This window comes from Burkholderia sp. IMCC1007 (assembly GCF_027257875.1).
Classification (GTDB): domain Bacteria; phylum Pseudomonadota; class Gammaproteobacteria; order Burkholderiales; family Burkholderiaceae; genus Burkholderia.
This window is the reverse complement of sequence record NZ_JAPVQY010000013.1, coordinates 57,343-141,015: the sequence shown is the minus strand read 5'-3', so window position 1 is coordinate 141,015 and position 83,673 is coordinate 57,343. Positions and strand designations below refer to the sequence as shown.

Annotated in this window: 78 protein-coding genes, 1 tRNA gene and 2 pseudogenes; 44 read left to right on the top strand and 37 right to left on the bottom strand. The window is 66.5% G+C overall.

What is annotated here, in order from left to right:
- Positions 1-406: 406 nt before the first annotated feature.
- The 3 genes from ltrA (at position 407) to O1Q03_RS15045 (ending at position 3,362) form a co-directional block, all read left to right on the top strand.
- Positions 407-1,774 (top strand): group II intron reverse transcriptase/maturase, encoded by a 1,368-nt coding sequence (gene ltrA, locus O1Q03_RS15055; RefSeq protein WP_269504403.1) that lies wholly within the window; start codon positions 407-409, stop codon positions 1,772-1,774.
- A gap of 184 nt (positions 1,775-1,958) precedes the next feature.
- The gene (locus tag O1Q03_RS15050; RefSeq protein WP_069617656.1) at positions 1,959-2,393 is read left to right on the top strand and encodes an NfeD family protein; all 435 of its coding nucleotides are present in this window, start codon (positions 1,959-1,961) and stop codon (positions 2,391-2,393) included.
- 33 nt (positions 2,394-2,426) lie between these two features.
- Positions 2,427-3,362, top strand: coding sequence for an SPFH domain-containing protein (locus O1Q03_RS15045; protein ID WP_269504401.1), 936 nt, complete (start codon positions 2,427-2,429; stop codon positions 3,360-3,362).
- Between the two features lie 104 nt (positions 3,363-3,466).
- On the opposite strand, the gene smpB is transcribed toward O1Q03_RS15045, so the two are convergent.
- The gene (smpB, locus tag O1Q03_RS15040; RefSeq protein WP_006478511.1) at positions 3,467-3,913 is read right to left on the bottom strand and encodes an SsrA-binding protein SmpB; all 447 of its coding nucleotides are present in this window, start codon (positions 3,911-3,913) and stop codon (positions 3,467-3,469) included.
- A gap of 98 nt (positions 3,914-4,011) precedes the next feature.
- Here smpB and O1Q03_RS15035 point away from each other — a divergent pair, with 98 nt between their 5' ends.
- On the top strand, positions 4,012-4,449 hold the full coding sequence (locus O1Q03_RS15035; RefSeq protein ID WP_040144470.1) for a type II toxin-antitoxin system RatA family toxin: 438 nt from the start codon (positions 4,012-4,014) through the stop codon (positions 4,447-4,449).
- Positions 4,450-4,453: 4 nt separating this feature from the next.
- Positions 4,454-4,777 carry an RnfH family protein gene (locus O1Q03_RS15030; protein ID WP_124830127.1) on the top strand — a complete coding sequence of 108 codons (324 nt, stop codon included), beginning with the start codon at positions 4,454-4,456 and terminating at the stop codon, positions 4,775-4,777.
- A gap of 60 nt (positions 4,778-4,837) precedes the next feature.
- Here the strand turns inward: O1Q03_RS15030 and O1Q03_RS15025 are convergent, their stop codons facing one another.
- The 3 genes from O1Q03_RS15025 to O1Q03_RS15015 all read right to left on the bottom strand — a co-directional run bounded on the left by O1Q03_RS15025 (position 4,838) and on the right by O1Q03_RS15015 (position 7,950).
- Complete coding sequence (locus O1Q03_RS15025) at positions 4,838-5,821, bottom strand: DMT family transporter (RefSeq protein ID WP_269504399.1); 984 nt, start codon at positions 5,819-5,821, stop codon at positions 4,838-4,840.
- 193 nt (positions 5,822-6,014) lie between these two features.
- Positions 6,015-6,698 carry a Vgb family protein gene (locus O1Q03_RS15020; RefSeq protein ID WP_269504398.1) on the bottom strand — a complete coding sequence of 228 codons (684 nt, stop codon included), beginning with the start codon at positions 6,696-6,698 and terminating at the stop codon, positions 6,015-6,017.
- 31 nt (positions 6,699-6,729) lie between these two features.
- Positions 6,730-7,950, bottom strand: coding sequence for a helix-turn-helix domain-containing protein (locus O1Q03_RS15015; protein ID WP_269504397.1), 1,221 nt, complete (start codon positions 7,948-7,950; stop codon positions 6,730-6,732).
- A gap of 119 nt (positions 7,951-8,069) precedes the next feature.
- Here O1Q03_RS15015 and O1Q03_RS15010 point away from each other — a divergent pair, with 119 nt between their 5' ends.
- From O1Q03_RS15010 to guaA, 5 genes are all read left to right on the top strand, one after another.
- Positions 8,070-8,834, top strand: a complete 765-nt coding sequence (locus tag O1Q03_RS15010; RefSeq protein ID WP_269504396.1) for a DUF899 domain-containing protein — start codon at positions 8,070-8,072, stop codon at positions 8,832-8,834.
- 29 nt (positions 8,835-8,863) lie between these two features.
- Complete coding sequence (locus tag O1Q03_RS15005; protein WP_442865787.1) at positions 8,864-9,703, top strand: copper chaperone; 840 nt, start codon at positions 8,864-8,866, stop codon at positions 9,701-9,703.
- Positions 9,704-9,968: 265 nt separating this feature from the next.
- Complete coding sequence (gene guaB / locus O1Q03_RS15000; protein ID WP_027784746.1) at positions 9,969-11,429, top strand: IMP dehydrogenase; 1,461 nt, start codon at positions 9,969-9,971, stop codon at positions 11,427-11,429.
- 6 nt (positions 11,430-11,435) lie between these two features.
- On the top strand, positions 11,436-12,038 hold the full coding sequence (locus O1Q03_RS14995; protein ID WP_269504394.1) for a hypothetical protein: 603 nt from the start codon (positions 11,436-11,438) through the stop codon (positions 12,036-12,038).
- Positions 12,039-12,145: 107 nt separating this feature from the next.
- On the top strand, positions 12,146-13,765 hold the full coding sequence (gene guaA, locus O1Q03_RS14990; protein ID WP_269504393.1) for a glutamine-hydrolyzing GMP synthase: 1,620 nt from the start codon (positions 12,146-12,148) through the stop codon (positions 13,763-13,765).
- Positions 13,766-14,462: 697 nt separating this feature from the next.
- On the opposite strand, the gene O1Q03_RS14980 is transcribed toward guaA, so the two are convergent.
- Positions 14,463-15,665, bottom strand: coding sequence for an FAD-dependent oxidoreductase (locus tag O1Q03_RS14980; protein ID WP_269504392.1), 1,203 nt, complete (start codon positions 15,663-15,665; stop codon positions 14,463-14,465).
- A 122-nt stretch (positions 15,666-15,787) separates the two neighbouring features.
- Between O1Q03_RS14980 and O1Q03_RS14975 the strand changes: the two genes are divergently transcribed.
- A complete protein-coding gene (locus O1Q03_RS14975; RefSeq protein WP_269504391.1) occupies positions 15,788-16,606 on the top strand; it encodes an AraC family transcriptional regulator in 819 nt (272 codons plus the stop codon).
- A gap of 176 nt (positions 16,607-16,782) precedes the next feature.
- Here O1Q03_RS14975 and O1Q03_RS14970 read toward each other — a convergent pair whose 3' ends face one another.
- The 8 genes and pseudogenes from O1Q03_RS14970 to O1Q03_RS14935 form a co-directional block, all read right to left on the bottom strand.
- Positions 16,783-17,265 (bottom strand): NUDIX hydrolase, encoded by a 483-nt coding sequence (locus O1Q03_RS14970; protein ID WP_269504390.1) that lies wholly within the window; start codon positions 17,263-17,265, stop codon positions 16,783-16,785.
- Positions 17,266-17,314: 49 nt separating this feature from the next.
- Positions 17,315-18,199, bottom strand: a complete 885-nt coding sequence (locus tag O1Q03_RS14965; RefSeq protein ID WP_269504389.1) for an NAD(P)-dependent oxidoreductase — start codon at positions 18,197-18,199, stop codon at positions 17,315-17,317.
- A 182-nt stretch (positions 18,200-18,381) separates the two neighbouring features.
- Positions 18,382-18,723 (bottom strand): gamma-butyrobetaine hydroxylase-like domain-containing protein, encoded by a 342-nt coding sequence (locus O1Q03_RS14960; protein ID WP_269504388.1) that lies wholly within the window; start codon positions 18,721-18,723, stop codon positions 18,382-18,384.
- Positions 18,720-19,715, bottom strand: a complete 996-nt coding sequence (locus O1Q03_RS14955; protein WP_269504387.1) for a HEAT repeat domain-containing protein — start codon at positions 19,713-19,715, stop codon at positions 18,720-18,722. The genes O1Q03_RS14960 and O1Q03_RS14955 overlap by 4 nt, the downstream gene beginning before the upstream one ends.
- Before the next feature lie 32 nt (positions 19,716-19,747).
- Positions 19,748-19,978: pseudogene (locus O1Q03_RS14950) on the bottom strand (ABC transporter ATP-binding protein); the annotation flags it as partial.
- 67 nt (positions 19,979-20,045) lie between these two features.
- Entirely contained in the window at positions 20,046-20,291 is a 246-nt protein-coding gene (locus O1Q03_RS14945; RefSeq protein WP_269504386.1) for a 4Fe-4S dicluster domain-containing protein, read from the bottom strand.
- A 17-nt stretch (positions 20,292-20,308) separates the two neighbouring features.
- A complete protein-coding gene (locus tag O1Q03_RS14940) occupies positions 20,309-22,048 on the bottom strand; it encodes a fumarate reductase/succinate dehydrogenase flavoprotein subunit (protein WP_269504385.1) in 1,740 nt (579 codons plus the stop codon).
- Positions 22,045-22,815: a GntR family transcriptional regulator gene (locus O1Q03_RS14935; protein WP_269504383.1), complete on the bottom strand. Its 771-nt coding sequence runs from the start codon at positions 22,813-22,815 to the stop codon at positions 22,045-22,047. Before O1Q03_RS14935 ends, O1Q03_RS14940 begins: the two co-directional genes overlap by 4 nt.
- Positions 22,816-23,158: 343 nt before the next feature.
- Between O1Q03_RS14935 and O1Q03_RS14930 the strand changes: the two genes are divergently transcribed.
- The 14 genes from O1Q03_RS14930 (at position 23,159) to O1Q03_RS14865 (ending at position 34,497) form a co-directional block, all read left to right on the top strand.
- On the top strand, positions 23,159-24,370 hold the full coding sequence (locus tag O1Q03_RS14930) for an MFS transporter (protein WP_269504382.1): 1,212 nt from the start codon (positions 23,159-23,161) through the stop codon (positions 24,368-24,370).
- Between the two features lie 274 nt (positions 24,371-24,644).
- A complete protein-coding gene (locus tag O1Q03_RS14925; RefSeq protein WP_269504381.1) occupies positions 24,645-25,046 on the top strand; it encodes a DnaJ family domain-containing protein in 402 nt (133 codons plus the stop codon).
- Positions 25,043-25,618, top strand: a complete 576-nt coding sequence (gene tadA, locus O1Q03_RS14920) for a tRNA adenosine(34) deaminase TadA (RefSeq protein ID WP_269504380.1) — start codon at positions 25,043-25,045, stop codon at positions 25,616-25,618. The genes O1Q03_RS14925 and tadA overlap by 4 nt, the downstream gene beginning before the upstream one ends.
- A gap of 113 nt (positions 25,619-25,731) precedes the next feature.
- Positions 25,732-26,670 carry a muramoyltetrapeptide carboxypeptidase gene (gene ldcA, locus O1Q03_RS14915; RefSeq protein ID WP_269504379.1) on the top strand — a complete coding sequence of 313 codons (939 nt, stop codon included), beginning with the start codon at positions 25,732-25,734 and terminating at the stop codon, positions 26,668-26,670.
- Between the two features lie 321 nt (positions 26,671-26,991).
- A complete protein-coding gene (locus tag O1Q03_RS14910; protein ID WP_269504378.1) occupies positions 26,992-27,696 on the top strand; it encodes a GntR family transcriptional regulator in 705 nt (234 codons plus the stop codon).
- Positions 27,697-27,845: 149 nt separating this feature from the next.
- The gene (locus O1Q03_RS14905) at positions 27,846-29,330 is read left to right on the top strand and encodes an NCS1 family nucleobase:cation symporter-1 (RefSeq protein WP_269504377.1); all 1,485 of its coding nucleotides are present in this window, start codon (positions 27,846-27,848) and stop codon (positions 29,328-29,330) included.
- Positions 29,331-29,340: 10 nt separating this feature from the next.
- Positions 29,341-30,189: an aspartate/glutamate racemase family protein gene (locus tag O1Q03_RS14900; protein ID WP_269504374.1), complete on the top strand. Its 849-nt coding sequence runs from the start codon at positions 29,341-29,343 to the stop codon at positions 30,187-30,189.
- Positions 30,190-30,337: 148 nt separating this feature from the next.
- Positions 30,338-31,291, top strand: coding sequence for an allantoinase PuuE (gene puuE / locus O1Q03_RS14895; RefSeq protein WP_269504372.1), 954 nt, complete (start codon positions 30,338-30,340; stop codon positions 31,289-31,291).
- Complete coding sequence (uraD, locus tag O1Q03_RS14890; RefSeq protein ID WP_269504370.1) at positions 31,288-31,809, top strand: 2-oxo-4-hydroxy-4-carboxy-5-ureidoimidazoline decarboxylase; 522 nt, start codon at positions 31,288-31,290, stop codon at positions 31,807-31,809. The genes puuE and uraD overlap by 4 nt, the downstream gene beginning before the upstream one ends.
- Before the next feature lie 62 nt (positions 31,810-31,871).
- Entirely contained in the window at positions 31,872-32,885 is a 1,014-nt protein-coding gene (alc, locus tag O1Q03_RS14885) for an allantoicase (RefSeq protein WP_269504369.1), read from the top strand.
- On the top strand, positions 32,882-33,394 hold the full coding sequence (locus O1Q03_RS14880) for an ureidoglycolate lyase (protein WP_269504368.1): 513 nt from the start codon (positions 32,882-32,884) through the stop codon (positions 33,392-33,394). Before alc ends, O1Q03_RS14880 begins: the two co-directional genes overlap by 4 nt.
- A gap of 86 nt (positions 33,395-33,480) precedes the next feature.
- On the top strand, positions 33,481-33,873 hold the full coding sequence (locus O1Q03_RS14875) for a Rid family hydrolase (RefSeq protein WP_269504367.1): 393 nt from the start codon (positions 33,481-33,483) through the stop codon (positions 33,871-33,873).
- Between the two features lie 27 nt (positions 33,874-33,900).
- Positions 33,901-34,026 carry a hypothetical protein gene (locus tag O1Q03_RS14870; RefSeq protein ID WP_269504366.1) on the top strand — a complete coding sequence of 42 codons (126 nt, stop codon included), beginning with the start codon at positions 33,901-33,903 and terminating at the stop codon, positions 34,024-34,026.
- 60 nt (positions 34,027-34,086) lie between these two features.
- The gene (locus O1Q03_RS14865) at positions 34,087-34,497 is read left to right on the top strand and encodes an ACT domain-containing protein (RefSeq protein WP_269504365.1); all 411 of its coding nucleotides are present in this window, start codon (positions 34,087-34,089) and stop codon (positions 34,495-34,497) included.
- Between the two features lie 94 nt (positions 34,498-34,591).
- On the opposite strand, the gene O1Q03_RS14860 is transcribed toward O1Q03_RS14865, so the two are convergent.
- Together O1Q03_RS14860 and uraH are read right to left on the bottom strand one after the other, a co-directional pair.
- Positions 34,592-35,785 (bottom strand): urate hydroxylase PuuD, encoded by a 1,194-nt coding sequence (locus O1Q03_RS14860; RefSeq protein WP_269504364.1) that lies wholly within the window; start codon positions 35,783-35,785, stop codon positions 34,592-34,594.
- 54 nt (positions 35,786-35,839) lie between these two features.
- The gene (gene uraH / locus O1Q03_RS14855; protein WP_011657188.1) at positions 35,840-36,193 is read right to left on the bottom strand and encodes a hydroxyisourate hydrolase; all 354 of its coding nucleotides are present in this window, start codon (positions 36,191-36,193) and stop codon (positions 35,840-35,842) included.
- 507 nt (positions 36,194-36,700) lie between these two features.
- Between uraH and O1Q03_RS14850 the strand changes: the two genes are divergently transcribed.
- Complete coding sequence (locus O1Q03_RS14850; RefSeq protein WP_269504363.1) at positions 36,701-38,113, top strand: 8-oxoguanine deaminase; 1,413 nt, start codon at positions 36,701-36,703, stop codon at positions 38,111-38,113.
- Between the two features lie 128 nt (positions 38,114-38,241).
- Here the strand turns inward: O1Q03_RS14850 and O1Q03_RS14845 are convergent, their stop codons facing one another.
- Complete coding sequence (locus tag O1Q03_RS14845; protein ID WP_006478550.1) at positions 38,242-39,171, bottom strand: LysR substrate-binding domain-containing protein; 930 nt, start codon at positions 39,169-39,171, stop codon at positions 38,242-38,244.
- 218 nt (positions 39,172-39,389) lie between these two features.
- Positions 39,390-39,599, bottom strand: a complete 210-nt coding sequence (locus tag O1Q03_RS14840; RefSeq protein WP_096503207.1) for a dodecin — start codon at positions 39,597-39,599, stop codon at positions 39,390-39,392.
- Positions 39,600-39,734: 135 nt separating this feature from the next.
- Here O1Q03_RS14840 and O1Q03_RS14835 point away from each other — a divergent pair, with 135 nt between their 5' ends.
- Positions 39,735-40,628, top strand: coding sequence for an NAD(P)-dependent oxidoreductase (locus O1Q03_RS14835; protein WP_269504361.1), 894 nt, complete (start codon positions 39,735-39,737; stop codon positions 40,626-40,628).
- Positions 40,629-40,694: 66 nt separating this feature from the next.
- Here the strand turns inward: O1Q03_RS14835 and O1Q03_RS14830 are convergent, their stop codons facing one another.
- The 4 genes from O1Q03_RS14830 to O1Q03_RS14815 form a co-directional block, all read right to left on the bottom strand.
- Positions 40,695-41,141, bottom strand: a complete 447-nt coding sequence (locus O1Q03_RS14830; protein WP_269504407.1) for a hypothetical protein — start codon at positions 41,139-41,141, stop codon at positions 40,695-40,697.
- A gap of 346 nt (positions 41,142-41,487) precedes the next feature.
- Positions 41,488-41,919, bottom strand: a complete 432-nt coding sequence (gene mscL / locus O1Q03_RS14825; protein ID WP_269504360.1) for a large conductance mechanosensitive channel protein MscL — start codon at positions 41,917-41,919, stop codon at positions 41,488-41,490.
- A gap of 231 nt (positions 41,920-42,150) precedes the next feature.
- Entirely contained in the window at positions 42,151-43,323 is a 1,173-nt protein-coding gene (locus O1Q03_RS14820) for a tetratricopeptide repeat protein (protein ID WP_269504359.1), read from the bottom strand.
- 79 nt (positions 43,324-43,402) lie between these two features.
- Positions 43,403-44,083 (bottom strand): PspA/IM30 family protein, encoded by a 681-nt coding sequence (locus tag O1Q03_RS14815; protein ID WP_269504358.1) that lies wholly within the window; start codon positions 44,081-44,083, stop codon positions 43,403-43,405.
- A gap of 449 nt (positions 44,084-44,532) precedes the next feature.
- Here O1Q03_RS14815 and O1Q03_RS14810 point away from each other — a divergent pair, with 449 nt between their 5' ends.
- Positions 44,533-47,052: a penicillin-binding protein 1A gene (locus tag O1Q03_RS14810; RefSeq protein WP_269504357.1), complete on the top strand. Its 2,520-nt coding sequence runs from the start codon at positions 44,533-44,535 to the stop codon at positions 47,050-47,052.
- Between the two features lie 84 nt (positions 47,053-47,136).
- Here the strand turns inward: O1Q03_RS14810 and O1Q03_RS14805 are convergent, their stop codons facing one another.
- From O1Q03_RS14805 to mfd, 4 genes are all read right to left on the bottom strand, one after another.
- On the bottom strand, positions 47,137-47,556 hold the full coding sequence (locus O1Q03_RS14805; RefSeq protein ID WP_442865786.1) for a DUF3574 domain-containing protein: 420 nt from the start codon (positions 47,554-47,556) through the stop codon (positions 47,137-47,139).
- A 184-nt stretch (positions 47,557-47,740) separates the two neighbouring features.
- A complete protein-coding gene (locus tag O1Q03_RS14800) occupies positions 47,741-48,760 on the bottom strand; it encodes a threonine/serine dehydratase (RefSeq protein ID WP_269504356.1) in 1,020 nt (339 codons plus the stop codon).
- A 62-nt stretch (positions 48,761-48,822) separates the two neighbouring features.
- Positions 48,823-50,043 carry an acetylornithine deacetylase gene (gene argE, locus O1Q03_RS14795; protein ID WP_269504355.1) on the bottom strand — a complete coding sequence of 407 codons (1,221 nt, stop codon included), beginning with the start codon at positions 50,041-50,043 and terminating at the stop codon, positions 48,823-48,825.
- Positions 50,044-50,147: 104 nt separating this feature from the next.
- Positions 50,148-53,618, bottom strand: coding sequence for a transcription-repair coupling factor (gene mfd / locus O1Q03_RS14790; protein WP_269504354.1), 3,471 nt, complete (start codon positions 53,616-53,618; stop codon positions 50,148-50,150).
- 108 nt (positions 53,619-53,726) lie between these two features.
- On the opposite strand from mfd, the gene ispD reads away from it, so the two are divergent.
- The gene (ispD, locus tag O1Q03_RS14785) at positions 53,727-54,437 is read left to right on the top strand and encodes a 2-C-methyl-D-erythritol 4-phosphate cytidylyltransferase (RefSeq protein ID WP_269504353.1); all 711 of its coding nucleotides are present in this window, start codon (positions 53,727-53,729) and stop codon (positions 54,435-54,437) included.
- A gap of 28 nt (positions 54,438-54,465) precedes the next feature.
- Positions 54,466-54,951 carry a 2-C-methyl-D-erythritol 2,4-cyclodiphosphate synthase gene (gene ispF, locus O1Q03_RS14780; RefSeq protein WP_269504352.1) on the top strand — a complete coding sequence of 162 codons (486 nt, stop codon included), beginning with the start codon at positions 54,466-54,468 and terminating at the stop codon, positions 54,949-54,951.
- A gap of 138 nt (positions 54,952-55,089) precedes the next feature.
- Here ispF and O1Q03_RS14775 read toward each other — a convergent pair whose 3' ends face one another.
- The 4 genes from O1Q03_RS14775 to ompR form a co-directional block, all read right to left on the bottom strand.
- A complete protein-coding gene (locus O1Q03_RS14775; RefSeq protein ID WP_006752031.1) occupies positions 55,090-55,617 on the bottom strand; it encodes a carboxymuconolactone decarboxylase family protein in 528 nt (175 codons plus the stop codon).
- Positions 55,618-55,693: 76 nt separating this feature from the next.
- Positions 55,694-56,242: a peroxiredoxin gene (locus O1Q03_RS14770; RefSeq protein ID WP_006478563.1), complete on the bottom strand. Its 549-nt coding sequence runs from the start codon at positions 56,240-56,242 to the stop codon at positions 55,694-55,696.
- 189 nt (positions 56,243-56,431) lie between these two features.
- Positions 56,432-57,793, bottom strand: coding sequence for an ATP-binding protein (locus O1Q03_RS14765; RefSeq protein ID WP_269504351.1), 1,362 nt, complete (start codon positions 57,791-57,793; stop codon positions 56,432-56,434).
- Between the two features lie 40 nt (positions 57,794-57,833).
- Positions 57,834-58,568 carry an osmolarity response regulator transcription factor OmpR gene (gene ompR, locus O1Q03_RS14760; RefSeq protein WP_370542727.1) on the bottom strand — a complete coding sequence of 245 codons (735 nt, stop codon included), beginning with the start codon at positions 58,566-58,568 and terminating at the stop codon, positions 57,834-57,836.
- Between the two features lie 258 nt (positions 58,569-58,826).
- On the opposite strand from ompR, the gene O1Q03_RS14755 reads away from it, so the two are divergent.
- The 3 genes from O1Q03_RS14755 to O1Q03_RS14745 all read left to right on the top strand — a co-directional run bounded on the left by O1Q03_RS14755 (position 58,827) and on the right by O1Q03_RS14745 (position 62,014).
- Positions 58,827-59,105, top strand: coding sequence for a hypothetical protein (locus tag O1Q03_RS14755; protein WP_269504350.1), 279 nt, complete (start codon positions 58,827-58,829; stop codon positions 59,103-59,105).
- A 118-nt stretch (positions 59,106-59,223) separates the two neighbouring features.
- Positions 59,224-60,741, top strand: a complete 1,518-nt coding sequence (locus O1Q03_RS14750; RefSeq protein WP_269504349.1) for a DUF1800 domain-containing protein — start codon at positions 59,224-59,226, stop codon at positions 60,739-60,741.
- Between the two features lie 67 nt (positions 60,742-60,808).
- Complete coding sequence (locus O1Q03_RS14745; protein WP_269504348.1) at positions 60,809-62,014, top strand: DUF1501 domain-containing protein; 1,206 nt, start codon at positions 60,809-60,811, stop codon at positions 62,012-62,014.
- A gap of 30 nt (positions 62,015-62,044) precedes the next feature.
- On the opposite strand, the gene hpnD is transcribed toward O1Q03_RS14745, so the two are convergent.
- On the bottom strand, positions 62,045-62,878 hold the full coding sequence (gene hpnD, locus O1Q03_RS14740) for a presqualene diphosphate synthase HpnD (protein WP_269504347.1): 834 nt from the start codon (positions 62,876-62,878) through the stop codon (positions 62,045-62,047).
- Positions 62,879-63,129: 251 nt separating this feature from the next.
- On the opposite strand from hpnD, the gene O1Q03_RS14735 reads away from it, so the two are divergent.
- The 3 genes and pseudogenes from O1Q03_RS14735 to O1Q03_RS14725 all read left to right on the top strand — a co-directional run.
- Positions 63,130-63,216, top strand: a tRNA-Leu gene (locus tag O1Q03_RS14735).
- Between the two features lie 160 nt (positions 63,217-63,376).
- Positions 63,377-63,709, top strand: coding sequence for a hypothetical protein (locus O1Q03_RS14730; protein ID WP_269504346.1), 333 nt, complete (start codon positions 63,377-63,379; stop codon positions 63,707-63,709).
- Between the two features lie 200 nt (positions 63,710-63,909).
- Positions 63,910-64,191 (top strand): annotated as a pseudogene (locus O1Q03_RS14725) (SOS response-associated peptidase family protein); the annotation flags it as partial.
- 1,055 nt (positions 64,192-65,246) lie between these two features.
- Here the strand turns inward: O1Q03_RS14725 and O1Q03_RS14720 are convergent.
- Positions 65,247-66,404, bottom strand: coding sequence for a DUF4382 domain-containing protein (locus O1Q03_RS14720; RefSeq protein ID WP_269504345.1), 1,158 nt, complete (start codon positions 66,402-66,404; stop codon positions 65,247-65,249).
- A gap of 715 nt (positions 66,405-67,119) precedes the next feature.
- On the opposite strand from O1Q03_RS14720, the gene O1Q03_RS14715 reads away from it, so the two are divergent.
- Entirely contained in the window at positions 67,120-68,022 is a 903-nt protein-coding gene (locus tag O1Q03_RS14715) for a DUF72 domain-containing protein (protein ID WP_269504343.1), read from the top strand.
- A 193-nt stretch (positions 68,023-68,215) separates the two neighbouring features.
- Positions 68,216-68,602 carry an MAPEG family protein gene (locus tag O1Q03_RS14710; protein ID WP_269504342.1) on the top strand — a complete coding sequence of 129 codons (387 nt, stop codon included), beginning with the start codon at positions 68,216-68,218 and terminating at the stop codon, positions 68,600-68,602.
- A 197-nt stretch (positions 68,603-68,799) separates the two neighbouring features.
- Here O1Q03_RS14710 and O1Q03_RS14705 read toward each other — a convergent pair whose 3' ends face one another.
- The 4 genes from O1Q03_RS14705 to O1Q03_RS14690 all read right to left on the bottom strand — a co-directional run bounded on the left by O1Q03_RS14705 (position 68,800) and on the right by O1Q03_RS14690 (position 72,699).
- Positions 68,800-69,030, bottom strand: a complete 231-nt coding sequence (locus O1Q03_RS14705; RefSeq protein ID WP_269504341.1) for a hypothetical protein — start codon at positions 69,028-69,030, stop codon at positions 68,800-68,802.
- Positions 69,031-69,151: 121 nt separating this feature from the next.
- A complete protein-coding gene (locus O1Q03_RS14700; protein ID WP_269504340.1) occupies positions 69,152-70,261 on the bottom strand; it encodes a class II histone deacetylase in 1,110 nt (369 codons plus the stop codon).
- A gap of 16 nt (positions 70,262-70,277) precedes the next feature.
- Entirely contained in the window at positions 70,278-71,495 is a 1,218-nt protein-coding gene (locus tag O1Q03_RS14695; protein WP_269504339.1) for an MFS transporter, read from the bottom strand.
- Between the two features lie 22 nt (positions 71,496-71,517).
- Complete coding sequence (locus O1Q03_RS14690; protein WP_442865788.1) at positions 71,518-72,699, bottom strand: porin; 1,182 nt, start codon at positions 72,697-72,699, stop codon at positions 71,518-71,520.
- A gap of 177 nt (positions 72,700-72,876) precedes the next feature.
- Between O1Q03_RS14690 and O1Q03_RS14685 the strand changes: the two genes are divergently transcribed.
- Both O1Q03_RS14685 and O1Q03_RS14680 read left to right on the top strand, forming a co-directional pair.
- A complete protein-coding gene (locus tag O1Q03_RS14685; protein ID WP_269504337.1) occupies positions 72,877-74,019 on the top strand; it encodes a helix-turn-helix transcriptional regulator in 1,143 nt (380 codons plus the stop codon).
- A 95-nt stretch (positions 74,020-74,114) separates the two neighbouring features.
- On the top strand, positions 74,115-75,113 hold the full coding sequence (locus O1Q03_RS14680) for a 2-dehydropantoate 2-reductase (protein ID WP_269504336.1): 999 nt from the start codon (positions 74,115-74,117) through the stop codon (positions 75,111-75,113).
- Between the two features lie 250 nt (positions 75,114-75,363).
- On the opposite strand, the gene O1Q03_RS14675 is transcribed toward O1Q03_RS14680, so the two are convergent.
- On the bottom strand, positions 75,364-75,813 hold the full coding sequence (locus O1Q03_RS14675) for a MarR family winged helix-turn-helix transcriptional regulator (RefSeq protein ID WP_269504335.1): 450 nt from the start codon (positions 75,811-75,813) through the stop codon (positions 75,364-75,366).
- A gap of 62 nt (positions 75,814-75,875) precedes the next feature.
- The gene (locus tag O1Q03_RS14670; protein ID WP_269504334.1) at positions 75,876-77,021 is read right to left on the bottom strand and encodes a glycerate kinase; all 1,146 of its coding nucleotides are present in this window, start codon (positions 77,019-77,021) and stop codon (positions 75,876-75,878) included.
- A 393-nt stretch (positions 77,022-77,414) separates the two neighbouring features.
- Here O1Q03_RS14670 and tig point away from each other — a divergent pair, with 393 nt between their 5' ends.
- The 4 genes from tig to lon all read left to right on the top strand — a co-directional run bounded on the left by tig (position 77,415) and on the right by lon (position 83,612).
- A complete protein-coding gene (tig, locus tag O1Q03_RS14665; RefSeq protein WP_269504333.1) occupies positions 77,415-78,761 on the top strand; it encodes a trigger factor in 1,347 nt (448 codons plus the stop codon).
- 140 nt (positions 78,762-78,901) lie between these two features.
- The gene (gene clpP, locus O1Q03_RS14660) at positions 78,902-79,555 is read left to right on the top strand and encodes an ATP-dependent Clp endopeptidase proteolytic subunit ClpP (RefSeq protein WP_006496351.1); all 654 of its coding nucleotides are present in this window, start codon (positions 78,902-78,904) and stop codon (positions 79,553-79,555) included.
- 164 nt (positions 79,556-79,719) lie between these two features.
- Positions 79,720-80,991: an ATP-dependent Clp protease ATP-binding subunit ClpX gene (gene clpX / locus O1Q03_RS14655; RefSeq protein ID WP_006754177.1), complete on the top strand. Its 1,272-nt coding sequence runs from the start codon at positions 79,720-79,722 to the stop codon at positions 80,989-80,991.
- Between the two features lie 197 nt (positions 80,992-81,188).
- On the top strand, positions 81,189-83,612 hold the full coding sequence (gene lon, locus O1Q03_RS14650) for an endopeptidase La (protein WP_269504331.1): 2,424 nt from the start codon (positions 81,189-81,191) through the stop codon (positions 83,610-83,612).
- The last annotated feature ends 61 nt before the right edge of the window (positions 83,613-83,673 follow it).

The window sequence follows — 83,673 nt, the reverse complement described above, 5'->3', positions numbered from 1 at the left end:
TTTTTTTGTGCGCCCAGCATGGGCGCACTCTAGTGGGTGCAAGTCCCACCGCAAGTTGATCACAGCGAGCGAAGCGAAGCGCAACTGCATGAGGGCGACCGAGTGTGGGGAGGAAGCGTGGAGCGAAACTGCGAGCCGATGAACAAGAACCGGATAGAAGGCGGTGCCGTCCAGGGCGAGCGGGCAAAAAGCCGCGAAGCTCTCGTGATCAAGGGGCGGCGGCGTAGATCCGGCGGCTGTGCAGTGAAGGAGTGCGTTCTTACCTGGGGAGATCCCGCCTCATGCCTGAAAGGGCAACGGCGTCGAGCCGGAGCGGGAAGTCAGCAGAGGCCGTAGTAGTCACAGGATAAGCCGGTGAGGTGGAAGCTGGTGACGAAGGGCCGAACGGAAAGGAGTGTCCAGCGTTATGTCGATGCGGCAGGCAGTGCGTCAGATGCCCGTGCAAACGGGGCGAGCGAGGGAAGCGCGCGGTGAAGCTGCGCGCGTACCTGCTAGCGACGAAGCCTGCTGCCCGCGACATGAATCCGGGGACACAGGGTCAGCGCTGCTGGAAGCGGCTCTGACGAGAGAGAATCTGAAGCAGGCGTTCAAGCGGGTACGGGCTAACAAGGGAGCCGCTGGCGTGGACGGTCTGGACATTGACCAGACGTCGCGTCATCTGGTGACGGCGTGGCCTGCGATCCGTGAACAATTGCTGAAGGGCACGTACCGGCCCAGTCCGGTACGACGGGTGGCGATCCCGAAACCGGACGGAGGCGAGCGTGAGCTTGGCATCCCGACGGTGACGGACCGGCTGATCCAGCAGGCACTGCTGCAGGTGCTGCAGCCAGTTCTGGACCCTACCTTCAGCGAGCACAGCTACGGCTTCCGGCCCGGACGGCGTGCGCACGATGCGGTGCTTGCCGCGCAATCGTACGTGCAGTCGGGACGGCGAACCGTGGTTGACGTTGATCTGGAGAAGTTCTTCGACCGGGTCAACCACGACATCCTGATCGACCGTTTGCAGAAACGCATTGGGGACGCCGGAGTGATCGGGCTGATCCGGGCGTATCTGAACAGCGGCATCATGGCTGACGGGGTGGTCCAGCAACGGGATCAGGGCACGCCGCAGGGCGGACCGTTATCCCCGTTGCTGGCTAATGTTCTGCTTGATGAGGTGGACAAGGAACTGGAGCGGCGGGGCCACTGCTTCGCCCGCTACGCTGACGATGCGAATGTGTATGTTCGCAGCCGTCGTGCGGGCGAGCGGGTGATGGCGCTGTTGCGACGCCTGTATGGTCGGCTGCGCCTGAAGGTCAATGAGACCAAAAGCGCCGTGGCGAGTGTGTTTGGTCGCAAGTTTCTGGGCTACAGCCTGTGGGTAGCTGCGGGCGGTGTGGTCAAACGCAAGGTGGCGGCCAAACCGCTGCTGGCGTTCAAACACCGCATTCGAGAACTGACCCGCCGCTCTGGCGGGCGCGGCATGCCCGAAGTGGTGGAACGGCTACGGGCTTATGTGTTGGGATGGAGGGCGTACTTCCGGTTGGCGCAAACGCCCGGTGTGTGGTTGGCACTGGACGAGTGGTTGCGTCACCGGCTGCGGGCTATCCAGCTTAAACATTGGCGCCGGGGCCCGACCATCTACCGGGAACTTCGTGCGTTGGGGGCGTCGGTCGACGTTGCGCGACAGACGGCGGCGAGCAGCCGCCGTTGGTGGCGTAACAGCGCCCAGTTGCTCAACAGCGCCCTGACCATCGCATACTTCGACCGGCTCGGCGTACCTCGTCTCTCATAACCTCAACTTCTCGAACCGCCCGGTGCGGACCCGCATGCCGGGTGGTGTGGCAGGGGTACGGCCTCATGGCCGTCCCCTATGCCGATCGTCGGTACGCCTGGCCATCTCGAGCGTGCCGACCGCTTCGCACAGTGGCGAGCGCAGCGAATATAGTGAACATCGGGGCGGCTTTCTGGAGACCATAATGATGTCGGGGCATCTGTTCTGGTGGGTCGGGGTGGGCGTGCTGGTCGTCGCCGAGTTGCTGACGGGCACGTTCTACCTGCTGATGATCGCGCTCGGCTTTCTCGCGGGCGGGTTGCTGCAACTGGCCGGGTTCGCGCCGCACGTGCAGTTCGGCGCGGCGGCCGCGGTCGCGATCGTCGCGATGATCGTGCTGCGCCGTTCGGGGCTCGGCCGCAAGCAGAAGCGCGACACGTCGACGAATCCCGACGTCAATCTCGATATCGGCTCGACCGTCACGGTCGACGCGTGGCGTGACGGCCGCGCGCGCGTGCAGTATCGCGGCGCCGACTGGGACGTCGAGCTCGCGCACGGCGAGCGCGACGATGCGCACGTGTACCAGGTGAGCGCCGTGCGCGGCAATTGCCTCGTGGTCGTGGCGAAACCCGCGGGCTGATCGTCCACTGAAACAACAAGGAGGGAATACTTCATGGATACGCTGATCATCTGGGTCGTCCTGCTCGTCATCGCCATCGTGATCGTGTCGAAGACGGTGAAGATCGTGCCGCAGCAGCATGCGTGGGTGCTCGAACGTTTCGGGCGCTATCACGCGACGCTGTCGCCCGGACTCAATATCGTGCTGCCGTTCGTCGACCGGATCGCCTACCGGCACGTGCTGAAGGAAATTCCGCTCGACGTGCCGAGCCAGGTCTGCATCACCCGCGACAACACGCAGCTGCAGGTCGACGGCGTGCTGTATTTCCAGGTCACCGATCCGATGAAGGCGTCGTACGGGTCGAGCAACTTCGTGCTGGCGATCACGCAGCTCGCGCAGACGACGCTGCGCTCGGTGGTCGGCAAGCTCGAGCTCGACAAGACCTTCGAGGAGCGCGACTTCATCAACCACAACATCGTGTCGGCGCTCGATCAGGCCGCGGCGAACTGGGGCGTGAAGGTGCTGCGCTACGAGATCAAGGACCTGACGCCGCCGAAGGAGATCCTGCACGCGATGCAGGCGCAGATCACCGCCGAGCGCGAAAAGCGCGCGCTGATCGCCGCGTCCGAGGGCCGCAAGCAGGAGCAGATCAACCTTGCGTCGGGCGCGCGCGAGGCGGCGATCCAGAAGTCCGAAGGCGAGCGGCAGGCCGCGATCAACCAGGCGCAGGGCGAGGCGGCCGCGATTCTCGCGGTTGCCGAGGCGAACGCGCAGGCGATCCAGAAAATCGCGCAGGCGATCCAGTCGCAGGGCGGGATGGATGCCGTGAACCTGAAGGTCGCCGAGCAGTATGTCGGCGCGTTCTCGAACCTCGCGAAGCAGGGCAATACGCTGATCGTGCCGTCGAACCTGTCGGATCTGGGCACGGCGGTCGCCTCGGCGCTGACGATCGTGAAGCGCGCGACGCCGGCCGCGGGCGCCAAGGGCTGAGCATGTGCCGAACGCACGGCGATCGGCGCCGCCGCGTCATACCGTAGAAAGCAACACGGCCCGCTTCGAGCGGGCCGTGTCGTTTGCGATGCAGGCTGGGAGCATCAGGTGCCGGCGCGCATGATGCGGGCCTTTTCGCGTTCCCAGTCGCGCTTCTTCTCGGTTTCGCGCTTGTCGTGCAGCTTCTTGCCTTTCGCGAGCGCGATGTCGCATTTCACGCGACCGCCCTTGTAGTGAAAGTTCAGCGGCACGAGCGTATAGCCGCGCTGCTCGACCTTGCCGATCAGCTTCTTGATTTCCTCGCGGTGCAGCAGCAGCTTGCGCGTGCGGACCGGGTCGGGCTTGATGTGCGTCGAGGCTTCGGGCAACGGGCTGATATGGGTGCCGATCAGGAAGATCTCGGCGTTCTTGACGACGACGTAGCCTTCCTTGATCTGGCCGCGGCCGGCGCGCAGCGCCTTGACTTCCCAGCCTTCCAGCACGAGCCCCGCCTCGTAGCGCTCCTCGATGTGATAATCGAAGTGCGCTTTCCTGTTGTCGATGATGCTCATGAAAGGATCGGCCCAACTCGTTTAAAATCACGATTTTAGCAAAGCGGGGCGGGAATCGCCCGGCTTGCGTTCTCACTTAAGGCGATGCCGCGCGATTTATGGCAGATGTCCAGAAAACCGTATTGATCCGCCACTCGGCGGAACAGATGTTCGACCTCGTCACCGACGTGGCCGATTACCCCAATTTCCTGCCGTGGTGCGGCGGCGTCGAAATCCGGCGTCAGGACGATAGCGGGATGGAAGCCCGCATCGACATCAACTTCAAGGGCATCAAGCAGCATTTCGCGACGCGCAACATCCAGCAGCGTCCCACGCGGATCGACATGGAGTTCGCGGACGGTCCGTTCAAGAAGTTCACGGGCTCGTGGCGCTTCATCCCGCTGCGCGCCGATGCATGCAAGATCGAATTCGCGCTGCACTACGAGTTCTCCAGCATCCTGCTCGAGAAGATCATCGGGCCCGTGTTCAGCCATATCGCGAATACGTTCGTCGATTCGTTCGTCAAGCGTGCCGATCAGCGCTACGGGAAGGGGTGACGCGATGTTGTCGATCGAAGTCTGCTACGCACTGCCGGATCGCCAGACGCTGATTCCGGTGTCGCTGCCCGACGGCGCGACCGTGCGCGAGGCGATCGATGCGAGCGGCGTGCTCGCGCGACACCCGGAGATCGATCTCGCGCACGCGAAGACCGGCGTGTTCGGCAAGCTCGCGCCGCTGGATGCGCCGCTCGCCGACCACGATCGCGTCGAGATCTATCGCCCGCTGATCGTCGATCCGAAGCTCGCGCGGCAGCGGCGCGTCGACAAGACCCGTCGCGAAGGTTCCATCGAGGGCCGCAAGTGGATGCACAAGGACGCGCGCTGACGCGCAGCGCTCCGCCCGCCTTCTTCGCCCCGATTCATCAGACGCAACGCGCGGCCGCGCTCACCGGGCCGCGCCGTTCGCGCCCACGGCCGCGCCGCCGGCCGCGTTGCCGCCGGCGTGCGTGTCGCCGTGCCGGCGCACCGACCCGTAGACGCCCGCCAGCAGCAGCACGAGCGCCGCAATCTCGAGCGTGCGCGGCATCCGGTGGTCGTAGACGAACGCGTAGAGCATCGCGAACACGGTTTCGAACACGATCAATTGGCCCGACAGCGTGAGCGGCAACCGCTTCGACGCCGCGTTCCACAGCCCGTTGCCGAGCCACGACGCGCCGATCGCGAGCGCGAGATTCAGCGCCCAGAACAGCTGCCAGCGCGACGCCGGGACGGCCGCCTGCACCGTGCCGGACGGCAGCGCGAGGATCGCGGCCCAGCAGAGGCCGCCGATCAGGCCCGTCACGACACCCCACAGCACCGACCATTCGTTGCCGCCGAAATGATGGTGACGCTGCAGGTAGCGCGCGTTCGCGACCGCGAACCAGCTCCAGCTCGCGAGCGCGCCGCCTGCGCACGCGATGCCGGCGAGCTTCTGGCCGAGCGTCGTCGCGTGCGCGGCTTCCGATGTGAAGAGATCGACGTTGATGCAGACGATGCCGGCGATCACCAGCGCGAGCGGGGCCGCGAGGCGCCGCAGCGGAACCGCGCCGTGATCGCCGAGGCCCGCGAGCGTGACCGTCACGGGCAGCACGCCGATGATCAGCGACGTGGGGGCGATGCCGATCAGGTGCACGGCCGTGGACAGCAGCATGTAGTACGCGAGGTTGCCGATCAATGCGAGCTTCGCGAGCGCGACGAGATCCGCGCGGGTCAGCCGCGCGAGCAGCGAACGGACCGCGGGGAGCGCGGCCGCGAGCGACACGAGACCGTACATCGCATGGCGGCCGGCGCTCAGCAGCAGCGGCGAGAAGTCGGTCATCAGGCGCGGAACGAGAAACACCATGCCCCACAACGCGCCCGCGAGGACGCCATACACTACACCGCGCTGCATCGACTGCTCCGAACAAATGACTGACGAACGCGCATCTTAACGATGCCGGCGCGAGCGCGTCTTGTTCATTCCTGCACTCGGGAACGGGCGCGGTGCGGTAGCAGTCGCGATCCGCTCCTCTTTGTCGAAGGGGTCGCGGCGGGGCGGGCGCCTGTCGACGATCAGCGGATCAGCGGATCGGCGGATCGGCGGATCAGCGCTCGACCGGCTCGGCCGCGGTCGCACCGTCCCCGGCCGCGCGTGCTCGCGCCGGGCGCCGCACCGCGCGCAGCTTGCCGCTGTTGCCGCCGCCGCAGAAGAACGTGTCGCGGCCGTCGGATTCCAGGCCCGACACGCCGATGCCGGGTGGCATGTCGACCCGTTCGAGCACCTGTCCCGTGCGCGGATCGATCCGCCGCAATTCGCTCTGGTCGGCTTCCCATGTGCCGTGCCACAGCTCGCCGTCGACCCACGTCACGCCGGTGACGAAGCGGTTCGATTCGATCGTGCGCAGCACGGCGCCCGATTGCGGATCCACCTGATGAATCTTGCGCTCGCGGTACTGGCCGACCCACAGCGTGCCTTCGGCCCATGCGAGCCCGGAATCCGCGCCGCCGCCGGGCGCGGGAATCGTCGCGAGCACGCGGCCCGACTCCGGATCGATCTTCTCGATGCGGTCCTCGACGATCTGGAACAGGTGGCGGCCGTCGAACGCGGTGCCGGCATGCGCGGCGACGTCGAGCGTGCGCACGGTCGTGCCGCGTTCCGGATCGAGCGCGTTCAGCTTGTCGCCGGACGCGAACCACACGTGCTGCCCGTCGAACGTGACGCCGTGCACGCCGTCGCCGCCCGGGAACGGGCCGTATTCGCGAATGATGTCTGCCGTGGAGCGCTTCATGTCTGTCACCTCGTCGTTCGATGCACCCATCCTAGTCTCCCGGCAGCGGCGCAGGGAGTAACAAGGTCGTCGCGAATCCGGGCAGCGGCGGCATCATCCAGCGGCGCGCGCGACCGTGGCCGAGCGCCTGTACTTTTCCCGCGTCGGCGAGTACGTCGAGCGCGCGCTGCACGGTGCGCTGGCTCGCGCCGAGTGCGAGCGCCAGCGCGGAGCTCGACCATGCTTCGCCGTCAGCGAGCAGCGCGAGCACGGCTGCGTGGCGGTCGTCGACCGGGCGTGCGAGCACGACGGTCGCACGCACGCCGAGCGGCTCGAGCGCGAAGCCGTCGGGTGTCGCGGTGATGTTCGCGAGCGGTCGCAGCATGGCGCGCAGCCGGCCGATCTCGACGCGCAGCCGTGCGCGATGCGATTCGTCCGCGTGCTTCGCGCGAAACGCCGCGGCGACGAGCGCATGTCGCGATACGTCGGCGGGCCACGCTTCGCCCAGCGCACGCGCGAGCACGAACAGCACCGGGCGGCGCGCGAGCGACACGGTCGTGCGCGCGTCGCGCACCGTGTAGCGGCATGCATCGACGATCAGCGTGTTCGATTCCAGCAGCGCTTCGACCTCGTCGAGCAGCACGAGCCGCGATGCGCCGTGCGCGATGAGTCGCGCGGCCGGCGTGTCGAGCACGCGTGCGGCGGTGTCGACTTCGGCCGTCAGGGCAGCAATGCCGGCGTCCTGCGCGGCTGCGCGGGCCCGATGGAGCGCCGCGCGGGCCGCGTGCGGGCGGATGCGGCGCATCGCGATGCCGGCCGCGATCAGTTCGTGGGCGGCCCGCGACGCGGCCGGCAGCGGCGCGGGATCGAGGCTCGCGAGCCGCCGCTCGGCATCGTCGATGTGCCCGATCAGCAGCAGCCGGCGCACGGCGAGATAGCGCGCATGCGCGGCGTTCGTGCGGTCGCCGTGCGCGTCGAGCGTCGCACATGCGGCGTCGAGTGCGCGCGACGGCCAGCGCAGGTCGCGCGACGCCAACGCGATCTCGGCTTCCGCGACGATGCAGCGTGCCCGCGCGACGGCTTCCTTCACACCGAATGCGCGTGCCGCGCCGCGCACGAGTGTGCGGGCGCGTTCGAAATCGCCGAGCTGCGCCATCGCGATGCCGCGCAACGCGAGCGCCGGCGCATCGTCGCGCAGCGCGACGCGGTTCAGCGCGCCGAGCGGGTCGCCAGCCGCGAGCGCGCGCGCGGCGGCCGTGATCAGCGAATCCATCCGAATCCCGACACAGTTGTCACTCCCTGCGATCCGATGACCGCCCTAATCTAACACCACGTACACGGCGCGATGTGCCGTGCCCGGATACCTGTCGGATTTCGAAAGGGGAACTCGCGATGACGAACCATCTCACCGGAACGCGCGCCGAATGGCTGGCGGCGCGCAGGGCGCTGCTCGATGCCGAAAAGGCGCTGACGCGCCAAAGCGACGAACTCGCGCGGCAGCGCCAGGCGCTGCCGTGGGTGCGTGTCGACAAGACCTACCGGTTCGACACCGAGGACGGGCCGGCGACGCTCGCCGACCTGTTCGGCGGCCGCTCGCAGCTGCTCGTCTATCACTTCATGTTCGGCCCCGACTACAAGGCGGGCTGCCCGTCGTGCTCGGCGATCGCCGACGGCTTCGACGGCTTCGCGATCCATCTCGCGCACCATGACGTGACGCTGGCGGCGGTGTCGCGCGCGCCGCTCGCGAAGCTGCTCGCGTACCGGCAGCGGATGGGATGGACGTTCCCGTGGGCGTCGTCGATCGGCACCGATTTCAACTTCGACTTCAACGTGTCGTTCACCGAAACGCAGCAGCGCACGGGCGACGTCGAATACAACTATGCGCGCGCCGCGCATGCGATGGACATGGAGCCGCCACCGGCGGCCGTCGCGCAGTTCGCGGCGACCTGCGGCACCGACGCGGCCACGTACGCGCGCGACCGGCCGGGGATGAGCGCGTTCGTGCGCGAAGACGGCGTCGTCTACCACACGTATTCGACCTATGCGCGCGGGCTCGACGCGCTGTGGGGGATGTACCAGTGGCTCGATCGTGCGCCGCTCGGGCGCAACGAGACGGGCCCGTGGTGGCGCCGTCACGACGAGTACGCGCGCGGTTGAGCGTGCGGCGGCTACCACCGGGCGCGGCGATGATGCGGGCGACGAAGGGGGCTCCGACGGATGCGGCTGCGGCGGATGCGGCTGCGGCAGACGCAGGCTGGCGGGGGTTCGGCGCCGCGCTCGCCGCCGCCGTGTGGGCGATGCTCGCACAGCATGCGTCGATGGACGCGATGGGCGGCATGCCGGTGCCGGGCGGCCGCGCGTTCTCGGCCGGATGGGCGAGGCCGTGCGGATGGGGCACGGGGCGCGCGTTCGCGGCCTTTGCCGGCATGTGGGGCGCGATGACGGTCGCGATGATGCTGCCGGTGCTGGCGCCGGTACTCTGGCGGTATCGGCGGAGTATCGGTGCGGTGACGTCGGCCCGTGGCGGATGGCTCGTCGCGATCTCGGGCGCCGGGTATTTTTCGGTGTGGATGGCGGTTGGCGCGGCGATGTTTCCTGCCGGCGACGCGTTGGCGGCTGCCGCACGCCGACTTCCCGCGCTCGCGGCCGCGCTGCCGCTTGCCGCCGGCGCAGTCGTATTCGGCGCGGGTGTGCTGCAGTTTTCGGCATGGAAAGCGCGTCGGCTCGCCTGCTGCCGGCACGCGCCGGTTGCCGGAGATGCCGGGCGGCCGGGCGCCGGCGCTGCGTGGCGGCATGGCGTACGGGCCGCGCTGCGCTGCGGCGCTTGCTGCGGGAACCTGATGGCCGCGGCACTGGCGATGGGCGTGATGGATTCGCGCGTGATGGCTGTCGTGACGGCGGCGATCGCCGTCGAGCGGCTCGTACCGGGCGGCACCGAACGCGCCGCGCGGATGATCGTCGGCGGTGTCGCGATCGGCGCCGGGCTGATGATGATCGCGTTGGCGACCGGGCTGGCTCACGGTTAGGGCGGTTTCGCGGGCGCCAGAAGCCGGGGCGGATGCGTTGTCGCCAACGCCGCGCGGGCCGCCAGCCGCGTGAAACCGGCCCGGTGGCGCCCGGCTGCGCGAATGGGGCGATGCCGGGGTGAAACGAAAGGCGATCGAAAACGAACCGAACGGCGATCCGAACGATTCGGCCCCCGAACGGCCGGAACCGGCTAAGCCGTTGTTCGTGTTGTGAAAATTCACGGCGCTTCGCGTATAATTCGCTTTTGCGCCCATAGGATTTGCCATGCGTCTGATCCAAAAAGCACTCACTTTCGATGACGTGCTCCTCGTTCCCGCCTTCTCCGACGTTCTCCCGCGCGACACCAGCCTCAAGACCAAGCTGACCCGCAACATCTCCCTGAACATGCCGCTCGTGTCCGCCGCGATGGACACGGTCACCGAAGGTCGCCTCGCGATCGCGATGGCGCAGCAGGGTGGCGTCGGTATCGTCCACAAGAACCTCACGCCGGCCGAGCAGGCCCGCGAGGTCGCGAAGGTCAAGCGTTTCGAATCGGGCGTCGTCCGCGACCCGATCACGGTCCCGCCGCAGATGAAGGTGCGCGACGTGATCGCGCTGTCGCGCCAGCATGGCATCTCCGGCTTCCCGGTCGTCGAAGGCCCGCAGCTCGTCGGCATCGTCACGAACCGCGACCTGCGTTTCGAAACGCGCCTCGACGAACCCGTCAAGTCGATCATGACGCCGCGCGAGCGCCTCGTCACGGTCAAGGAAGGCACGCCGCTCGCCGAAGCGAAGGCGCTGATGCACAGCCACCGCCTCGAGCGCGTGCTGGTCGTCAACGATGCGTTCGAACTGCGCGGCCTGATGACCGTCAAGGACATCACGAAGCAGACCGAACACCCGGACGCGTGCAAGGACGAACACGGCAAGCTGCGCGCAGGCGCGGCGGTCGGCGTCGGCCCCGACAACGAAGAGCGCGTCGAGCTGCTGGTTCAGGCCGGCGTCGACGTGATCGTCGTCGACACCGCGCACGGCCACAGCAAGGGCGTGCTCGAGCGCGTGCGCTGGGTCAAGCAGAACTTCCCGCACGTCGAAGTGATCGGCGGCAACATCGCGACGGCCGCCGCCGCGAAGGCGCTCGTCGAATACGGCGCGGACGCGGTCAAGGTCGGTATCGGCCCGGGCTCGATCTGCACGACGCGGATCGTCGCGGGTGTCGGCGTGCCGCAGATCAGCGCGATCGCGAACGTGTCGGAAGCGCTGAAGGGCACCGGCGTGCCGTGCATCGCCGACGGCGGCGTGCGCTTCTCGGGCGACGTGTCGAAGGCTCTCGCGGCCGGCGCGAACGCCGTGATGATGGGCAGCATGTTCGCAGGCACCGAAGAGGCGCCGGGCGACGTGTTCCTGTACCAGGGCCGTCAGTACAAGTCGTACCGCGGCATGGGTTCGGTCGGTGCGATGAAGGACGGCGCGGCTGACCGCTACTTCCAGGACAACTCCGCGAACATCGACAAGCTCGTGCCGGAAGGCATCGAAGGCCGCGTCGCGTACAAGGGTTCGGTCAACGCGATCCTGTTCCAGCTGGTCGGCGGCGTGCGTGCGAGCATGGGCTACTGCGGCTGCAAGACGATCGACGAACTGCACGAGAAGGCCGAATTCGTCCAGATCACCGCGGCGGGCATGCGCGAGTCGCACGTGCACGACGTGCAGATCACGAAGGAAGCGCCGAACTACCACGTGGACTGAGCGCCGATGAAACCGCTGCTGCGAGCCGTGCTGATCGTCGATGCGGTGCTGCTGCTGGGGTTCGGCGCGCTGTTCGTGCTGACGCCCTGGCAGGCGCTTTTCGACGCGCTGCAGCTCGCGAACATCCAGCCGGCGATGCTCGGCCAGGCGTTCGGCATCGCGCTGCTCGGGCTCGCGTGGCTCGCGTTTCACGCAGCGGTCAACGGCGATCTCACGGCACCGGTCGCACGTGCGGTCGGCCATGTGAACTGGCTGATCGGCGCGCTGACGGTCGTGTGGTCGATCGGCACCGGTAACGGTCCCGCGCTCGCCGCTGCCGGCAGGGTGCTGTCGGCGCTGGCCGGCGTCGCGCTGATCGTGCTCGGCCTCGGCGGCGTGCGGCTCGCATCGGTCGTGCGCCGGCGCGAGAGAGCGCAGGCGCTCGACGCGCGGGCCGCGCAGGGGCCGGCCGAACCGGCGCCCGCGCCCGCGCCCGTGCCGCAGCGTGTCGAGCCGGTAGTCAGCCGTCCGGTGGCGCCTTCGGCGCCGGCCGCGGCAGGCCCGTCGGCTGCATCCGACCGCGCGTCAGGCAGCGTCGCATTCGACGCGCGTCCGCCGTCGCGGGATTGACCGGCGATGCGTCGCGCGAGCCGCCTGCCGCCCGACGCCGCTGTCCATGCTTTTGACGCAGCGCTTCATGCGCTGCTTTTCTTATTCTCTTCATCCCGTCCGCAGCCATGCACGACAAAATCCTGATTCTCGACTTCGGTTCGCAAGTCACCCAACTGATCGCGCGCCGCGTGCGTGAAGCGCACGTCTACTGCGAAATCCATCCGAACGATGTGTCCGACGACTTCGTCCGCGAGTTCGCGCCGAAGGCGGTGATCCTGTCGGGCAGCCACGCGAGTACGTACGAAGACCATCAACTGCGCGCGCCGCAGGCCGTGTGGGATCTCGGCGTGCCGGTGCTCGGCATCTGCTACGGCATGCAGACGATGGCCGTGCAGCTCGGCGGCAAGGTCGAGTGGAGCGACCATCGCGAATTCGGCTACGCGGAAATGCGTGCGCACGGCCATACGCGCCTGCTCGACGGCATCGAGGATTTCACGACGGCCGAAGGCCACGGGATGCTGAAGGTCTGGATGAGCCACGGCGACAAGGTCGCCGAGCTGCCGCCGGGCTTCGCGCTGATGGCGTCGACGCCGAGCTGCCCGATCGCCGGCATGGCCGACGAGGCGCGCGGCTACTACGCGGTGCAGTTCCACCCGGAAGTCACGCACACGGTGAAGGGCCGCCAGATCATCGAACGCTTCGTGCTGCAGATCGCCGGCGCGAAGCCCGACTGGATCATGAAGAACCACATCGAGGAAGCCGTCGCGAAGATTCGCGAGCAGGTCGGTGACGAGGAAGTGATTCTCGGCCTGTCCGGCGGTGTCGATTCCAGCGTCGCCGCGGCGCTGATCCATCGCGCGATCGGCGATCAGCTGACCTGCGTGTTCGTCGATCACGGCCTGCTGCGCCTGAACGAAGGCAAGATGGTGCTCGACATGTTCGAGGGCCGCCTGCATGCGAAGGTCGTGCACGTCGACGCGTCCGACCAGTTCCTCGGTCACCTGGCCGGCGTGACCGATCCGGAAGCGAAGCGCAAGATCATCGGCCGCGAGTTCGTCGAGGTGTTCCAGGCCGAAGCGCAGAAGCTGTCGAAGGCGAAGTGGCTCGCGCAGGGCACGATCTACCCGGACGTGGTCGAATCGGGCGGCACGAAGACGAAGAAGGCGACGACGATCAAGAGCCACCACAACGTCGGCGGCCTGCCGGAAACGCTCGGCCTGAAGCTGCTCGAGCCGCTGCGCGACCTGTTCAAGGACGAAGTGCGCGAACTCGGCGTCGCGCTCGGCCTGCCGCCGGAAATGGTGTACCGCCATCCGTTCCCGGGCCCGGGCCTCGGCGTGCGGATTCTCGGCGAAGTGAAGCGCGAATACGCGGATCTGCTGCGTCGTGCCGATGCGATCTTCATCGAGGAATTGCGCGGCACGACCGCGACCGCGCAGGATGTGGCAGCGGGCCTGTGCGCTGAGGCCGACGTCGGCAAGACCTGGTACGACCTGACGAGCCAGGCGTTCGCGGTGTTCCTGCCGGTGAAGTCGGTCGGCGTGATGGGCGATGGCCGGACGTACGACTACGTGACGTCGCTGCGCGCGGTGCAGACCACCGACTTCATGACCGCGCACTGGGCGCACCTGCCGTACGCGCTGCTTGGTCGCGCTTCGAACCGGATCATCAATGAGGTGCGCGGGATTAATCGCGTGGTGTATGACATCTCGGGGAAGCCGCCGGCGACGATCGAGTGGGAGTGAAATCAGACTCTTCGGGACTACCGTCAGCTATCGACAAGATGTCGTAACGCATTGGTTTGGAACGAAATGCGTCACGGTAGCTGTCGGTGACTATCGCCGGCCAGCGGAACAGGTTGGCGGTAGAACCGACGGTAGGAACCGGAGGTCGGATCAAGACCCTCCCTTTTAGTATTCGGACCAAACCGGTCTTTGACGGTAAACGCCTCCGGGAAAGCTTGTTTTATGCGGCTTTCCCTGCCTCAGCAGGTCTCCTGGCACCTGACGGTAAAAGCCGTCACGAACGGGAGGAAAAACCTCGATGCTTACCGGCACCGCGCTGCGCAATCTCGAGCCCGAGTCCAAGACTTACAAGGCTCCTGACCGCGATGGGATGTACGTGACGGTATCGCCGACCGGTACCGTCGCCTTCCGTTACGACTGCCGTCTCACGGTCGCCGTGAGACGCGCACTCTCGACCGGGATGGCCGACAGCACGCGCGCAATGCGCAAGTGCATCGTCGACCGAGACATCTTGCCCCGTCTTCCAGAACCGACTGTTATCGACCTCGCTTCGGACCTCGAAGAGGCGGCTGCGCATGCTCGCAGATCAACGAGTTGCGGCCGATACGCATGGACGGCGTGGCGCCGAAGAGCTGGATTGTCTCGATGATCGGACTCCGATGTGGGAGGACGACGTCGAGGAGCTAAGGCGACTTGGTCAGGAGACTCTCTGCTGATCGCCGGGCGCCGCCGGCTCGAACAGCTTTGCCGCACCGTGGTTCGAGGTTTCCACCGCGACTACGGCTCTTTCTCGCATGGCACCCTCGTACTGTTCCAGTGCAGAGGGAACGGAGAGAACCCCGCGATCGGCCTTCAAAATCGCGTCGGCAAGGCAGGCCGCATCGGCAAGCGCGGTGTTTGCCCCGAGCCCACCCGCTGGCGTCATTGCGTGGATCGCATCTCCCAGCAGCGTTGCAGCCCCAACTGGCCACAGCACCTCCGGACGACCGCTTCGAATCGAAAGCATTGCCGTGTCCTCGGCCTCGCTTTGCTGCAGGATCCGCCGAAGAGACGGATGCCAATCACGAGTCACTGACAGTATCGCGTTGCGGATTCCGTCCGGGTCCATCTGCCGATTCGGTCCCACTTCAAACCTGGCGTAAGGTCCAATGAGGCACCAATAGAGATAGTCGCTCGTCGGCGTGATCTTGCAGTTGAGGGCAGTGCACTGGACGGCGAGGAACTCATGGTCGAACTGCATGTGATCCAAGATGGCAGCGAAGCCGTCCGCGAAGACGATGTTCGTTCCTTCAAAGCCTGAGAGGTCGTTACCGAGCCGCTCCAAGTCGGTTTTCCCATAGAAGCAAACCGCACCGGTGTCGATCGGCTCAGTCTCCGGAGCCAATTGACAGCGAACTCGCGAGTTGATGCCGTCCGCACCAACCAGCACATCGCACGTTACGGTCGGAACGTCTTGCCTGAAACGCACTTCGACGCGGCCATCGTGGGTCACGGAATACTGCTCGAATGCGCGATCGAAGTGGACATGATCTTCGATCCCGTGCATGAGAATTTCGCGCAGCGTGCGCCTGTTGACGCTCACATCCGCGGCGACGCCATCCGCATGCCAGCTCTCCGGCACACGCCCGGACGCAGGTTGCAGGTTCGGTGTCAGAAAGTTGCCCGAGGTCGCCGATGTCGAAACGGATCCGCGGAACAGATCGTACAGCTCGGGCGCGAGCGTCCGTGCCAAAGCCTGCTGACCATGGGCGTCGATCCGTATGCGGTAGCCCTGAGGTCTCGAGCTCAAAGCCTTGTCGGATTCGAAAACGTCGACGGCGACCCCGCCGCGCTTGAGTGCCTGCGCGAGCGCCAGGCCACCGAGACCGGCACCGACGATCGCGACATGAAGTTTGCCCATGAATTTTCCCGAGATAGACCCCTCGCGTTGAGCGCGTTATCACAGTCGCGAGGTATTGATGGAAATGGTTGCACGGAGAACTCAAAGCCAAGTAGCTTTATCTGGGCATAAAATAGTGAAATATGGCCAATCTAAACGACAGCACGGCTCCCGGCACCGAAGATCTCAGCGAGATGTCCGACGGCCCGCTCGTGATCGGCATCCGGGGAGATGACAGTCCAACGAATGAGTTTCGTCTGGGGACGAGAGAATATGACTGGCATCATCATGTGCGCGGTCAATTGTTCTGTGTCGAAACTGGGCTGATCCAGCTCAATACTTCCCATGGCGCTTGGCTCCTTCCTCCCTGCCGCGCGGGCTGGATACCGCCGGACGTTCCGCACGAGGTTCGCGTGAGCGGCGCGCTCAGCGGCTGGACGTTGTTCATGGCGCCCGCGTTTTGCGTCGATCTGCCTGCGACCCCCTGTGTTGTCGCAATCAGTGAAGTGCTGCGGGCGCTCGCGCAGAGGACGACGGAATGGGACAAGCGCGCCACGTTGACACCTGACCAAGCGCGCATCGCGACGGTCATACAAGACGAAATCCGACGCGCTCCGCACGAGGCATTGCATGTGCCGATGCCGAGCGACCCGCGCGTTGTTCGAGTGGCGCGCGCCGTCGTGGCGGACCCGGGAAATCCGCGCACACTCGACGATTGGGCATCATTCGGTGCGATGTCCTCGCGCACGTTGCGCCGCCTGACGCTTGCGGAGACCGGGCTGAGTTTCGGTCGGTGGCGACAACAGGTAAAGCTGATGCATGGCCTCGATATGCTTGCGCGAGGGATCTCGGTTGCGGAGATCTCGGACGTTCTCGGCTACGCGTCACCGAGCAATTTCATTGCGATGTTCCGGAAAGTCCTTGGGGATTCGCCGGCACGCTACTTTTCCACCAACAGATAGCGCGGCGCGCTTTCCGGCTAGTTCCGGCTAGCAATGTCGGTAGCGGATCACGGCTCGAATGATGCGAAACGCCCGGCAGGGGAGCCCGTCGGGCGTTTTTCATGTCGTGGGGCACAGGGTCGTCCGCTTGACCAAAATGGAAGCGTCGTCCTGTGGTCTGCGGTAACGGGCGCCGCTCACGAGCGACTTGAGTAATCGATGTCCGCGGCCCGTTCGACCGCACGCCGAGCAACGTCGCGCACGCCGGCGCTCATCGGCAGATCGTCGCGTTCGAGTTCGTCGAGATCGAACCAGCGTGCTTCCAGCGCATCGTCGCCGGCAGCGGGCGCGCCGCGCAGCCATTTGCACAGCACCGCGACCATCACGAAATGCTGGCGCACGCGGCCAGCGGCATCGTGATCGAACGAATCGAGCGCGGTGAATACGTCGAGTGCTTCGACGTCGAGCGTCGTCTCTTCGGCAATCTCGCGGACGATCGCGTCCGCGATCGGCTCGCCCGGTTCGATCTTGCCGCCGGGGAAGCCCCAGCGGCCCGCGTCCGGCGGATTCGCGCGCCGCACGAGCAGCACGTCGCGTTCGCGCAGCACGATGCCGATCACGGCAGGAACGGCATGCAGGGAAGTTGCGGCGGCGGTTGCGGAGTGTGAGCGCTTGGACATGATCGGGCCTATGCGTCAACGGACGTGAGCGGGTTTGCATGCATACGATTCATCTCGCATCGTCGCTGCGCTGCTCGATCGCATGAATGACGGCGACCATGTCGGACGAGCCGTATCCGGCTTGCTCGGTTTCGCCGTAAAGCGCATGGCAGATGTCCAGCAGCGGCGACGCGATTCCGATGCTTCGCGCGGATTCGGCAACGAGCCGCGCGTTCTTCAGCACGTCGGTGATGGCTGCCTGCACGTCGAAGTCGGACGCGACGAGCTTGCCGAGCTTCACGCGCGACACGTCGCTCGCCATCGGGCCGGCATTGAGCACGTCGGCGAAGCGGGCGAGATCGACGCCGTGGCGTTGCGCGAAATGCGTCGCCTCGGTCAGGCCCGTCACCATCGTGATCAGGAACAGGTTCACGGCGAGTTTCATCGTTAGCGCGGCCGGCACGTCGCCGCACACAAAGCTGTCGCGGCACAGCGGCTTCACGAGCCGACGGATCGCATCGACGTCTTCCGGCGCGCCGGCCAGCATCACGACGAGTTGCCCGGCTTCGGCCGGCTTGCGCGAACCGGACACCGGCGATTCGACGTAGCGGCCGGATGCGTCGGCGATTTCGTCGGCGAGCGCGCGCGAGTATTCGGGCGAATTCGTCCCCATGTTCACGATCGTATGTCCGCCGACGCGTGCAGCGAAATCGCGCGTGCCGCGTGCGAGGACGGTATCGATAGCGGTGTCGTTCGCGAGCATCAGCAACACCGTGCGGCACGCGTCGAACACGTCGTCGACGCGTTCGACGACTTGCGCGCCGGCAGCGCGCAGCGCATCGTCGCTGCCGTGCGATCGGCTCCACACGACGAGCGGCGTGCTGGCCCGCGCGAGGTTGAGTGCCATTGGCGTGCCCATCACGCCGAGGCCGATGAATCCGACTGCCGTTTGCATGTCCGTGCTCCTTCGGGAAAGGGGAGTGCAGCGCGCAATCGTCAGTATCGCAGCGTTTTCGGACCCATGCGGGGGCGTGCTCGCGGGCGCGGTGGCACGGGCCCAATCGGCGTACGCACGTCGTGCGGATCGCGACCCGGTACGACGGTGAAACGGCAGATCGAAGGGCCTTGGTTCGGTGTTCAGCCCGCAGGCTTGCGGTGAGCATGCGCGCAGTGCGACGCGATACCCGTATCCAGCCGGTCTTCGCCGAGTTCGGCCAGATACGGCCACGGATAGATCCCCCGCGCATGACCGTCGCCGAACAGCAGCCGGATGCCGTAGCCGGCCGCTTCGACCCCGTCCAGCGTCAGGCCGGCTTGCGCGCGAACGCTGCCGCCGTCGAACCGGATTTTCCTGCACGCGGCGCACGGGCACTCGCTGCGCAACTGCGCATAGTCGATGCGTTGCGTATCGCCAGCCGGCCAGCGCAGCGTCAACGCGCGGGCCGCATGGTCGAGCAGAATCTCGGTTGGCGCGATCATCGCGCGTCTCCTTCGATCTGCCCGATCGCGATCCGCACGGCCTTGCGGACTTCGGGATCGCGATCCTCCAGCGCGTCACGCAATGCCGGCAACGTCGCAGGGTCGCGCAGTTCGCCGAGCGCAAGCGCGGCCTCCTTGCGCAGGTTGCTGATCGCATGCGCGAGCAGCGCGACGACGGCCGGCGCCGCTGCAGCATCGCGCAACTGTCCGAGCGCACGCACCGCGCGCAAGCGCACCTGCCAGTAATCATCGTCGAGCGCGGCGACGAGCGGCGCGCGGGCGGCCACGATGCGCAGCTTGCCGAGCGTCGCGGCCGCTTCCTCGCGGACCTGCCATTCGGTGTCGCGTAACGCCGCAAGCAACGCGGCCACGACGGCCGTGTCGCTCGATGCCGCGAATCCGACCGCGCCGACCGCGATGCGCCGTACGTCGGCATGCGCGTCGGCTGTCGCGATGTGCGCGAGGGGCGCCAACGCACGCGTGTCCTTCAGCCATCCGAGCACGGCGACGGCTTCCGCTCGCACGGATGCCACCTGCGCATCGAGCGCGCGCAGCGCGGGCGCGAACGCGTCGGGGTCACGCAGTTCGCGCAAGCCGCGCAGCACGGCGCCGCGCACGAACGGCTCCGGCCGTTCGGCCCAGCGGCACAGCACCGCACCGGATGCAACGTCCTTCAACTCGGACAGGCTTTGCGCAGCGGTCGCGCGTACACGGTCGTCCGGATCGAGCAGCGCATGACACAGCGCGTCGACGACGTCGGGTTGTTCCCACGCGCCGAGCACGCGTGCGGCTTCGCCGCGCACGTCGGCCGACGGATCGTCGCGCAGTGCCGCAACGAATGCCGGCACGAGGTCGGGATTCTCGAGATCGGCGAGTTCGAGCAGTGCAATGCGGCGCACTGGTGCGTCGGGCGAGGCGGCGCGCGCGACGAGGTCGGCAAGGTCGGGATCGAGCGCGCCGGGCAGCGGGAAAGGAGCAGAAGAAGCGGTCATGGGCAATATTCGGAGCGATGAGGGGCGCGTGATCAAACAGCGTTACGCAGCAGCGCGAGGCAGCGGCGCTTGATGTCGACGAACGCGCGCTCGGTGGTGCTGTCGTCGGTACGCGGTCGGGCGAGCGGCACCGGAGCGTCGGCGACGATGCGCGCGGGCCGCGGCGACAGCATCAGGATGCGATCGCCGAGAAACAGCGCTTCCTCGATGTCGTGCATGATGAACAGCACTGTGGTGCCGATGCGCGACCAGATGTCGGGCAGGCGGAACATCCGTCGCGTCGGGTTCATGTGTCGTTGGTCCGATGATGGTGGGGAAGCGGCGCGCCGATCAGCGCAGCAGGTACGGGATGTCGACCTTGACCGCGCCGGTCGGGCAATCGCGTTCGCACGGCATGCAGTACCAGCATTCGTCGAACTGCATGTAGGCCTTGCCCTTGGTCACGTCGATCGCGAGCAGGTCGAGCGGGCACACGTCGACGCAGACGGTGCAGCCCTTGTCGGCGATGCAGCGGTCCTCGTCGATCGTCACGGGTGCGCTGCTGCGCAGGAAGATGTCGTGCGGGGTATATGGCACGGTAAGGCTCCTCGGAGTCAGATGGCGGCCGCGCGTGCGGCCGGTTCGCGGATGCGCAGGTGCGCGTAGGCGCTGCGTTCGTCGTCGGCGAGCGGCACGATGTACGGTTCGACCGGCCGCTTCTCGCTGCGCATCGCGCCGTCGGCGCCCTTGCGCAGCCACGTGTGGCAGAACCATTCGGCGTCGTTGCGATGAGGGAAATCGACGCGATGGTGGTACAGCCCCCAGCGGCTCTCGGTGCGGAACAGCGACGCGCGCGCAGCCATTTCGGCGCAGTCGCGGATCGCGCGCACTTCGGCGGCGCGCATCAGTTCGTGCGGATGGTTCGCCTTCAGTTCTTCGAGATCCTCAATCATTCCGTCCAAACGTTGCAGGCCGATTTCCATCTTGCGCGTCACCTTCGGCGGCTGCAGGTAATCGTTCACCATGCGGCGCAATTTGTATTCGACCTGCGCGGGCGCGAGGCCGCGTTCGCGCGTGAGCGGCGCGAGCACGCGGGTGCGTTCGGCCGCGACCTGCGCGTCGTCCACCGGTGCGTGTTCGCGGCCGGCCACGTAGTCGGCGGCGTTCTGCCCGGCGAACCAGCCGTACGTGAACGCACCGAGCATGTAGTTGTGCGGCACGGCTGCCATGTCGCCGGCCGCGTAGAGCCCGGGCACGGTCGTCTCCGCGCGTGCATTGACGTACACGCCCGACGCGCTGTGGCCACTGCAGAAGCCGATCTCGGAGATGTGCATCTCGACCATCTGCTGCCGGTAGTCGGTGCCGCGCCCCGCATGGAAGCGGCCGCGGCTCGGCCGCTCGTTGGTGTGCAGGATCTGCTCGATGGTCTGGATCGTTTCTTCCGCGAGGTGGTCGAGCTTCAGGAACACCGGGCCGTTGCCGCTTTGCAGTTCCTGGTAGAACTCCCACATCATCTGGCCGCTCCAGTAGTCGCACTCGATGAAGCGTTCGCCCTTGCCGTTCGCGGTGAAGCCGCCGAGCGGGCCCGTCACGTACGCGCATGCTGGGCCGTTGTAGTCCTTGATCAGCGGATTGATCTGGAAGCACTCGAGGTTCGCGAGCGCGGCGCCCGCGTGGTACGCCATCGCGTAGCCGTCGCCGGCGTTGGTCGGGTTCTCGTACGTGCCCATCAGGTAGCCGGACGCCGGCAGCCCGAGGCGGCCGGCCGCGCCGCAGCACAGAATCACGGCCTTCGCGCGGATCACGTGAAAATCCGCCGTGCGGCAGTCGAAGCCCAGCACGCCGCTCGCGCGGCCTTGCGCGTCGGTCAGCACGCGTGTCGCGACGATCCGGTTCGTGATCGCGATGCGCGCGCGCTTCAACTGCCGGTACAGCACCTTCTTGATGTCGTGTCCTTCCGGCATCGGCAGCACGTACGAGCCCATGTGATGGACCTTCTTCACCGCGTAGTCGCCGGTCCCGTCCTTTTCGAACTTCACGCCCCAGCGGTCGAGCTGTTCGATCGTCGCGAAGCTGTGCGTCGCGTACGCATGCACGGCCTCCTGGTCGACGATCCCGTCGTTGGCGATCATGATCTCGCGCGTGTACTGCTCGGGCGTCGCGTGGCCGGGGATCACCGCGTTGTTCAGGCCGTCCATCCCCATCGAGATCGCGCCGCTGCGCTTCACGTTCGCCTTCTCGAGCAACAGCACGCGCAGCGACGGGTCGCGCTCCTTCGCCTTGATCGCGGCCATCGGGCCGGCCGTGCCGCCGCCGACCACGACGATGTCGTATTCGAGTACATGGGTATTCATCGCGGGTTCCTTGCAGGTTGGCGAGTCTTCTGCCGGTCGATGCGCAACCGGTACTGGAAGGCGTCGCCGCGGAAGTAGAGGTGTTCGTAGTCGATCGGCGTACCCGACGCGTCGTGCGTGAGCCGCTCGATGCGCAGCACCGGGCTGCTTTCCTCGACGCGCAACGCGTCGACGATTTCGTCGTCGGCGAGGATCGCGTCGATCGACACGTCGGCATGGCCGAGCGGGATGCCGCAGTCGTTTTCCAGGATCAGGAAGATGTCGCGGGTCGCGAGATCGGCGCCCGCGAGTCGCTTGCCGAGCGCTTCGGGCACCCAGGTCTGCTCGAGCGACACGGGCTCGCGGTTCAGCAGCCGCACGCGCTGGATCTCGACGAGCGGCGCACCTTCCGGCACGTTCAGTTTCGCCGCGAGATGGCGGTCGGCCTTGACGGTGCGAAAGCTGCGCAGCTGGTTCACGATCTCGTAGCCCATCGACGACATCGCTTCGGCAAAGCCCTGCAGCGACGTCACGTTCTGGAACGCCTTAGGCTTCGACACGAACGTGCCCTTGCCGTGCAGCTTGAACAGCAGGCCTTCCTTCTGCAGGTCGCCGAGGGCCTGGCGCACCGTGATGCGGCTCACGTCGAACATCGCGCAGAGCTCGTGCTCGGACGGCATCCGGCTGTGCGGCGCATAGGTGCCGTCGAGAATGCGCGCGCGCAGCGTGTCCTTGATCTGCACGTAGAGCGGGGCCGCCGACAGCGGCACGACGTTGGGTGGGGTCATTGGTCAACTTGTTATGACAAGATCGCTCGAGTGTAGTGAGCGGGCCCGCGCGCCCCAACCAACTATTTCTGATTTCGACTTTCCGATTCCGGAAAAGCACGGTGGGGCGCCGTGGACCGAATCGAGGAACCGGTGCCCGGCGGCGCTTCGTTCGGCCCCCGTGCCCCTTGCCATGCGCGCAAATGCGCCGACAATCGGAGATTCGCGCTTCGCGTGCCGCGCGTGTCGATTTCGCGGTGCGTCGTTCGTCGTATCGATGTCGGCCGCGTTGCGTCGCCGCGCGCTGGCGCGCACGCTGCCCGGTTCCCCGTCGATGCGTGCGAGACCGAGAAGGAGCTAACCGATGCCGGATTCCCGATACCGTTGGGTGATCGTCGCCGCGGGCGGCCTGCTGAGCTGCGTCGCGATTGGCGCGATGTTTTCGCTGCCGGTGTTCCTGCGGGCCATCGCGCGTGACACCGGGTGGTCGATGACCGGCATTTCGGCCGCGATGACGCTCGGCTTCATCGCGATGGCGTTCGCGAGCATCGCGTGGGGCAGCCTGTCGGACCGGATCGGCACGCGTGCGGTGGTCGTGACGGGCGCGGTGCTGCTGGCGGCCAGTCTCGCGCTCGCGAGCCGCGCGCCGTCGTTGCTCGCGTACCAGCTGATTTTCGGGCTGGGGGTCGGCAGCGCCGCCGCCGCGGTGCTCGCGCCGATGATGGCGTGCGTGACGGGCTGGTTCGACACGCACCGTAGCCTCGCGGTGTCGCTGGTGTCGGCCGGCATGGGAATGGCGCCGATGACGATGTCGCCGCTCGCCGCGTGGCTCGTGTCACGCCACGACTGGCGCGCGTCGATGCTGATGATCGCCGCGCTGGCGGCCGCCGTGATGATTCCGGCGTCGCTGCTCGTACGGCGCCCGCCTGCACTCGACCGCCCGCAGGCCGAACCGGTGACGGCCGGCGCGCCCGCGCCGCTGTCGGTCGGCGACGCGCTGCGCTCGCCGCAGTTCATCGTGCTGCTGCTGACCAACTTCTTCTGCTGCGCGACGCACTCCGGGCCGATCTTCCATACGGTCAGCTATGCGGTGACCTGCGGGATCCCGCTGATCGCCGCGGTGTCGATCTACAGCGTCGAAGGGCTCGCGGGGATGGGCGGGCGGATCGCGTTCGGGCTGCTCGGCGACCGTTTCGGCGCGAAGCGGATGCTGGTGGCCGGGCTGCTCGCGCAGGCGCTCGGCGCGCTCGGTTACTACTTCGTGCGCACGCTCGACGGCTTCTACGCGGTCGCGATGCTGTTCGGCTTCATCTATGCGGGCGTGATGCCGCTGTATGCGGTGCTCGCGCGCGAGAATTTCCCGCTGCGGATGATGGGCACCGTGATCGGCGGCAGCGCGATGGCCGGCAGCCTCGGGATGGCGGCCGGGCCCGTCGCCGGTGGCCTGATCGTCGATGCGCTCGGCGGCTACGGCTGGCTGTACATCGGATCGTTCGTGATCGGCATCGCCGCATTCGCGGTCGCGATGATGTTCAGGCCGTTCCCGAAGGAGCGGTCGCAAACGATTGCCGCGTGACCGGGCAGCAACGGAACGACGGTTCCCACAACGAAACGAACGTCGATCGGCCGGGATCCAAAATAAAAAAACGACGGCGGATGGCGCTTGCGCAAAACAGCGTCAAACCGGCGCGGAGCCCGCTGCGGCGCAGCAGAGCGGCAAATCGGGCCGATCGGCGCGCATGCGCGGCGATTCCGCCCCTAAAAACACACTATCGAGCAACCCCTCGAAGAGCCTGTCATCCGTGCGTCACCCTGCTAGAATTCGGCTGCCGCATTGTTCCGATTGACTGATGAGATTGCTTGACGCACTGGTCGAACAACGTATCGCCGCCGCCGCCGCGCGGGGCGAGTTCGACGACTTGCCGGGTGCCGGCGCGCCGCAGGCGCTGGATGACGACCTGCTCGTACCCGAGGAGGTGCGGGTGGCCAACCGTATCCTGAAGAATGCGGGGTTCGTGCCGCCGGCCGTCGAGCAACTGCGCGCGCTGCGCAATCTGCAGGACGAACTGCGTGCGGTCAGCGACCGGGCCGCGCGTTGCCGGCTGCACGCGAAGATCCTCGCGCTCGACATGGCGCTCGAATCGCTGCGCGGCGGCCCGATGGTGATGCCGCGCGACTATTGCCGGCGCATCGCGGAACGCCTGTGCGAGCGTGGGCTCGACGAAGCGTCCGCCGAAGCGGGGCCGATGTGAGCGCCGACGCGCTGCACCCCGCAGCAACCGAATCCGTCGCCCCTTCTCCTGTTCCCGAAGCCACGCCCGTGTCGGCGCGTGACCTGCATTTCATGCGTCTCGCGCAGGCTGCCGCCGAAGAGGCGCGCGCGGCAGGCGAAGTGCCGGTCGGCGCGGTGCTCGTGCGCGGGGACGAAGTGATCGCGCGCGGCTTCAACCACCCGATCGGCGGGCACGACCCGTCGGCCCATGCGGAAATGGCCGCGTTGCGGATGGCCGCGCAGCATCTGCAGAACTACCGGATGCCGGGCTGCGAGCTGTACGTGACGCTCGAGCCGTGCCTGATGTGCGCGGGCGCGATCATGCATGCGCGCATCGCGCGCGTGGTGTACGGCGCCGCCGATCCGAAGACGGGTGCGTGCGGCAGCGTGATCGACGCGTTCGCGAACCCGCAGCTCAACCACCATACCGCCGTCACCGGCGGCGTGCTCGCCGACGAGTGCGGCGCCGCGCTGAAGTCGTTCTTCGCCGAGCGCCGCCGCGCGCTGCGCGAAGCGCGGCTGGCCCGCGACGCGGCGTCCGGCGCGTCATAAGCGGCACCGTCCCGCGCAGCGGCCGGCTCCGTGAGCGGCGCTGCGATCCCGGCCTGTGAACCGCAGCTGCTTCAGACCCTCTAAGCAGGTTTGACGACCCGATACCTTTCGCCATGTCCTTCCAGCCCGCCGCGTCCTACACCATCCGCCTGCTGGCGCCGTCCGGTTATCCGCACGACCCCGATGCGATCAATCGCGCGCTCGAACGCCTGAGCGGTGCGCAGCAGCGCATCGACAACATCGAGGCGACGCAGCGCCGCTTTCAGCGTTTCGGCGGCACCGACGGCGAGCGGGCGGGCGACCTGAACCGCCTGGCGGATCCCGAGCGGCCGCTGCCGGACATCGCGCTCGCGGTGCGCGGCGGCTACGGCGCGGCGCGCATCCTGCACGGGCTCGACTATCTCGGGCTCGAGCGCCGCCTGCGCGATCAGCCGATCGCGCTCGTCGGCCATAGCGACTTCACCGCGATCCAGCTCGCGCTGTACGCGAAGGCGCGCATCAAGACCTTCGGCGGCCCGATGCTGTCGGCCGACTTCGGCGCCGAAACGCCGAGCGACTTCACGATGCAGCACTTCTGGCAGACGCTGTCGCAGCCGACCACGACGATCGTCGCCGAAGCGCCGCAAGTGCAGGCCGTGAACGTGACGGGCACGCTGTGGGGCGGCAACCTCGCGATCCTCACGTCGCTCGTCGGCACGCCGTACATGCCCGATATCGAAGGTGGCATCCTGTTCATCGAGGACGTCAACGAACAGCCGTTCCGGATCGAGCGGATGATCTATCAACTGCACCTGTCGGGGCTGCTCGCGCGCCAGCAGGCGCTCGTGCTCGGCCAGTTCACCGGCGCGCGGCCGTTCGAATACGACAACGGCTACGACATGCAGGCGATGATCGACCAGGTGCGCTCGGTGATCGGCATTCCGGTCGTCACGGGCTTGCAGTTCGGTCACGTGCCCGACCTGCTGACGTTGCCGTTCGGCGCGAACGCGCAGCTCGTCGCGAATGCGCACGGCTTCCGGCTGACGCTGTCGGACTATCCGCATCTCGGCTGAGCCGTTCGGGTGCGACGGTCGGGTACGATCGAAAGGCGGGGTTTCCCGCCTTTTTGTTTAAGTAAATGCGCAACTAACGGTCTACATTTTTTGTCGTCATCGACTGAATTCCGATCGCGTCACGCACCATTTTTGTCAACAAAATGGTCGCGAGGGTGTACGCCACCAGCCGCCATGGACAAGCCGGAGAGGCTCGTCTTGCATGGATTTCGGGCGGCGCGCACCAGTTCAGCACATCGCGACGCACGCCGATTGTGCGCATTTCGAGAAAAGAATTGTTGACAATCTTTATGTCCGTCCTAGGATGAGGACCATCACGCGATGCAGACCATGAACGAGCCCGATTCCCACCCGTCCGGCGCAGCCGGTCCCGAAGCGATCGCCGAGCGGATTCGTACCGCGATCCTCGAGCATCGGCTCGCGCCGGGCGCGAAGCTGACGGAAGCGCAGCTTTGCGAGGTGTTCGGCGTGAAGCGCGGGACGATCCGGCAGGCGCTCGCGCAGCTCGCGACCGACAAGCTGGTCGAGCTCGAGCCGAACCGCGGTGCGTTCGTCGCGAGCCCGACGCTGCAGGACGTGCACGAGGTGTTCGAAATGCGCCGGATCATCGAGCTGGCCGTGGTCGAGCGGCTCGCGACGGGCCCGGGCGCGAAGCGGCTGAAGGGCGTCGCCGCGCTGATCGACAAGGAACGCCGTGCGTTCGAGCGGCACGACTTCGCGGCGTGGATCCGCCTGTCGGGCGAATTCCACACGGCGCTCGCGGCGCTGACGGGCAATGCGACGCTCTGCGAGTGCCTCGACGGGCTCGTCGCACGCTCGACGCTGATGTCGGCGCTGTACGAATCGCACGGGCGCAGCCCGTGCTCGTGCGACGACCACGACGAGATCCTGACCGCACTGGAGGCGGGGGATTCGAAGCGGGCGGTGACGCTGATGGCGCACCACCTGCAGCACGTCGAACTGAAGATGCTGGACCGGCCCGCGCAGGGGCAGGTCGATTTGCGCGAAGTGTTCGGCGGCGCCTGAGCGGCGACGCGAACGCGGCCGCGCGCCACGGGACGAGAGCAATGCAGGCCGGCGGTATGTGCCGTCGGCTGCCAGTCCGACTCCGGACGACGATCCGGAGCGATATCGATGACGGTGGAGCGGCGGTCCGGCCGCGTCAAGGAGAAGTCATGGCTCAGTTCAGTGTCGCGCACGACAGCGCATATCCGGCGGAGGAAGGCGGCGAGGGCGGCGATCCCGCATTGCCGGACGGTTACAGTCGACGTTTGTACAACGAAGATTTGGCACCCCTTAAGAATCAGACATGGGGTTCGTACAACATCTTCGCGTTCTGGATGTCGGACGTGCACAGCGTCGGCGGCTACGTGTTCGCGGGCAGCCTGTTCGCGCTCGGGCTGACGAGCTGGCAGGTGCTGATCGCGCTGATCGTCGGCATCACGATCGTGAACCGGCTGTGCAACCTGATCGCGCGCCCGAGCCAGCAGATCGGCGTGCCGTATCCGGTTGCGTGCCGCGCGACCTTCGGCGTGCTCGGCGCGAACGTGCCGGCCGTGATTCGCGGGCTGATCGCGATCGCGTGGTACGGCATCCAGACCTATCTCGCGTCCAGCGCGCTCGTGATCGTCGTGCTGAAATTCTTTCCGCAATGGCTGCCGTATGCCGACGTCCATCGCTACGGCTTCCTCGGGCTGTCGGCGGTCGGCTGGGCCGGCTTCATGGTGCTGTGGGTGCTGCAGGCGTTCGTGTTCTGGAACGGGATGGAGACGATCAAGAAGTTCATCGACTTCGCGGGCCCGGCCGTCTACGTCGTGATGTTCATCCTGGCCGGCTACATGGTGTGGCGCGCGGGCTGGCGCAACATCGGCCTCAACCTCGGCGGCGTCAAGTATCACGGCGCGGAAGTGATACCGGTGATGATCACGGCCGTGTCGCTCGTCGTGTCGTACTTCTCCGGCCCGATGCTCAATTTCGGCGACTTCTCGCGCTACTGCCGCTCGTTCGGCGAAGTGAAGCGCGGCAACTTCTGGGGGCTGCCCGTCAACTTCCTCGCGTTCTCGCTCGTCACGGTGATCACGACGGCCGCGACGCTGCCGGTGTTCGGCCAGCTCATCACCGACCCGGTCGAGACGGTCGGCCGCATCGACCATCCGACCGCCGTGATCCTCGGCGCGCTGACCTTCACGATCGCAACCATCGGCATCAACATCGTCGCGAACTTCGTGTCGCCGGCGTTCGACTTCTCGAACGTCGCGCCGCGGCTGATCAGCTGGCGCGCGGGCGGGATGCTCGCGGCCGTCGCGTCGATCTTCATCACGCCGTGGAACCTGTTCAACAACCCGGCCGTGATCCACTACACGCTCGACGTGCTCGGCGCCTTCATCGGTCCGCTGTACGGCGTGCTGATCGCCGACTTTTACCTCGTGAAGCGCGGCCGGCTCGTGCGCGACGATCTCTACACGATGTCCGAGCGCGGCACGTACTGGTACACGGGCGGCGTGAACCGCCGCGCGCTTGCCGCGCTGCTGCCGGCCGCGGTGATCGCGGTCGTCTGCGTGATGGTGCCGGGCTGGCAGGCCGCCGCGAACTTCTCGTGGTTCATCGGCGCGGGGCTCGGCTTCGTGTTCTACCGGCTGCTCGCGAGCACGAAGGCCTGAGGAGCGCGCGATGAAGATCAAGCTGATCAATCCGAACACGACGCAGCGGATGACCGACGCGATGGGGCGCTGCGCGCGCGAAGTCGCGGCCGCGGGCACGGAGGTCGTCGCCGTGAGCCCGCCGATGGGGCCGCCGTCGATCGAAGGGTATTACGACGAGGCGCTCGCGACGCCCGGCCTCCTGGCCGAGATCGTGCACGGCGAGCGCGATGGTTTCGATGCATACGTGATCGCGTGTTTCGGCGACCCGGGGCTCTATGCGGCACGCGAGGTCGCGCGCGGGCCGGTGATCGGGATCGCCGAGGCGGCGATGCACGCGGCCAGCGTGCTCGCGCCGGGCTTCTCGGTCGTCACGACGCTCGCACGCACGTGCGGGATGGCGTGGCATCTCGCCGAGCGCTACGGGATGAAGCGCTTCTGCCGCAACGTGCGCGCGACCGACGTCGCGGTGCTCGAACTCGACCGGCCCGGCTCGGCGGCACGACGGATCATCGTCGACGAATGCCGGCGCGCGCTCGACGAGGACGGCGCCGACGCGATCGTGCTCGGCTGCGCGGGCATGGCCGAATTCGCGCACGAGATCGAGCAGCAGATCGGCGCGCCGGTGGTCGAGGGCGTCACCGCGGCCGTGAAGTGGGCCGAGGCGCTCGTCGCGCTGCGCCTCGCGACCGCGAAGCGCGGCGACTATGCGCGGCCGCTGCCGAAGCGCTACGACGGCGAATTCGCGCGCTTCAGCCCGCCGGACGGCGCGTCGGCGGCCGCACCGGCGCCCGTCACGGCGCCCGTCACGGCGCGCAGCGGCAGCGCCGCGGCGGAACCGGTCCCGGATTTGCCGCAATCGCACATACACGCCGTCTGACATGCACTATCTGCGCCGCTGTATGGGCGCGTATGCACCTTTTCGCTACACTGGGCCGTCATCGCATCGGCCCCGCACGGCGGCGCTCCGGCACCCGCGGGTCGATGCGAACCCATTATTTCAGCAAGCTTTCGCCGCACTTCGAACCATGTCACTCGATCCCAACTATCCTCGCGACCTGATCGGCTACGGCCGCCATCCCGTGCAGGCGAACTGGCCGGGGCGCGCCCGCGTCGCCGTGCAATTCGTGCTGAACTACGAGGAGGGCGGCGAGAACTGCGTGCTGCACGGCGATCCGGGCTCCGAGCAGTTCCTGTCCGAAATCGTCGGCGCGGCCGCGTATCCGGACCGCCACATGAGCATGGAGTCGATCTACGAGTACGGTTCGCGGGCGGGCGTGTGGCGCATCCTGCGCGAGTTCGAGAAGCGCGGGCTGCCGCTGACGGTGTTCGGCGTCGGCATGGCGATCGAGCGCCATCCGGAACTCGCACGCGCATTCGTCGAACTCGGCCATGAAATCGCATGTCACGGCTGGCGCTGGATCCATTATCAGAGCATGACGCCCGAGCTCGAAGCCGAGCACATGCGGCTCGGGATGGAAGCGATCGAGCGCGTGACGGGCGAGCGGCCGCTCGGCTGGTACACCGGCCGCGACAGCCCCAACACGCACCGTCTCGTCGCGGAATACGGCGGCTTCCTGTACGACTCCGACAACTACGGCGACGACCTGCCGTTCTGGATGAACGTCGAAGTGTCGGGCGGCAGCACGTCGCCGCAGCTGATCGTGCCGTACACGCTCGACACGAACGACATGCGCTTCGCGACGCCGCAGGGCTTCAACACCGGCGACCACTTCTTCGACTACCTGCGCGACGCGTTCGACGTGCTGTACGCAGAGGGCGACGAAGCGCCGAAGATGCTGTCGATCGGCATGCACTGCCGACTGCTGGGCCGGCCGGGCCGGTTCCGCGGGCTGCAGCGTTTCCTCGATCACATCGAAAAGCACGATCGCGTATGGGTGACGCGCCGTGTCGATATCGCGCGTCACTGGCGTGAACATCATCCGTATCAGCCCAATCATCGAAACGAAGGGAAAGCATGAAGGCGATGCGCTACACGTTGGAACAACTGAACACGATGGCGCCGAGCGCATTCGTCGCGGCGCTGTCGGGGATTTTCGAACATTCGCCGTGGGTGGCCGAGGTCGCCGCGGGCAAACGGCCGTTCGCGAGCATCGATGCGCTGCACGAGACGATGTCGGGTGCGGTGGAGACGAGCGGCGAAGCGCGCCAGCTCGCGCTGATCAACGCTCACCCGGAGCTGGCCGGCAAGGCCGCCGTGCGCGGCGAGCTGACGGCCGAGTCGACGCGCGAGCAGAGCGGCGCGGGCCTCGACCAGTGCACGCAGGAAGAGTTCGACAAGCTGCTGACGCTGAACCGCACGTATCGCGAGAAGTTCGGCTTCCCGTTCATCCTCGCGGTGCGCGGCTATGACCGGCACGGCATCATCGCGAACTTCGAGGCGCGCGTGAATCATTCGCGCGCCGAAGAACTGCGCGCGAGCCTCGACCAGATCTACCGGATCGCGCGCTTCCGCCTCGACGATCTGATCGACGCCTGACACCGCAATACGGCCTGCTGCGTGGCAGCGGCCCGATCGTCTCACTGAAACAAGGAAACATCATGGCTGTTCCGCTTCTCGATCCGAACGCACCCGATTTCACGCGGCGCTACGTGAACCTCGCCGACCCGCGTCTCGGTGCGCAGGCACTCGAGGCCAGCGACGACTTCTTCGCGCCGAAGGACCGGATGCTGAACCCGGAGCCTGCGGTGTTCATTCCCGGCAAGTACGACGACCACGGCAAGTGGATGGACGGCTGGGAAACGCGCCGCAAGCGCACGACGGGCTACGACTGGTGCATCGTCAAGCTCGCGCGCCCGGGCGCGATCAAGGGCTTCGACATCGACACGAGCCACTTCACCGGCAACTTCCCGCCGGCCGCGTCGATCGAGGCCGCGTACGTGGCCGACGGTGCGCCGACGCATGCGACCGAATGGGTCGAGATCGTGCCGTCGACGACGCTGCAGGGCAACAGCCATCACTACGTTACGGCAAGCGATGTGCGTGCGTTCACGCACCTGCGCGTGAACATCTATCCGGACGGCGGCATCGCGCGCCTGCGCGTGTACGGCCAGCCGCAGCTCGACTGGGCCGGCGCGAGCGCGACCGAACAGTTCGATCTCGCGGCGATGGAAAACGGCGGCTACGTGGTGGCCGCGAACAACCAGCACTTCGGCGTCGCGTCGAACCTGCTGCTGCCGGGCCGCGGCGTGAACATGGGCGATGGCTGGGAAACCCGCCGCCGCCGTGAACCGGGCAACGACTGGGCGATCATCGCGCTCGCGCAGCCGGGCGTGATCCGCAAGATCGAAGTCGATACGGCGTTCTTCAAGGGCAACTACCCGGACCGCTGCTCGATCCAGGCCGCGTATGTGTCGGGCGGCACCGACAGCTCGCTGATCACGCAGTCGATGTTCTGGCCGGTGCTGCTCGGTGAGCAGAAGCTGCAGATGGACAAGCAGCACTACTTCGAACAGGAAATCGCGTCGCTGGGCCCCGTGACCCACGTGCGCCTGAACATCATTCCGGACGGCGGCGTGTCGCGCCTGCGTCTGTGGGGGACGCTCGACAAATGAAGACGCTTGCAATCGAAGCGCTGACCAAGGAAGCGTTCGCGCCGTTCGGCGACGTGATCGAAACGGAAGGCGCGAAGCAGATTCCGATCAACCTCGGCACGACGATCCGTTTTCATGATCTCGCGAAAGTCGACGTGACCGACGAAAACGGCCGCACGCTCGTGAACCTGTTCCGCGGCCAGCCGCGCACGCTGCCGTTCGAGGTGAAGATGCTCGAGCGTCATCCGCTGGGCAGCCAGGCGTTCGTTCCGCTGAACGACCAGCCGTATCTCGTCGTCGTCGCGCCGGCGGGCGATCTCGATCCGTCGAAGATCCGCGCGTTCGTGACGAGCGGGTGGCAGGGCGTGAACTACGCGAAGGGCGTGTGGCATCACCCGCTGATCGCGCTGGGCGGCGTCAGCGACTTCATCGTCGTCGATCGCGGCGGCGACGGGCTGAACCTGAACGAGCAGGATCTGCAGGAGTCGCTGTGGCTCACTGAGGATGCACTGGATGCGGTGACGGCCTGAGTCAGGTTGATCGTCGGTTTGTCGAAACCCGCGCGGCTTGCGCGGGTTTTTTTATGTGCGGTCGTTTTCTCGCCCGTCAGGTTGACGTGGCCTTGCGCGTATCGCGCGAACCATTGCCGCCGCGCCGCCGATTTGCAACCGGCGCATGCTGCGCCATCAGCTCGGCGACCCAATCGACGAACGTCGGCAGCCGCGAGGACGGCTCGCCCGAGCCGGAACTGGGCGCGCAGGTCCGCCGCGCGTTCGACAACCTGAATGCGGTGCTGCGCGCGGCCGGCTGCACGTTCGACGACGTCGTCGACGTGACGGTGTTCCTCGTCGATCCCGAAGCGACGTTCGAGCGGGTCTGGGAGATCGTCCCCGAATACTGGGGCGACGCACCGCATCCGGCGCTGACCGCCGTCGGCATGACGTGGCTGTACGGGTTTCAGTTCGAGATCAAGGTGATTGCGCGGCTGCCGGAGATGGTCGGCGCGTGAGCCGGGCGCTTCGTGCGGCTGTTCGACATGAGCGTCGATGTGGCGCCCGCGCTCGCGTATCACGTCGTGTATCCGGCGCACCTGCAGGACGATCCGCGCATCGTCGCGTTGCGCGACTGGCTCGCGGACGAAGTCGCGATGGTGCGCGTGTAGCGCGTGCTATCGTGCCCGCATCGCCACCACACGACGTCCGGTTCCGGGCGTGATCCTCCGATGAGCAAGCCTGAAAACGACCTCGCGGCCCTGCTGCGCACGATGCGGCCCGAGCTGCATCCGGGCGCGTTCGCGTTCATCGCGCTGCCGCGCGACGCCGACGTATCGTTATCCGAAGTGATTGCGACGTTCCGCGAAGCGGAAGGGCTGACGGTCGTGATCGACGAGGAAACGGCGGCGCGCCGCGGCTGGCCGGTGCTGTTCCGCGCCGCATGGATCACGTTGACCGTGCATTCCGATCTCGCGGCCGTCGGCCTCACGGCCGCATTCGCGCGGGCGCTCGGCGCGGCCGGGATCAGCTGCAACGTGATGGCCGCCGCGTACCATGATCACATCTTCGTGCCGATCGACGACGGTCCGCGCGCGCGCGATGCGCTCGTCGCGCTGCAGCGCGACGCGTTGCGCAGTTAGCAGGTGCCGCGTTCGCGACACGCAAAAAAACGGGCCCGTTTCCGGGCCCGCGAACGGAGAGAATGGCGCCGGCAAACATCCGGCGCACGGCGACTTACTTGTTCGCGCCGCCCTCGAACCATGCGGCGAGCTTCACGCGCTCGTCGTCGGTCATGTGCGTGACGTTGCCGATCGGCATCGCCTTCAGGCGCACGGCCTGTTCATAGATGCGCTGCGCGTTCTTCGACACTTCGTCCGGCGTATCGAACATCACGCCGGCAGGCGCGCTGCCCATCAGCGTCGGCTTCGCCGAGTGGCACTCGACGCACCGCTGCTGCAGGACCGGCATGATGTCGGCGATCACGATCTTCGGCGCGTTGGCGGCTTGCGCTTCCGGCGCGACCGGCTTCGGCATCGTCCACACCAGCGCGCCCGACAGCAGCGCGACGCCGCCGATCGGCAGGTACCACAGCTGCTTGCCGCGGTGACGCATCACGAAGAACTGGCGGATCAGCGCGCCGGCCAGCATGATCAGCACGAGCACGACCCAGTTGAACTTGTTCGTGTACGTCATCGCGTAGTGGTTCGACAGCATCGCGAACACGACGGGCAGCGTGAAGTACGTGTTGTGCACCGAGCGTTGCTTGCCGCGCTTGCCGTAGATCGGGTTCGGCTCTTCGCCCTTGAGCATCTTGTCGACCATCTTGCGCTGGCCGGGGATGATCACGAAGAACACGTTGGCCGACATGATCGTCGCGAGCATCGCACCGACGATCAGGTAAGCCGCACGACCCGAGAAGATGTGGCACGCAAGGTAGGCAGCGACGACGACGTAGAGGCCGACGCAGATGCCGAGCACGCGATCGTTGGTGCCGAGGATGCGGCACAGCGAGTCGTAGACGATCCAGCCGGCCGCGAGGAAACCGAGTGCGGATGCGACGGCGACCACCGGGCCCATGTCGAGCACGCTCTTGTCGATCAGGTAGGTGTTCGGCGCGAGCAGGTACAGCACGAAGAACAGCGAGAAGCCCGACAGCCAGGTCGTATACGACGGCCACTTCGACCAGTGCAGGTCATCCGGCATTTCCGGCGGAGCCACCGTGTACTTCTGCATGTTGTAGAAACCGCCGCCGTGGACGTGCCACAGTTCGCCGAACACACCGCGCTTGCGCTGGTTCGGGTCGGTAGGCGGTTTCAGGCTGTTGTCGAGCGCGACGAAATAGAAGGACTCGCCGATCCACGCAATGGCGACGATGACGTGCAGCCATCGCAGCGCGAGGTTCAGCCAGTCGGTGATGAAGCCTTCCATGAAACTCCTCCAGACTCAGATCGTTGTCTTTGATGCGGGCAGCCGATGCGTATGTCAGCTGCCGCGATAGGTGCTGTACGACCACGGCGACACGAGCAGCGGCACGTGATAGTGCGATGCGGTGTCGGCGATGCCGAAGCGCAGAACGACGCGGTCGACGAAACGGGGTTCGGGCACCTTCACGCCGAGCGACGCGAAGTAGTCGCCGGCGTGGAATACGAGTTCGTATTCGCCGGCGGCCAGTGCCGCGCCTTCGAGCAGGGGTTCGTCGCAGCGGCCGTCGCTATTGGTCAGCACGGTCTTGATCGCGCGGCGCGATTCGCCGTCCAGCGCGTAGAGGTCCACCTTGATGGCAGCACCGGGACGACCGTGCGCCGTATCGAGTACGTGGGTAGTGAGCTTTCCCATTCGTTGTTCCTTGTGTGAATGCGAGGTTCGGCGGCGGCTCGATCCATGACTGTGCGGCGGATCGAGGCTCCACGTCACGTGGCTACATACCCGTCGGCGAAAGTGAAGCGAGCGCCGTGCAGGCATTGTAAAAAGGTTCCCCGCGTAAATACGGGCGCGATATCGAAGATAATGCGCCGCGCATAAACCGCTGTCGATGGCGCACCGGAAGCGGTCCGCGACCCCGCTTCGGGCGGCCGGCGGCCGGTCGCGCGGCGTACCATATCGAAACCGTGAAGTGCGGTATTGCGGCTCGCGCATTGTGTGCGGCGCGCGCTTGGGCGATCCTGCCGCCGTGCGCGTCGGGCAGTGCCCGTTGCGTACCCCGAAGACGGCGAGCACGCCGGGTAACCGGGCCAGCGCGTTCGAACGGACGCAGGCACCGGGGCGTGCCGCGACTCAGCGTTCGAACGGCTTTGTGATGGTCTCCGGGAGCGGCTCCCGGGGGCAGAACGACGCGGAGAACGCATGAACCTCGAGCAGCACGCCGGCGCACGCGCGCCTCACCCATCCTCATCCCGCCCGACGACCCTGCTGGTCAAGCACGCCGACGTGCTCGTGACCATGGACGACACGCGTCGCGAATTGCGCGACGCGGGGCTCTACATCGAAGACAACCGGATCGTCGCGGTCGGCCCGAGCGCCGAGCTGCCCGACACCGCCGACGAAGTGCTCGACTTGCGCGGCCACCTCGTGATCCCGGGGCTCGTGAACACGCACCATCACATGTACCAGAGCCTCACGCGCGCGGTGCCGGCCGCGCAGAACGCCGAGCTGTTCGGCTGGCTCACGAATCTGTACAAGATATGGGCGCACCTGACGCCCGAGATGATCGAGGTGTCGACACTGACCGCGATGGCCGAGCTGCTGCAGTCCGGCTGCACGACGACGAGCGATCATCTGTACATCTATCCGAACGGCAGCCGGCTCGACGACAGCATCGGCGCCGCGCAGCGGATCGGCATGCGCTTTCATGCGAGCCGCGGCGCGATGAGCGTCGGCCAGCGCGACGGCGGGCTGCCGCCCGATTCGGTCGTCGAGCGCGAACCCGACATCCTGCGCGACGCGCAGCGCCTGATCGAGACCTATCACGACGAAGGCCGCTACGCGATGCTGCGCGTGGTGGTCGCGCCGTGCTCGCCGTTCTCGGTGAGCCGCGCGCTGATGCGCGACGCGGCCGTACTCGCGCGCGAATACGGCGTGTCGTTGCACACGCACCTGGCCGAGAACGTGAACGACATCGCGTACAGCCGCGAGAAGTTCGGGATGACGCCGGCCGAATACGCGGAAGACCTCGGCTGGGTCGGTCACGACGTGTGGCACGCGCACTGCGTGCAGCTCGACGATGCGGGCATCGGCCTGTTCGCGCGCACCGGTACGGGCGTCGCGCACTGTCCGTGCTCGAACATGCGGCTCGCGTCCGGCATCGCGCCGGTGAAGAAGATGCGGCTCGCGGGCGTGCCGGTTGGTCTCGGCGTCGACGGTTCCGCATCGAACGACGGCGCGCAAATGGTCGCGGAAGTGCGCCAGGCGCTGCTGCTGCAGCGGGTCGGCTTCGGGCCCGATGCGATGACCGCGCGCGACGCGCTCGAAATCGCGACGCTCGGCGGCGCGAAGGTGCTGAACCGCGACGACATCGGCGCGCTGAAGCCCGGCATGGCTGCCGACTTCGCCGCGTTCGACCTGCGTCAGCCGCTGTTCGCGGGCGCGCTGCACGATCCGGTGGCGGCGCTCGTGTTCTGCGCGCCGTCGCAGACGGCGTACACGGTCGTGAACGGGAAGGTGGTGGTGCGGGAAGGGCGGCTCGCGACGCTCGACTTGCCGCCCGTCATCGAGCGCCACAACGCGCTTGCGCACGCGCTCGTGGAGGCGTCGCGCTGACGCGTCGGGTGGGACGTCGCGCCGCGCGCTGCCGAACCGGGCGCGCGGCCGATGCCGGCGGACGCTGCGCCGCGTGACGCGATTGCCGCGCCACACTGCAGCGTGGCCGGCGCGGGCACCGTGCGCGATTACGCTTCGATCAGCGTGCGGGTCGCTTCGGCGACGAGGCTGCGCAGCCAGCGCACTTCGTCGGAGTAATGGCAGCGTTCGTGCCACAGCTGGTAGTACTGCATCGGCGGGAAGTCGAGCGGCGCCGGCACGACCGACAGCGGCAGGAACTTCGCGTAGTGGTCGGCAAACAGCCGCGTGGTCGTGAAGATCAGGTCCGACTTCACGAGCACGTACGGCGCGAGGTTGAAGTACGGCAGCGTGACGACCACGTGGCGCTTGAGCCGTTCGCGCGCGAGATGCACGTCGATCGCACCGCGCTGGCCGACCGAGTACGGCGTCGGCGCGAGGTGCGGCGCGTTCAGGTACTGGTCGAGCGTGAGCCCGCCGCGCTTCGCGAACGGGTGCGTGTTGCTCATCAGGCAGACGATTTCGTCGACGAACAGGTTCGACAGGTGCAGCTGCTCCGGCGGCTCGGGCCAGTTGCCGACGACGATGTCGAGCTTGCCGTCTTCCAGCGCGAGCTCGTAGTCGAACGCGGGGCCGAGCGAGTGGAATTCGAGCGTCGCATTCGGCGCCGCCAGGCGGAAGCGTTCGACGACGGTCGGCACGAACAGCACGTTCAGGTAGTCGGGGCAGCCGATCCGGTAGCAGCGGATCGACGTGGCCGGGTCGAAATTGTGCTGCTGGAACTTGATGCGCTCGATTTCGCGCAACGCATTCTGCACCGGCTCGAGCAGGCGCAACCCGTATTCGGTCGGCACCATGCCGGACTTGCCGCGCACGAGCAGCGGGTCGCCGGTGATGTCGCGCAGGCGTCGCAGCGCGGCGCTGATCGCCGGTTGCGACTGGTTCAGTTTGACGGCCGCACGCGTGACGCTGCGCTCCATCAACAAGGTGTGCAAGACGCGCAAGAGGTACGTGTCGATCGCCTCGCGTTGCTGACTCATGATATCTCCGTTTTATATGGCTGGGCTGATCGAGGGGCAGGTGGGGTATATCGTTTTTAATATGAACGGGAGTCAGCGTCAAGGGATGGATACCCGCAGAAGCCCGCCGGTCGGGCCTCGACGAGGGGCCGGAACGGAGCGAAATGCAGAGGGACGCGGCGTCGTGCGGATGCGCATTGCACGCATCCGGCGGTCAGGGCGCCGCGTGTGACGGCGCGTCAGTCGTCGATGCGCATGCCGACTTTCAGCGTGACCTGCCAGTGGATGACCTGGTCGCCTTCGATGTGGCCGCGCGTTTCGGTCACCTCGAACCAGTGCAGGTTGTGCAGCGTCTTGCCGGCTTTCGAAATCGCGTTGCGGATGGCGTCGTCGCACGATTGCTTCGACGAGCCGGTCAGTTCGATCAGCTTGTAGACGTGGTCGCTCATGATGCGCTCCCTGGAGTGTCGGTATGTGCGGCCGGCGCAAGCCGCGGACCCGAAGCGGTGCCGCGCGCGTCCGGCTTCTTGAGTGATAGGTATGATGGGCGGCAAGTGCAACCCCAATTGGAGACGAGGAACATCGTGGAAGTCGGATTTTGCGGACCGGGATTGATGGGCGCGCCGATGATTCGGCATTTGCTGGCGGCGGGCCATCGGGTCAGCGTATGGAACCGCACGCGTGAAAAAGCCGAGGCGCTCGCGAAGGACGGCGCGCAGGTGGTCGACACACCGCGCGAGTTGGCCGAGCGCGTCGAGACGGTCTTCGTGTGCGTGCTCGACGCGCGTGCGGTCGGCGACGTCGCGTTCGGCGCGAATGGGCTCTTTGCCGGCGACGCGGCGTCGCGCCGCGTGCGGCGCATCGTCGATCATTCGAGCATTCCGCCGGCCGCGACGCGCGACTATGCGGCGCGCGCGGCCGCGCTCGGCGCGGGCTGGATCGATGCGCCCGTGTCGGGCGGCGTGCCCGGCGCACAAGCCGGCACGCTCGCGGTGATGGCCGGCGGCGGTGCGGCCGACCTCGACGCGGTCAGGCTGCTGATCGACACCTATGCGTCACGCATCACGCACATGGGCGAAGCGGGGGCGGGCCAGACCGCGAAGCTGTGCAACCAGGCGATCGTCACCGCGACGGTCACTGCGATCGCCGAGGCCGTCGGCCTCGCACAGGCAAGCGGGATCGACGCCGCGCGGCTGGCCGACGCGCTGGCCGGCGGATGGGCGGATTCGGTGCTGCTGCAGACGTTCGTGCCGCGCATGACGTCGGGCGGTCATGCGCCGATTGGTGCGCTCGCCACGTTCCAGAAGGATGTCGACGCGATCGCCGACGCGGCGCGCGAAACGGGTGCGGTGATGCCGGTGTCGGCCACGGTGCAGCAGGTGCTGCGGCTGGGCGCTGCGCAAGGGCTGGCGGGTGCCGATTTCGCCGCGTTCATCGACATCGTGCGGCCGGGCAACGCTCGCACGGCGACGCGGTGATGGCGGCGCGGGATGCCTGAATGACCGATGGGCCGCTCGCGGGCGGCCCATCGTATCGGTGTCGGTTCAGCCGAGGGAGCGCGGCGTCGTGTCGCCGGCGTTCTGGCGTCCGAGCCCGCCGCGCAGGCTCGCCTTCGTGCCCGCACCAAATTCGGGCAGGATGCGCGCGCGGGCGCGGCTCGCGAACACAAGGAAGCCGAAGCCGTTTGCCTCGTACCAGTATCCGCCGTTCTCGAGGCCGTCGAGCGGTTGCTCGAGCGCGTTGGCGATCGATTCCATGCAACGCTTGCGCAGTTCGGCGATGGCCGGATAGGGCGGCTGTGCGCCGCGCACGCTGCACAGGAGCACGTCGAGTCCGGGCAGCACATGCGCGTAGAGGACGGGCTCGTCCTGCGCACGGGCACGGGCAATCTTGGTGTCGAGCTGTGCGAACGGTTTGGAGTGGCGCAATACCGCGAGGAACGACTCCTGGCCATCCTGTTGCACACGTCGACGTTTTTTCGGGAAGGACATAAACACTCGCCTCAAAAACAATTGCAAGAAATGCGGCACTTTCATGCGACCCACTCCCGGCTATGCACGCCGCATGTCGATCCTTTATAGCACACGAAAATACTGCACTCGTGCGGTACGACGATCAATGTCTCCCGTCGACCCGCTTGCCACGATGATCGACACAGCCAGCGTCTTGGCGCCCGTACTGTCGTTTAGTCTCCATCATAGACCTGCTTTTCCCGCGCGTGCATTCGCTCGTCACAAAAAAGTGAGATAAGCCGCGTGCGGCGATGCGCGGCACGCGCGCAACAAAAAGGCCCGCACGTGGCGGGCCTGGCGGACGCGGCGTGGCGTGGCGCGGTGCTCAGCGTTGCCTGAGCGAGTCGCGGATTTCGCGCAGCAGCACGATGTCTTCCGGCGTCGCGGCCGGCGCGGCTTCCACCGGCTTGCGCAGCTTGTTGATGAATTTCACCATCAGGAAAATGATGAACGCGAGAATGAGGAAGTTGATCGCCACCGTGATGAACGAGCCGTAGCCGAATGCGGCGACGCCCGCTGCCTGCAGGTCCTTGTACGAATCGGGGTTACCCTTGAACGTCGGGGGAATGGTGCCGAGCAGAACGAACTTGTTCGAGAAATCCAGGCCGCCGGTCAGCACGCCGATCACCGGCATGATGAGGTCTTTCACGACCGAGTCGACGATCTTCGAGAATGCGCCGCCGATGATCACGCCGACGGCGAGATCCATCACGTTGCCCTTGACGGCAAACTCCTTGAATTCCTTGATTATGCTCATGAGCGGCTTTCTCCTGTTGGGCGAGCGAGGCGTGCCGCGACGCGCAGGGCTGCGAAACGTCGGATGAGATCGGGGCACGCCGATGGTCGCATGATAGCGAACGTACCCCATTGCCGGTAGCCTATCTTGAAATGATTGACAAATTCGGCGGGCCGGCGCGAGTGGAAATGAAAGAAAGCGCGGTGTGCGTCGCGGGCGTCACGCAATGCGCGATGCCCGCGTTCGTGATGCTCAACTGTTGTCGTCGGTCCAGCCGTCGTCGTTGCTGCCGAGATCGACGCCACCGTTGCCGTTGCCGTTGCCGTCGCTCCAGTTCGAGTCGTCGCCGCGGCCGAGGTCGAAGCCCTGGCCGTTGTCCTGCCGCCGGCGCTGGTCGTCGACGATCACGTCGCGTTCGACCACGCGTTCGCGGCCGCCCGACATCGCTTCACCCAGCAGCACGCCGGTCAGCAGCCCGCCCATTCCGCCGCCGATACCGCCGCCTTGCTGAACCACGACGGTCGGTTGCTGTTGCGGCGGGTACGGTTGCTGCTGATAAGGCTGGCCTTGCATGCCGGTCACGCGATCGGCTTCCTGCGCGTACACCGAGCCGCTGCCGTTTTGCTGCGCGGCCGGCGCGGGCGGCGCGCTCGGGTCGGGGCGTCCTTCGACGCGTGCCTTCACGCTCGCATGACGCTGTTCGAGTTCGTCGATGCGATACGGCGGCACCGGGTTCTTGCCGTTCGACAGCGCTTCGACGAGCCCGCGCGCATCGGACTCGATGCCTTCGAGTTCGCCCGTGAGCGCGGCGGCGCCGGGCGCGGTCGACAGCCGCGCGTCGAGCTTGAGCGGGCGGATGTCGTTGAGCACGTCGGTGGCGCGCTTCAGTTGCGCGCGGCGTTCGTCGTCCGCGCGACTGTCGCCGGCCGAGCGCGCGCGGCGCAATGTCCAGCGCAGCACGAGCGCGACGATCGCGATGAGCAGCGCGAGGACGATCCACATGCCGATCGACGGCCCGTGCTTGGCGACCGGCGCGGCCGGTGCGAGCGACGGTTGCAGCGAGCCGGACTGTGTTGCCGACGGCGCGTTGCCGCTCGTGCGCGCGGCGTCCGCGCGGATGCGCGATTCCGTTTGTGCGAAGTGCGACGCGTCGGTGAAGCGCAGTTGCGGATCGAGCGATTTCGCGCGCTGCAGTTGCGTCAGTGCATCGGACGCGCGGCCTTCGCGGTCCAGCACCTGCGCGTACAGGTAGCGCGCATGCGCGTTGTTCGGATGGGCGTCGATGACTTGCGACAGCTGCGTATCGGCGTTCTGCCAGTCATGTCGTGCGATCGACTGCTCGACTTGCTGCAGCGACGGTACCGCAAATGCGGCGGACGACAGCAACATCAGCGACAAGCCGAGTGCGGCGAGAGATTTCTTCATGGTCGAACCGGGCGCGAGCGCCCGTCTCCTGACGATCGGTGCGCGCCGCGAACCCGGACGGGCCGCGGCGCGATTGCCGTTACTGCGCGGGCGTATCGAGCTGCTTCTTCAGCGCGGCGAGGCGATCCTCCACCGACGGGCCCTTGTTCAGCGCGGCGAGCTTGTCGTCGAGCGCCTTGCCGCTCGATGTGTCGGCCGAATTCAGGCGTGCGTCGGAACGCGCGTTCTGCAGCGCGACCTTGTCTTCCAGCTTCTGGAAGTCTTCGGACAGGTTCTTGCCGCCGATGCCGCCCAGCGCGCTGGCCGCGACGTCCTTCGCCTGCGCGATTTCCTGCTTGGCCTGCAGGATGTTCGAGCGTGCGTTCAGATCGTTGCGGCGCTGACGCATGTCGGCGATCTGCCCCTTCAGCTTGTCGACCGACGGTTCGAGCGTGGTCAGCTCGGCCGCGAGCGCATCGCGTTCGGCTTCCGCATTCGCCTGCGCGGCGAGTGCCTCGCGTGCGAGCGCTTCGTCGCCGGACTGCAGCGCGCGCTTCGCGCCGTCTTCGTACTTCCTTACCTTGTCGTCGGCCGCATCGCGCTTGCTGCGCTGGGTCGCGACCTGTGCCTCGATTTCGATCAGCGAATTCTCGGCACGGCCGATGCTGTCGTCGAGCTCCCGCACGATCTGCCGTGCGTCGCGCGACGGATCCTGTACCGAGTCGGCCGCATCGTTCAGCAGGCCTTTGATCGTGCGCGCAACAGAGTCGAAAAGCGACATGAAATCCTCCGTGGTTGAAAAACGCCGCGTCAGCGCGGCAGTGCTCGTCGCGGGCCGGTTGCGGTCCGCAAGAGCCGGCGGATATTACACCGCCGGCCCCTTAAATACGGCTTAAGCGCCGAAGTTCAAGCAGCGCGCGTGCGCGTCGTTCGGACCTTTCGTAGTTGAAAGGAAGCCGCGAGGAAGCCGCGTGCGCGCGCGGGTGCGTGTCCATCATAGGTCGAGGATGCCGCCAATACGTTCCGTATTTCGCGGTGGTGCGGGAATTTTTACAAAAAATCGCGAAGCCGCTCGGACGATTTCATTAAAATGCGCTGTCACGTCGCGGGAACGGATCGCCGCGCGGCGGGGTCTGTCGACGTGACAGTTGCCGCGATGCACCCACTCTGATTCATCCGCTTGCATTTCCGCATGCATCCGAGGGCGCCATGCACGCCCGCCATTCCGACATGCCAATCATCAAACGACCGTCTTCTTCTTCCGACCGGAAAGAACCCCACTACTCGTTGCGCCGTTCGCCGTCGGGAGCGTATTACTCCGATGACGACAACGGCGACCACGACCGTCGCACGCCGCGCGGCGGAGGCGGGGGCAATGGCCGCCGTTCGTTCGGCTCGCGCATCATGTTGTGGTTCATCGGCCTGATCGCGACGCTCGCCGTCGTCGGCGCGCTGATCGTCGGCTACGCGCTCGTCGTGATGGCACCGCAGCTGCCGTCGCTCGATGCGCTGACCAACTACCAGCCGAAGGTACCGCTGCGGGTGTTCTCCGCCGACCACGTGCTGATCGGCGAGTTCGGCGAGGAGCGCCGCAGCCTCGTGCGCTTCCAGGACATTCCCGACGTGATGAAGAAGGCGGTGCTCGCGATCGAGGACTACCGTTTCTACGAACACGGCGGCGTCGATTTCCTCGGCATCCTGCGTGCGGGCGTGGCCGACCTGATGCACGGCGGCGCGCGGCAGGGCGCGAGCACGATCACGATGCAGGTCGCGCGCAACTTCTTCCTGTCGAGCGAGAAGACCTACACGCGCAAGATCTACGAGATGCTGCTCGCGTACAAGATCGAGAAGGCGCTGACGAAGGACCAGATCCTCGAGCTGTACATGAACCAGATCTATCTCGGTCAGCGCTCGTACGGTTTCGCGGCCGCCGCGCGCGTGTATTTCGGCAAGGACCTGAAGGACATCACGCTCGCGGAAGCGGCGATGCTCGCGGGGCTGCCGAAGGCGCCGTCCGCGTACAACCCGGTCGTCAATCCGAAGCGCGCGAAGGTGCGTCAGGAATACATCCTGAAGCGCATGCTCGAGATCGGCTACATCACGCAGCCGCAATATGACGAGGCGGTGAAGGAAGAGATTCACGTGCGCACGCCGGGCAACCAGTACGCGGTACACGGTGAGTACGTCGCCGAGATGGTGCGGCAGATGATGTACCAGCAGTACAAGGACGAAACCTATACGCGCGGGCTGACCGTCACGACGACGATCAACTCGGCCGATCAGGAAGCGGCGTACCAGGCCGTACGTCGCGGCATTCTCGACTACGAGCGCCGCCACGGCTATCGCGGGCCGGAAGGCGCGATCACGCTGCCGGCGGCCGGCGACGACCGCGACGAGGCGATCGACGACGCGCTCGCCGATCACCCGGACAATGGCGACCTGCAGTCGGCCGTCGTGCTGTCGGCGGCGCCGAACGCGGTCGAGATCCAGTTCGTCGGCGGCGCGACGACGACGATCGGCCCGGCCGGCCTGCGCTTCGTGTCGGCCGCGCTGAGCCCGCGTGCGAACGCGACGCTGCGGATCAAGCCGGGCTCGATCGTGCGCGTGATGAAGGACGGCAAGACGGGCTGGCAGGTCGTGCAGCTGCCGCAGGTCGAAGGCGCGCTCGTCGCGATCGCGCCGCAGGACGGTGCGATCCGCTCGCTCGTCGGCGGCTTCGACTTCAACAAGAGCAAGTTCAACCACGTGACGCAGGCGTGGCGCCAGCCGGGTTCGTCGTTCAAGCCGTTCATCTATTCGGCATCGCTCGACAAGGGCATGGGGCCGGCGACGATCATCAACGATGCGCCGCTGTATTTCCCGCCGAGCGTGCCGGGCGGCACCGCGTGGGAGCCGAAGGACGACGACCAGCCGGACGGCCCGATGTCGATGCGCACCGCGCTGCAGCGTTCGAAGAACCTCGTGTCGATCCGGATCCTCGCATCGATCGGTACGCAGTATGCGCAGGAGTACGTCACGCAGCGCTTCGGCTTCGATCCGGCGAAGACGCCGCCTTACCTGCCGATGGCGCTCGGCGCCGGTCTCGTCACGCCGCTGCAGCTCGCGACCGGTTATGCGGTGTTCGCGAACGGCGGCTACAAGGTCGATCCGTACCTGATCGCCGAAGTCGACGACGCGCACGGCCAGCCGCTGCAGAAGGCGCAGCCGGTGATCGCCGGCGGCACCGCGCCGCGCACGATCGAAGGTCGCAACGCGTACGTGATGAACAGCCTGCTGCATACGGTCGCGACGGCCGGCACGGGCGCGGGCACCAACGTGCTCGGCCGCAGCGACCTGCAGGGCAAGACGGGTACGACCAACGAGGCGAAGGACGGCTGGTTCGCCGGCTACCAGCAGTCGCTCGTCGCGGTCGCATGGATGGGCTTCGACCAGCCGAAGAGCCTGGGCAGCCGCGAATTCGGCGCGCAGCTCGCGCTGCCGATCTGGGTGAACTACATGCGCGCCGCGCTGAACGGCGTACCGGAGCAGCAGATGCCGATGCCGGACGGCCTGACGACGATCGACGACGAGCTGTACTACGCCGATCGCACGCCGGGCAACGGCTTCGTCGCGAGCGTCGACATCAACCCGGCCGAGAACGCGATCAGCGCGAACGATGCGCTCGGTTCGGCCGGCGCGGCCGGCCTCGCACCGCCGCCCGTGACGCAGCAGGAGAAGCAGCAGATCATGGACATGTTCGAGAGCAAGTAAGCGGTACTCGGATGTTTCGCATGCGACGGGCGCCTTCGGGCGCCCGTTTTTGTGCGGCGTCGAGCGAACGTCGCGCGGCGCGACTCAGAACGACGCGCAGGCCGGCACGATCGTGATGCCGACCGACTGCTGCCGGAAGCGCTCGATGTATGCATGCCGGATCGCGTTGAGCCGCGCATGCGTATCGGCCGTATCGTCGGCGACGATACGGACCACGAAACCCGCTTCCTCGATGGTCCGGCCGGTGGCGCGGTCGCGCCATTGGCCGCGCGTGTCCCAGTACGTGAAGCCGTCCGGAAAGCGCGGCGTGACGACGTCGGCGAGGAAGGCGGCGCGTTCCCGATCGGTGACGGGGCCGCGTCCCGCGATATCGCGCCCGAACAGCAGGTCGGCCTGCAGCATGCGATGCGCGTCGGGCTGCGTGCAGACGGGCGCGGTGATGGCGACGGGCGAGGGCGGGACCGCGCAACCGGCGAGCAGCACGATCGCGGCCGCGCCGATCATCTGCAGCGCGCGACGCCGCCACGCTGCGGGACACGCGTTCGGTGGCGGAATCTGCCTATTTCGCGTCCGGCGCCCTGCGCGCGCGTAAAACGCTGCGCGCTCAACGACTTGCGTGTTTGTGCGGCGGGTTATCAACAGGGCTGTCAACATAAACTGGGGATAACCCTGAGTACCTCGCGGCGGGTCAGCGCTGCAGTTTCGCGTGCGCCAGATGCATGCCGAGCGTCGCGGGGTCGGTGTTGGTGCCCGACAGCAGCACGCCGACCCGCTTGCCTTGCAGCGTTTCGCGCAGCGGGCCGAGCAGCGCCGCGAGCGGCGCCGCGCACGCCGGTTCGACCGACAGCTTCAGGTGCGAGAACAGGAACAGCATCGCCGCGCGCAGCGCGTCGTCGGACACAGTGACGATGCGGTCGACATGACGCCGGCACAGCTGGTAGCTGTATTCCTCGGTATGCGGCGCCATCAGCGAATCGGCGATGGTCTGCATCGCGCTCATCTTGATCGTGTGATTGGCCGCGAAGCTGCGGCTCATCGCGTCGGCGCCTTCCGGTTCGACGCCGTACACGTGCACGCGCGGATTCGCGAGCCGCAGCGCGGTCGCCATGCCCGCCGCGAGCCCGCCGCCGCCGATCGGCACGATCACGGCGTCGAGATCGGGCGTCTGCGTCGCCCATTCGTAGCCGAGCGTCGCGGTGCCGAGGATCGTGTGATAGCCGTTGAACGGATGAATGAAGAAGCGGCCTTCCTCGGCCTCGATCCGGCGCACGAGGTCGAATGCCTGCGACGCGCTGCCGGCGAGCACGACTTCCGCGCGGTACTGCTTGCACTGCGCGATGCGCGTCGGGCTCGCGGTATGGAACATCACGACCTTCGCGCTGCTGCCGAGCCGCATCGCCGCATACGCGACGGCCGCCGCATGATTGCCGGCCGACACGCACGTAACGCCGGCGTTCTTGCGCCCTTCGTCGAGGGCGAGCAGGTGCGTGAACGCACCGCGCGCCTTGAAGCTGCCGCTCGCCTGCAGCAGTTCGAACTTGAAATTGACGTGCGTGCCTTCTAGGGACGGCAGGTCGGCGCGCTCGAACACCGGCGTGCGAGCGAGCCACGGCGACAAGGCGAAATGCTGCGCGGCGATTTCGTCGAGCGTCGGAATCGGCTCGCCGTCGATCGTTGTATGGGCCGTGCCCTGTTGGTCAGTCGACATGACGTGGCGTGTGGCGCGAGTGTGCCGGCCCGCTCACGCGGGCCGGCGTGGGCGGTTGGCGGTCAGTGTGCGTCGACCGACATGCTATGGATGAACTTGCGCAGGAACTGCTCGCAGCTCGCGAGCTGCGCGAGTTCGACATACTCGTTCGGCTTGTGTGCCTGCTCGATGTTGCCCGGCCCGCAGACGATGCTCGGAATGCCCGCGCGCTCGAACAGGCCGGCCTCGGTGCCGTACGCGACCTTGCGCTTGTCCTGGTCGGCCGTCAGCGCGCGCACGAGCTGCGTGATCGCGGCCTGCTCGGTCGCGTCGAGCCCGGGCGCCGCGGCGATCTTCGAGAACTCGATCGCGGCGTTCGGATGCTCGCGCTGCATCTGCGGCAGCAGCGTTTCCCGCGCATACGCTTCGATGCGCGTGAAGATCTGCTCGGGATCGAGCGTCGGCAGGTTGCGGAACTCGAAGTCGAACCGGCATTCGGCCGGTACCGTATTGATCGCGTTGCCGCCCTGGATCGTGCTCGTCTGCGCGGTCGTGAACGGTACGTCGTACAGTTCGTCGAACGGGCCTTCGGCGCGGAACCGGTCGGCGATGTCGCGGATGTGGCAGATGAGGCGTGCCGCATATTCGATCGCGTTCAGGCCCTTCGGCGTCAGCGACGAGTGCGCGGCGTGGCCGCGCACGCAGCAGCGGTACGCGTTGATGCCCTTGTGCGCGATGATCGGCCGCATGCTGGTAGGTTCGCCGACGATGCAGCCGGACGGCTTCACGCCGCGCTTCACGAGATCGGCGATCATCAGCGGCGCGCCCGCGCAGCCGATTTCCTCGTCGTAGGACAGCGCGAAATGGATCGGCTTCGCGAGCTTCGTCGCCTGCATCTCGGGCAGCAGTGCGAGCGCCGCGCCGATGAAGCCTTTCATGTCGCAGGTGCCGCGGCCGTACAGGCGGCCGTCGCGGATTTCCGGCGCGAACGGATGGCTGTCCCACTGCTGGCCGTCGACCGGCACGACGTCGGTGTGGCCCGACAGCACGATGCCGCCGTTCGTCGAACCGTCGTGCGCGGGCACGGTGGCAAACAGGTTCGCCCAGCCTTCGCGCGGATCGTGCGTGAGCGTCGACGCGATGCCCTTCGCGGCGAGCGCGTCGCGCACCGTTTCGATCAGGCCGAGGTTCGGCACGCGGCTCGTCGTGTCCATCGACACGAGTTGCTTGACCCAGGGCAGGCTGACGAGCGATGCGTCGCCTTCGGTTGCGGCGGACGGCGCCGTCGCGTCGAGAGTGGACATGGCAAAACTCCGTCTGATGAATGGGAAATCATACTCAAAAACGCGCCCGCCCGCCTTGGTCGGGCGCGGTGCGGTGCAGCAACGTCGCGCCCGTCAGTATCGCGTCAACGCGCCGTCGCGGCCGCCCCCTGTTTCGGGCCGAGCGCGCGCAGCGTTTCCTTGATCGTCGACACGCGGATCGCGAGGTCGGGCGAGCGCGTCTCGATGCGCAGCTTGTCCTGGCCCGCGAGCTTGATGTGGCGATGCTTCTGCACCATCTCGATGATCCGCATCGGGTCGATCGGCGGATTCGGCTCGAACTGCAGCCCGATCGCGGCCTCGCTCGCGTCGATCTTCACGATGCCGAGCGGCTTCGCGGCGATCCGCAGCCGGTGCGTTTCGACGAGTGCGTGCGCCTGCGGCGGCAGCTTGCCGAAGCGGTCGATCAGTTCCTCCTGGATCCCGTCGATCGCGTCGCCGTGCTCGCAGTTCGCGAGCCGCTTGTACAGCGACAGCCGCTCCTGCACGTCCACGCAGTAGTCGGCCGGCAGGATCGCGGGCGCATGCAGGTTGATTTCCGTCGTCGCGGCGAGCGGGGCGGTGAGGTCGGGCTCCTTGCCGTTCTTCAGCGCCTTCACCGCGTCGTTGAGCATGTCGGTGTAAAGCTGGAAGCCGATCTCGTGGATCTCGCCCGACTGCTTGTCGCCGAGCACCTCGCCGGTGCCGCGGATCTCGAGATCGTGCATCGCGAGATAGAAGCCCGAACCGAGTTCCTCCATCTGCTGGATCGCCTCGAGCCGGCGCTGCGCCTGCTTGGTCAGCGCCTGCGGATCGTGCACCAGCAGGTACGCATACGCCTGGTGGTGCGAACGGCCGACGCGGCCGCGCAACTGGTGGAGCTGCGCGAGGCCGAACTTGTCCGCGCGGTGCATGATGATCGTGTTCGCACTCGGCACGTCGATGCCGGTCTCGATGATGGTCGTGCACAGCAGCACGTTCGCCCGCTGCGCGACGAAATCGCGCATCACGCGTTCGAGTTCGCGCTCGTGCATCTGGCCGTGCGCGATCGCGATGCGCGCTTCGGGCACCAGCTCCTCGAGCATCGCCTTGCGGTTCTCGATCGTCTCGACCTCGTTGTGCAGGAAGTACACCTGGCCGCCGCGCTTCAGCTCGCGCAGCATCGCCTCGCGGATCACGCTTTCTTCCTCGCGGCGCACGAAGGTCTTGATCGCGAGCCGCTTCTGCGGCGCGGTCGCGATCACCGAGAAATCGCGCAGCCCCTCGAGCGCCATCCCGAGCGTACGCGGGATCGGCGTCGCGGTGAGCGTCAGCACGTCGACTTCCGCGCGCAGCGCCTTCAGCGCTTCCTTCTGGCGCACGCCGAAGCGGTGTTCCTCGTCGATGATCACGAGGCCGAGGCGCTTGAACTGCACGTCCGACGACAGCAGCTTGTGCGTGCCGATCACGATGTCGACGCTGCCTTCGTTGATCTGCGCGATCGCCGCGTTCACTTCCTTGGTCGTCTTGAAGCGCGACAGCTCGACGATGCGCACCGGCCAGTCCGCGAAGCGGTCGGCGAAGGTCTGCGTATGCTGCTCGGCGAGCAGCGTGGTCGGCGACAGCAGCGCGACCTGCTTGCCGCCCAGCACCGCGATGAACGCCGCGCGCAGCGCGACCTCGGTCTTGCCGAAGCCGACGTCGCCGCACACGAGGCGGTCCATCGGCTTGCCGCTCGTCATGTCGCCGATCACGGCCGCGATCGCCGCGGCCTGGTCGGGCGTTTCCTCGAAGCCGAAGCTTTCCGCGAATTTCACGTAGTCGCGCGGGTCGAGCGAGAATGCGTGGCCTTCGCGGGCCGCGCGGCGCGCGTACAGGTTCAGCAGCTCGGCGGCCGTATCGCGGATCTGCTGCGCGGCCTTGCGCTTCGCGCGCTCCCACTGGCCGGAGCCGAGCGCGTGCAGCGGCGCGCTGTCGGGATCGGCGCCGCTGTAGCGCGAGATCACGTGCAGTTGCGCGACGGGCACGTAGAGCTTGCTGTCGCCCGAGTATTCGAGATGCAGGAATTCGGTTTCGCCTTCGCCGAGATCCATCGACACGAGGCCCATGTAGCGGCCGATGCCGTGCTGCGCGTGGACGACCGGGTCGCCGACCTTCAGCTCCGACAGGTCGCGCACCATCGCGTCGACGTTGCTGGCCTGCTCCTGCCGCCGGCGGCCCGCGCGGCGGCCGAGCGCGCCGTACAGCTCGGTTTCGGTGACGAGTGCATAGCCTTCGCCCGGCACCGCGAAACCGCTCGCGAGCGGCGCGACGCCGAGCGCGAAGCGCGCGTCGCTTGCGAGCCAGCTCGCGAAGTCGTCGTTCGACGACGGCCGCAGATGATGTTCGGCGAGTAGTTGCAGGATCGTTTCGCGGCGGCCGGCCGATTCGACGGTCAGCAGCACGCGCTTGCCGGACGATTCGACGAACGTGCGCAGCGCGGCGAGCGGATCGTCGGCATGGCGATCGACCGACAGCTCGGGCAGCGCGGTCGCCCAGCCGCCGGCCGGCTGCGCGGGCAGCACGACGCGCGCGAACGGCTTCGCGAACGCGAAGAAATCCTCGTCGGACAGGAACAGCTGCTGCGGCTCGAGGATCGGCCGCTCGCGGTCGTGCGCGAGGAACGCGTGGCGCTGCTTCGTATCGGCGGTGAAGCGGCGGATCGACGCTTCGAGATCGCCGGTGAACACCAGATGCGCGTCCTGCGGCAGGTAGTGAAACAGCGTGGCCGTTTCGTCGAAGAACAGCGGCAGGTAATACTCGATGCCGGCCGACGGCACGCCGCTGCCGATGTCCTTGTAGATCGGCGCGCGGCTCGGGTCGCCTTCGAAGGTTTCGCGCCAGCGGCTGCGGAAGGCCGTGCGCGCGGCTTCGTCGAACGGGAACTCGCGGCCGGGCAGCAGGCGCACGTCGCGCACCGGGTAGAGGCTGCGCTGCGTGTCGGGATCGAACGCGCGGATCGAGTCGACCTGGTCGTCGAACAGGTCGATCCGGTAAGGCAGCGGCGAGCCCATCGGGTACAGGTCGATCAGCGAGCCGCGCACGCAGTATTCGCCGGGCCGCACGACCTGGCTCACGTGCTCGTAGCCGGCCAGCGTGAGCTGCGCCTTCAGCTTCGCCTCGTCGAGCCGTTCGCCCTGCGCGAACGCGAACGTGTACGCGGCCATGAACGACGCGGGCGGCATCCGGTACAGCGCGGTGGTCGCCGGCACGAGCAGGATGTCGCAGCGGCCCTCGCCGAGGTCGTGCAGCGTCGCGAGCCGCTCGGACACGAGATCCTGGTGCGGCGAGAACGTGTCGTACGGCAGCGTTTCCCAGTCGGGCAGCAGGCGCACGCGCGCGTCGGGCGAGAAGTAGCGGAGTTCCTGCGACAGCCGTTGCGCGTCGACCGCGTTCGCGCAGATCACCGCAAGGAGCGGGACCGCGTCGCGGTTGTCGGCGAGATAGCGGGCGATGGCGAGGGCGTCGGCGGAGCCGTGCGCGCCGTCGAAGGCGAACCGCTGGCCCGGTTTGACGCGGGCGACGGGCGAGGCGAACGGGGTGGAAGCGTTGTCTGGCATAGGGACGGCAGGGGTGGCGTGCACGGGCGCAGCGCGGTGCGCCGGTCGAGACGAAAGACCTATTATAAAATCCGCTTCTCGATTTCACCTTTCCGGCGTATTTCTTTCGTGACTCCCCGACTTTTCGCCCTGATTCCCTGCGCCGGTACGGGCAGCCGTTCCGGTTCGGCCGTGCCGAAGCAATACCGGACGCTGGCCGGACGCGCGCTCCTGCATTACACGCTCGCCGCGTTCGACGCGTGCAGCGAATTCGCGCAGACGCTCGTCGTCCTCGCGCCCGACGACACGCACTTCGACGCGCGCCGCTTCGCGGGCCTGCGCTTCGCGGTGCGCCGCTGCGGCGGCGGCTCGCGCCAGGCATCGGTGCTGAACGGGCTGATGGAACTGGCCGAATTCGGCGCGACCGACCAGGACTGGGTGCTCGTGCACGACGCCGCGCGCCCGGGCATCACGCCGGCGCTGATCCGCACGCTGGTCGCGACGCTGAAGGACGATCCGGTGGGCGGCATCCTCGCGCTGCCGGTGGCCGATACGCTCAAGCGCGTGCCGGCCGGCGGCGACGCGATCGCGCGCACCGAGTCGCGCGACGCGCTGTGGCAGGCGCAGACGCCGCAGATGTTCCGCATCGGCATGCTGCGCGACGCGATCCTGCGCGCGCAGCGCGAAGGGCACGACCTGACCGACGAGGCCAGCGCGATCGAATGGGCCGGCCATACGCCGCGTGTCGTGCAGGGCAGCCTGCGCAACTTCAAGGTCACGTACCCGGAAGATTTCGCGCTCGCGGAAGCGATTCTCGCGCGCCCCGCGAACGCTTCCTGACTTTCACCTCATCTCAACCGGAATACGCATGGACTTCAGAATCGGACAAGGCTACGACGTGCATCAGCTCGTGTCGGGGCGCCCCCTCATCATCGGCGGCGTGACGATTCCGTACGAGCGCGGCCTGCTCGGCCACTCGGACGCCGACGTGCTGCTGCACGCGATCACCGACGCGCTGTTCGGCGCGGCGGCGCTGGGCGACATCGGGCGTCATTTCTCCGACACCGATGCGGCGTTCAAGGGCGCGGACAGCCGCGCGCTGCTGCGCGAATGCGTCGCGCGCGTGAAGGCGGCCGGCTTCACGATCCAGAACGTCGACAGCACCGTGATCGCCCAGGCGCCGAAGCTCGCGCCGCATATCGACGGGATGCGCGCCAACATCGCAGCCGATCTCGGGTTGCCGCTCGAGCGCGTGAACGTGAAGGCGAAGACCAACGAGAAGCTCGGCTATCTCGGCCGCGGCGAAGGTATCGAGGCGCAGGCCGCCGCATTGCTGGTGAAGCAGGGCGCCTGACGAGTGTCGCGAAGCGGCGCGCCGCTCGCGCCGCTGCAATGAAAAATGCCACGCGCTTGCGTGGCATTTTCGTTTGACGCAGCCGACACGGCGCAGCACCGACGGGCCGCGCCATGCGGCCGCGCGGCGGGCTGCCGGTTACTCGCCTTCGGCGGCGATCACCTGCGCGGCGGCGTTGATCACCGACGCGATGCGGCCGACGTCACGCAGCTGCGTCGTCGTCATCCCTTGCTCGTTCTTCAGCAGCGCGTAGTGCGACTTCACGCAGAAGTGGCACTTGCCGACGATCGACGCGGCGAGCGCGTACATCTCGAACCGGCGCTTGTCGACGCCGCCGTGCGACGCATAGGCACCCATCCGCAGCTCGGCGCGCTGCGTCTTCAGGTCGGCGTCGTCGGCCATCTCGACATACGGATACCAGGTGTTGTTCATCCCCATCAGCGCGGCTGCCGTCAGCACGGCATTCGTCTCTTCGGGCGACAGCACGCCGGCTTCGCGGATCGTCTTCACGAGCACGGTGCTCTTCGCCGCGACCGCCGCCGCCAGCGCGACGCCGACCGCATCGTTGCCCTCGAGCGACGAACGCGAGATCGTGCCGTCGAGGTTCAGGCGAATGTCCTTCGCGTAGTCGGGGATACGTGCCTTAATCGAGTCGATGAATTCCATTGATATCTCCTATGGGTTGGCCGTTAAAAAAGCCCGCAGGCAGGACGTGCGCCGCGGGCTTCGTGCATTGCTACGCTTACAGCGTTGCGCCGCCGACTGCGCGGTTGCACGGGCAGAGTTCGTCCGTTTGCAGGCCGTCCAGAATACGCAGGACTTCTTCCGGGCTGCGGCCGACGTTCAGGTTGTTCACCGAAACGTGCTGGATCGTGTTGTCCGGGTCGACGATGAACGTCGCACGCAGCGCAACGCCGGCTTCCTTGTCGCGCACGCCGAGCTGGTCGATCAACTCGCCCTTGACGTCGCCGAACGAGTAGTGGTTCAGCTTGTCGAGGTCCTTGTGTTCACGGCGCCATGCGAGCTTCACGAATTCGTTGTCCGAGCTGCCGCCGAGCAGGACGGCGTCGCGCTCTTCGAACTGCTTCGTGAGCTTTGCGAATTCGACGATTTCCGTCGGGCACACGAACGTGAAATCCTTCGGATAGAAGTAGATGATCTTCCACTTGCCCGGGAACGACGCTTCGGTGACGGTCTCGAACGCCGACTGGCCGTTTTCCTCGTGATTGTTGAAGCCCGGCTTCGCGGCTACGACGGTGAATGCTTCGAGTTTATCGCCCACGGTTTTCATGCGGATACTCCTGTATGAGTTGGGAAGAAGACTGAGTCAAGCTACCTCGGTGCTGCAACGTTGATGTGACAGCATGCGGAAAACTATAACACTATTAGCAGAGCGCTTCAATAGATTTTAACTAACTATCTCCATAGCTTTTTTCAACCGTGGCGATAGTGTCGCGCGCAAGAAGCGTGCGCGAACGCGTCACGCGGTCGCACGCACCTTGCCGGCGCCGGGGAATTCGAGGGTGACTTCGAGGCCCGCTTCGGGGCTGCGGTTGCGCAGGCGCAGCGCGCCGCGATAGCGGCCGACGAGGCGCAGCACGATCGCCATGCCGAGCCCCGTGCCGTCCGCCTTGGTGCGCGCCGTGTCGACGCGGTAGAACGGCCGCATCACGAGCGGCAACTGGTCCTCGGGGATGCCGGGGCCCTCGTCGCTCACCGCCAGCTCGACGCGCGCGTGCGTCACGCGTGTTTCGAGCGTGATGCGCGACACGCCGTCTTCGCGGCTTTGGCCGTACTTGCGCGCGTTCTCGACGAGGTTGCCGATCACGCGGCGCATGTCCGTCTCGTCGGCCTCGATCACCGCGGTCGGCGCGAGCCGCGTACGGATTTCGACGCCGTCCTCGCCCGATACGCGCGCGGCGACCTCCTGCGCGATCGACGACAGGTCGACCGGCTCCGGCTTGCGCTGCGTCGGGCGTGCGTAGTCGATGAACGCGGCGATGATGCGGTCCATCTGCTCGATGTCGTCGACCATCGCGTCCTTGGTCGCCTGGTCGGACGGGCTCATCTCGGTTTCGAGCCGCAGCCGCGCGAGCGGCGTGCGCAGGTCATGCGAGATGCCCGCGAGCATCAGTGCGCGATCGGCCTCGAGCTGTTCGAGGTCGCGCACCATCTGGTTGAAACTGCGGTTGGTGTCGGCCGCGACACCCATCCCGCGCTCGGGCAGCGGCTCGGGCGCCTGGCCCGAACCGACCTGGCGCGCGGCCAGCGCGAGCCGCGAGAACGGCCGGTTCACGAGGCTCGTGATGAACGCGGAGCCGAACAGCGACAGCGCGAGCGCGAACAGCCCCCAGCCGGCCCACTGCAGGCCCGTGACGTTGTCGAGCTGGTCGCGGTCGAGCGCGACCCAGTAGTCGTCGTCGTCGATCTTGAAGCTGATCCACACGCCGGGTATGTCGTTGACCGACTGCGCGATCACGGTATCGTCGCCGAGGCGGCTGCGGATGTCGTGTTCGATCAGACGATTCAGCGATTCGTCGGGCTGCAGCTTGAACTTGTCGGTCTTTTCGCGCGGGTACACACGCACGCCCTCGTTGCTCTCGAGATCCTGCAGCAGCGCGCGCCGCAAGTCGGGATCGGAATAGAGCAGGGCGGTGCGCGTGAGCTTCACGACCGCGACGAGCTGGAGCGCGACGCGCTGTGCGCGCGGCTCGCGTTCGATCACGCGAAAGCTCTGGAACCACGCGGCGAGACTGACCGAGATCAGCAGCGCGATCAGCAGGAAGGTGCGCCAGAACAGCCCGCCGAACGCGAGCTGCAAAAGGCGCCGGTCGATACGCATGGGACGGGCCGAGGACAGGCGAAACCGGGAAGGAAAAAGATCAGGCGGCGCCGTCCGGAATGAACACGTAGCCGAGGCCCCAGACGGTCTGGATGAAGCGCGGGCTGCCCGGATCCGGTTCGATCAGCTTGCGCAGACGCGAGATCTGCACGTCGAGGCTGCGGTCGAACACTTCGTATTCGCGACCGCGCGCGAGCTCCATCAGCTTTTCACGCGACAGCGGCTGGCGCGGATGACGCGCGAACACCTTCAGCACCGAGAATTCGCCGGTCGTCAGCGGAATTTCCTGGCCCGACTTCGTCAGCGTGCGCGTCGCGAGATTCAGCGAGAACTCGCCGAACTCGAACACCTCGGTGGTTTCGGACGGTGCGCCCGGCAGTTCGGCCGGCGCCTGGCGGCGCAGCACCGCGTGAATGCGCGCGACGAGTTCGCGCGGGTTGAACGGCTTCGGCAGGTAGTCGTCGGCGCCCATCTCGAGGCCGACGATGCGATCGACGTCCTCGCCCTTCGCGGTCAGCATGATGATCGGCGTGCGGTCGTTGCTGCCGCGCAGGCGGCGGCAGATCGACAGGCCGTCTTCGCCCGGCAGCATCAGGTCGAGCACCAGCAGGTCGAAGCGCTCGCGCACCCAGAGCTTGTTCATCGCGGTCGCGTTCTCCGCGACGTAGACGTTGAAACCCTGCTCGCCCAGATAGCGGCGCAGCAGATCGCGCAGGCGCGGGTCGTCGTCGACGACGAGAATCTTGGAGGGGTTTTTCGTTTCCATGAACGGCATCTTATCGCGAATGGGAAATCAAGCACGGTCGCCTATTTTGCGGCGTTACAGTCAGTTACAAAATTTACCCGTAGTGTCGCAGAGAGTAAAGGCAGCCTATAGAGATTCCTTTACTCGAAGCCGAAATTCAGTAGATACTCCCCTGCACTCCATCTTTCATCTTTGCACACCCGAATTCCGCAGGGTTTTTCAAGTACCAGAGGTAACCGGTTGCCGCGTGACGAAGGGAACAAATCGACCAGAGAAGCGAGGACGGTCATGCGATCTGCACGGATTGCACTGATGCTGACGATCGCACTTGCCAGTCCATATGCGTCGAACCTCGCGTATGCGCAGCGCGCCGAGCAGGGCGCGTCGTCGCGCAAGATGCAGCGCGGCAAAGCGTCGCAGTCCGACCGCACCGCCGACACGGCGGTCCGTTCCGCCGTGCCTCCCGATCTCGAACAGCGCCGCCGCGACGGGCACATGACGCCCGAAGAGCGCCACCTGCTGCGTCAGCACATCGAGGACGCCGTGCGCGAGCTGTACAAGCGCTGAGCCGCGCGTCCGTCCCGCCGCACGAAAGATTCCGTAGCAATTTTTCCGTCAACGTTCGCCCGCGTCCCGCCGTTGAACCGGCATCCGCACCGCCGGTGCGTTTCGGGAGTTCCAGACGATGAAAGCGCATGCTGCCGCATCGGTATCACCCGCGATGCAGGCGCCGCTCGACGCCGACGATGCGTCGTTCTTCCTGAGCCGTACCGGCTTTTCTCCCGCCCCCGCCGAGGTCGCGCGTATCGTCGGCATGACGCGCGCGCAGGCCGTGGCCGACGTGCTGGCCGACGTGCGCCGCGAACCCGTGACGACGTGGCCCGACTGGCTCGCCGAGCTGCCGCCGACGCGCGCGCAGCGTCAGGCGCTGACGCCCGACATGCGCCGCGACGAGCAGCGCGAACGCAATCGCCGTTACGATGCGCTGCGCGCCGCATGGATCAACGAGATGATCGTGACGCCGTCGCCGCTCACCGAACGCATGACGCTGTTCTGGCATGGACATTTCACGTCGGGGCAGGACAAGGTGCCGTATCCGCAGACGATGGCCGCGCAGAACGCGCTGTTTCGGCGCGAGGCGCTCGGCAACTTCGGCACGCTGCTGCATGCGGTCGCGAAGGATCCGGCGATGCTCCAGTATCTCGACGGCGCGAGCAATCGCAAGGGGCGTCCGAACGAGAATTTCGCGCGCGAGGTGATGGAGCTGTTCACGCTCGGCGAAGGGCATTACACGCAGCACGACGTGACCGAAGCCGCGCGCGCGATGACCGGCTGGAGCATCGATCCCGACACGCTGCGCTTCGTGCTGCGCCCCGAGTGGCACGATGCGGGCGACAAGACGATTCTCGGCGAGACCGGCGCGTTCGACGGCGACGGGTTTCTCGACATCCTGCTGAAGCGGCCCGACACGGCGCGTTTCATTGCGGGCAAGCTGTGGCGCGAGTTCGTTTCCGATACGCCCGATGCCGACGCGCTCGACACCGTTGCCGAGCGGTTTCGCGCGAGCGGTTACGACATCCGTGCGGCGCTCGCCGCGCTATGGTCGACCGATGCGTTCTGGGATCCGCGCAACCGCGGCGTGCTCGTGAAGTCGCCGGCGGAATTCGTGGTCGGCTCGGTGCGCCTGTTCGACGTCGCGTACGGCGATCCGCAGATGCTCGCGAACACCGTGCGCACGCTCGGGCAGAACCTGTTCTATCCGCCGAACGTGAAGGGCTGGCCGGGCGGCGCGATGTGGATCAACAGCACCACGCTGCTCGCGCGCAAGCAGTTCGTCGAGCAGTTGTTCCGTGCGACCGAGACCGCCGGCATCCGCGCGCCGACGCATGCGATGGCGCCGCCGAACGCAATGGCGCCGCCGCCGAATGCGCGCGCGCATGCGGTGACGGTGGCCAACACGGCGTCGGCGGCCGGCATGCCGGGCGGGCCGGCGAAACCCATGCGCGGTGGCTTGCGGTTCGACCTCGAGCGCTGGCTCGCGCAGTATCGCGCGCGACCGCAGGCGCCGGCCGGACTGTCGACCGAGCTTCAACTGCAGCATGCGGTGCTGCCGGTGTCGCCCGTTGCGGCGATCGATACGGACTCGACCGGCAGCGCGTATCTCGAGGCGCTGCTGATGGATCCGGCCTATCAACTGAAATGACGAAAACGACGATAGAGAGGAGCGCCGCAGCGGAGAATGTGCCGCGCGGCGAACCGAAGGATGCGCGATGAATCGACGTGACTTTCTGACGCTGACGGGCGCCGCCGCTGCGGCGGGCGTGTCGGTGTGGCAACCGTCCGCGCTGGCCGCCCCGGCGGCGCGTACGACGGGCTATGCGAACGTGCTGATTCTCGTCGAGCTGAAAGGCGGCAACGACGGGCTCAACACGGTGGTGCCGTATGCCGATCCGTTGTACTACCAGTTCCGCCGCAGCATCGGCATCAAGCGCGAGCAGGTGCTGCAGCTCGATGCGCATACGGGGCTGCATCCGTCGCTTGCGCCGCTGATGCCGCTGTGGCGCGACGGGCAGGTCGCCGTCGTGCAGGGCGTCGGTTATCCGCAGCCGAACCTGTCGCATTTCCGCTCGATCGAGATCTGGGATACCGCGTCGCGTTCCGATCAGTACCTGCACGAAGGGTGGCTGACGCGCACGTTTGCGCAGGCGCCGGTGCCGCCCGGTTTCGCGGCGGACGGCGTCGTGCTCGGCAGCGCCGAGATGGGGCCGCTCGCGAACGGCGCGCGGGCGATCGCGCTCGTCAATCCCGCGCAGTTCATCCGCGCAGCGCGCCTCGCCGAGCCGTCGTCGCTGCGCGAACGGAATCCGGCGCTCGCGCACATCATCGACGTCGAGAACGACATCGTGAAGGCGGCCGACCGGCTGCGTCCGCGCGGCGGGATGCGCGCGTTCAGGACGGCTTTTCCCGCGGGGACGTTCGGCACGTCGGTGAAGACGGCGATGCAGGTGCTCGCCGCCTGCGACGCGTCGGGGCCGGGGGCGCAGGATGGCGTCGCGGTGCTGCGGCTTACGCTCAACGGGTTCGATACGCACCAGAACCAGCCGGGCCAGCAGGCGGCGCTGCTCAAGCAGTTTGCGGAAGGGATGAGCGCGATGCGCAGCGCGCTGATCGAGCTCGGGCGCTGGACCCAGACGCTCGTGATGACGTATGCGGAATTCGGCCGGCGCGTGCGCGAGAACCAGAGCAATGGCACCGATCACGGCACGGCCGCGCCGCATTTCGTGATGGGCGGCCGCGTGGCCGGCGGGCTGTATGGTGCGCCGCCCGCGCTCGGGCAGCTCGACGGCAACGGCAACCTGCCGGTCGCGGTCGATTTCCGTCAGCTCTATGCGACCGTGCTCGGGCCGTGGTGGGGGCTCGATGCGACGCGCGTGCTGCAGCAGCGCTTCGACACGTTGCCGCTGCTGAAGGCGTGATGAGCGCGCGTTGCGGGTGCGCCGTGCGAATCAGCGACGACGTGCGGCGCGCCACGCGATCCACAGCTTGCGGATCGGCGTCAGCGCGATGCGCTGGTGCAGCACCTGGAAGCTGTCACGCTCGATTTCATCGAGAAGCGCGCCGGCCAGCGCGATCTGCGCGCGCAGCGTGCGCTGCGCGCGGCGTTCGGATGCGGGGATCGTCGCGTCGGCCGCGGCGAGCGCTTCGCGCGCGCGGGCCGTCTGGAACTGCAGCAGCTCGGTGAAGGCCGGGCTGTAGCGGCGGTTCAGCAGATCGGCCGCGGTCACGTTGTAGCGCTGCAGTTCGTCGATCGGCAGATAGATGCGGCCATGACGCGCGTCGTTGCCGAGTTCCTGCACGAACTGCGCGAGCATCAGCGCGCGGCCGACGTCCGCGGCCCACGGCTGCGGGTCGCCGGGATTCGCCGCGCTCGCGCGGGCGATCAGCGACGCGAACGTGCTGCCGACCTGCGCGATGTAGCGCTGCAGATTCGCGAAATCCAGGTAGCGCGCCTGTTCGAGATCCATCCCGTAACCGTTGACGAGCGTGCGCAGCGCGTCGGCTTCCGTCGCGATCGACGGATGATGCTGCGCCAGTGCCTTCGTGACCGGATGCGTCGGCTCGCCGGCGGCGAGCGCCGCGAGCTCCTTGTGCCACCACGCGAGCTTCGTGTGGCCGACGGTCGGATCGCTGGTTTCCTTGACGGTTTCCTCGAGTTCGCGGCGCAGCGCGAACAGGGCCGTCAGGCGTGGCGCGGCGGCGAGCGGTGCCTGGCGCAGCGCGTAGTAGACGCTGGAGCCGGCGGGAGCAGCCTTTTGCTGACAGTAGTCGTCGAAGTTCACGGGCGGGATCGGGGCGAAGGCGGGTTCGGGGAGGCGCGTGCCGGCGCGTGGCCGACATGTCGAGCGCGGCATTCTAGCACCGCTCTTCGAGCGGCGCCGGCGGGGGCGAGACAATGCGGCGGAGATCGGGTAGAATCTCGCGCTCGCCTGATCGGGCGTGCCGGCTTTTCGGGTCGGCGCGAAGTGTCCCGGGTATTTCGGGCGCGCGGAGAACGTATCTTGCGTGCCGCGCGATCAGGCAACGGACATGCGCGTGAGTGGCGAAATTGGTAGACGCACCAGGTTTAGGTCCTGACGCCCGCAAGGGTGTGCCGGTTCGAGTCCGGCCTCACGCACCAACAGGGTTATACGGGGATCGACACTCGTTGTCGATTTACGGTGGATAAACGCTCTCCGGGCGATGTACTGTATGGGCATACAGTATAAATCACCGCCCAATGTCGACGTTTGCGGGGTACAGTGCGCAAATTCTCCCCACGTCACTCCCCAAATAGCTTCATGGCTTCAATCACCCCATACCGGGACGGCTGGCGCGCCCAAATTTCCGTAAAGCCCGCCCCCGATCAGAAACCTATCCGCGACTCACAGACCTTCCGTACGCAGCGCGAGGCAAAGGCATGGGCGTCGGACCGTGAGCACGAGATTCGGCAGACCGCCGCGCAAAGTCCGGCAGAGCGCTACACAGTCCGGGATATGCTGGAGCAGTGCGACAAGGAAGTGATCCCGTCGAAGCGCGGCTCGCGCCCCGAATCGATGCGGCTGCGCGCGTTCCTTCGCAACTTCCCTGCGCTGGCCGATAAACGCTGGCTGAGATCACGACTCCCGATCTAGCGGCGTGGCGGGATGCGCAATTGCGCGGATTCACGGGAGCAGATGGAGAGCGCGTTCCGGCTGTGAGTGTGGCGTCAGTCCTGCGCGACATTTCGTGGCTGCGCAATGCTTTCTCGATCGCTCGCAAGGGATGGCAGTGGATGGACGCTAACCCGTTCGATGGTTTCCGTCTGCCAGCGGAACCGCCATCACGCGATCGACGCGTAGGTGTCATCGACCAGCCGACGATGTGCGTTGCCGGCATCTGGCGCACCTTGAAAGGCCCGGACGGTAGACCGCGCCATGTGATGACGATGATTACCGTCAACGCGGACGGCCATCCCGTCATGTCGCGAATGCATAAACCGGACGACGAGAAGCGGTCGATCGTCATCCTACGGCCGGACGACTGGGAGGAATGGCTGACGACCCCGAACGTTGAAGCTGCGCGCGCGATGCTGCAGCTCTATTCCTCGGACGAGACTGTTGCCGAGCCCAAGTAACTTACCTGCACTGCGGTGCGGCACATAGCAAAAAGCGCGCTTCGATCGGGCTTTTTTGCGTGCTACAAACTTGCTGCAGCATGGCATGGGAGCCGTGCCAGATAAGTCCGACGCTTATCATTCTATCCCCTGAACTAATGGGTGAGTCCGCGGCGAGACTTTGGTTCGCGGTCGCTGGGGCGCGGCGTTGATTCGCCGCGGTAGCGACACGCTATCGCACATTGAACGTGCAGAAAATGAATGGCGGTACCCTTTGAGGAATGAGCTGCAGTGCGTACTCTGGTTAGGTGCCGCGGATTAACCGGAGCTAAAGACGGCCACGTATTGCGGGCAAACAACCGTCAGCGGCAAAACCGTCCAAGTAGTACTGCTGCCAGAGCAAGAAACGGCAAAGATTTTCGTCATCGAGAGCGACGGACGTTCGCTGCGACCACAAACGATAAATGTGCACGAGTACGTCGAACATGGCATGTCAGGCGACGAAATCGTCCAACCTATCTTGGCAGTGGTTACCGGGTCCTTAGAGGAACTAGATCGCATACGGGCGCGTTGACCTGGTTACGCCGCGTCTCTCAGCGAACCCGTAGGTACCGGGTGTGGCGGAAGGGAAGTTCTTGAGGAACGGGCTGCTCTGCGGGTTGCGGATCAGTATCTGCGCCCTTCGTCGATCAAGGCGACACGAGCGAAGTAAATAGCGTCGCCCGGTGCCGCAGTGGGGCGCGTGCCAATTGACCAGACAAGTTGCTTTGATTTTCCGGACTATACCAGCGGGGCAGTGCTTGTCTGCTGATACGAAGAATGAAAAAAGCCCGCTGTACGCGGGCCCCGTGCAATCAGCAATTGCCTTTCTTCGCCTGTCCGGGCGGGCAGAATCCGTTCCCTGGCCCGCCGTGCGGTGCGATGACGACTGGTGCACCCGGAACGTATGCGACGCACCCGCTGAGCGCGCCGACGACGCTCGCTGCGGCGAGCAGTGCGATAACCCCTTTCTTCACTTCTTTCTCCCGTTATTGAGGAAAGGGCCATGCGGCCCTTTCGATGATGCTGTCGACGCGTTAGAAGCTGAAATTGACGTTCGACTGGCTGGTCGCAGCGTTGACGTTGGTTGATTGCGTTGCGCCCGAAGCCGCGTCCGCCTCGATCGTATATTGTGCGGCGGCGGCCGGCGACGCGGCGAGCGCGACCGGCAGCGAGCCCGAGTACGTACCGACGATCGGCGCGGCCGTGGGCACGTTGAGCGCATAGGCGCCCGTGTCCAGGTTCGCGTTGACCGACGTGATCTCGTACGCGTTTGCATCGACGGTCTGCAGCGCACGCACGAACGCGTTGGCGCTTGCCGTCACCGTGCCGCCGACGGTGCTCATCGTCGATGCCGGCAGCGCGATCGGCGCGTTCGACGCTGAAACCGCAGTGGTTGTGTTCACCACGACCGGAACCGAGCGCACGATGCCCGACGCGAAGTTGTTCTGCACGATCACGACGTCGTAGTTGCCTTGCGTCGAGCTCTGGATCAGCGGCGACAGCACGAACTTGCCGGTGCTGTCGGCCACGGTGCCGCGGACGACCTTGCCGCCTTGTTCCGCGTACACGGTCGCGCCGGCTTCGGCCCCCGCGACATAGCCGGAGATCGCGCCGCTCACAACGGTCGGGATCGCGGTGACGACCGGCTTCAGCGCATACGTGCCGTTGCCGCGCTGGACGATCGACTTGCACGCGTTGAAGTCGAGCACGAGATCGACGAGCGTGTTCGGCTGCACGGTGAACGGCTGAATGATCTTGTAGCCGCTTTGCGTCGCGCTCGGCGTCGCAAGCGCCTGCTCCGTGCCGCCCGTCGGGACGACCGAGTTTGCGAGGGTGTTGCCCTGGTTCGCTGCGAGAACGAGGCGGACCTGCTGATACTGGCCGGCCGGCAGCGCGGTCTGGCCGATATCGGCGAGCACGCCGTTAGTCAGCGACAGCAAGTCGATCTTCTGCGGCGTCGCCAGCGTGATCGTCGACCAGCCCGCATCGTTATCGGAAGCATTCGCATTTCCATTGACGCGCACCTGCGAGACGGTGACGTAGACGTGATCGAATCCGCACGAAGGCGCGTCGGTCATCGCGACGTGCAGCGTGCCGGTTTGCACGCTGCCGCCGTCGTCGCCGCCGCCGCAACCGGCGAGGACGAATGGAACGAACGCGGCGCAAAGTGCGCTCTTGATGATGTTATTCATATCTCACCCCTGTGGGTATTATTGTGGGTGACGGAAGAATAGTGACACTTCAGATTACTATTTGGCCGACTTTGAAACCAACAGTAACATTTCGTTTGATCGGTAAATTGTACCGACATTGATGCTGCTTCGGATGGAACCCGCCGTGTGGTGAGCGCGATTGCTTCGTGGCAGCGCGTGATGCGCGCATCGTGGATTGGATGGGAGGGTCGATACTAAGCAACTAGCGGTCACACCAACAAAATCCTTTCAATACGGCAGCGTAGGTTTCACACTCCCCAAAAAATTCCCATTGAACGATGTAATCCTTTATTCGTGAGCCGGTTCGAGTCCGGCCTCACGCACCACGTATGCGCCCAAGCATTTCGATGTTTGGCCCAAAAAGCCCCGTCAGCCAACCACTGACGGGGCTTTTTGCTATCCGCGTGGCCAAGTTTCCGATCGACGCCCACGGAATCGTGGGGCTTGCGGTGATCCGAAAGATTGCGGCGCGCGCATGTGCGAAGGAGCGCCGACCGCGGGTCGTTGTCGACCGGCGACTCGGATTCACGTTTCGAGCGCTCGATCTGCGTCCTCCGGCTTGTCTTGCCGCCCGGGAATCCGTACGCCGAGATGTAGGCTCACTGCGGCTCGATCACGGCCGAGAGACTGTATAAAAACACAGCCTATTTCGAGATAAGCTACGGTGTTCCAGATCGGATGCGAGGGTACGGCAATGTCGATTCTCGTGGGTACGGCTTCGTGGACCGACAAGACGCTGATCGAGTCGGGCGCCTTTTATCCGCCCGGCTGCAGTAGCGCCGAGGCGCGTCTGCGGCACTACGCCAGTGTCTTTCCCGTGGTCGAGGTGGATTCGTCTTACTACGCGATGCCGAGCGCGACGAACAGCGCGCTATGGGTCGCGCGCACGCCGCCGAGCTTCGTCTTCAACATGAAGGCGTTCCGGCTCTTCACCGGCCACCAGACCGAGCCCAGGTTTTTCCCGAAGGACCTGCAGCTCGAACTTCCGAGCACCGGCAAAAAGAACCTGTACTACAAGGATGTGCCGCCGCCGATCATTGAGGAACTGTGGTCGCGCTTCTTCGAGGCGCTGCGGCCCCTGCACGAGGCGGGCAAGCTCGGCGCGGTGCTGTTCCAGTTCCCGCACTGGGTGACCGCGGCGCCGAAGTCTGTCGCGCACGTCGAGCACTGCGCCGAGCGCATGCACCCGCTGCTCACGGCATTCGAATTCCGGCACGAGAGCTGGTTCGACGACAAGCACCGCGAGTCCACGCTCGAGATGGAGCGCGCGCGCGGGATCGTGCACGTGATCGTCGATGCGCCGGAAGGCGTGACGAAGCGCGTGCATTCGGTCTGGCAGGCGACGTCGCCCGAGCTGGCGATCGTGCGGCTGCATGGCCGTAACGCGTCGACCTGGAGCGGAGCCGAATCGGTGTCCGAGCGATTCAACTACGAGTACAGCGACGACGAACTGCGCGAGCTCGCGCAACCGATCGAGGACATTGCGCGTCACACGGCTCACACGCATGTCATGTTCAACAACTGCTACCGCGATGTCGCGCAGCGCAATGCGCGAACGATGATGCACGTGCTTGGCGCAATAGCGGGGTCGTCGTGACCCTACGGGCGCATGACCGGGAAGAGGGGCTACGCGCTGTTTAACCCCGGGGGCTGTCGACGCTCCGCGCCACCCGCACGCCGATTTCCGTTTTGTCCTTGACGCTGGCCATGCCGGCTTTTGCAGGAATACCCGGCGACATCCACGCACCAGACCGGCATTCGTTGATTCCCTGCCCAGGAGGCTCGTTCATATGAACAATGTTGCTCTCACATGCGTGGCGGTTCTCGGACTACTACTCTTCGGCCTCGGATTGTCCATCTCGGTCATGCGTTTTCGAGAAGGAACGAGTTCAGGCTGCGAGCCGAACCCCGCGAACCGGCTACACAAGCTCGTCCGCGCTCATGCCAATACGGCCGAATACGCGCCGTTCCTCGCGTTGCTGTTTCTCTATCTCGGCGCGCGATCGCCTTCGACGGCGACGGTGTCGCTGATCGTCGCCGCAACGGTGTGTCGCTGTTTGCTCGTCGTCGGACTGATCGCATGGCCAACGATGGCAAAACCCAACGCTTTCCGGTTCGTCGGCGCACTCGGGACCTACCTGACCGGTGTGGCGCTATGTGCGATGGTGATACGTTGAGATGCGACGGACAGACGAGATCGCGGGCGTTCGGGGCGATCCGCTGCAAACCGGCGCATCGTAATCGCGAGACCAACATGCCAGCTTTACGCACCAGACATTGCTCTGCCGAACTCCAGCGTCGACTGCGCAGCCTGCTCGGCCACGAGTAGATCGACATGCAAGGCTACGGGCGTCACCTGCTGATCAAACTCGTGCTAGTCCCAGAAACTCCGCACCGCGACCGCCACGATCACCGGTACCGAAAACACCAGCGGAATCGCGAAATACTGCGCTTCGCGATCGACGACCCAGCTGTAGATCAGCCAAGCCGCGCCGATCGCGAACGTGATGACGCCAACCAGCACGGCGACGATATTGACTGCGAGCTTCGACGGCTGACGGCGCGCTTTGTCCTTGGAGTCGGGTTCGCTCGGAGACGATTTCATCGGAAGAGGGGCCTGGCAGGTGTAAAAGCACAGGAGACTCCATCCGCACGGATCGCGCAAGGGCCTGCGCGCGCAGGCCCCGCATCGCCCGTTCCGGCGGGCGAGCGCGCGAGCACCGGCGTTACAACCCGAACGACGTCGCCAATTCGTCGAGCAACGCGCGCTGGAAAGCGACGAAGCGTTCTCCGGGCTGCTGCGCAATTGCGAGATCGAGCATCGGATCGGCGACGTCGGTACGCACGCCGGTCAGTTCCTCGACGATCGCGAGCCCGCAGAACGGCACATAGGCTTCCGAATAGCCGCCTTCGTGAACGATCACGAGCCGCCCGCCGCAGTGGCGCTGCGCGGCCTCCTTCACCGCGCGCGTCATGAACCGGTAGCTGTCGGTATGCAGTTGCATGCGCGCGAGCGGATCGACCGCGCTCGCATCGAGGCCGCTCGCGATGACGATCAGCTCGGGCCGGAACCGCTCCAGCGCGGGCAGCACGATCCGCTCGAACGCGTAGCGATACGCGTCGTCGCCGCTGCCGGCGAGCAGCGGCACGTTCAGGTTCGCGCCGACGCCCGCGCCTTCGCCGCGATCGCCGCCGCCGCTGTAGCCGGGCGGGAAGCAGCGGTCCTGGTGCAACGAGATCGTCAGCGTGTCGGGGTCGTCGTAATAGATCGATTGCGTGCCATTGCCGTGATGCACGTCCCAGTCGATCACCGCGACACGTTCGATGCCGTGTTTCGCGCGCGCGGCCTCGATCGCGATCGGAATGTTCGCGAGCAGGCAGAAGCCCATCGGACGATCGCGCAGGCAGTGATGGCCGGGCGGCCGCGACAGCGAGAACGCGTTGGCCGCATGCTCCGCGACGACCGTGTCGACCGCCGCGATCGCGAGGCCTGCGGACAGCGCCGCGATTTCGTAGCTGCCCTTGCCGAACGGCGCGAGATCGCCGAGGTCGCCGCCGTTCGCGTCGCTGAGCGTGCGGAACGCGTCGAGATAGCTCGCCGGATGAATGCGCAGCAGATCGCCGGTCGTGGCCGGCGCGGCACCGCGCATGTCGAGGTGAGCGGCAAGCCCCGACGCCTGCACGAGCGACAGGAAGCGGCGTTTCGAATCGGGTGATTCGGCGTAGCCGGCGCTCGACGGCGGCTGGACCCAGCCGCCGACCGGGAAGAACAGCGCGTGCGTGCCGCCGGTGTGCCAGAAGGTGCGTTCGTCGGTGAAGAAGGCGGTGCGATTCATGGATGGTCTTGACCTGTCACGGTTGGGAGGAAACGGGAATCACGGCAGCGGCCGCACGGCGATCGATATGGCGCAGTGCGGCGAACGATGCGATCGCAACGGCCGTCGCGATCGCAAACAGCGTGTGCATCGTGCCGCCCGCATCGAGCAGCAGCCCGGCGAGCAGCGGGCCGGCCGCGAGGCCTGCGCCGATCACGAAATTGAGCGTCGCGACGAGGCGCCCCGACCGATCGATCTGCGCGACGGTCGCGAGAATGAACGGCAGCACGAAGGTCCACGCGAACTTGAACGCGAAGATCGCGGCGCCGTAGCCGCTCGCATGCGGAAGCGCGGCGAGTGCGACGAGCGACGCCGCGAGCAGCGCGTAACCGGCGGCGAGCATCGCGCGCCGCGCGACGCGGCCGCCCGCGCACGACGCGAGCGCCGCGCCGGCGATGCCCATCACGCTCGCGATCGCGAGCACGTTGCCGGTCGACTGCGGATCGAGGCCGGCTTGCGCCGCGGCACGGCTTGCGAACGTCCACACGCTGCCGATCGCGAGATAGAACGTCAGCACCGCACCGATCGCGAGCGCGACGGACAGCCGCGGCGTATCCGATACGGCGTCGCGCGTGGCCTGCGCCGACGTGGCGCGTGCGCCGAGCGTCGCCGAAAAGCCGCGCGACAGCGGCGCTGCGATGACGGCAAGCACCGCGAGCGCGACGTACAGCGCGCGCAGCCCGAACGCGGCGAACACGTGAGGCAGCACGAACAGCCCGATCGCGCCGGCGATCAACTGGCCGACGACCCACAGGCCGTAGACGCGATCGCTGTTCTCGCTGGTGGCCGCGCTCGTCATGCAGAGCACCATCAACGAGCCGCCGCCGAGCGCGGTGACGGCGCGCAGCGCGAGCAGCGCGACGAAGCCCGGCATCCACACCGCGGTGAGCAGGTTGCCCGCGCCGAACAGCGCGATGGCACAGGCGGCGACGCGGCGCGCATCGGCGCGGCCGAGCCACAGATACGACGGCACGGTCGCGAGGCTGAACGCGCCGAGTTCGACGAAGAAGTAGGTGCCGATTTGCGACGCGGACAGCCCGAGCTGCGTCGCGAGCTGGCCGGCGACGGCCGGCGCGACGAGCAGCAGCAGCGGCGTGATGGCCGCGAACACGACGAGCGCGACGAGCGTCGAGCGCGCAAAGGTCGACGCGCGGCCATCGGACGGCAGCGCGGCATCGGAGCAAAGGGTTTTCATGGCGGGTTCCTGGTGGACGGGATCAGAACAGGTGGTACATGCCGACCATCGCGCCGAACTGCGACGCGCCCGCGAGCGGCGTCGGGTCGTATTCGTAGACGGTCTGCGAGCTCTGGCCGCTGTTGCGCGCATAACCTACATTCACGTAGGCGACGGTGCGCTTCGACAGCGCGTACGTGGTGCTCGCGATGAACAGCGTCGGATGGCCGATCGCCGGCGTGTGCGAATCGGTGTGGTAGACGCCCGCGTTCAGCCCGATTCCGCTCGACGCGATCAGGTAACGCGCGCCACCCCAGACGACGGTGCGCGCCGCATCGAGATCGCCGGTCACGCGTTCGACGCCTGCATAGACGGTGAGCGGCAGCGTCGCGAACGCGTAGCGTGCGGCGAGCGTGCCCAGTTCGCGACGACGGCTGGATGCGTCGTCCGCGGCCGTTGCGTCGCCGTGCGCCTGATGCAGCACCGCGCTGACCGACAGCCCGTTGCTCGTGTACTGGCCGCCGAGTTCCAGCACGCGCCCGGCGCGCGTATTGCCGGCGACGCCGGCCGTGGCGGCGAGCGCTTCGGCGTCGAAGCCGGCGAAGGCTGGCGACTGGTACTTGATCGAGTGGTCGATGAAGTTCGCCGCCATCGGCATGATCACGCCCTGGCCGCTGTACGACGCGTACCACAGCGGGTCGTAGAACAGCGTCTTGTCGAACAGCACGCTGAACTGCCGGCCGAGCGTGACGGTGCCGATCGGGCCCGCGAGACCCACGTACGCGCCGCGGAAAAAGGCATAGCCGGGAACGGTCGCGGTGCCGTCGTTGACGTTCAGGCCTTGCTCGAGCCTGAACAGCGCGCGCCAGCCGCCGCCGAGATCCTCGCTGCCCTTCAATCCGATCTGCGACGGCACGATGCCGTAGTTCTGCAACTGCACGGCCGCGTGGCGTCCGTCGGCATGCGTCAGGTACTGCACGCCGGCATCGAGCGCGCCGTACAGCGTGAGCGCCGATTGCGCGTGCGCGGCGACGCTGCAGATGGCGAGCGTCACGGCGGCTGCGGCCGCGGCTGTGCGGATGAAGCGGGGTTTCGTCACGTGGGGTTCTCCATACCGTCCTGCATCGTTGTGTCGCTGGTGTTGTCGCGACGCAGTGTCCGCAGCAGGAAAGCCGCCGAACAGTCGTACAGATGAACGGTGCGGAAAACCCGCGGTGTGCGGCACGCACGCGCGGCCGGCCTGCCGCGACGCGTGCTGCGCGGCAGCAACGCGCGGCGTACCGTTCAAATGGATGGGGTTGCCGCGTGTTCCGGCAGCGCTGCCCGCCAAAAATGACGGTCGCTATAATCGGCCGGTCTGCGTTGTGCGTATCAGCGGCCCGATGGGGCAGGGGAGCGGAAGGTGAGGATCACGACGGATATCGGGCAGGATCCCGACGCGCTGCGCGACGTGCCTGCCGCGATCGTGCTCGACGAATCCGCATGGCCGCCATTGGCCGCCCGCCGTGCCGATTTCGACGGCGTCGCGCGTGGCGACGCATTGCAGCGCGAGCTCGGCCTGATGCTGCTGGACCTGTATGCGGTCGCCGCGCAATCCGGGATCGGCGAGTTCGAGTGCCGCTTCTTTTCGCTGTTGCAGGCGCTGATCCCGTTCGATGCCGCGTGGACCGGCGTCGCGACGCACGTGCCGACCGGCCCGGTGATGCACAACAGCTTCCTGTACCGCCTTCCGCACGCGTTTTTCAGCGACTGGAAACGCGTGCGCGACTGCGATCCGCTCGCGCGCCGCACGCTGCTTGGCCCGCATGGCCGCGCGGTGCGGCTGTCGGTCGTCGAGCCCGGCGTCGACGCGCGGTTTCGCGACTGGTGCGTGAAGTACGGGCTCGCGCAACTGATGTGCGTGTGCACGCTCGATCGGCGCTTCGGTCTGACGACGTTCATGTCGATTTACCGGCAGGGTTTGAATCGCCCGTTCAGCGACGACGATGCGAATCGCTTCGAACAGGTGATCCCGCATCTCGCGGCCGCGCTGACGATCAATCGGGCCGCGCAGCTCACGCGCGAGCGCGGCGATGCGGCGGCGCCGGCGGCGCGCGCGCTGTGCGACAACTTCGGCGTGCTGCACCACGCGGATCACGGCTTCGACGACGTGCTGCGTACCGAATGGCCGGCGTGGACGGGGCCGCGCGTGCCGGAACCGCTCGTCACCCACGTGCGGCGCCAGTCGGGCCAGCCGTTCATCGGTGATGCGCTGCGCATCCAGTGCGTGCCGGTCGCGGGACTGTTCCAGATCGAGGCGCGGCCGCGCTCGCTGCTCGACCGGCTCAGCCCGCGCGAGCTGGCGGCGATCCGCTATTACGGTGCCGGGCGCTCGCACAAGGAGGTGGCGCAGCAGATGGCGATTTCGCCGACGACGGTGCGGCACTACCTGCGCTGCGCGTACCGCAAGCTCGGCATGCACGACAAGAGCCAGATCGCCGGCGTGCTCGGTGCGACAGGCCCGACCGACGACGAACCGGCGGAGGCCGGCAGCGCGGCTCGATGAATCCGGCCGGCGCAACGTCGCGCGCTCGCATGATTGGTTGTATCCGCAACGATTGAGCGTTATGCTCGTCGGCTTCCAGGAGACGGATTTCCATCATGAACGACACGAATTCAGGGTCGGTGCGCGCGGCGGTGGTCGGCGTCGGCGCGATCGGCGGATTGCTCGCGGCTGCGCTGTCGCGGGCCGGCATGACCGTGAGCGCGTACGCGCGCGGCGCGACGCTCGATGCGTTGAACGCGCACGGCGTGCGCTTGATCGACGAGACGGGCGCGATGTCGTCGATTCCCGTGCGTGCGAGCGACGATGCGTCCGCGCTCGGCGTGCAGGACTACGTGGTGATCGCGCTGAAGGCGCAGGCGTTGCCGGCGCTGGCCGCGCGCATCGCACCGCTGGTCGGGCCGGATACCGTGATCGTCGCCGCGATGAACGGGCTGCCGTGGTGGTTCACGCACGGGCTCCCGGGAGCGATCGATGGCGTGCCGCTCGACGCGGTCGATCCGGGCGGCGCGGTGTCGGCGGCGCTGCCGCCTGCGCAGGCGATCGGCTGCGTCGTGCATCTGTCGTCGAGCACCGACGCGCCGGGTGTCGTGCGCCGTGGACGCGGCAATCGCCTGATCGTCGGCTCGCCGGATCAGCGCCTCGCCGCGCCGACGGCGCAGCTCGCGGCGGCGCTCGCCGCGGGCGGCTTCGACGTCGAGTCGACGCAGGCGATCCGCGCGGAGATCTGGACGAAGCTGTGGGGCAACATGAACATGAACCCGCTGAGCGCGCTGACGGGTTCGACCGCCGAGCAGTTGCTCGACGATCCGTACACGGAGCAACTGGCGCTGCGGATGATGGAGGAGGCCGCCGCGATTGGCGCGAAGCTCGGCCTCCACACCGGGATGAGCGGGCCGGAGCGGATCGCGGTCACGCGCAAGCTCGGGGCATTCAAGACGTCGATGCTGCAGGATTTCGAGGCGGGGCGGCCGCTCGAGATCGGGCCGATCCTCGGTGTGTTTCCCGAGCTGGGCCGCAAGCTCGATGTGCCGACGCCGTATTGCGACGCGGTGCTCGGCTTGTTGCGTCAGCGGGCGGAAAACAGCGGACTGTAGCGCAGGGCTGAAGGTATGCGGAGCGGGTTGCCGGCCGGCGGGGAGTCATTGGGCGCGCGGCCGGCGCGGGAGGCCAAGCTGCCGCCCGTGCGCTCGCGCAAGCATGTGGCCGGCTGATTCGTCGGAATAAAGCAGGTGGCCGCAGCGTGCGTGACGCACTTGTGGGGCTGCCCGTCGATCCGGTGTGGGCCGCGACGCGAGCCGCGCCGTGCCGAGCAACACGTGGCGCGCGCATCGTCCGTTGCGCCGTTCAGTCATCCTGTTCGATCGCGTGCGCGACGATCTTGTCGAGCAGCCGCTCGAACGTCTGGCGCTCGCTGTCGGACAGGGCCGCGAGCAGGCCTTCATTCCACTTGCGCACGATCGGCATGATCTTGCGATGCAGCGCGCGGCCGTCGATGGTCAGCGCGATCAGCACGATCCGGCCGTCCTCCTCGCTCGCGCTGCGCTCGAGCAGCCCCTGGCGCAACAGCGCTTCGGCCGCGCGGCTCGCCTGGCTCTTGTCGAGATTGGTATGACGCGCGAGATCCATGATCGAGAACGGACCGAAGGCGCCGACGGCGGCGATCACGCGCGCCTCGGGCAGCGAGATGTCCAGCTTGTGCCGGTACACCTCGGCGATCCCGCGGTCGGATCGCTTCGTGAGCGCGTGGAGACGATAGGTCAGAAACTGATCGAGCCCGGCTTGACGGCCTTTCATGTCGGATCCTGAAGAAAAAGGGCGGGCCCGATTGTTCCTGTATCGCGCGCTCGGGTCAACGGTCAGTGTGCGCCGTACTTCAGCCGTGTCAACTGTTCGGCTTCGTTCGCGAGCAGGTTCGCCGCATCGCGGATCGCGACGTCGAGCGTGATCGGCCCGGGTGCCGGCGAGAAACAGCCGGAAAAATGCTCGGACAGCCGCGGCAGCGCGGCCGGGTCGACCGCGCCCGACAGCAGCGACGCGGGCACGCCCGCGGCCTGCGCGTGGCGGCACGCGATGAACGGCGCCTTGCCGTGCAGCGTCTGCACGTCGGAGCGGCCTTCGCCGGTGATCAGCCAGTCGGCGCCCGCGAGCGCCGCATCGAGGCCGACTTGCCGTGCGACGACTTCCGCACCGGCTTCGAACTGCGCGCCCAGCATGTGCAGCGCGAAACCGAGGCCGCCTGCAGCGCCGGCGCCCGGCAGGTCGCGCCCGCGCCGATCGAGCGCGGCTTCCAGCAGGTCTGCAAAGTGGGTGAGCGCGGCATCGAGCGTGGCGACCTGCTCGGGCGTCACGCCCTTCTGCGGGCCGAACACGGCGGTTGCGCCGTGCGAACCCGTCAGCGGGTTGTCGACGTCCGACATGCCGATGAATTCCGCGTCGTTCAGGCGCGGATCGAGCGCCGACACGTCGATGCGCGCGATGTCGCGCAGCCGTGCCGGGACGGGCTCGACGGGCTGACCCGCCGCATCGAAGCACTGGAGGCCGAGGCCGGCGAGGAGCCCCGCGCCCGCGTCGTTGGTGCTGCTGCCGCCGAGGGCGACGAAGAAGCGGCGCACGCCTTCGTCGAGCAGCGTGCGGATCGCTTCGCCCATCCCGCGCGTGCTGCGGGCGTCGACCGGTACGCTCATGCCGACCGCATCGGTGATGCCGACGATCTCGGCCGTCTCGACGATCGCGCTGCGCGCGTCGATCACGCCGAGCGCCGCGTCGCGTGCCGCGAGCGATGCACCGGCCACCCGCAGCGTGCGCCGCGTGCCGCCGCCGGCCAGCATCGCATCGAGCGTGCCTTCGCCGCCGTCGGCCATCGGGCAGCAGCGCACGACCGCATCGGGCCGGGCGCGGCGGATGCCGGTGGCGATTGCGTCCGCGACCTGCTCGGCGGAAAGCGAGCCTTTGAACGAATCGGGCGCGATGACGACGACAGGCGCGGACGGGTGTTGCGGCATGGTGTCTCCGGAAGGCGAAATTGGTGTGAAGAATCGCGGCCGCGACGGCGGCGCACGCTCAATCGGAGCTTACAGGATGGCGGGCCCGCGGTGGATATGGCGTTCGGCATAGCGACGATCCGCTCGTATTGCCGCGACGGGAAGCGGCAGACACGCCGGGTACGCACATGTGTCATGCCGATCTGGCGGTATGAGGAAGATTGTTTGCTAGAATAGTCGATTCTTCCGGCCAAAGCCGTGCTCCGAGCCGCTTGCGCTAGCCATCCGGCGCGTGCAGGGATGGCGTGGCGCTCCGGCGCGGCGTGTGTGGCGCACCCATGTGCAGCTCGCGCCGCAGGCAGGCACGGCAAGGAAAACCCGATTCGCTCGAATAATTTTAGGACGATTGAAGCCATGGCTAACGTTGTTGAGAACCTCGGCAAGCTTGAACGCCGCGTGACGATTTCCCTGCCGAAAGACACCGTGCAGAAGGAAATCGACGCCCGTATCCAGAAACTCGCGAAGAACGTGCGCATGCCGGGTTTCCGCCCGGGCAAGGTGCCGCTGAAGATGGTCGCCCAGCAATACGCGGGTCAGGTCGAAGCGGAAGTGCTGAGCGACAAGATCGGCCAGGAGTTCTTCACGATCAGCCGCGCGGAAAACCTGCGCGTCGCTGGCCAGCCGAGCTTCGAGCCGAAGCAGGAGCAGGCTGAAGACGCATACGCGTTCGACGCGACGTTCGAGGTCTACCCGGAAGTGAAGATCGGCGATCTGGCAACGGCTGAAGTCGAGCGCTCGACCACCACGATCGGCGACGCCGAAATCGACCGCACGCTGGACATCCTGCGCAACCAGCGCGTGCACTACCACGCACGCGGCGAAGCCGGCGAGCACGGCGACGGCGGCGCGGACACCGCAGCGAAGAACGGCGACCGCGTGACGGTCGACTTCGTCGGCAAGATCGACGACGTCGCGTTCCAGGGCGGCACGGCCGAAGATTTCCCGTTCGTGCTCGGCGAAGGCCGCATGCTGCCGGAATTCGAAACGGCGGCGCTCGGCCTGAAGGTCGGCGAACAGCGTACGTTCGACCTGAAGTTCCCGGACGACTACCACGGCAAGGACGTCGCCGGCAAAACGGCGCAGTTCACGGTCACGATGAAGAAGATCGAGTGGCCGCACCTGCCCGAAATCGACGCTGAGTTCGCGAAGTCGCTCGGCATCGAAGACGGCGACCTGACGAAGATGCGCGCCGAGATCAAGGAAAACCTCGAGCGCGAAGCAAAGCGCCGCACGCAATCGATCGTCAAGAACCAGGTGATGGACGCGCTGCTGAAGATTTCCGAACTCGACGTGCCGAAGGCGCTGATCGAGCAGGATCAGCAACGTCTCGTCGAAATGGCTCGCCAGGATCTGGCGCAGCGCGGCGTGCCGAACGCGAAGGACGCGCCGATCCCGGCCGAGATGTTCGCCGAGCAGGCAGAGCGTCGCGTGAAGCTCGGCCTCGTGCTGGCCGAGCTCGTGAAGGCGAACGGCCTCGAAGCGAAGCCGGAGCAGATCCGCGCGGAAGTCGACGAGTTCGCGAAGAGCTACGAAGACCCGAAGGAAGTGGTCCGCTGGTATTATTCGAACCAGCAGCGCCTCGCCGAGATGGAAGCGTTCGTCGTTGAGAGCAACGTCGTCGACTTCGTGCTGGGCAAGGCAAAGGTGACGGACAAGGAAGTGAGCTTCGAGGCACTCGCAAGCGCATCGGCGCAAGCGTAAGTGTTGCTCTAGCGGCGTGCCGGCTGTCGGAGCGACGGCCTGCACGCCGTTTTTACGTCAGGCGCACGGTTGCCATTAATATGGCGATTGAGCGGGCGGCTTCCCTCCGTTCAATTTTCCATTCGAACAAGGTTTATTGAATGATCACTCGTGCTGAATTGCTGGACATGCTTGCTTCGAACGCGCCGCAGGGTTTCGAGGCGCAAGCGCTGGGACTGGTGCCGATCGTCGTCGAAACGAGCGGCCGCGGCGAGCGTTCGTACGATATCTATTCGCGTCTCCTGAAGGAGCGCCTGGTGTTCATGGTCGGCGAAGTCAACGACCAGACCGCCAACCTCGTCGTCGCGCAGTTGCTGTTCCTCGAGAGCGAGAATCCCGACAAGGACATCAGCCTCTACATCAACAGCCCGGGCGGGTCGGTGTCGGCCGGCATGGCGATCTACGACACGATGCAGTTCATCAAGCCGGACGTGTCGACCCTGTGCATGGGCCTCGCGGCCAGCATGGGCGCGTTCCTGCTCGCGTCGGGCGCGAAGGGCAAGCGCTTTGCGCTGCCGAACTCGCGCGTGATGATTCACCAGCCGCTCGGCGGCGCGCGCGGCCAGGCATCCGACATCGAGATCCAGGCACGCGAAATCCTCTACCTGAAGGAACGGTTGAACAACCTGCTCGCGCAGCACACGGGCCAGGACGTCGAGCGCATCGCGCGCGACACCGACCGTGATAACTTCATGTCGAGCGAGGACGCGAAGGCGTACGGGCTGATCGATCAGGTGCTGCTGAAGCGCCCGTGAGCTTAAACGGGGTGCCGCCCCGATTCGGGCGGCGCCCTCCAAACGTCCCGAGTGCCCTGAGCATCTGCGGCAAGCGCATCCAGCCGGCTCCGGTCGCGCCCTAGGCGCGGCGTCCGGAGCAATCGGCGTATCATGTCATCTACCTGTCCGGAGGCTCTACATTCATGGCGGACAAAAAAGGTTCGAACAGCGAGAAGCTGTTGTATTGCTCGTTTTGCGGGAAAAGCCAGCATGAGGTGAAAAAACTCATCGCCGGCCCGTCGGTGTTCATCTGCGATGAATGTATCGACCTCTGCAACGAAATCATTCGCGACGAGGCGGCTGCCGCCGGCGTCGAGGCCAGCCTGTCCCGGTCGGATCTGCCGAGCCCGCAGGAAATTCGCGACATCCTCGATCAGTACGTGATCGGCCAGGAGCGCGCGAAGAAGATCCTCGCGGTGGCCGTGTACAACCACTACAAGCGCCTGAAGCATCTCGACAAGAAGGACGACGTCGAGCTGTCGAAGAGCAACATCCTGCTGATCGGCCCGACGGGTTCCGGCAAGACGCTGCTCGCGCAGACGCTCGCGCGGTTGCTCAACGTGCCGTTCGTGATCGCCGATGCGACGACGCTGACCGAAGCCGGCTACGTCGGCGAGGACGTCGAGAACATCATCCAGAAGCTGTTGCAGAACTGCAACTACGAGGTCGACAAGGCGCAGCGCGGGATCGTCTACATCGACGAAATCGACAAGATCAGCCGCAAGTCGGACAACCCGTCGATCACGCGCGACGTGTCGGGCGAGGGCGTCCAGCAGGCGCTGCTGAAGCTCGTCGAGGGCACGATGGCGTCGGTGCCGCCGCAGGGCGGCCGCAAGCACCCGAACCAGGATTTCATCCAGGTCGACACGACCAACATCCTGTTCATCTGCGGCGGCGCGTTCGACGGTCTCGAGAAGGTGATCACCGACCGTACCGAAAAAACCGGCATCGGCTTCGGCGCGACGGTCAAGAGCAAGCAGGAACGCGACGCGGGCGAAGTGCTGCGCGAAACGGAACCGGAAGACCTGATCAAATTCGGTCTGATCCCCGAATTGATCGGCCGCCTGCCGGTGGTCGCGACGCTCGGCAAGCTCGACGAAGCGGCACTGATGAAGATCCTGGTCGAGCCGAAGAATGCGCTCGTCAAGCAGTATCACAAGCTGTTCGCGATGGAGCGCGTCGAGCTGGAAATCCGGCCGGGCGCGTTGCAGGCAGTCGCCCGCAAGGCGATCCGCCGCAAGACCGGCGCGCGCGGTTTGCGTTCGATCATCGAACAGGCATTGCTCGATGTGATGTACGAGCTGCCGGCGATGAAGGGGGTCAGCAAGGTCATCATCGACGAGAACGTGATCGATGGCGACGGCAAGCCCCTGCTGATCTATGAGGACACGCCGAAGGTGGCGGGTTCGAACTGACCGGCTTGCCGACGATGTTCTGCGAAAAAGGCCGTTCATGAGTCCGTGGGCGGCTTTTTTTCGTTTATCTTGTGGGTAACTCTGACTCGACACGCGGTGGTTACTTTCTTACCGAATATTTCCCGCACTTGAAGGCTTGCAATTCGTTGTGGCGGCCTCAATTACCGAACAATTGATTCCACTCATGGGGAAATGAAATGTCAGGCACCCAACTTCTTCCGCCGGAACGCATCACGCTCCCGCTGCTGCCGCTGCGGGACGTCGTCGTTTTCCCGCACATGGTGATTCCGCTCTTCGTGGGCCGGCCGAAATCGATCAAGGCCCTCGAAGCAGCGATGGAAGGCGGCAAGCACATCATGCTCGTCGCCCAGAAAACCGCAGCCAAGGACGAACCGACCGAAAAGGACATGTACGAGGTCGGTTGTATCGCCAACATTCTGCAGATGCTGAAGCTGCCGGACGGCACCGTGAAGGTGCTCGTCGAGGGCCTGCAGCGCGCGAAGGCGTTGTCGATCGAAGAGCAGGAGACCCAGTTCTCGTGCGAAGTCCTGCCGCTCGAACCCGACCACGCCGACAGCGCGGAAACGGAAGCGCTGCGCCGCGCGATCGTGTCGCAGTTCGACCAGTACGTGAAGCTGAACAAGAAGATCCCGCCGGAGATTCTCACGTCGCTGTCGGGCATCGATGAAGCAGGCCGTCTCGCCGACATGATCGCCGAGCGTCTGCCGCTGAAGCTCGACCAGAAGCAGCACATCCTCGAGATGTTCCCGGTCATCGAGCGCCTCGAGCACCTGCTCGCGCAGCTCGAAGCCGAGATCGACATCCTGCAGGTCGAAAAGCGCATCCGCGGGCGCGTGAAGCGCCAGATGGAAAAGAGCCAGCGCGAGTACTACCTGAACGAACAGGTCAAGGCGATCCAGAAGGAACTGGGCGAAGGCGAAGAGGGTGCGGATCTCGAGGAACTCGAGAAGCGCATCAACGCCGCGCGCATGCCGAAGGAAGCCAAGAAGAAGGCCGACGCCGAGCTGAAGAAGCTGAAGCTGATGTCGCCGATGTCGGCGGAAGCCACCGTCGTGCGCAACTACATCGATACGCTGATCGGCCTGCCGTGGCGCAAGAAGAGCAAGGTCAACAACGACCTGTCGAACGCCGAGCAGGTGCTTGACGAGGATCACTTCGGCCTCGAGAAGGTCAAGGAACGGATCCTCGAGTATCTCGCGGTGCAACAGCGCGTGGACAAGGTCAAGGCGCCGATCCTGTGCCTCGTCGGGCCTCCGGGCGTCGGCAAGACCTCGCTCGGCCAGTCGATCGCCCGTGCGACGAACCGCAAGTTCGTCCGGATGGCGCTCGGCGGCGTGCGTGACGAAGCCGAGATCCGCGGCCACCGCCGTACGTACATCGGTTCGATGCCGGGCAAGATCCTGCAAAGCCTCGCGAAGGTCGGCGTGCGCAATCCGCTCTTCCTGCTCGACGAAGTCGACAAGATGGGGATGGATTTCCGCGGCGATCCGTCGTCGGCGCTGCTCGAAGTGCTCGATCCGGAACAGAACCATACGTTTGCCGACCACTACATCGAAGTCGACTTCGATCTGTCGGACGTGATGTTCGTCGCGACGTCGAACTCGCTGAACATCCCGCCGCCGCTGCTCGACCGGATGGAAGTGATTCGTCTGTCGGGTTACACGGAAGACGAGAAGGTCAGCATCGCGCAGCGTTACCTGCTGCCGAAGCAGAAGAAGAACAACGGTCTGAAGGACGGCGAGATCGAGGTCACCGAGCAGGCGATCCGCGACATCATCCGCTACTACACGCGTGAAGCCGGTGTGCGTTCGCTCGAGCGGGAAGTGTCGAAGATCTGCCGCAAGGTCGTGAAGATGCTGCTGCTGAAGAAGGCATCGGGCGCGATCAAGGTCGATGGCGAAAACCTCGACACGTTCCTGGGCGTGCGCAAGTACGACTTCGGCCTCGCGGCGAAGGAAAACCAGGTCGGTCAGGTGACGGGCCTCGCGTGGACCGAAGTCGGCGGCGATCTGCTGACGATCGAAGCCGCGGTGATGCCGGGCAAGGGCAACGTGATTCGCACGGGTTCGCTCGGCGACGTGATGAAGGAGTCGGTCGAGGCTGCACGTTCGGTGGTGCGCTCGCGTTCGCGGCGTCTGGGCATCAAGGACGAAGCGTTCGAGAAGCAGGACATCCACATCCACGTGCCGGAAGGCGCGACGCCGAAGGACGGTCCGTCCGCCGGCGGTGCGATGACGACCGCGCTGGTGTCGGTGCTGACGGGGATTCCCGTGCGGGCCGACGTCGCGATGACGGGTGAAATCACGCTGCGTGGCGAAGTGCTGCCGATCGGCGGGCTGAAGGAAAAGCTGCTGGCGGCGCATCGCGGCGGCATCAAGCTCGTGCTGATCCCGGAAGAGAACGTGAAGGATCTCGCGGACATTCCGGACAACGTGAAGAACGCGATCGAGATCGTGCCGGTCCGCTGGATCGACAAGGTGCTGGAGCTCGCGCTCGAGCGTTCGCCGACGCCGCTGCCGCCGGAAGAAGAGGCGAAGGCTGCGGCACCGGTTGGCGACGCGGCGAAGGATGCCGGCTCGACGGAAGTCGTCAAGCACTGAGACCCGGAGCACCGTCCTGGTTGACGGTTGTTCACGAAACCCGCGGCATGTCCGCGGGTTT

Coding starts and splice junctions, on each gene's coding strand:
- mscL (WP_269504360.1), bottom strand. CDS start 41,919: ATGAGCATAATCAAGGAATTCAAGGAGTTTGCCGTCAAGGGCAACGTG.
- O1Q03_RS14965 (WP_269504389.1), bottom strand. CDS start 18,199: ATGCAAACGGCAGTCGGATTCATCGGCCTCGGCGTGATGGGCACGCCA.
- lon (WP_269504331.1), top strand. CDS start 81,189: ATGTCAGGCACCCAACTTCTTCCGCCGGAACGCATCACGCTCCCGCTG.
- tig (WP_269504333.1), top strand. CDS start 77,415: ATGGCTAACGTTGTTGAGAACCTCGGCAAGCTTGAACGCCGCGTGACG.
- argE (WP_269504355.1), bottom strand. CDS start 50,043: ATGTCCACTCTCGACGCGACGGCGCCGTCCGCCGCAACCGAAGGCGAC.
- O1Q03_RS14810 (WP_269504357.1), top strand. CDS start 44,533: ATGCCAATCATCAAACGACCGTCTTCTTCTTCCGACCGGAAAGAACCC.
- O1Q03_RS14770 (WP_006478563.1), bottom strand. CDS start 56,242: ATGAAAACCGTGGGCGATAAACTCGAAGCATTCACCGTCGTAGCCGCG.
- O1Q03_RS14745 (WP_269504348.1), top strand. CDS start 60,809: ATGAATCGACGTGACTTTCTGACGCTGACGGGCGCCGCCGCTGCGGCG.
- mfd (WP_269504354.1), bottom strand. CDS start 53,618: ATGCCAGACAACGCTTCCACCCCGTTCGCCTCGCCCGTCGCCCGCGTC.
- O1Q03_RS14715 (WP_269504343.1), top strand. CDS start 67,120: ATGTCGATTCTCGTGGGTACGGCTTCGTGGACCGACAAGACGCTGATC.
- O1Q03_RS14670 (WP_269504334.1), bottom strand. CDS start 77,021: ATGCCGCAACACCCGTCCGCGCCTGTCGTCGTCATCGCGCCCGATTCG.
- O1Q03_RS14705 (WP_269504341.1), bottom strand. CDS start 69,030: ATGAAATCGTCTCCGAGCGAACCCGACTCCAAGGACAAAGCGCGCCGT.
- O1Q03_RS14750 (WP_269504349.1), top strand. CDS start 59,224: ATGAAAGCGCATGCTGCCGCATCGGTATCACCCGCGATGCAGGCGCCG.
- O1Q03_RS15010 (WP_269504396.1), top strand. CDS start 8,070: ATGACGAACCATCTCACCGGAACGCGCGCCGAATGGCTGGCGGCGCGC.
- O1Q03_RS14925 (WP_269504381.1), top strand. CDS start 24,645: ATGAGATTGCTTGACGCACTGGTCGAACAACGTATCGCCGCCGCCGCC.
- O1Q03_RS14775 (WP_006752031.1), bottom strand. CDS start 55,617: ATGGAATTCATCGACTCGATTAAGGCACGTATCCCCGACTACGCGAAG.
- O1Q03_RS14880 (WP_269504368.1), top strand. CDS start 32,882: ATGAAGACGCTTGCAATCGAAGCGCTGACCAAGGAAGCGTTCGCGCCG.
- guaA (WP_269504393.1), top strand. CDS start 12,146: ATGCACGACAAAATCCTGATTCTCGACTTCGGTTCGCAAGTCACCCAA.
- O1Q03_RS14830 (WP_269504407.1), bottom strand. CDS start 41,141: ATGTCCTTCCCGAAAAAACGTCGACGTGTGCAACAGGATGGCCAGGAG.
- O1Q03_RS15025 (WP_269504399.1), bottom strand. CDS start 5,821: ATGCAGCGCGGTGTAGTGTATGGCGTCCTCGCGGGCGCGTTGTGGGGC.
- O1Q03_RS14720 (WP_269504345.1), bottom strand. CDS start 66,404: ATGAATAACATCATCAAGAGCGCACTTTGCGCCGCGTTCGTTCCATTC.
- O1Q03_RS14765 (WP_269504351.1), bottom strand. CDS start 57,793: ATGCGTATCGACCGGCGCCTTTTGCAGCTCGCGTTCGGCGGGCTGTTC.
- O1Q03_RS14955 (WP_269504387.1), bottom strand. CDS start 19,715: ATGACCGCTTCTTCTGCTCCTTTCCCGCTGCCCGGCGCGCTCGATCCC.
- O1Q03_RS15030 (WP_124830127.1), top strand. CDS start 4,454: ATGTTGTCGATCGAAGTCTGCTACGCACTGCCGGATCGCCAGACGCTG.
- O1Q03_RS14850 (WP_269504363.1), top strand. CDS start 36,701: ATGAACCTCGAGCAGCACGCCGGCGCACGCGCGCCTCACCCATCCTCA.
- puuE (WP_269504372.1), top strand. CDS start 30,338: ATGTCACTCGATCCCAACTATCCTCGCGACCTGATCGGCTACGGCCGC.
- O1Q03_RS14755 (WP_269504350.1), top strand. CDS start 58,827: ATGCGATCTGCACGGATTGCACTGATGCTGACGATCGCACTTGCCAGT.
- clpX (WP_006754177.1), top strand. CDS start 79,720: ATGGCGGACAAAAAAGGTTCGAACAGCGAGAAGCTGTTGTATTGCTCG.
- smpB (WP_006478511.1), bottom strand. CDS start 3,913: ATGAGCATCATCGACAACAGGAAAGCGCACTTCGATTATCACATCGAG.
- O1Q03_RS15015 (WP_269504397.1), bottom strand. CDS start 7,950: ATGGATTCGCTGATCACGGCCGCCGCGCGCGCGCTCGCGGCTGGCGAC.
- O1Q03_RS15035 (WP_040144470.1), top strand. CDS start 4,012: ATGGCAGATGTCCAGAAAACCGTATTGATCCGCCACTCGGCGGAACAG.
- O1Q03_RS15005 (WP_442865787.1), top strand. CDS start 8,864: ATGATGCGGGCGACGAAGGGGGCTCCGACGGATGCGGCTGCGGCGGAT.
- O1Q03_RS15050 (WP_069617656.1), top strand. CDS start 1,959: ATGATGTCGGGGCATCTGTTCTGGTGGGTCGGGGTGGGCGTGCTGGTC.
- O1Q03_RS15045 (WP_269504401.1), top strand. CDS start 2,427: ATGGATACGCTGATCATCTGGGTCGTCCTGCTCGTCATCGCCATCGTG.
- O1Q03_RS14695 (WP_269504339.1), bottom strand. CDS start 71,495: ATGAAAACCCTTTGCTCCGATGCCGCGCTGCCGTCCGATGGCCGCGCG.
- O1Q03_RS14820 (WP_269504359.1), bottom strand. CDS start 43,323: ATGAAGAAATCTCTCGCCGCACTCGGCTTGTCGCTGATGTTGCTGTCG.
- ldcA (WP_269504379.1), top strand. CDS start 25,732: ATGTCCTTCCAGCCCGCCGCGTCCTACACCATCCGCCTGCTGGCGCCG.
- O1Q03_RS14910 (WP_269504378.1), top strand. CDS start 26,992: ATGCAGACCATGAACGAGCCCGATTCCCACCCGTCCGGCGCAGCCGGT.
- O1Q03_RS14870 (WP_269504366.1), top strand. CDS start 33,901: ATGAGCGTCGATGTGGCGCCCGCGCTCGCGTATCACGTCGTGTATCCG.
- ispF (WP_269504352.1), top strand. CDS start 54,466: ATGGACTTCAGAATCGGACAAGGCTACGACGTGCATCAGCTCGTGTCG.
- O1Q03_RS14935 (WP_269504383.1), bottom strand. CDS start 22,815: ATGACCCCACCCAACGTCGTGCCGCTGTCGGCGGCCCCGCTCTACGTG.
- O1Q03_RS14845 (WP_006478550.1), bottom strand. CDS start 39,171: ATGAGTCAGCAACGCGAGGCGATCGACACGTACCTCTTGCGCGTCTTG.
- O1Q03_RS14940 (WP_269504385.1), bottom strand. CDS start 22,048: ATGAATACCCATGTACTCGAATACGACATCGTCGTGGTCGGCGGCGGC.
- uraD (WP_269504370.1), top strand. CDS start 31,288: ATGAAGGCGATGCGCTACACGTTGGAACAACTGAACACGATGGCGCCG.
- O1Q03_RS14840 (WP_096503207.1), bottom strand. CDS start 39,599: ATGAGCGACCACGTCTACAAGCTGATCGAACTGACCGGCTCGTCGAAG.
- ompR (WP_370542727.1), bottom strand. CDS start 58,568: ATGCCGTTCATGGAAACGAAAAACCCCTCCAAGATTCTCGTCGTCGAC.
- guaB (WP_027784746.1), top strand. CDS start 9,969: ATGCGTCTGATCCAAAAAGCACTCACTTTCGATGACGTGCTCCTCGTT.
- O1Q03_RS14675 (WP_269504335.1), bottom strand. CDS start 75,813: ATGAAAGGCCGTCAAGCCGGGCTCGATCAGTTTCTGACCTATCGTCTC.
- O1Q03_RS14980 (WP_269504392.1), bottom strand. CDS start 15,665: ATGGGCAAACTTCATGTCGCGATCGTCGGTGCCGGTCTCGGTGGCCTG.
- O1Q03_RS14815 (WP_269504358.1), bottom strand. CDS start 44,083: ATGTCGCTTTTCGACTCTGTTGCGCGCACGATCAAAGGCCTGCTGAAC.
- O1Q03_RS15020 (WP_269504398.1), bottom strand. CDS start 6,698: ATGAAGCGCTCCACGGCAGACATCATTCGCGAATACGGCCCGTTCCCG.
- O1Q03_RS14905 (WP_269504377.1), top strand. CDS start 27,846: ATGGCTCAGTTCAGTGTCGCGCACGACAGCGCATATCCGGCGGAGGAA.
- O1Q03_RS14860 (WP_269504364.1), bottom strand. CDS start 35,785: ATGGAAGGCTTCATCACCGACTGGCTGAACCTCGCGCTGCGATGGCTG.
- O1Q03_RS14995 (WP_269504394.1), top strand. CDS start 11,436: ATGAAACCGCTGCTGCGAGCCGTGCTGATCGTCGATGCGGTGCTGCTG.
- O1Q03_RS14680 (WP_269504336.1), top strand. CDS start 74,115: ATGAACGACACGAATTCAGGGTCGGTGCGCGCGGCGGTGGTCGGCGTC.
- O1Q03_RS14700 (WP_269504340.1), bottom strand. CDS start 70,261: ATGAATCGCACCGCCTTCTTCACCGACGAACGCACCTTCTGGCACACC.
- O1Q03_RS14960 (WP_269504388.1), bottom strand. CDS start 18,723: ATGATCGCGCCAACCGAGATTCTGCTCGACCATGCGGCCCGCGCGTTG.
- alc (WP_269504369.1), top strand. CDS start 31,872: ATGGCTGTTCCGCTTCTCGATCCGAACGCACCCGATTTCACGCGGCGC.
- O1Q03_RS14970 (WP_269504390.1), bottom strand. CDS start 17,265: ATGTCCAAGCGCTCACACTCCGCAACCGCCGCCGCAACTTCCCTGCAT.
- O1Q03_RS14900 (WP_269504374.1), top strand. CDS start 29,341: ATGAAGATCAAGCTGATCAATCCGAACACGACGCAGCGGATGACCGAC.
- O1Q03_RS14865 (WP_269504365.1), top strand. CDS start 34,087: ATGAGCAAGCCTGAAAACGACCTCGCGGCCCTGCTGCGCACGATGCGG.
- uraH (WP_011657188.1), bottom strand. CDS start 36,193: ATGGGAAAGCTCACTACCCACGTACTCGATACGGCGCACGGTCGTCCC.
- O1Q03_RS14730 (WP_269504346.1), top strand. CDS start 63,377: ATGGCTTCAATCACCCCATACCGGGACGGCTGGCGCGCCCAAATTTCC.
- O1Q03_RS14800 (WP_269504356.1), bottom strand. CDS start 48,760: ATGTCGACTGACCAACAGGGCACGGCCCATACAACGATCGACGGCGAG.
- O1Q03_RS14975 (WP_269504391.1), top strand. CDS start 15,788: ATGGCCAATCTAAACGACAGCACGGCTCCCGGCACCGAAGATCTCAGC.
- O1Q03_RS14805 (WP_442865786.1), bottom strand. CDS start 47,556: ATGATCGGCGCGGCCGCGATCGTGCTGCTCGCCGGTTGCGCGGTCCCG.
- clpP (WP_006496351.1), top strand. CDS start 78,902: ATGATCACTCGTGCTGAATTGCTGGACATGCTTGCTTCGAACGCGCCG.
- ltrA (WP_269504403.1), top strand. CDS start 407: ATGTCGATGCGGCAGGCAGTGCGTCAGATGCCCGTGCAAACGGGGCGA.
- O1Q03_RS14710 (WP_269504342.1), top strand. CDS start 68,216: ATGAACAATGTTGCTCTCACATGCGTGGCGGTTCTCGGACTACTACTC.
- O1Q03_RS14930 (WP_269504382.1), top strand. CDS start 23,159: ATGCCGGATTCCCGATACCGTTGGGTGATCGTCGCCGCGGGCGGCCTG.